This window comes from Pseudomonas sp. GW821-FHT09C08 (genome assembly GCF_059418125.1).
The window spans coordinates 228,165-342,041 of sequence record NZ_JBWKPG010000006.1 but is presented as its reverse complement, the minus strand read 5'-3'; the positions used below and the strand labels follow the sequence as shown (position 1 = coordinate 342,041).

Annotated in this window: 99 protein-coding genes and 2 riboswitches (2 of these 101 running past the window's edge); of the genes, 43 read left to right on the top strand and 56 right to left on the bottom strand. The window is 61.9% G+C overall.

Annotated features, from left to right (window positions below; genetic code table 11):
* Positions 1-279, top strand: partial view of a Gfo/Idh/MocA family protein gene (locus AC07OJ_RS22315; protein WP_065906370.1) — the 3' portion only. It extends 702 nt beyond the left edge of the window; the window shows 279 of its 981 coding nt (coding positions 703-981); its start codon lies beyond the left edge, outside the window; it ends in the stop codon at positions 277-279.
* Between the two features lie 36 nt (positions 280-315).
* Complete coding sequence (locus tag AC07OJ_RS22310; RefSeq protein ID WP_495095213.1) at positions 316-945, top strand: ribonuclease T2 family protein; 630 nt, start codon at positions 316-318, stop codon at positions 943-945.
* Here AC07OJ_RS22310 and AC07OJ_RS22305 read toward each other — a convergent pair.
* Entirely contained in the window at positions 942-1,379 is a 438-nt protein-coding gene (locus AC07OJ_RS22305) for an Rrf2 family transcriptional regulator (protein ID WP_092488675.1), read from the bottom strand. The genes AC07OJ_RS22310 and AC07OJ_RS22305 overlap by 4 nt on opposite strands.
* Before the next feature lie 144 nt (positions 1,380-1,523).
* Between AC07OJ_RS22305 and AC07OJ_RS22300 the strand changes: the two genes are divergently transcribed.
* Entirely contained in the window at positions 1,524-2,408 is an 885-nt protein-coding gene (locus AC07OJ_RS22300; RefSeq protein ID WP_495095212.1) for an NAD(P)/FAD-dependent oxidoreductase, read from the top strand.
* Here the strand turns inward: AC07OJ_RS22300 and AC07OJ_RS22295 are convergent.
* Entirely contained in the window at positions 2,398-3,096 is a 699-nt protein-coding gene (locus tag AC07OJ_RS22295; protein WP_120448352.1) for an SDR family oxidoreductase, read from the bottom strand. The genes AC07OJ_RS22300 and AC07OJ_RS22295 overlap by 11 nt on opposite strands.
* 105 nt (positions 3,097-3,201) lie before the next feature.
* Between AC07OJ_RS22295 and AC07OJ_RS22290 the strand changes: the two genes are divergently transcribed.
* Positions 3,202-3,630 carry a winged helix-turn-helix transcriptional regulator gene (locus AC07OJ_RS22290; protein ID WP_065906375.1) on the top strand — a complete coding sequence of 143 codons (429 nt, stop codon included), beginning with the start codon at positions 3,202-3,204 and terminating at the stop codon, positions 3,628-3,630.
* Positions 3,631-3,693: 63 nt separating this feature from the next.
* Here the strand turns inward: AC07OJ_RS22290 and AC07OJ_RS22285 are convergent, their stop codons facing one another.
* Complete coding sequence (locus tag AC07OJ_RS22285) at positions 3,694-4,536, bottom strand: alpha/beta fold hydrolase (RefSeq protein ID WP_065906377.1); 843 nt, start codon at positions 4,534-4,536, stop codon at positions 3,694-3,696.
* A 315-nt stretch (positions 4,537-4,851) separates the two neighbouring features.
* On the opposite strand from AC07OJ_RS22285, the gene AC07OJ_RS22280 reads away from it, so the two are divergent.
* Positions 4,852-5,439: a LysE family translocator gene (locus tag AC07OJ_RS22280; RefSeq protein ID WP_106804195.1), complete on the top strand. Its 588-nt coding sequence runs from the start codon at positions 4,852-4,854 to the stop codon at positions 5,437-5,439.
* Here the strand turns inward: AC07OJ_RS22280 and AC07OJ_RS22275 are convergent.
* From AC07OJ_RS22275 to gloB, 11 genes are all read right to left on the bottom strand, one after another.
* Positions 5,381-6,274: an AraC family ligand binding domain-containing protein gene (locus AC07OJ_RS22275; protein ID WP_495095211.1), complete on the bottom strand. Its 894-nt coding sequence runs from the start codon at positions 6,272-6,274 to the stop codon at positions 5,381-5,383. The genes AC07OJ_RS22280 and AC07OJ_RS22275 overlap by 59 nt on opposite strands.
* Positions 6,275-6,337: 63 nt before the next feature.
* Positions 6,338-8,800 (bottom strand): TonB-dependent siderophore receptor, encoded by a 2,463-nt coding sequence (locus AC07OJ_RS22270; protein WP_495095210.1) that lies wholly within the window; start codon positions 8,798-8,800, stop codon positions 6,338-6,340.
* A gap of 99 nt (positions 8,801-8,899) precedes the next feature.
* A complete protein-coding gene (locus AC07OJ_RS22265; RefSeq protein WP_495095209.1) occupies positions 8,900-9,850 on the bottom strand; it encodes a FecR domain-containing protein in 951 nt (316 codons plus the stop codon).
* Complete coding sequence (locus AC07OJ_RS22260) at positions 9,847-10,368, bottom strand: sigma-70 family RNA polymerase sigma factor (protein WP_106804191.1); 522 nt, start codon at positions 10,366-10,368, stop codon at positions 9,847-9,849. Before AC07OJ_RS22260 ends, AC07OJ_RS22265 begins: the two co-directional genes overlap by 4 nt.
* A gap of 123 nt (positions 10,369-10,491) precedes the next feature.
* Positions 10,492-12,093: an ABC transporter ATP-binding protein gene (locus tag AC07OJ_RS22255; RefSeq protein ID WP_495095208.1), complete on the bottom strand. Its 1,602-nt coding sequence runs from the start codon at positions 12,091-12,093 to the stop codon at positions 10,492-10,494.
* 1 nt (position 12,094) lies between these two features.
* Complete coding sequence (locus tag AC07OJ_RS22250; protein WP_065906391.1) at positions 12,095-13,114, bottom strand: ABC transporter permease; 1,020 nt, start codon at positions 13,112-13,114, stop codon at positions 12,095-12,097.
* A gap of 1 nt (position 13,115) precedes the next feature.
* A complete protein-coding gene (locus tag AC07OJ_RS22245; protein ID WP_065906392.1) occupies positions 13,116-14,189 on the bottom strand; it encodes a microcin C ABC transporter permease YejB in 1,074 nt (357 codons plus the stop codon).
* Entirely contained in the window at positions 14,190-16,028 is a 1,839-nt protein-coding gene (locus AC07OJ_RS22240) for an extracellular solute-binding protein (RefSeq protein WP_495095207.1), read from the bottom strand. It abuts the gene before it with no gap.
* Positions 16,025-17,854: an extracellular solute-binding protein gene (locus AC07OJ_RS22235; protein WP_495095206.1), complete on the bottom strand. Its 1,830-nt coding sequence runs from the start codon at positions 17,852-17,854 to the stop codon at positions 16,025-16,027. The genes AC07OJ_RS22240 and AC07OJ_RS22235 overlap by 4 nt, the downstream gene beginning before the upstream one ends.
* A gap of 1,124 nt (positions 17,855-18,978) precedes the next feature.
* Positions 18,979-20,391: a lytic transglycosylase domain-containing protein gene (locus AC07OJ_RS22230; protein WP_065906399.1), complete on the bottom strand. Its 1,413-nt coding sequence runs from the start codon at positions 20,389-20,391 to the stop codon at positions 18,979-18,981.
* Between the two features lie 98 nt (positions 20,392-20,489).
* Positions 20,490-21,257, bottom strand: a complete 768-nt coding sequence (gene gloB, locus AC07OJ_RS22225) for a hydroxyacylglutathione hydrolase (RefSeq protein WP_495095205.1) — start codon at positions 21,255-21,257, stop codon at positions 20,490-20,492.
* A 65-nt stretch (positions 21,258-21,322) separates the two neighbouring features.
* On the opposite strand from gloB, the gene AC07OJ_RS22220 reads away from it, so the two are divergent.
* The 5 genes from AC07OJ_RS22220 (at position 21,323) to AC07OJ_RS22200 (ending at position 26,394) form a co-directional block, all read left to right on the top strand.
* Positions 21,323-22,081, top strand: coding sequence for a class I SAM-dependent methyltransferase (locus AC07OJ_RS22220; protein ID WP_201144156.1), 759 nt, complete (start codon positions 21,323-21,325; stop codon positions 22,079-22,081).
* 29 nt (positions 22,082-22,110) lie between these two features.
* Entirely contained in the window at positions 22,111-22,563 is a 453-nt protein-coding gene (gene rnhA, locus AC07OJ_RS22215) for a ribonuclease HI (RefSeq protein ID WP_003173571.1), read from the top strand.
* 70 nt (positions 22,564-22,633) lie between these two features.
* Positions 22,634-23,374: a DNA polymerase III subunit epsilon gene (dnaQ, locus tag AC07OJ_RS22210; RefSeq protein WP_162946153.1), complete on the top strand. Its 741-nt coding sequence runs from the start codon at positions 22,634-22,636 to the stop codon at positions 23,372-23,374.
* 189 nt (positions 23,375-23,563) lie between these two features.
* Positions 23,564-25,819 carry an Orn/Lys/Arg family decarboxylase gene (locus AC07OJ_RS22205; protein ID WP_315420272.1) on the top strand — a complete coding sequence of 752 codons (2,256 nt, stop codon included), beginning with the start codon at positions 23,564-23,566 and terminating at the stop codon, positions 25,817-25,819.
* Positions 25,820-25,827: 8 nt separating this feature from the next.
* Positions 25,828-26,394 carry a GNAT family N-acetyltransferase gene (locus tag AC07OJ_RS22200; protein WP_083221450.1) on the top strand — a complete coding sequence of 189 codons (567 nt, stop codon included), beginning with the start codon at positions 25,828-25,830 and terminating at the stop codon, positions 26,392-26,394.
* On the opposite strand, the gene AC07OJ_RS22195 is transcribed toward AC07OJ_RS22200, so the two are convergent.
* Positions 26,384-27,304 carry a LysR substrate-binding domain-containing protein gene (locus tag AC07OJ_RS22195; RefSeq protein ID WP_120448362.1) on the bottom strand — a complete coding sequence of 307 codons (921 nt, stop codon included), beginning with the start codon at positions 27,302-27,304 and terminating at the stop codon, positions 26,384-26,386. The two genes, AC07OJ_RS22200 and AC07OJ_RS22195, sit on opposite strands and share 11 nt — an antisense overlap.
* A 155-nt stretch (positions 27,305-27,459) precedes the next feature.
* Here AC07OJ_RS22195 and gspG point away from each other — a divergent pair, with 155 nt between their 5' ends.
* Both gspG and AC07OJ_RS22185 read left to right on the top strand, forming a co-directional pair.
* Complete coding sequence (gene gspG, locus AC07OJ_RS22190; protein WP_495095204.1) at positions 27,460-27,906, top strand: type II secretion system major pseudopilin GspG; 447 nt, start codon at positions 27,460-27,462, stop codon at positions 27,904-27,906.
* Between the two features lie 102 nt (positions 27,907-28,008).
* Positions 28,009-28,353: a hypothetical protein gene (locus AC07OJ_RS22185; protein ID WP_106804185.1), complete on the top strand. Its 345-nt coding sequence runs from the start codon at positions 28,009-28,011 to the stop codon at positions 28,351-28,353.
* Positions 28,354-28,416: 63 nt separating this feature from the next.
* Here AC07OJ_RS22185 and AC07OJ_RS22180 read toward each other — a convergent pair whose 3' ends face one another.
* Positions 28,417-28,653 carry a hypothetical protein gene (locus tag AC07OJ_RS22180; protein WP_027606489.1) on the bottom strand — a complete coding sequence of 79 codons (237 nt, stop codon included), beginning with the start codon at positions 28,651-28,653 and terminating at the stop codon, positions 28,417-28,419.
* A gap of 227 nt (positions 28,654-28,880) precedes the next feature.
* Here AC07OJ_RS22180 and AC07OJ_RS22175 point away from each other — a divergent pair, with 227 nt between their 5' ends.
* Complete coding sequence (locus AC07OJ_RS22175; protein WP_106804184.1) at positions 28,881-29,438, top strand: NADPH-dependent FMN reductase; 558 nt, start codon at positions 28,881-28,883, stop codon at positions 29,436-29,438.
* 57 nt (positions 29,439-29,495) lie between these two features.
* Here AC07OJ_RS22175 and poxB read toward each other — a convergent pair whose 3' ends face one another.
* On the bottom strand, positions 29,496-31,220 hold the full coding sequence (gene poxB / locus AC07OJ_RS22170) for a ubiquinone-dependent pyruvate dehydrogenase (RefSeq protein WP_201144160.1): 1,725 nt from the start codon (positions 31,218-31,220) through the stop codon (positions 29,496-29,498).
* Between the two features lie 77 nt (positions 31,221-31,297).
* On the bottom strand, positions 31,298-32,530 hold the full coding sequence (locus tag AC07OJ_RS22165) for an NADH:flavin oxidoreductase/NADH oxidase family protein (protein ID WP_495095203.1): 1,233 nt from the start codon (positions 32,528-32,530) through the stop codon (positions 31,298-31,300).
* 72 nt (positions 32,531-32,602) lie between these two features.
* Between AC07OJ_RS22165 and AC07OJ_RS22160 the strand changes: the two genes are divergently transcribed.
* Positions 32,603-33,007 carry a MerR family transcriptional regulator gene (locus AC07OJ_RS22160; RefSeq protein WP_065906419.1) on the top strand — a complete coding sequence of 135 codons (405 nt, stop codon included), beginning with the start codon at positions 32,603-32,605 and terminating at the stop codon, positions 33,005-33,007.
* Positions 33,008-33,047: 40 nt separating this feature from the next.
* Here AC07OJ_RS22160 and AC07OJ_RS22155 read toward each other — a convergent pair whose 3' ends face one another.
* From AC07OJ_RS22155 to metH, 4 genes are all read right to left on the bottom strand, one after another.
* Positions 33,048-33,542 carry a DUF934 domain-containing protein gene (locus AC07OJ_RS22155; RefSeq protein WP_065906424.1) on the bottom strand — a complete coding sequence of 165 codons (495 nt, stop codon included), beginning with the start codon at positions 33,540-33,542 and terminating at the stop codon, positions 33,048-33,050.
* Positions 33,526-35,184 carry a nitrite/sulfite reductase gene (locus AC07OJ_RS22150; protein ID WP_495095202.1) on the bottom strand — a complete coding sequence of 553 codons (1,659 nt, stop codon included), beginning with the start codon at positions 35,182-35,184 and terminating at the stop codon, positions 33,526-33,528. The genes AC07OJ_RS22155 and AC07OJ_RS22150 overlap by 17 nt, the downstream gene beginning before the upstream one ends.
* A gap of 404 nt (positions 35,185-35,588) precedes the next feature.
* Positions 35,589-35,807, bottom strand: a complete 219-nt coding sequence (locus AC07OJ_RS22145) for a DUF2970 domain-containing protein (RefSeq protein ID WP_065906428.1) — start codon at positions 35,805-35,807, stop codon at positions 35,589-35,591.
* A 52-nt stretch (positions 35,808-35,859) separates the two neighbouring features.
* A complete protein-coding gene (gene metH, locus AC07OJ_RS22140) occupies positions 35,860-39,570 on the bottom strand; it encodes a methionine synthase (protein WP_262131689.1) in 3,711 nt (1,236 codons plus the stop codon).
* Positions 39,571-39,737: 167 nt separating this feature from the next.
* On the opposite strand from metH, the gene AC07OJ_RS22135 reads away from it, so the two are divergent.
* The 3 genes from AC07OJ_RS22135 (at position 39,738) to nfuA (ending at position 43,760) form a co-directional block, all read left to right on the top strand.
* The gene (locus tag AC07OJ_RS22135; protein ID WP_495095201.1) at positions 39,738-42,029 is read left to right on the top strand and encodes a fatty acid cis/trans isomerase; all 2,292 of its coding nucleotides are present in this window, start codon (positions 39,738-39,740) and stop codon (positions 42,027-42,029) included.
* A 64-nt stretch (positions 42,030-42,093) separates the two neighbouring features.
* Positions 42,094-43,116, top strand: coding sequence for an acyltransferase family protein (locus AC07OJ_RS22130; RefSeq protein WP_120448369.1), 1,023 nt, complete (start codon positions 42,094-42,096; stop codon positions 43,114-43,116).
* 59 nt (positions 43,117-43,175) lie between these two features.
* Positions 43,176-43,760: a Fe-S biogenesis protein NfuA gene (gene nfuA, locus AC07OJ_RS22125; protein ID WP_003173594.1), complete on the top strand. Its 585-nt coding sequence runs from the start codon at positions 43,176-43,178 to the stop codon at positions 43,758-43,760.
* A 255-nt stretch (positions 43,761-44,015) separates the two neighbouring features.
* Here the strand turns inward: nfuA and cobM are convergent, their stop codons facing one another.
* From cobM to AC07OJ_RS22105, 4 genes are all read right to left on the bottom strand, one after another.
* On the bottom strand, positions 44,016-44,762 hold the full coding sequence (gene cobM / locus AC07OJ_RS22120) for a precorrin-4 C(11)-methyltransferase (protein ID WP_262131686.1): 747 nt from the start codon (positions 44,760-44,762) through the stop codon (positions 44,016-44,018).
* 69 nt (positions 44,763-44,831) lie between these two features.
* Positions 44,832-45,224, bottom strand: coding sequence for a cobalamin biosynthesis protein (locus AC07OJ_RS22115; protein ID WP_495095200.1), 393 nt, complete (start codon positions 45,222-45,224; stop codon positions 44,832-44,834).
* Positions 45,221-45,925 carry a CbtA family protein gene (locus AC07OJ_RS22110; RefSeq protein WP_065906443.1) on the bottom strand — a complete coding sequence of 235 codons (705 nt, stop codon included), beginning with the start codon at positions 45,923-45,925 and terminating at the stop codon, positions 45,221-45,223. Before AC07OJ_RS22110 ends, AC07OJ_RS22115 begins: the two co-directional genes overlap by 4 nt.
* Positions 45,926-45,936: 11 nt before the next feature.
* Positions 45,937-46,125 (bottom strand): CbtB domain-containing protein, encoded by a 189-nt coding sequence (locus tag AC07OJ_RS22105; protein ID WP_027606475.1) that lies wholly within the window; start codon positions 46,123-46,125, stop codon positions 45,937-45,939.
* A gap of 97 nt (positions 46,126-46,222) precedes the next feature.
* A riboswitch (cobalamin riboswitch) is annotated at positions 46,223-46,430 on the bottom strand.
* Positions 46,431-47,281: 851 nt separating this feature from the next.
* Positions 47,282-47,480, top strand: a riboswitch (cobalamin riboswitch).
* A gap of 93 nt (positions 47,481-47,573) precedes the next feature.
* Between AC07OJ_RS22105 and cobW the strand changes: the two genes are divergently transcribed.
* The 4 genes from cobW to AC07OJ_RS22085 all read left to right on the top strand — a co-directional run bounded on the left by cobW (position 47,574) and on the right by AC07OJ_RS22085 (position 54,604).
* Entirely contained in the window at positions 47,574-48,635 is a 1,062-nt protein-coding gene (cobW, locus tag AC07OJ_RS22100; protein ID WP_065906450.1) for a cobalamin biosynthesis protein CobW, read from the top strand.
* Between the two features lie 3 nt (positions 48,636-48,638).
* Complete coding sequence (gene cobN / locus AC07OJ_RS22095; protein ID WP_495095199.1) at positions 48,639-52,400, top strand: cobaltochelatase subunit CobN; 3,762 nt, start codon at positions 48,639-48,641, stop codon at positions 52,398-52,400.
* A gap of 549 nt (positions 52,401-52,949) precedes the next feature.
* Positions 52,950-53,948: a magnesium chelatase ATPase subunit I gene (locus tag AC07OJ_RS22090; protein WP_495095198.1), complete on the top strand. Its 999-nt coding sequence runs from the start codon at positions 52,950-52,952 to the stop codon at positions 53,946-53,948.
* A 53-nt stretch (positions 53,949-54,001) separates the two neighbouring features.
* Entirely contained in the window at positions 54,002-54,604 is a 603-nt protein-coding gene (locus AC07OJ_RS22085) for a vWA domain-containing protein (RefSeq protein WP_495095245.1), read from the top strand.
* 304 nt (positions 54,605-54,908) lie between these two features.
* On the opposite strand, the gene AC07OJ_RS22080 is transcribed toward AC07OJ_RS22085, so the two are convergent.
* Positions 54,909-55,856 carry a DUF1853 family protein gene (locus AC07OJ_RS22080; protein WP_495095244.1) on the bottom strand — a complete coding sequence of 316 codons (948 nt, stop codon included), beginning with the start codon at positions 55,854-55,856 and terminating at the stop codon, positions 54,909-54,911.
* A 147-nt stretch (positions 55,857-56,003) separates the two neighbouring features.
* Between AC07OJ_RS22080 and AC07OJ_RS22075 the strand changes: the two genes are divergently transcribed.
* Genes AC07OJ_RS22075 through pepN form a run of 6 tightly spaced genes read left to right on the top strand, consistent with a single transcriptional unit; the run spans position 56,004 to position 62,504 of the window.
* Entirely contained in the window at positions 56,004-56,894 is an 891-nt protein-coding gene (locus tag AC07OJ_RS22075) for an NAD(+) kinase (protein ID WP_003217892.1), read from the top strand.
* The gene (locus AC07OJ_RS22070; protein ID WP_371920703.1) at positions 56,891-57,865 is read left to right on the top strand and encodes a metallophosphoesterase; all 975 of its coding nucleotides are present in this window, start codon (positions 56,891-56,893) and stop codon (positions 57,863-57,865) included. Before AC07OJ_RS22075 ends, AC07OJ_RS22070 begins: the two co-directional genes overlap by 4 nt.
* Positions 57,862-58,731 (top strand): rhomboid family intramembrane serine protease, encoded by an 870-nt coding sequence (locus AC07OJ_RS22065; RefSeq protein ID WP_106804171.1) that lies wholly within the window; start codon positions 57,862-57,864, stop codon positions 58,729-58,731. Before AC07OJ_RS22070 ends, AC07OJ_RS22065 begins: the two co-directional genes overlap by 4 nt.
* 14 nt (positions 58,732-58,745) lie before the next feature.
* A complete protein-coding gene (locus tag AC07OJ_RS22060) occupies positions 58,746-59,006 on the top strand; it encodes a YeaC family protein (protein ID WP_016972751.1) in 261 nt (86 codons plus the stop codon).
* Positions 59,003-59,833 carry a DUF2797 domain-containing protein gene (locus tag AC07OJ_RS22055; RefSeq protein ID WP_065906465.1) on the top strand — a complete coding sequence of 277 codons (831 nt, stop codon included), beginning with the start codon at positions 59,003-59,005 and terminating at the stop codon, positions 59,831-59,833. Before AC07OJ_RS22060 ends, AC07OJ_RS22055 begins: the two co-directional genes overlap by 4 nt.
* Before the next feature lie 13 nt (positions 59,834-59,846).
* Positions 59,847-62,504, top strand: a complete 2,658-nt coding sequence (gene pepN / locus AC07OJ_RS22050) for an aminopeptidase N (protein WP_495095197.1) — start codon at positions 59,847-59,849, stop codon at positions 62,502-62,504.
* A 46-nt stretch (positions 62,505-62,550) separates the two neighbouring features.
* On the opposite strand, the gene AC07OJ_RS22045 is transcribed toward pepN, so the two are convergent.
* Positions 62,551-63,597 carry an aldo/keto reductase gene (locus AC07OJ_RS22045; protein ID WP_106804168.1) on the bottom strand — a complete coding sequence of 349 codons (1,047 nt, stop codon included), beginning with the start codon at positions 63,595-63,597 and terminating at the stop codon, positions 62,551-62,553.
* Positions 63,598-63,756: 159 nt separating this feature from the next.
* Here AC07OJ_RS22045 and AC07OJ_RS22040 point away from each other — a divergent pair, with 159 nt between their 5' ends.
* The 4 genes from AC07OJ_RS22040 (at position 63,757) to AC07OJ_RS22025 (ending at position 66,644) form a co-directional block, all read left to right on the top strand.
* Positions 63,757-64,473, top strand: a complete 717-nt coding sequence (locus AC07OJ_RS22040) for a helix-turn-helix transcriptional regulator (RefSeq protein ID WP_120450711.1) — start codon at positions 63,757-63,759, stop codon at positions 64,471-64,473.
* Between the two features lie 51 nt (positions 64,474-64,524).
* Positions 64,525-64,860: a nuclear transport factor 2 family protein gene (locus tag AC07OJ_RS22035; RefSeq protein WP_065906474.1), complete on the top strand. Its 336-nt coding sequence runs from the start codon at positions 64,525-64,527 to the stop codon at positions 64,858-64,860.
* A gap of 15 nt (positions 64,861-64,875) precedes the next feature.
* Positions 64,876-65,979: a cell division protein ZapE gene (gene zapE / locus AC07OJ_RS22030; protein ID WP_495095196.1), complete on the top strand. Its 1,104-nt coding sequence runs from the start codon at positions 64,876-64,878 to the stop codon at positions 65,977-65,979.
* A 173-nt stretch (positions 65,980-66,152) separates the two neighbouring features.
* Positions 66,153-66,644, top strand: coding sequence for a GNAT family N-acetyltransferase (locus tag AC07OJ_RS22025; RefSeq protein ID WP_065906481.1), 492 nt, complete (start codon positions 66,153-66,155; stop codon positions 66,642-66,644).
* Between the two features lie 89 nt (positions 66,645-66,733).
* Here AC07OJ_RS22025 and AC07OJ_RS22020 read toward each other — a convergent pair whose 3' ends face one another.
* The 4 genes from AC07OJ_RS22020 to AC07OJ_RS22005 form a co-directional block, all read right to left on the bottom strand.
* A complete protein-coding gene (locus AC07OJ_RS22020; protein ID WP_065906738.1) occupies positions 66,734-66,955 on the bottom strand; it encodes a hypothetical protein in 222 nt (73 codons plus the stop codon).
* A gap of 142 nt (positions 66,956-67,097) precedes the next feature.
* On the bottom strand, positions 67,098-69,332 hold the full coding sequence (locus AC07OJ_RS22015) for a TonB-dependent siderophore receptor (RefSeq protein ID WP_495095195.1): 2,235 nt from the start codon (positions 69,330-69,332) through the stop codon (positions 67,098-67,100).
* Between the two features lie 114 nt (positions 69,333-69,446).
* A complete protein-coding gene (locus AC07OJ_RS22010; RefSeq protein ID WP_495095194.1) occupies positions 69,447-71,204 on the bottom strand; it encodes a phosphoethanolamine transferase CptA in 1,758 nt (585 codons plus the stop codon).
* 160 nt (positions 71,205-71,364) lie between these two features.
* The gene (locus tag AC07OJ_RS22005; protein ID WP_495095193.1) at positions 71,365-71,544 is read right to left on the bottom strand and encodes a DUF6026 family protein; all 180 of its coding nucleotides are present in this window, start codon (positions 71,542-71,544) and stop codon (positions 71,365-71,367) included.
* A 270-nt stretch (positions 71,545-71,814) separates the two neighbouring features.
* Between AC07OJ_RS22005 and gnd the strand changes: the two genes are divergently transcribed.
* Genes gnd through AC07OJ_RS21990 form a run of 3 tightly spaced genes read left to right on the top strand, consistent with a single transcriptional unit; the run spans position 71,815 to position 75,139 of the window.
* The gene (gnd, locus tag AC07OJ_RS22000) at positions 71,815-72,798 is read left to right on the top strand and encodes a phosphogluconate dehydrogenase (NAD(+)-dependent, decarboxylating) (RefSeq protein WP_065906492.1); all 984 of its coding nucleotides are present in this window, start codon (positions 71,815-71,817) and stop codon (positions 72,796-72,798) included.
* Positions 72,795-74,318 (top strand): glucose-6-phosphate dehydrogenase, encoded by a 1,524-nt coding sequence (gene zwf, locus AC07OJ_RS21995; RefSeq protein WP_065906496.1) that lies wholly within the window; start codon positions 72,795-72,797, stop codon positions 74,316-74,318. Before gnd ends, zwf begins: the two co-directional genes overlap by 4 nt.
* Entirely contained in the window at positions 74,315-75,139 is an 825-nt protein-coding gene (locus AC07OJ_RS21990) for an HAD family hydrolase (RefSeq protein WP_495095192.1), read from the top strand. Before zwf ends, AC07OJ_RS21990 begins: the two co-directional genes overlap by 4 nt.
* 62 nt (positions 75,140-75,201) lie before the next feature.
* Here the strand turns inward: AC07OJ_RS21990 and AC07OJ_RS21985 are convergent, their stop codons facing one another.
* Positions 75,202-75,462 carry a hypothetical protein gene (locus tag AC07OJ_RS21985; RefSeq protein WP_065906499.1) on the bottom strand — a complete coding sequence of 87 codons (261 nt, stop codon included), beginning with the start codon at positions 75,460-75,462 and terminating at the stop codon, positions 75,202-75,204.
* Between the two features lie 343 nt (positions 75,463-75,805).
* Between AC07OJ_RS21985 and AC07OJ_RS21980 the strand changes: the two genes are divergently transcribed.
* Positions 75,806-77,131 (top strand): sigma-54 dependent transcriptional regulator, encoded by a 1,326-nt coding sequence (locus AC07OJ_RS21980; protein ID WP_495095191.1) that lies wholly within the window; start codon positions 75,806-75,808, stop codon positions 77,129-77,131.
* An 89-nt stretch (positions 77,132-77,220) separates the two neighbouring features.
* Here AC07OJ_RS21980 and fapF read toward each other — a convergent pair whose 3' ends face one another.
* The 7 genes from fapF to AC07OJ_RS21945 form a co-directional block, all read right to left on the bottom strand.
* On the bottom strand, positions 77,221-78,528 hold the full coding sequence (gene fapF / locus AC07OJ_RS21975; RefSeq protein ID WP_106804161.1) for a fibril amyloid transporter FapF: 1,308 nt from the start codon (positions 78,526-78,528) through the stop codon (positions 77,221-77,223).
* 49 nt (positions 78,529-78,577) lie between these two features.
* A complete protein-coding gene (gene fapE / locus AC07OJ_RS21970; protein ID WP_495095190.1) occupies positions 78,578-79,327 on the bottom strand; it encodes a fibril amyloid subunit FapE in 750 nt (249 codons plus the stop codon).
* 37 nt (positions 79,328-79,364) lie between these two features.
* A complete protein-coding gene (gene fapD, locus AC07OJ_RS21965) occupies positions 79,365-80,042 on the bottom strand; it encodes a fibril amyloid maturation endopeptidase FapD (protein ID WP_106804159.1) in 678 nt (225 codons plus the stop codon).
* A gap of 62 nt (positions 80,043-80,104) precedes the next feature.
* Positions 80,105-80,812 (bottom strand): amyloid-like fimbrin subunit FapC, encoded by a 708-nt coding sequence (gene fapC, locus AC07OJ_RS21960; protein WP_106804158.1) that lies wholly within the window; start codon positions 80,810-80,812, stop codon positions 80,105-80,107.
* A 67-nt stretch (positions 80,813-80,879) separates the two neighbouring features.
* The gene (gene fapB / locus AC07OJ_RS21955) at positions 80,880-81,443 is read right to left on the bottom strand and encodes a fibril amyloid subunit FapB (protein WP_201144174.1); all 564 of its coding nucleotides are present in this window, start codon (positions 81,441-81,443) and stop codon (positions 80,880-80,882) included.
* Positions 81,440-81,892 (bottom strand): fibril amyloid chaperone protein FapA, encoded by a 453-nt coding sequence (gene fapA, locus AC07OJ_RS21950; protein ID WP_120448380.1) that lies wholly within the window; start codon positions 81,890-81,892, stop codon positions 81,440-81,442. The genes fapB and fapA overlap by 4 nt, the downstream gene beginning before the upstream one ends.
* A gap of 329 nt (positions 81,893-82,221) precedes the next feature.
* Positions 82,222-83,220, bottom strand: coding sequence for a FecR family protein (locus AC07OJ_RS21945; RefSeq protein ID WP_495095189.1), 999 nt, complete (start codon positions 83,218-83,220; stop codon positions 82,222-82,224).
* 152 nt (positions 83,221-83,372) lie between these two features.
* Here AC07OJ_RS21945 and AC07OJ_RS21940 point away from each other — a divergent pair, with 152 nt between their 5' ends.
* Positions 83,373-83,642 (top strand): PepSY domain-containing protein, encoded by a 270-nt coding sequence (locus AC07OJ_RS21940; RefSeq protein WP_016979404.1) that lies wholly within the window; start codon positions 83,373-83,375, stop codon positions 83,640-83,642.
* Between the two features lie 20 nt (positions 83,643-83,662).
* Here the strand turns inward: AC07OJ_RS21940 and AC07OJ_RS21935 are convergent, their stop codons facing one another.
* On the bottom strand, positions 83,663-88,792 hold the full coding sequence (locus AC07OJ_RS21935) for a dermonecrotic toxin domain-containing protein (RefSeq protein ID WP_495095188.1): 5,130 nt from the start codon (positions 88,790-88,792) through the stop codon (positions 83,663-83,665).
* A 179-nt stretch (positions 88,793-88,971) separates the two neighbouring features.
* Between AC07OJ_RS21935 and AC07OJ_RS21930 the strand changes: the two genes are divergently transcribed.
* The gene (locus tag AC07OJ_RS21930) at positions 88,972-90,009 is read left to right on the top strand and encodes an Ldh family oxidoreductase (protein ID WP_495095187.1); all 1,038 of its coding nucleotides are present in this window, start codon (positions 88,972-88,974) and stop codon (positions 90,007-90,009) included.
* Between the two features lie 31 nt (positions 90,010-90,040).
* Here AC07OJ_RS21930 and AC07OJ_RS21925 read toward each other — a convergent pair whose 3' ends face one another.
* Positions 90,041-90,361, bottom strand: a complete 321-nt coding sequence (locus AC07OJ_RS21925) for an ElaB/YgaM/YqjD family protein (protein WP_016979401.1) — start codon at positions 90,359-90,361, stop codon at positions 90,041-90,043.
* A gap of 164 nt (positions 90,362-90,525) precedes the next feature.
* On the opposite strand from AC07OJ_RS21925, the gene AC07OJ_RS21920 reads away from it, so the two are divergent.
* Entirely contained in the window at positions 90,526-90,780 is a 255-nt protein-coding gene (locus tag AC07OJ_RS21920; RefSeq protein ID WP_003190904.1) for a hypothetical protein, read from the top strand.
* Here the strand turns inward: AC07OJ_RS21920 and AC07OJ_RS21915 are convergent.
* Positions 90,752-91,666 (bottom strand): LysR family transcriptional regulator, encoded by a 915-nt coding sequence (locus AC07OJ_RS21915; protein ID WP_216864311.1) that lies wholly within the window; start codon positions 91,664-91,666, stop codon positions 90,752-90,754. The genes AC07OJ_RS21920 and AC07OJ_RS21915 overlap by 29 nt on opposite strands.
* 82 nt (positions 91,667-91,748) lie before the next feature.
* Between AC07OJ_RS21915 and AC07OJ_RS21910 the strand changes: the two genes are divergently transcribed.
* A complete protein-coding gene (locus tag AC07OJ_RS21910; RefSeq protein ID WP_495095186.1) occupies positions 91,749-92,675 on the top strand; it encodes a carbon-nitrogen hydrolase family protein in 927 nt (308 codons plus the stop codon).
* 696 nt (positions 92,676-93,371) lie between these two features.
* On the opposite strand, the gene AC07OJ_RS21905 is transcribed toward AC07OJ_RS21910, so the two are convergent.
* Genes AC07OJ_RS21905 through AC07OJ_RS21895 form a run of 3 tightly spaced genes read right to left on the bottom strand, consistent with a single transcriptional unit; the run spans position 93,372 to position 95,831 of the window.
* A complete protein-coding gene (locus AC07OJ_RS21905) occupies positions 93,372-93,923 on the bottom strand; it encodes a GNAT family N-acetyltransferase (protein ID WP_495095185.1) in 552 nt (183 codons plus the stop codon).
* Positions 93,924-93,928: 5 nt separating this feature from the next.
* Positions 93,929-94,390 carry an LEA/WHy family protein gene (locus AC07OJ_RS21900; RefSeq protein WP_495095184.1) on the bottom strand — a complete coding sequence of 154 codons (462 nt, stop codon included), beginning with the start codon at positions 94,388-94,390 and terminating at the stop codon, positions 93,929-93,931.
* 13 nt (positions 94,391-94,403) lie between these two features.
* Complete coding sequence (locus tag AC07OJ_RS21895; RefSeq protein ID WP_106804150.1) at positions 94,404-95,831, bottom strand: nucleobase:cation symporter-2 family protein; 1,428 nt, start codon at positions 95,829-95,831, stop codon at positions 94,404-94,406.
* A 233-nt stretch (positions 95,832-96,064) separates the two neighbouring features.
* Between AC07OJ_RS21895 and AC07OJ_RS21890 the strand changes: the two genes are divergently transcribed.
* Complete coding sequence (locus AC07OJ_RS21890; protein WP_495095183.1) at positions 96,065-97,690, top strand: methyl-accepting chemotaxis protein; 1,626 nt, start codon at positions 96,065-96,067, stop codon at positions 97,688-97,690.
* A gap of 91 nt (positions 97,691-97,781) precedes the next feature.
* Here AC07OJ_RS21890 and AC07OJ_RS21885 read toward each other — a convergent pair whose 3' ends face one another.
* From AC07OJ_RS21885 to AC07OJ_RS21865, 5 genes are all read right to left on the bottom strand, one after another.
* Entirely contained in the window at positions 97,782-98,759 is a 978-nt protein-coding gene (locus AC07OJ_RS21885; protein WP_495095182.1) for an NAD(P)-dependent oxidoreductase, read from the bottom strand.
* Positions 98,756-100,054, bottom strand: a complete 1,299-nt coding sequence (locus tag AC07OJ_RS21880) for an MFS transporter (protein ID WP_065906536.1) — start codon at positions 100,052-100,054, stop codon at positions 98,756-98,758. The genes AC07OJ_RS21885 and AC07OJ_RS21880 overlap by 4 nt, the downstream gene beginning before the upstream one ends.
* Before the next feature lie 45 nt (positions 100,055-100,099).
* Positions 100,100-101,041, bottom strand: coding sequence for a sugar kinase (locus AC07OJ_RS21875; protein WP_495095181.1), 942 nt, complete (start codon positions 101,039-101,041; stop codon positions 100,100-100,102).
* Positions 101,034-101,816: a sugar phosphate isomerase/epimerase family protein gene (locus AC07OJ_RS21870; RefSeq protein WP_106804146.1), complete on the bottom strand. Its 783-nt coding sequence runs from the start codon at positions 101,814-101,816 to the stop codon at positions 101,034-101,036. Before AC07OJ_RS21870 ends, AC07OJ_RS21875 begins: the two co-directional genes overlap by 8 nt.
* A 71-nt stretch (positions 101,817-101,887) precedes the next feature.
* Positions 101,888-102,901: a LacI family DNA-binding transcriptional regulator gene (locus AC07OJ_RS21865; RefSeq protein WP_495095180.1), complete on the bottom strand. Its 1,014-nt coding sequence runs from the start codon at positions 102,899-102,901 to the stop codon at positions 101,888-101,890.
* A gap of 220 nt (positions 102,902-103,121) precedes the next feature.
* Here AC07OJ_RS21865 and AC07OJ_RS21860 point away from each other — a divergent pair, with 220 nt between their 5' ends.
* Together AC07OJ_RS21860 and AC07OJ_RS21855 are read left to right on the top strand one after the other, a co-directional pair.
* On the top strand, positions 103,122-105,134 hold the full coding sequence (locus AC07OJ_RS21860; protein ID WP_495095179.1) for a hypothetical protein: 2,013 nt from the start codon (positions 103,122-103,124) through the stop codon (positions 105,132-105,134).
* Between the two features lie 243 nt (positions 105,135-105,377).
* Complete coding sequence (locus tag AC07OJ_RS21855; protein WP_495095178.1) at positions 105,378-107,381, top strand: hypothetical protein; 2,004 nt, start codon at positions 105,378-105,380, stop codon at positions 107,379-107,381.
* A gap of 265 nt (positions 107,382-107,646) precedes the next feature.
* On the opposite strand, the gene AC07OJ_RS21850 is transcribed toward AC07OJ_RS21855, so the two are convergent.
* Entirely contained in the window at positions 107,647-107,817 is a 171-nt protein-coding gene (locus AC07OJ_RS21850; RefSeq protein ID WP_495095177.1) for a hypothetical protein, read from the bottom strand.
* A gap of 51 nt (positions 107,818-107,868) precedes the next feature.
* Here AC07OJ_RS21850 and AC07OJ_RS21845 point away from each other — a divergent pair, with 51 nt between their 5' ends.
* On the top strand, positions 107,869-109,908 hold the full coding sequence (locus tag AC07OJ_RS21845; RefSeq protein WP_495095176.1) for an autotransporter outer membrane beta-barrel domain-containing protein: 2,040 nt from the start codon (positions 107,869-107,871) through the stop codon (positions 109,906-109,908).
* 52 nt (positions 109,909-109,960) lie between these two features.
* Here the strand turns inward: AC07OJ_RS21845 and AC07OJ_RS21840 are convergent, their stop codons facing one another.
* From AC07OJ_RS21840 to AC07OJ_RS21825, 4 genes are all read right to left on the bottom strand, one after another.
* A complete protein-coding gene (locus AC07OJ_RS21840; RefSeq protein ID WP_065906551.1) occupies positions 109,961-110,560 on the bottom strand; it encodes a LysE family translocator in 600 nt (199 codons plus the stop codon).
* 54 nt (positions 110,561-110,614) lie between these two features.
* A complete protein-coding gene (locus AC07OJ_RS21835; RefSeq protein WP_065906553.1) occupies positions 110,615-111,454 on the bottom strand; it encodes an AraC family transcriptional regulator in 840 nt (279 codons plus the stop codon).
* A gap of 72 nt (positions 111,455-111,526) precedes the next feature.
* Positions 111,527-112,168 carry a DUF1345 domain-containing protein gene (locus AC07OJ_RS21830; protein ID WP_065906555.1) on the bottom strand — a complete coding sequence of 214 codons (642 nt, stop codon included), beginning with the start codon at positions 112,166-112,168 and terminating at the stop codon, positions 111,527-111,529.
* A gap of 536 nt (positions 112,169-112,704) precedes the next feature.
* Positions 112,705-113,877: the final stretch of a multidrug efflux RND transporter permease subunit gene (locus AC07OJ_RS21825; RefSeq protein ID WP_495095175.1), read on the bottom strand. It continues 1,917 nt past the right edge of the window; only the last 1,173 of its 3,090 coding nucleotides appear in the window; its start codon lies beyond the right edge, outside the window; its stop codon occupies positions 112,705-112,707.

The following is a 113,877-nucleotide window of genomic DNA, read 5'->3' as shown; positions in this document are numbered from 1 at the left end:
AACTTCGTCGCGGACCGCAAGGAAGACCGCGTCGAGCTGATCGGCAGCCGTGGTCGCATTCAGTTCTCGGTGTTCGAAGACCAGCCGCTGCGCCTGGAAGCCGAGACCCAGGAAGTGCTCGAAGTACCGTGCCACGCGCATATCCAGTGGCACCACGTGCTGGCGATGAATGCACACATTCGCGGCGAGGCCGAGCATCCTTCGCTGGCCATCGAGGCGTTAAAGACTGATCGGATTCTCGACAAGGTGCTATTACGCAACCCCCACCATCCTGGGTAGTCGCGATAAAAAAGGTTTTTTTCAAGGAACAGGCCGATGAAATACTGGATGGTGGTGTGGCTGGTGCTGGCGACCGGCGCAGTGGCGGCCCCGCGTGAACAGGGCACGCCGGGGGAGTTTGATTTCTATGTGCTGTCGTTGTCGTGGTCGCCGACGTTTTGCCTGACGCACCCGGACAACGAACAGTGCTCGGGCAAGGGCTACGGGTTTGTGCTGCACGGCCTGTGGCCGCAATACGCGCGAGGAGGGTGGCCAGCGAGCTGTGCGCCGCAGTCGTACCTGAGCCGTGAAGCAATGGACAAGGGCGCGACGTTGTTCCCCACGCGTGCGCTGCTCAAGCACGAATGGGCCAAGCATGGCACCTGCAGCGGGCTTGAACCGCTGGCGTACCTGGAAAAAACCGACGCGGCGTTGGGCGTGGTTGCCATTCCATACCAATTGCAGCCGTTCAACACACCGCCGTCGTTGCCGGCTCGCGAGATCGAGGCGCTGTTTCGCCAGAGCAACCCGCGCATGGGCAATCACGGTGTGGCGGTCATCTGCAAAGGCAAGGTGCTGTCGGAGGTGCGGGTGTGCCTGACCAAGGACCTGGCCTTCGCCGGCTGTCCGCGCAGTGTCAAAAGCCAGTGCCGCGAGGGTGAAATCCGCATTCCGGCCCAGCGCTAGGGCAGCATCGCCACGCGATAACGCTCATCAAAATCCTCGGCCAACTGCGCCAGGGTGACCTTGCCGAGGCGCTTCAACAGCAGCGCCTGGGCTTGTTCGAAGGCGTCAGTGAGCGCCGCATTCACGGCCTGTTCCACCAGGCATTCCGGGTGATCGGTGGACAGGCCGATGGCGAAGATCGACGGCGTGCCCAGGGCGTTGTGAATGTCCAGCAAGGTGATTTCACTCAAGGGCTTGCCCAGGCTCCAGCCGCCCTGATGGCCTTTTTCCGAGCGCACATACCCTTTTTCCTTGAGCAACCCGAGGGTGCGCCGTACCACCACCGGATTGGTGCCGAGCATCTGCGCGATGGTCTCCGAAGTCGCGCGTTCTTCATGGCGGCCCATATGGATCAGCACATGCAGCATGCGCGATAGGCGCGTGTCGTTTCTCATCAAAAAACCTCAAGTTGATTCGCGCCAAAGTATCGTTCGTAACCTAAAAAGTTGCGAGAGTCTTGACGCGCTATTTTTACGTAACTTATGGTGTGTCGTGAAAGCGCGCGGATAACCTCGTGCACTCACCATAAGGTCACTCTCATGATCTACGACGTGATTATTGTCGGCGGCAGCTACGCCGGTTTGTCAGCGGGCCTGCAATTGGCGCGGGCGCGGCGCCAGGTGCTGGTGATCGATGCGGGGCAGCGGCGCAACCGGTTTGCGGCCACGTCCCACGGGTTTCTTGGGCAGGACGGCCAGTCGCCGCAGGCCATCGCCGCCGACGGGCGCAGCCAGTTGATGGAGTACCCGACGGTCACCTGGGTGCAGGGCAGTGTGGTTCAGGCGACGGTAGAACCGCAGGGCTTCAGCCTGGGCACTGAATTCAACGGTACGTTCCAGGGCAAGCGCCTGATCCTGGCCACCGGCGTGGTCGACGAATTGCCCGCCATTGAAGGCCTGCAGGAGCGTTGGGGCACGCGGGTGTTCCATTGCCCTTACTGCCACGGCTATGAGCTGGACCAAGGCCGTATCGGCGTCCTCGCCACGTCTTCGCTGGCGATGCACCACGCATTGATGCTGCCGGACTGGGGCGCCACGACCTTGTTCACCAACGGCGTATTCACCCCGGATGCCGAGCAGCAGGCGCAGTTGGCGCGACGTGGGGTCAGTGTGCAAAGCGCCGGCGTACGGCGAATCAGCGGCGAGCGTGCCGACCTCGAACTGGATGACGGCCAGGTGTTCAAGCTCGACGGTATCTTCACGATGTCGCGGACCCGGCTCAGCCCGTTGGCCGCGCAGTTGGGCTGTGCACTGGCCGATGGCCCCAGCGGCGCTTACCTGCACACCAACGACATGCGCCAGACCTCAGTGCCGGGCGTGTTTGCCTGTGGTGACGCGTCCCTCGCCGCCGGCTCCGTGGCGCTGGCCGTGGCCGAGGGTGTGCGCGCCGGGGTCGGCGCGCATTTTTCGCTGGTCAGCGGTTGAGGTAGACCGGGCTGTCGGTGGACAGCGACGCTTTCACCGCGTGGGTCATATCGGTGATCAACACTTCTTCGCGGTCTTCGCCCAGGGCTTGCAGGGTGAGGGCGACCACTTCCTGGGGCGTGCTTTTAGGCGCCTGCACATCAGCGACCATGTCGGTGTCGATGTAGGCCGGGTGCACGCCGATCACCAGGGTGTTCTGCTCGCGCAACTCGCCGCGCAGGCCGTTGGTCAGGCCCCACTGGGCGGATTTCGAAGTGCTGTAGCCACCGGCGCCCGGCGGGCTCAGCCAGCTCAGCACCGAGAGGATATTGATCAGCGCGCCGCCGCCCTGTTTGGCCAGGATCGGCGCAAAGGCACGGCTCAGGCGCAGGGTGCCGAAGGTGTTCACGTCAAAGTGCTGTTGCAGGTTTTCGACACTGTCTTCGGCCAGCAACGAACCGTACTTCAGGAAGCCCGCATTGTTGATCACCACACTGACGTCCGCGCACTGCTCGGCGGCGTGCTGCACGCTGGCCGCGTCGGTGATGTCGAGGGCAATCGGGGTGCTGCCGGGAATGTCCACGCTGCGCGGATCCCGCGCACCGGCGTAGACCTTGGCGGCGCCGGCTGCCAGCAGGGCGGTGACGAAAGCTTTACCCAGGCCGCGATTGGCGCCGCTGACCAATACCACTTTTCCACGAATATCCATGATGAACTCCAGGCTGCGAATTAGGTTTAATGATGAAACCGTTTTTATCCTGAAGCTGTTGGTCCTATAATGCAACCAGATTTTTCAATGCCGGGAGGCCCGACGATGAAACGCAAATGCCTGGAGGGCGATGGCTGCCCCGTTGCCCGTGCACTGGACGTGGTGGGCGACTGGTGGACGCTGTTGATCATCCGCGATGCATTCGCCGGCGTGACGCGCTTTGGTGATTTCCAGAAGCACCTGGGCGTGGCCAAAAACATCCTTGCCACGCGCCTCAAGGACATGGTCGAGCAGGGCCTGCTGCAAACCAGCGAAGTCGGTGCGCGCAGTGAATATCAGCTGACCGACAAGGGCCGCGCGCTGATGCCGGTGCTGGTGACGCTGGCGCAGTGGGGGGAGGCGCACACGCAGCCTGAACAGGCCGGCGCGCGCGTGCTGGATGCGCGCTCGCTCAAGCCGCTGCGCAAGGTCGAGATCCTGGCCGAGGATGGCCGGGTGCTGGGCCTCGACGATATCGTCACGCAGGTCAGCTAGGCGCGATTGCCGTCTATGTGATCTGTGGGCGCGCAGTGAGTGCGCGCCCACAGGGGGCAGGGTCTATTTGCTATCGAGGAAGCCCAGCAGCGCTGCATTGAACAACGCCGGGTCCTGCAGGAAGGCAAAGTGGCTGGTGTTCGGCAGGATCAGCAAGCCGGCCCCTGGGATGGTGGCCGCCATGTACTCGGTGTGCTCGCGCTTGATCGCTTCGTCATGGTCGCCGTCGGCAATCAGGATTGGCGTCTTGATGCTCGCCAGCTGGGCGTCGGTCCAGTTCGGTTGGCTGGCCCACATATGGCTGATCTGCTCGACGAATGCATCGTACTCTTTAGGCGTCGGCGACAGCTTGGCGTACTCCTTGCCGGCGCGTTCGATGAAGGCGGCGAAGGTCGGGTTTTTCTCTACGCCGTCCTTGACCCCGGCGGTCTGGGTGTTGGCGGCGAACGCGAACACCTTGCCGATCCGGTCCGGGTGACGCAGGGCCAGGTCGATGCCGATGATCGCGCCGTCGCTCCAGCCGACAATATCGGCACGCGGGATCTTCAGGCTGTCGAGCACGGCCACCACGTCATCGGCCATCAGGTCGTAGCCGTAGGGTTTATCGTCCCGCGAGCTGCGGCCGTGGCCACGGCTGTCGAGGCTGATTACTGTGTGCTTGGCCGCCAGCGCCTTGACCTGGTTGCCCCAGTAATCGGAGTTAGACAGCCCACCGTGCAGCAGCACCACCGGCGATCCATGCCCGGTGCGGGTGTAGTAGACCTTGATGCCGTTGACGGCGGCGTAGCCGGTTTTGGCGCCGGCCACCGGGGCAGGTGTCGGCGGCAGGGTTTCCCAGCGTTCAGCGGCCTGGACCGCAGAGAAAGACAGCAACAGGCAGGCAGTTGCCAGCAGGCGACGTGACATGGCGATTCCTTTGATTGCAGTGAGTAGGCGCTGAACTCTAGCACCGGCCCAGGCGTTGGAAATACGCATTTTTGCCTATTGAGATCGGCATTCTGAAAGAAAAAAATGCAGTTATATCAATGGAATAAAAGCGTCTAAAGCGCTCGGGCCAGAGCGGTTTCACCGCCGTTGTCTGTCCCGTGCCGTGAGCAGTGCGAGGCCGACTCCAGGGGCGCACACAAAATACTTCGACAAGGGTCATTTTGTTCAATACCCCGCGTGCCTTGCCCTTTACCGTGGCTCCATCGTCATCTGCCCGAATAAAAAGGAACTGCAATGAGCTTGATCATTTCCATGGCCGCCTTCGCACTGGCCACCTCGATCACACCCGGACCGGTCAATGTGGTGGCCCTGAGTTCAGGCGCGCGCTTCGGTTTTGTCGCCAGCCAGAAACACGTGTTCGGCGCTGCCGTCGGCTTCACCTTGTTGCTGGTGTTGATTGGCCTGGGGCTGCATGAAGTGCTGGTGCGCTGGCCGCTCCTGACGCAGTTGATCCAGTGGGGCGGGGTGGCCTTCTTGCTCTACATGGCCTGGAAACTCGCGGTGGACGATGGCCGCCTGGACGCGGACGGCAGCGCGACGGCGCCGTCGATGCTCTACGGCGCGATCATGCAATGGCTCAACCCCAAGGCCTGGCTGGCCTGCGTGGCGGGCATGGGCCTGTTTGTGGCGGACGGCGATGCTCGGCAGGTCTGGCTGTTTGCCGGCCTTTACCTGGTGATCTGCTACCTGTCGGTGGCGTGCTGGGCCTATGCCGGCACATTCCTGCGCCGCTATTTGGGCAACCCCCAGGGTGTGCGTGTATTCAACCGCTCGATGGCCGCGTTGCTGGTGGCCAGTGTGGGTTATTTGCTGATGGCTTGAGGACGTCGCGGTACTGCCCCGGCGTGGCCGCGAAATGCTGCTTGAAGGCGCGCTGGAAATGCGCCTGGTCGGCAAAGCCTGCGGCCAGGGCGACATCGGCGATCAGCTTGCCGTTGCGCAGTTGGGTGCGGGCTAACTGGATGCGCCGGTTGACCAGGAAGGCATGCGGGGTCAGCCCGTAATACTGTTTGAAGGCGCGGATCAGGTACGACGGCGACAGCTCGGCGGCCAGGCAGATGTCCTCCAGCTTCAGGGCCTGGGTGCAGTGTTCGCGGATGTAGTCGGCGGCCCGTTCCAGCTTGTGGTTGACCTCGCGCATCGGGGCGGGTGAAGGGTTCAGGCGTTGCTGCACTTCGCTGAAATAACTCACCAGTGCGCTTTGCTTTTGCAGGTGTTCGGCCTGCTCATCCACCAGCATCCGGTACAGCTCCAGCAAGCCCTCGTACAGCACCGGGTCGCGCGTGTAAGGCGTATTGAATGGCCGGTAACCCTGGTCGGTGCTGAACCCCAGTTGGTACTGCAGGTCGGTCAGCCAGGGCGTGTCGATGTACAGCATCTTGTAGGACCATCGCTCGTTGTCGATGGGATTGCAGGCGTGCACATCGCCGGGGTTCATCAACACCACCGTGCCGGCGCTGATCTCGAACGTCTCTGCACCGTAGTGGTAATAACTGCGCCCCGTGGTGACCACCCCGATGGAGAAGTGCTCGTGGGCATGGCGCGTGTAGGTGACCTTGCGCCCATCGGCGATGGTGCGCGCTTCGATGAACGGTAAGCGCTCGTCGCGCCAGAAGCGCGGCGAGTGCGAAGGGTGAGCAAGGCTGTTCAGCGACATGGCGGCAGTTCCATCCCTTGAGCGAGTGAAGGGATGATTGCACAGACCGCCCGGGGCGTCAGCCTAGAAATCCCACTTGGTCGCCAGCTGCAGGCTGCGCGGTTCGCCGTAGAAGCCGGTGCCGAAGTTGCCCAGGCCCGTGTAGTACTTCTTGTCGAAGAGGTTCTTCACGTTCAGCGTGGTGCTCAGGTGGTCGTTGAAGCGATAGCGTGCCATCAGGTCGACCAGGTAGTAGCTGTCCTGGGTGATGCGCGAGTCGTGGCCGAAGTTGACCGTGTCATTCGGGTCCGGCTGGAACACCTTGCCGAAGAACTCACTCTGCCAGTTCACACCGCCGCCCACGGTGATGTTGTCCAGGGCGCCCGGCAGGCGATAGGCGCTGAACAGCCGTACGACTTGTTGCGGCGTGGTGGTCTGCAGCACCGAGCTGTAGACGTAGCCGTCATTGGCATCGCGGGTGTGCTGGTAGGTGTAGCCGGCGGAGATATTCCAGCCGTCGAGCACTTCGCCCGACAGCTCGGCTTCGAAGCCTTTGGTGGTGGCGCCGGCGATGGGGCGGTAGATCGAGTCGCTCTCGAAGCCCGAGACGTACTCGGCCACGTTGTCCTGTTCGATGCGGAATGCGGCAAAGCTGGCATTCAGGCGGCCGCCGTAGAACGCTGCCTTGAGCCCCGCTTCATAGGTCTGGCCTTCGACCGGGTCGAGCAGCTTGCGGTCGGCATCCTTGCTGGTTTGCGGGCGATAGATCTGGGTATAGCTGGTGTAGACCGACCAGGTGTCGTTCAGGTCATAGACGACCCCGGCATAGGGCGTGACCACGCCACTCTGGTGGTAGGTGGCGCGGTTGTCGGCCTGGGCGGGGTCAAAGAAATCGGTGGTGTCGGTACCGCTGAAATTGCTCACGCGCGCGCCGAGGATCACCGCCAGGTCATCGGTCGGTTTCAGGCGAGTGGCGAGGTAGGCGCCGGTCTGGCGTTGCACGATATCGTTCTGGCCGCTGCGTGGGATGTCGGGCTTGGGGTATTCGCCGTGCCAGTCAAAGATGCTGCCGCCCACCGGTGGGTAGATCGAACCGTACACCGGCACGTCCTGTTTCGAGCGGGTGGCCATGAAGCCCATGATCAATTCGTGCTCGCGGCCGAACAGGCTGAACGGCCCGCTGAGGTTGACGTCCAGGGTGTTCTGCACCTGGTCGCCCTTGTACTTGCCCATGAACATGTACATGCCCTCGCCGCTGACCGGATCGGGGTTACCGCCACTCGCGGAGGCGAGCAGGGTGTCGTGCTGGCTGCGCTTGCGGTCGAGGCTGACTTTGAGCGACCAGTCATTGGCGAGCTTCTGCTGCACCGAGGCGAAGATCGTCTGGTTCTGGAAGTCGCGACGGCTCCAGTCGGCGGCCGGGTTGAACGATCGCGAGAAGTTTGTGCGCGAGCCGTCGCTGAAATACATCGGGAAACCGGTCCAACTGGCGCCGCGCGAGCGGGTGTCCTGCTGGTCGATACCGAAGGTCAGCAGGGTGTCGGGGGTGAGATCCGCTTCGAGGATGCCGTAGGCGATGTCCTTGGTGTTCTGGTAGTGGTCCAGGTACGACTGGCGATCCTGGTACACGCCGACAAAGCGCCCGCGCACATTGCCGGACTCGGTCAGGGGGCCGGAGATATCGCCTTCGGTGCGGTAATTGTCCCAGGAGCCGAAGGTCTGGGTGACCGACGCCTTGAAGTCGCGGGTGGGTTTTTTGCGGATCAGGTTGACCGTGGCCGAGGGGTCGCCGGAGCCGCTCAACAGGCCCGCCGAACCCTTGATGATTTCCAGGTGGTCGTACACCGCCATGTCGGTACTGGTGGTGCCGTAGTCGTACACGCCGTCATAGGTGGAGTTGACGCCGTCGTACTGGAAATTGGTGATCGGCAAGCCCCGGCTGGAGAACTCCCAGCGCTCGCTGTCGTAGTTCTGCACACTGACGCCCGGGGCGCGGCGCAGGGTGTCGGCGATGTTGTTGGAACCCTGGTCGTCCATCTGCTGGCGGGTGATCACGGTGACCGACTGCGGGGTTTCGCGCATCGACAGCGGCAGGCCGGTGGCCGACGCCATGGAGCCTGTGGTGTAAGCGTGGGTGTCTTCGGTGGTGGCGCCCAGGTCCTGGCCGGAAATGGTGGTGGCGCCCAGCTCCAGGGCGCCGGTGTTGGCCGGGATCGGTTCGAGTACGTAGCCGTTGTTGCCTTGGGGCAGGGCTTGCAGGCCGCTGCCCTGCAACAGGCGCTGCAAGCCGCTGGCCGCGGTGTAGTTGCCATTCAGGCCTGGGCTGGTTTTACCTGCGGCGAGGCTGTTGTGCCCGGCGATGAAAATACCCGACTGCTCGGCAAAGCTGTTCAGCACATTGACCAGGGAGCCGGCGGCAATCCGGTAGCTGCGCGCGGCTTCCTGGGTCGATGGTGTTTCGGCGGCGTGCAGCGTCGGTGCGCCGAGGCAAAACAGCGAGGTGGCCAACGCCAGTGGGCGCAGCGCGAAGCGAGCAGGTTGCGGCATGAATGTTTCCCTTTGGATCAAATCGATCGGCGAATTGAAAGCGTCTGCAGGGTTAACCGAACGAGTTTTGAAAAAGGGCACTGGCGGTTGAAGATTTTTTCACTGGGGGCTGACGGTGACCCACCACGGCAGCAACCGGTCGACGCGAATTGGCAGGGCGGCTTGCAGCAGGCGCAGGGCGTGGTCGCTGTCCTTGAGCGGGAATGAACCCATCACCGGCAACTGCGCCACGGCCGGGTCGCAACCCAGGTGGCCGGGACGATAACGGTTGAGTTCGGCGACCAGTTCGCCCAGCGCCAGGTTGTCGGCCAACAGCACGCCACGGCTCCAGGCCTCACGGGCAGGAGAGGCCGGAGCGGTCGGGTCGAAACCGTTGCGGGTGAACCTGACCTGCTGGCCTGCCTCGATGATGCGCACCTGCTGGTTGAGGGTGCTGACCTGCACCCGGCCTTCGAACACGTTGAGTTGGGTATGCTCGTCGCCCTGCAGCACGCTGAAGCGGGTGCCCAGCGCCTGCAGTCGGCCGTGTTCGGTGTCCACCAGGAATGGGCGGCTGGCGTCCTTGGCCGTGTCGATCAGCACTTCGCCAAAGCGCAGGCGCAGCAAGCGTTGCGTTGTATCGAAGCGCACATCCAGCGCGCTCAGGGCGTTAAGCCATACATGGCTGCCATCAGCCAGCAAGGCGTCGCGGGTTTCGCCGCTGGCAGTGGCGTAGTCGGCGCTCCAGCCGCCCACCAGCCGGGGCAGGGCGGTGTTGCGCCAGGTGCCCCAGGCCAGCGTCGAACCGGCGCACAGCACCAGCAAGGTCTTGAGGGTCTGGCGCCGTGAACTGCGCAGTGCACGGCCGGCGCCCTGGGAATGCTCCATCAACGGTGCGAAGCGCTGGCTGACGCGTTCCACATAGTGCCAGGCCGCCAGGTGCTCGGGGTTCTGCATCAACCAGGATTGCCAGCGTTGCTGCTCCTGGGCGCCGCTCGGGTCCTGCAGGCGCACGTACCACTGCGCGGCCTGTTCCAGGCTCGCGTGGCTGAGTTTGCCGGTAGGGCTCATTGCACCAGCATCCCGTCGAGCTCGGCTTCGAGGATCGCGCAGTGCAGCAAGGCCTGGGCCATGTACTTCTTGACCATGCGCTCGCACACGCCCAACTGTTGCGCGATCTGTTTGTAGGGCAGGCCATGCAGTTGCGCGAGCAGGAAGGCTTGGCTGACCTTTTTCGGCAGGCGGGCGAGCATGGCATCCACTTCGTAGAGGGTCTCGACGATGATGGCGCGCTGTTCCGGCGATGGCTGCGTCGCCTCCGGGCACAGCGCCAGGCTGTCGAGCCAGGCTTTCTCCAGCTGGCGACGACGCCAATGGTCGATGCACAACCCGCGGGCAATGGTGGCCAGGTAAGAGCGCTGGCGCACGTGATCGGTCTCGGCGGGGGGCCGGCTGAGGATGCGGATAAAGGTGTCGTGAGCCAGGTCAGCGGCATCCCAGCGGTCGTTCAGGCGTCGGCGCAACAGGCCAAGCAACCAGCTGTGGTGGGAACCGTAGAGGTGGGTGAAAGAGGTCGACACAATATCCATCCAGCGCAAAAGAATTGGCGTAAATAAGAATTGGTCGCGATTAAAGCAAAGGGCGGGAAGGTGCGCAAATGATATTGGTTTGCTTCCAGGTGGGAGCGGGCTCCCACCTGGGATTGCAGTGCGTCAGGCCGGTACCAGGAAGGCAGCCTCCAGCAACTGCCGGGTATAGGCGTGCTGCGGGTCGGCGAAAATCGCCTGGGCGTCGCCTTGTTCCACCACCTGCCCCTGCTTGACCACCATCAACTGGTGGCTCAGCGCCTTCACCACCGCCAGGTCATGGCTGATAAACAGGTAGGTCAGGTTGTACTTGGCCTGCAGGCTGCGCAGCAATTCCACCACCTGGCGCTGTACGGTGCGGTCCAGCGCCGAGGTCGGTTCGTCGAGCAGGATCAGGCGTGGCTTGAGCACCAGGGCGCGGGCGATGGCGATGCGTTGACGCTGGCCCCCGGAGAACTCATGGGGGTAGCGATTGCGCGACGCCGGGTCGAGGCCGACCTCTTTGAGCGCGGCGATAATCGCCGCTTCCTGCTCGGCCGGTGTGCCCATCTTGTGGATGCGCAGGCCTTCGCCGACGATCTCGCTTACGCACATGCGTGGGCTGAGGCTGCCGAACGGGTCCTGGAACACCACCTGCATTTCGCGGCGCAACGGGCGTACCTGTTGCTGGCTGAGCGTGTCCAGTTGCTGGCCTTCAAAGCGGATCCCGCCCTTGCTGGCGATCAAGCGCAAGATGGCCAGGCCCAGGGTGGATTTACCCGAGCCGCTTTCACCGACGATGCCCAGCGTCTGCCCCTGCGGCAGGCTGAAGTTGATGCCGTCCACCGCCTTGACGTAATCGACGGTGGTGCGCAAAAAGCCTTTCTTGATCGGGAACCACACCTTGAGGTCATCGACCTCCAGCAACGGCGGACCGATAGCGTTGCCGGCCGGCCCGCCGCTGGGCTCGGCTGCCAGCAGCTCCTGGGTGTAGGGGTGCTGCGGCGCCTGGAACAGCGTCTCGCAATCGGCCTGTTCAACGATGCAGCCCTGTTGCATCACGCACACCCGATGGGCGATGCGTCGCACCAGGTTGAGGTCGTGGCTGATCAGCAGCAAGGCCATGCCCAGGCGTACCTGCAGCTCCTTGAGCAACTCCAGGATCTTCAACTGCACGGTGACGTCGAGGGCGGTTGTCGGTTCGTCAGCGATCAACAACTCCGGCTCGTTGGCCAGCGCCATGGCGATCATCACCCGCTGGCGCTGGCCGCCGGAGAGTTCGTGGGGCAGGGCCTTGAGGCGCTTGTGCGGCTCGGGGATGCCGACCAGTTCCAGCAGTTCCAGGGTGCGCTGGGTCGCGACCTTGCCGGTGAGGCCTTTGTGCAGGCCGAGTACCTCGTTGATCTGCTTCTCGATGTTGTGCAGCGGGTTCAGCGAGGTCATCGGCTCCTGGAAGATCATCGCAATGCGGTTGCCGCGAATGTGCCGCAGGGTTTTTTCCTTGAGCGTCAACAGGTCTTGCCCGGCGTACTCGATGGTGCCCGACGGATGCCGAGCCAACGGGTAGGGCAGCAGGCGCAGGATCGAGTGGGCGGTCACCGATTTGCCGGAGCCGCTTTCGCCGACCAGCGCCAGGGTTTCGCCGCGCTTGATGTCGAAGCTGACGTTGTTCACCACACGGTGGTGATGCTCGCCGGTGACGAACTCGACAGAGAGGTCGCGGATTTCGATCAGATTGTCCTGATTCATCTCATTTCCTCGGGTCGAAGGCATCGCGAGCGGACTCGCCGATAAACACCAGCAGACTCAACATGATCGCCAGCACGGCAAACGCGCTCATGCCCAGCCACGGCGCCTGCAGGTTGGATTTGCCCTGGGCCACCAGTTCACCCAGCGACGGTGAGCCCGCGGGCAAGCCGAAGCCGAGGAAGTCCAGGGCGGTGAGGGTGCCGATGGCGCCGGTGAGAATGAACGGCATGAAGGTCATGGTCGAGACCATGGCATTGGGCAGGATGTGGCGGAACATGATCGCGCCGTTCTGCATGCCCAGTGCCCGGGCCGCGCGTACGTATTCCAGGTTGCGCCCGCGCAGGAACTCGGCGCGCACCACGTCCACCAGGCTCATCCAGGAAAACAGCAGCATGATCCCCAGCAGCCACCAGAAGTTGGGCTGCACGAAGCTGGCGAGGATGATCAGCAGGTACAGCACCGGCAAACCGGACCAGATTTCCAGGAAGCGCTGCCCGGCCAGGTCGACCCAGCCGCCATAGAAGCCCTGCAGGGCGCCGGCGATCACGCCGATGATCGAGCTGAGCACGGTCAGCGTCAGGGCGAACAGTACCGACACGCGAAAGCCATAGATCACCCGCGCGAGCACGTCACGGCCCTGGTCATCGGTACCCAGCAGGTTCACCGCGGACGGTGGCGCCGGGGCCGGTACTTTGAGGTCGTAGTTGATGCTCTGGTAGCTGAACGGGATGGGCGCCCACAAGGTCCAGGCATCCTTGGCCTTGAGCAATTCCTGGATATACGGGCTCTTGTAGTTGGCTTCCAGCGGGAATTCGCCGCCGAAGGTGGTCTCCGGGTAGCGCTTGAGCGCCGGGAAATACCAGTCGCCATCGAAGTGCACGGCCAGCGGCTTGTCGTTGGCGATCAACTCCGCGCCCAGGCTCAGCACAAACAGGATCAGGAACAGCCACAGCGACCACCAGCCACGCTTGTTGGCCTTGAACCGCTCGAACCGGCGGCGATTGAGGGGGGATAGATTCATCTCAATGCTCCCGGCTGGCGAAGTCGATGCGTGGATCGACCAGGGTGTAGGTGAGGTCGCCGATCAGTTTCACGATCAGCCCCAGCAGGGTGAAGATGAACAGCGTGCCGAACACCACCGGGTAGTCGCGGTTGATGGCCGCTTCAAAGCTCATCAGGCCGAGGCCGTCGAGGGAGAAGATCACTTCGACCAGCAAGGAGCCGGTGAAGAAGATGCCGATGAACGCCGAGGGGAAGCCCGCGATCACCAGCAACATTGCATTGCGGAACACGTGGCCGTAGAGCACGCGGCGGTTGGTCAACCCCTTGGCCTTGGCGGTGACCACGTACTGCTTGTTGATCTCGTCAAGAAAGCTGTTCTTGGTCAGCAGGGTCATAGTGGCGAAGTTACCGATCACCAGTGCGGTAATCGGCAGCGCCAGGTGCCAGAAGTAGTCGAGAATCTTGCCGCCCCAACTCAGTTCGTCGAAGTTGTTGGACGTCAGTCCGCGCAACGGGAACCAGTCGAAATAACTGCCGCCGGCAAACACCACGATCAACAGGATCGCAAACAGGAACGCCGGGATCGCGTAGCCGACGATGATCGCCGAGCTGGTCCACACATCAAAGTGGCTGCCGTGTCGCGTGGCCTTGGCGATCCCCAGCGGGATCGACACCAGGTACATGATCAGCGTGCTCCACAGCCCGAGGGAGATGGACACCGGCATCTTTTCCTTGATCAGGTCGATGACCTTGGCGTCGCGGAAGAAGCTGTCGCCGAAATCCAGCGTGGCGTAGTTCTTGACCATGATCCACAGGCGTTCCGGCGCCGACTTGTCGAAGCCGTACATCTTCTCGATTTCCTTGATCAGCGCCGGGTCCAGGCCCTGGGCGCCACGGTAGCTGGAGCCGGCCACCGCGACTTCGGCACCGCCGCCGGCGATGCGGCTGGTGGCGCCTTCAAAGCCTTCGAGCTTGGCGATCATCTGCTCGACCGGCCCACCGGGCGCGGCCTGGATGATCACAAAGTTGATCAGCAGGATGCCGAACAGCGTGGGGATGATCAGTAACAGGCGGCGAATAATATAGGCCAGCATTCAATCGCCTCCGCTCGCCGGATCGGCGGTCTGGGTGGTGTCCACGGTTACTGCCGGCTTGGCATCGGGCTTGGCCCACCAGGTGGCGGTGCCGACGTCATAGCGTGGTGAGACTTTCGGGTGGCCGAGGTGGTCCCAGTACGCCACGCGGTAGGTCTTGATGTGCCAGTTGGGGATCACGTAGTAACCGAACTGCAGCACACGGTCCAGGGCCTTGGCATGGGCCACCAGGCTTTGGCGCGAGTCGGCGTCGATCAGCTCTTCCACCAGTTGGTCGACGGCCGGGTCCTTGAGCCCCATGTAGTTGCGGCTGCCGGGTTTGTCGGCGCTGGACGACGACCAGAATTCGCGCTGCTCGTTACCCGGTGAGGTGGACTGCGGGAAACTGCCGACCAGCATGTCGAAGTCCCGCGAGCGAATACGGTTGACGAACTGCGAGACGTCGACCCGGCGGATCACCAGGTCGATGCCCAGGTCGGCGAGGTTGCGCTTGAATGGCAGCAGGATGCGTTCGAACTCGGTCTGGGCGAGCAGGAACTCGATGGTCACCGGTTTGCCGGTAGTGTCGACCATCTTGTCGTCGACGATGCGCCAGCCGGCTTCCTGCAGCAGTTGATAGGCCTCGCGCTGCTGGGTGCGGATCATGCCGCTGCCGTCGGTTTTGGCCGGTTCGAAGGCCTGGGTGAAGACCTCGGCGGGGATGTTGTCGCGCAGCGGCTCGAGGATCTTCAGCTCGTCCGGTCCGGGCAGGCCGGTGGCGGCCATTTCGGAGTTTTCGAAATAACTGCGGGTACGGGTGTAGGCGCCGTTGAACAGCTGTTTGTTGCTCCATTCGAAGTCCAGCAACAGGCTGATCGCCTTGCGCACGCGCACATCCTGGAACATCGGCTTGCGCGTATTGAACACAAAGCCCTGCATGCCGGTAGGGTTGCCGTTGGGGATTTCTTCCTTGATCAGCCGGCCCTGGGCTACCGCCGGAATGTTGTAGGCGTTGGCCCAGTTCTTGGCACTGAACTCCAGCCAGTAATCGAACTGTCCGGCCTTCAACGCTTCCAGGGAGACGGTGCTGTCGCGGTAGTAGTCGGTGATGCGGTTATCGAAATTGTAGAAACCTTTAGTGATCGGCAGGTCCTTGGCCCAGTAGTCCTTGACCCGCTCGTAGCGGATCATGCGCCCGGCCTTGACCTCGGCGACCTGGTACGGCCCGCTGCCCAGCGGCACTTCCAGGTTGCCCTTGGCAAACTCGCGCGTGGCCCACCAGTGCTTGGGCAATACCGGCAGTTGCCCGAGGATCAGCGGCAATTCACGATTGTTGGTGCGCTTGAACTTGAACAGCACGCGCAGTGGATCCTCGGCGACCACTTCGTCGACGTCGGCATAGTAGGTGCGGTAGATCGGCGAGCCTTCCTTGAGCAGGGTCTGGAAGGTGAACACCACGTCTTCGGCACGGATCGGGTGACCGTCGTGGAAGCGCGCTTCGGGGCGCAGGTAGAAGCGCACCCAACTGTTGTCCGGGGCCTTTTCGATCTTGCCGGCGACCAGCCCGTACTCCGTGATCGGTTCGTCCAGGCTCTGCATGGCCAGGGTATCGTAGATCAACCCCAGGTTGTCGGCGGGCACGCCCTTGCTGATGTACGGGTTGAGGCTGTCGAAGCCGCCCATGCTCGACTCGCGGAAGGTGCCGCCCTTGGGCGCGTCCGGGTTGACGTAGTCGAAGTGCTTGAAGTCGGCGGGGTATTTCGGCGGTTCGTTGTAGAGCGTCAACGCATGTTGCGGGGCGGCCTGGGCCGCGGTGCACAGCAACAGGCCGCCAAGCAGGGCAGTACGCAAATACATCATTGGGCTTTCTCCGAAGCTTTCAGCCACCACGCGCTCAGGCCCAGGCTATAGGGCGGCGTGGTGACAAAGGCGAACCGGTTGCGGTACGCCAAGCGATGATAGTTGAGGTACCAGTTGGGAATACTGTAGTGCTGCCACAGCAGCACCCGGTCCAGGGCGCGACCGGCCGCCAGTTGTTCTTCGCGGGTCTTGGCCGCCAGCAGTTGTTCCAGCAGGTGATCGACGATGGGGTTGTTGATGCCTGCGTAGTTCTTGCTGCCCTTGATGGCGGCCTGGCTGGAGTGGAAGTACTGCCACTGTTCGAGGCCGGGGCTCAAGGTCTGGTTGAGGGTGATCAGGATCATGTCGAAGTCGAACTGGTCCAGGCGCTGCTTGTACTGCGCGCGGTCAACCGTGCGCAGGCGCGCGTCGATGCCGATGCTGATCAGGTTCTCGACGTACGGCTGCAGGATGCGCTCCAGGTTCGGGTTGACCAGCAGGATCTCGAAGCGCAGCGGTTGCCCGTCCTTGTCGAGCAGACGTTGCCCCGACAGCTTCCAGCCGGCGTCGCCGAGCAGGGCGAGGGCGCGGCGCATGGTTTCGCGGGGGATACCGCGTCCGTCGGTCTGGGGCAGGCTGAAGGCCTGCGTGAACAGGTTGGGCGGCAACTGGTCGCGGTAGGGCGAGAGCATCAGCCATTCATGGCCGATGGGCACCCCGGTGGCGGCGAATTCACTGTTGGGGTAATAGCTGAGGGTACGTTTATAGGCGCCGCTGAACAGCGTGCGGTTGGTCCACTCGAAGTCGAACATCATGCCCAGGGCTTCGCGCACCTTGGTCTGGCTGAAGGTCGGCCGGCGCGTGTTCATGAACAGGCCCTGGCTCTGGGTCGGGATCTGGTGGGCGATCTGTGCCTTGATCACGTCGCCCCGGTTCACCGCCGGGAAGTTGTAGCCATTCGCCCAGTTCTTGGCCTGGTGCTCGATATAGATATCGAACTCACCGGCCTTGAATGCTTCGAAGGCCACGTCGCTGTCGCGGTAGAACTCCACTTCGACCTTGTCGTAGTTATAAAAACCCTGGTTGACCGGCAGGTCCTTGCCCCAGTAGTCCTTGACCCGCTCGAACACCAGCTGCCGCCCAGGGGTGACCTTGCTGATACGGTACGGCCCACTGCCCAAAGGGGGTTCGAAGGTGGTGGCCTTGAAGTCGCGATTCTTCCAGTAGTGCTGGGGCAGCACCGGCAACTCGCCCAGGCGCAGGATCAGCAGCGGATTGCCGGCGCGCTTGAACACAAATCGGATGCGGTGCCGGTTGAGGATATCGACCCGCGCCACTTCCTGCAGGTTGGTGCGGTACTGGGGGTGGCCTTCGGTCAGCAGGGTGCGATAGGAAAACGCCACGTCATACGCGGTGATCGGCTTGCCATCGTGAAAGCGTGCTTCCGGGCGCAGGTTGAACACCACCCAGCTGCGGTCCTCGCTGTACTCCACCGACTGGGCAATCAGCCCATAGCTGGAAGTGGGTTCATCGCCGGACGGCGCGTACTGGCCAGTGCCGACCATCAACGGCTCGTTCAGCTCATTGACGCCGTACTGGAGGAAATTGGGCGTGGAAACCGGGCTGGAGCCCTTGAAAGTGTAGGGGTTGAGCGTATCGAACGTGCCAAATGCCATGACCCGCAAGGTCCCGCCTTTCGGCGCTGCAGGGTTTACCCAATCGAAGTGGGTGAATTTGGCCGGGTACTTGAGCGTGCCGAACTGCGTGTAACCGTGGCTCTCGGTAATCGTCGCGTTCGCACCAAAGCTCAAGGCCAGACTTATTAGTAAAAGGAGGGGACGCTTCAAGTCAGGAATCCGATCCAGGCAGCTTGGGCTTTATGATCGGTACAGTAACAGCTTGTTCCGGTTGGAAAAAGGCTGTTGCGGGGGGTGACTGAGGGCCGGCGAGGTCTTGAGCGGTATGACGGACAAATGTGGGAGCTGGCTTGCCTGCGATAGCATCGGCTCGGTATCACCGATACACCGAGGTGTCTGCATCGCAGGCAAGCCAGCTCCCACACTTGGGCCACGTCGCTTTGGATATTGCGATCCCACAGGGGATTGAAATAACGGCGACACCGCAATCCCCTGTGGGAGTTGTCGAGCTTCAGCGAGGCTGCGAAAGCGCTGTCGCAGGCGAAGAGAATGCCCGCAATGCCGCCGCCTTCGCAGCCTCACCGGGGCAAGCCAGCTCCCACACTTGGGCTGCGTCGCTTCGGATATTGCGATCCCACAGGGGATTGAAATAACGGCGACACCGCAATCCCCTGTGGGAGTTGTCGAGCTTCAGCGAGGCTGCGAAAGCGCTGTCGCAGGCGAAGAGAATGCCCGCAATGCCGCCGCCTTCGCAGCCTCACCGGGGCAAGCCAGCTCCCACACTTGGGCTGCGTCGCTTCGGATATTGCGATCCCACAGGGGATTGAAATAACGGCGACACCGCAATCCCCTGTGGTAGTTGTCGAGCTTCAGCGAGGCTGCGAAAGCGCTGTCGCAGGCGAAGAGAATGCCAGCAATGCCGCCGCTTTCGCAGCCTCACCAGGGCAAGCCAGCTCCCACACTTGGGCTGCGTCGCTTTGGATATTGCGATCCCACAGGGGATTGAAATAACGGCGCCACTGCAATCCCCTGTGGGAGTTGTCGAGCTTCAGCGAGGCTGCGAAAGCGCTGTCTCAGGCGAAGAAAACGCCAGCAATGCCGCCGCCTTCGCAGCCTCACCAGGGCAAGCCAGCTCCCACACTTGGGCCGCGTCGCTTCGGATATTGCGATCCCACAGGGGATTGAAATAACGGCGACACCGCAATCCCCTGTGGGAGTTGTCGAGCTTCAGCGAGGCTGCGAAAGCGGTATCTCAGGCGAAGAGGATGCCAGCAATGCCGCCGCCTTCGCAGCCTCGGCAAGCCAGCTCCCAACTGCGCCCGCTCGTGAGCCGGTTACCGAGGGCCGGAAACCACCAGCATCTGCCCCGGCTTCAACGCCTGGCCAGTGCGCGGGTTCCAGCGCTTGAGATGTTGCATCTCGACGTTGAAACGTTTGGCGACGATATACAGCGAATCGCCTTTCTTGACCTTGTATTGCACCGGCTTCTTGCTGTCAGCCTTGGCCACCAGCTTGCGCGTGTCCTGCATCACCAGGGTCTGGCCGACCTTGAGCGCCTGGCCGTTGAGCTTGTTCCAGCGCTGCAGATCATGCACATCGACCTTGTTCGCCTTGGCGATCAGCGTGAGGTTGTCGCCACTGCGCACCTTGTAGCTGCGGGTACGCCCGGCCACCCGTGCCGTTTCAACTTCGTCGAACACCGGCTTCTTCGGACGCAGCGCCAGCAATTCCTCGGGCTTCATCGCCGAAAGGCTGCTGGTGAGCAGTTGCGCCTTGGAACTTGGCACCAACAGATGCTGCGGGCCATCCAGGGTGGTGCGCTGCTTGAGTGCCGGGTTGAGCTGGAACAGTTCGTCTTCGTCGATCTCGGCCAGCGCGGCGACCCGGGACAGGTCCATGCTCTGCTTGACTTCCACCACTTCGAAATACGGCGTGTTGGCGATCGGGTTCAGGTTGACGCCGTAGGCCTCCGGGGCCAGTACCACCTGGGACAGCGCCAGGAACTTGGGCACGTAGTCCTTGGTTTCCTGGGGCAGGGGCAGGTTCCAGTAGTCGGTGGGCAGGCCGAGCTTCTCGTTGCGCTCGATGGCCCGGCTGACCGTGCCTTCGCCGGCGTTATAGGCGGCCAGCGCCAGCAGCCAGTCACCATTGAACATATCGTGCAGGCGGGTCAGATAGTCCAGGGCGGCGGTGGTGGAGGCGGTGATATCGCGGCGGCCATCATAGGCGCGGGTCTGGCGCAGGTTGAAGTAGCGACCGGTGGAGGGGATGAACTGCCACAGGCCGACCGCATCGCTGCGCGAATAGGCCATTGGGTTGTAGGCACTTTCGATCACTGGCAGCAGCGCCAGCTCCAGGGGCATGTTGCGCTCTTCAAGGCGTTCGACGATGTAATGAATGTAGAGACTGCCGCGTTCACCGGCGTTCTCCAGGAAGGACGGGTTGCTGGCGAACCACAGGCGCTGTTGCTCGATGCGTGGGTTGACGCCCAGTCCGTCCTGCAATTGAAAGCCCCGGCGCATGCGTTCCCAGACATCCTGGGGCACTTCGGGGCTGGGCTTCTCTGAAAGCCAAATAGGTTTTTGCTTGATCTTGGCGGCAAGATTGGGTTTGGGTTGCACGGTGGATTGTGCAGCGAAATTTGTCGATTGGCAGCCCGCCAGAGTCGCGGACACGGCCACCGCCACGGCTTGAGCCAGGCGGGTCAATGCGTCTGAATGGTTGGATTTACGAATAGATGACGACATTGGCTGGAAGTAAGTTCCGGGCAAAAATGTCGGGCGATTCTAGAAAGCACTTTGGTTCCGGTCAACCATTCAGAAATTGCGTATCAGATTGCATCCCGTTAGAACTTATCTTTCCAAGCCCTCAAGCTAGCAAACACCTCGGCCCCAGTGCGGTTGTCGCGGCCATTCCGTTCGTCCGCTTTTTGTTTAACGGATGTTTCAGCGGTACGCAAAAAGGGGTTGGTGAGTTTCTCCAGGGCCAGGTTGGACGGCAGCGTCATCTCGCCGCGGTCACGCAGTTGGCGGACGTTTTCCACGCGTTTGGCGATATCGACGTTGTCCGGTTCCACCGCCTGGGCGAACTTGAGGTTGCTTTGTGTGTATTCGTGGGTGCAATACACCCGCGTGTCGGCGGGCAGGGCGGCCAGGCGTTGCAGCGAAGTGTGCATCTGCTCCGGCGTACCTTCGAACAGGCGCCCGCAACCGGCGGCGAACAGGGTGTCGCCACACAGCAGCACGCCCTGGTGATAAAAGGCGATATGGCCCAGGGTGTGGCCGGGCACGGCGTACACGTCGAAATCCCAGCCGAGCACGCTGATACGGTCGTTATCCTGCAGGGCGACATCCCGCGCCGGGATGTTTTCGTTCGCCGGGCCGTAGACCTTGGCACCCGTCGCGCTTTTGAGTTGTTCGACACCGCCGACATGATCATGGTGATGGTGGGTGACCAGGATGTCGCTGAGGGTCCAGTCCGGGTTCTGCTTGAGCCAGGCCAGCACGGGCGCGGCATCGCCGGGGTCGACCACGGCGCAGCGGTTGGTCTCGGGGTCTTGTAACACCCAGATGTAGTTATCGGTGAAGGCGGGCAGGGCACTGATCTGTATCATTCTTCGATTCGCCAAGCTGAACACATTGGTGCATCTTAGAACGTCTAGGCGAGTTGGAGAATGCAATGACTGATAAAGCGTTCGCCCAGGCCGATCCTGAGTGGCTGGCACTGATCAGCGCCGCCCGCGAATGGCTGTCCGGGCCGATCGGGCAATTTCTGCTGGATGAAGAGCGGCGCATGCTCGAAGACGAGTTGGGCCGGTTCTTTGGCGGCTACCTGGTGCACTACGGCCCGTCGGCCCAGACACCGCCTGCCGCGCCGCAGGTGCAACGCAACGTGCGCCTGGGGGCGCCGTTGCCCGGGGTGGAGATCGTCTGCGAAGAGCAGGCCTGGCCGTTGAGCGAGCACGCCGCCGATGTGGTGGTGTTGCAGCACGGCCTGGATTTCTGCCTGTCGCCCCACGGTTTGTTGCGCGAAGCAGCGAGCAGTGTGCGCCCTGGTGGCCATTTGCTGATTGTCGGCATCAACCCCTGGAGCAGTTGGGGCCTGCGCCATGTGTTCGCCCATGACGGCTTGCGCCAGGCACGCTGCATCTCGCCGTCGCGGGTCGGCGACTGGCTGAACCTGCTGGGCTTCGCGCTGGAGAAACGCCGCTTCGGGTGCTATCGTCCGCCGCTTGCGTCAGCCAAGTGGCAAGGCCGCCTGGCCGGCTGGGAACGCCGCGCGGGTGCCTGGCAGTTGTCTGGCGGCGGCTTCTATTTATTGGTGGCGCGCAAGATCGTGGTCGGGCTGCGTCCCGTGCGCCAGGTACCACGCCAGTCCATGGGCAAGCTGGTGCCGATGCCGATGGCCAAGGTCAACCGCAAGCAAAGCGAACCGTAAAACTTTTTTGATTTCAGACCGAGCAACCGATGACCGATAGCGTAGAACTCTTCACTGATGGTGCCTGCAAGGGCAACCCCGGCCCTGGCGGCTGGGGCGCGTTGCTGGTGTGCAAGGGCGTGGAGAAGGAGTTGTGGGGCGGCGAAGCCAACACCACCAACAACCGCATGGAACTGATGGGCGCGATTCGCGGCCTCGAAGAACTCAAGCGCCGCTGCAACGTGCTGCTGGTGACCGACTCGCAATACGTGATGAAGGGCATCAACGAGTGGATGGTCAACTGGAAGAAGCGTGGCTGGAAAACCGCGGCCAAGGAACCGGTGAAGAATGCCGACCTGTGGCAACTGCTCGATGAGCAATGCAATCGCCATGACATCACCTGGAAATGGGTGCGCGGTCACATCGGCCATCCGGGCAACGAGCGCGCCGACCAACTGGCCAACCGGGGCGTGGATGAAGTGCGCGGCTACAAGCAGAGTTGAAGCCTGCTGACGTGTTAACATCGCGCCCTTTGATTCACACCACACCGTTGAGAGCTGAACCCTGATGGCCATCCGATCTGTTGTACTCGATACCGAAACCACCGGCATGCCGGTGACCGACGGCCACCGGATCATTGAAATCGGCTGTGTCGAACTGATGGGTCGCCGCCTTACCGGTCGCCACTTCCACGTCTACCTGCAACCGGATCGCGACAGTGACGAAGGCGCGATCGGCGTCCACGGCATCACCGACGAGTTCCTCAAGGGCAAGCCGCGATTCGCCGAAGTGGCGGACGAGTTCTTCGAATTCATCAACGGCGCCCAACTGATCATCCATAACGCGGCGTTCGACGTCGGCTTCATCAATAATGAATTTGCCCTGATGGGGCAGACGGATCGCGCGGACATTTCCCAGCACTGCTCGATCCTCGACACCTTGATGATGGCCCGCGAGCGTCACCCCGGCCAGCGCAACAGCCTCGATGCGTTGTGCAAGCGTTATGGCGTCGACAACTCCGGCCGTGAACTCCACGGCGCCTTGCTCGACTCCGAGATTCTCGCCGACGTTTACCTGACCATGACGGGCGGGCAAACCAGCCTGTCCCTGGCAGGGAACGCGTCCGATGGCAGCGGTTCGGCGGAAGGCTCGGGCAACCGGCCTTCGGAGATCCGTCGCCTGCCGGCGGACCGCAAGCCCACCACGATCATCCGCGCCAGCGAGCAAGACCTGGCCGAGCATGCCGCGCGCCTGGAAGCGATTGCCAAGTCGGCGGGCGCGCCGGCGTTGTGGACTCAACTGACCCAGCAATAACCGGTCCCCCTGTGGGAACCGGCTTGCCGGCGATAGCGATGTATCAGCCATGGATAACGCGGCTGGCTCGACGCTATCGGCGGCAAGCCGGCGCCTGCAGCTGATGTGCATCGCTTTCAAAATCTTCATTCGCGCCAACGCCCGCAAGCTTCTACCCTGAGTGCATAGCCCTCAGGACTGCCCGCACCCATGTACAAAGACCTGAAGTTCCCAGTGCTGATCGTGCACCGTGACATCAAGGCCGACACCGTTGCCGGTGATCGGGTTCGAGGCATCGCCGGGGAGTTGGAGCAAGAGGGCTTCAGTATCTTTTCCGCGGTGGACTACGCCGAAGGCCGGCTGGTGGCCTCTACCCATCACGGCCTGGCGTGCATGCTGATTGCCGCTGAAGGCGCCGGCGAAAACACCCACCTGCTGCAGAACATGGTCGAGCTGATCCGCCTCGCGCGGGTGCGGGCGCCGAACCTGCCGATCTTTGCCCTGGGCGAGCAAGTCACCCTGGAGAACGCACCGGCCGATGCCATGAGCGAACTCAACCAACTGCGTGGCATTCTTTACCTGTTCGAAGACACCGTGCCGTTTCTCGCCCGTCAAGTGGCGCGTGCGGCTCGCACTTACCTGGACGGCCTGTTGCCGCCGTTTTTCAAGGCGCTGGTGCAGCACACCGCCGACTCCAATTATTCCTGGCACACCCCCGGCCATGGCGGCGGCGTGGCTTATCGCAAGAGCCCGGTGGGGCAGGCGTTTCATCAGTTCTTTGGCGAGAACACCCTGCGCTCGGACTTGTCGGTCTCGGTGCCCGAACTGGGCTCGCTGCTCGATCACACCGGGCCGCTGGCCGAAGCCGAAGCCCGCGCCGCGCGCAACTTTGGCGCCGATCACACGTTCTTCGTGATCAACGGCACGTCGACCGCCAACAAGATCGTCTGGCACTCCATGGTCGGGCGCGACGACCTGGTGCTGGTGGACCGCAATTGCCACAAGTCGGTGTTGCATTCGATCATCATGACCGGTGCCATCCCGCTGTACCTGTGCCCGGAACGCAACGAACTGGGGATCATCGGCCCGATCCCCCTGAGTGAATTCAGCCCGGAATCGATCCGTGCCAAGATCGAGGCCAGCCCGCTGGCCCGTGGTCGACCGGCGAAGGTCAAGCTGGCGGTGGTGACCAACTCCACCTATGACGGGCTATGCTACAACGCCGAGCTGATCAAGCAGCAATTGGGCAACAGTGTCGAGGTGCTGCACTTTGACGAGGCCTGGTACGCCTACGCCGCCTTCCACGAGTTCTTCGCCGGCCGCTATGGCATGGGCACTTCGCGGACCCCGGACAGCCCGCTGGTGTTCACCACCCACTCAACGCACAAGCTGTTGGCGGCGTTCAGCCAGGCTTCGATGATCCATGTGCAGGACGGCGGCGCCCGCCAGCTGGACCGTGATCGGTTCAATGAAGCGTTCATGATGCATATTTCCACCTCGCCGCAGTACAGCATCATCGCCTCGCTGGACGTGGCCTCGGCGATGATGGAAGGCCCCGCCGGGCGTTCGCTGCTGCAGGAAATGTTCGACGAGGCCCTGAGCTTTCGTCGCGCGCTGGCCAATCTGCGCCAGCACATTGCCGCTGAGGACTGGTGGTTTTCCATCTGGCAACCGCCCTCGGTGGCCGGTATCGACCGCGTGGCGACGGCGGATTGGCTGTTGCAGCCGCAGGATGATTGGCACGGCTTCGGCGATGTGGCTGAGGACTACGTGCTGCTGGACCCGATCAAAGTCACCCTGGTGATGCCGGGACTCAACGCCGGTGGCGCCCTGAGCGACTGCGGCATTCCTGCGGCGGTGGTCAGTAAATTCCTCTGGGAACGTGGGCTGGTGGTGGAAAAGACCGGGTTGTATTCCTTCCTGGTGCTGTTTTCGATGGGCATCACCAAGGGTAAATGGAGTACCTTGCTCACCGAGTTGCTGGAGTTCAAGCGCAACTACGACGCCAATGCCAGCCTGGCCAGTTGTTTGCCATCGGTGTTCGCACAGGGCCCGTTGCGCTATCAGGGCCTCGGCCTGCGTGACCTGTGCGATCAGTTGCATAGCTGTTACCGTAGCAACGCGACCGCCAAGCACCTCAAACGGATGTACACGGTTTTGCCGGAAATCGCGATGAAACCGGCGCACGCCTACGACCAACTGGTCAGGGGCGAGGTGGAAGCGGTGTCTATCGATGCGTTGCCAGGGCGCATAGCCGCGGTGATGCTGGTGCCTTATCCGCCCGGCATCCCGCTGATCATGCCGGGCGAGCGCTTTACCGAGTCGACGCGATCGATCATTGACTACCTGGCCTTTGCCCGGACGTTCGATAGCAGTTTTCCCGGTTTTGTCGCCGATGTTCATGGATTGCAACACGAAGACGACGGCAGTGGTCGTTGTTACACCGTCGATTGCATCAAGGGTTAAGAATGTTTATGCAAGCTGTAATGAACCCGAAGTATCCGGGGCTCAGTGTACGGGTCGCCGACGAAGGCTTTGACGCCTACGTGTGGGGCAATGACTTCAGCTTCGAGGTCGTTGCCTACGGTGAGCCGCAGATGGGCAAGCGGGTCGATCAATGGCCCGTGGAGCGCATCGTGCCGTACCGCAAGTGCTATGGCATCGACCCGGAGGAATTCGCCAGTTTTCGCGATGCGCCGGACAGTGCGATCTTCATGGCCTACCTGGATGATCGGGCGGTCGGGCATATCGTGATCAGTACCAACTGGAACGGCTTTGCCCACGTGGACGAGTTGGCGGTGGCGTTGCCCGCGCGACGCCATGGGGTGGCCAAGGCGTTGCTGGATGTGGCGCAGTTCTGGAGCCGCAAGAAAAACCTGCCGGGCATGATGCTCGAAACCCAGAACAACAACCTGGGCGCCTGCCGTTTGTATGAGCGTTGCGGCTATGTGATGGGCGGGATCGACCACCTGCGCTATCGCGGCATTGATCCGCAGACCCGCGAAGTGGCGATTTTCTGGTATCGGTTGTTCAAGGTGTAGGGGCGAGGGGTTTGGTGTCGCTGGCGAGCAGGCCCTCGGCCTTTTGCGTGACGATCTCCAGCAACGCATTCAGGGCCGGCGAGGCCACGCCCTCCTTGAGGGTCAGCGCATACAGGCTGACCATGATCGGCGGCGACACCGGGCAGGCATCCAGCCCGGCCTCGCGCGCACCGAACGCGGTGAAGGGGTCGACAATCGCCAGGCCTTCGCCGGCCTCCACCATGCTGCGCATCATCTGGTAAGTCTGTACCCGCGTCTGCACCACCGGCAGTGGGCGCAAGGCTTGCAGCTTGGCGTCCAGCAGACGGCTGAGCGGGTCTTGTCCTTCGAGCCCGATCATCGATTGGCCGGCCAGGTCCTGCAGCGCGATGTACTTTTGCTTGGGCTTGAGCCAGCCATGGGGCGCCAGCAGTTGCAGCTTGCCTTGGGCCAGCACGCTGCAGTGGATTTGCGGGTGCTGCGGGTCATGCAGGCTCAAGCCGACGTCGGCTTCATGCAGCAACAGGCTCCGGACGATGTCCCGCGTCGGCTGGCTGGAGAGGTTGCACGGTGTGTCCTGGAAGCGTCGGCGCAGCACTGCAATGCTGTGTGGCAACAATTGGTTGGCCAGCGGCGGGGTGCAGAGGGCGCGCAAGGTCGGAGCGTGATGGTGTTTCAAACGGCTGGCCAGGCGTTGCACCGGTTCCAGCGCTTCCTGCAGGTGGGCCATTTCGACCTGCAGCTCCAGGGTCTCGCGGGTCGCCTGCAAGCGCCCACGCACGCTGGCGAACAACATGAAACCCACTTGCTGCTCGGCATCCTTGAGCGTCGCCTCTACATCGCCCACAGGCAGTTGCAACCATTCGGCGGCCGTGCCGAGGTGTCCGGTCTGCAAGATGGCCTGAATCACTTCGATATGACGTAAACGCATGGCCGGAGTCTAGGGTCAGGAGGACGGGGATTCAATGGGTGGGCAAAAAAGAGCTGGGGCGTTGATTGGCGTCGACTACCGTTAATCATGCACGCAACTGCAACCAGCAGGCTGTATAAAGAGTGTTCAATCGCGCGATGACGGAGAGCCTTACCATGCCGGGAAGTACCAGGGTCAACACCCATCAGCGCCAACACGGCTTTACCCGGTGGGCGGTGTTGGTGGCACTCGTCATCATTGGCTTGCTCGCACTCGCCGTGGGCCCGCGATTGTTTGGCGATGTGGCGCTGACGGAAATTTCCACGGCCAAGACCCAGGTGGCCACGCTCGGTGAGGCCGTCGAGCGGTTCCACCAGGACACCGGCCGCTACCCGACTGACAGCGAGGGCCTTGAGGCCCTGGCCACGCAGCCGGCGGGCGAGACGAAATGGAAGGGGCCCTATGTCGACGAAGACCTGCTGAGCGATCCCTGGGGCGTTGCCTATCAGTACCACTTCCCGCCCACCCAAACGCGAACGCCGTTCGATCTGTTTTCGTTCGGCAAGGACCGCACACTGGGGGGCGTGGGTGAGAACAAGGATATTACCTACGGCGACCAGTAAATCATCTGGCATTACCCATCGACCTGATTAGAATGGCTCGTCTGATCGACAACGACCAAAGCCGGTGACCGGCACACACAACAAAAACAGGTCTGGTCTCATATGCGTTTGCCCTCGATATTCCTCGGGGTAACGGCCAAGCCACTGCTGGTCCTGGTGACCGTAGGGTGCGTGGCCGCTTATCTCTTCAGCAATCATGACGAAATCACCCCGCAAAACCTTGCCCTGGAGGCGTTTATCCGTGCCGAGGAACAGGTGGGCGCGCAGGTGGGTACGGTGCTGGACATGACGCTGGTCAGGCAGGTGGTGGCATATCCCGCGTACAACTCGCCGGGCTACACGCGCCTGATGTATGCGGTGGAGGGCGAGCGGGGGAGGTTGATGGTGACGCTCAAGCAAGTCGACGGGGAGCCGGGGCTGGAAATCACCGAGATCCGTCGGCCGTGATCGCCCGGCCCAGTCAATGCCGTCAATGGCCGGGACTGAGCGGGTACGTTCGGGGGATCAGGCTTATGAAGCGAGGGTGGTCTGCGATTCGCGCACGATGATGGTCCCCGACTGGATCAGCTTGAACTCATCGCCTTCCAGTTTTTCTACACGGTCGCCAATGGCCAGCTTGTAGGTGGTGGTGGGTGCCGAGCCAGCCAGGTCGCCTTGCGCCGGGTTGGATTCCTGGAACTCATGCACCGAGTACACACGTCCTTCTGCGTCTCTGGCATGAAACTGTCCGACTAGTACTGCTGCCATCTGTTTAGAACCTCTGGAGATAAACACTCGATTTGCGGTGGTGTAGACCGTCATAGAGCGGGGTAGTTTACCTATGGAAAAAAAATACTATTCGCTGACCTTTTCAGACACTTCCTACGCATTGGGCTGCGAGACAAACGCCTGGAGGATTATCAAAACCTTCTGGTGAACGCGCCGCGAAGACTCTATAACTACAAGCTCCTTTAGTCAGACGTCGGGAAACCCCAATGAGCAAGGTCTACACGATTGCCGTCCTGGTTGGCAGCTTGAGAAAAGACTCGATCAACCGCAAGGTCGCCCTGGCATTGGCCGAACTGGCCCCTGCCAACCTGAAGTTGAACATTGTGGAAATTGGCGATTTGCCGCTCTACAACGAAGACATCGACGGTGCTGCGCCGCCGGCAGCGTACAGTACTTTCCGTCAGCAAGTACGCTCATCCGACGCGGTGCTGTTTGTGACCCCGGAGTACAACCGCTCCGTGCCCGCCCCGTTGAAGAATGCGATTGACGTGGGTTCGCGCCCATACGGCCAAAGTGCCTGGAGCGGCAAGCCGGGCGCCATCATCAGCGTGTCGCCGGGTGCGATTGGTGGGTTTGGCGCCAACCACCACCTGCGTCAGTCGCTGGTGTTCCTCAATGTGCCGTGCATGCAGCAACCGGAGGCCTACCTGGGTGGCGCGGGCAGCGTGTTCGATGAGTCCGGCAAGGTCTCGGACAAGACCAAGCCGTTCCTGCAGGCCTTTATTGATGCCTACGGCCAGTGGGTAGAAAAACAGACAGCCTGAGCCGATAAGCCGAGCCAAACGGGGGAGTGGGCACGCCCGCTCCCCGCCCAGCCGGCTTTATCGCAGCCAGTTGGTGCGCGCCAGTTCGATCACTTCATCGCCGCGCCCGCTCATCACCGCCTTGAGCATATACAGGCTGAACCCCTTGGCCTGCTCCAGCTTGATGGTGGGCGGCATCACCAGTTCCTGGGTCGCGGTGACCACATCCACCAGCACCGGGCCATCATGGGCCAGGGCGCGACGCAGGGCCGGTTCCAGGTCTTCGGATTGCTCCACGCGAATGCCGAGGATGCCCATGGCGTTGGACATCGCCGCGAAGTCCGGGTTTTTCAACTCGGTGCCGGCATCCAGGTAGCCGGCGGCCTTCATTTCCATGGCGACAAAGCCCAGGGATGAGTTATCGAACACGATGACTTTGACCGGCAACTGCAGCTGTGCCAACGAGATGAAATCCCCCATCAACATGGCAAAGCCGCCGTCACCCGACATCGAAATCACTTGCCGCCCGGGGAATGCCGCCTGGGCACCGATGGCCTGGGGCATGGCATTGGCCATGGAACCATGGTTGAACGAGCCGATCAGCCGGCGCCGGCCATTCATCTTCAAGTAGCGCGCGGCCCACACGGTCGGCGAGCCGACGTCGGCGGTGAAGATGGCATCGTCATCGGCCAACTCACTGAGCAGGCGCGCGACGTACTGCGGGTGAATCGGTCGATTGGCCTTCGACGGTTGCGCGAGGTCATCCAGCCCCTGGCGGGCTTTCTCGTAGTGCTTCAGGGAGGTCTCGAGGAAGCTGCGATCGGTCTTGCGGGTCAGGCGTGGCAACAGCGCGTCGAGGGTCTCGCTGACGTCGGCGGCGATGCCCAGGTCCAGCGTGGCACGACGGCCCAGCGCCTGCGGGTTGCGGTCGACCTGGATGATCTTCGCGTCAGTCGGGTAGAACTGGCGATACGGGAAGTCGGTGCCGAGCATGATCAGCGTGTCGCAGTCGAGCATGGCGTGGTAACCGGAGCTGAAGCCGATCAGGCCGGTCATGCCCACGTCGAACGGGTTGTCCCATTCCACGTGCTCCTTGCCGCGCAGGGCATGCACCACTGGGGCACCCAGGGCGTCGGCCAGGGCGACCACCTGATCGTGGGCACCGGCGCAGCCACTGCCGCACAGCAGGGTGACCTTCTCGCTGCTCTCGAGGATTTCGGTCAGGCGCTGCAGGTCCTGTTCCGCCGGCAGGGTGCGCGGTGCGTGCAGGGCCGGCCAGGGCTTGAGTTTGTCTTCGACCTCCAGCAGCGACACATCCCCCGGAATCACCACCACCGCCACGCCGCGATTGAGGATCGCCGAGCGCATGGCGCGGTGCAGCACGTGCGGCATCTGCTCGGGGTTGGTGACCAGCTCGATGAAGTGGCTGCACTCCTTGAACAACTCCTGGGGATGGGTTTCCTGGAAGTAGTTCAGGCCGATCTCGGACGAAGGGATCTGCGCCGCAATCGCCAGTACCGGCACATGGTTGCGATGGCAGTCGAACAGGCCATTGATCAAGTGCAGGTTGCCCGGCCCACAGCTGCCGGCGCACACGGTCAGTTCACCGGTGGCGGCGGCCTCGGCACCGGCGGCGAAGGCGGCCACTTCTTCGTGGCGCACGTGCATCCACTCGATGCTGTCCATGGTGCGCAGGGCGTCGGTGAGGCCATTGAGGCTGTCGCCGGTCAGGCCCCAGATGCGCTTGATGCCCGCCTGTTCAAGGGTGGTCGCCAATTGCTGGGCCAGGTTGATTTTCGCCATGAAGAACTCCAATCGTCAGTGAGGTTAAAAATTGCTGATCAATAGGGGACAGTTCGATCACGGCGAATGCTCCGCGCTTAATGTGAAGATTGCGTCATGGCCGCACGGTATTGCCGGGTGCGCCGCGCGATAAACCACTGGTCGCGGACCAGCGCCGTCCATGCGATCACCTTGGGATTGGGCCGGTGCCCACGGCTCAGGCGGCGCATCTGGTAGCGCACCACGGCGAGGATGGCGAGGGCGGCCAGGGGTTTGCGTTTCCAGTCGATAGGTTGCAGTTGCGGGTTGACGTCGCGACCTTCGCGCCAGTGCTTGATCAGTTGCGGTTCCAGGGTCAGCGCGGTGGCGATGCCGGCCATGGCGATGCCGCTGTCGAGCACTTGTTGCACGATGGGCAGGCGGCGGATGCCACCGGTGACCATCACCGGCATCGTGGCGATGGCGGCCACTTCGCTGGCGAACGCCAGGAAGTAGGCTTCACGCGCCAGGGTGCGGCCGTCGCGTGCTTCGCCCTGCATGGCCGGTGCTTCATAGCTGCCGCCGGACAGCTCGAGCAGGTCGATGGGCAGCGGGTTGATCATCTCGATCACGGCGCGTGCGTCGGCCTCGTCGAAGCCGCCGCGCTGGAAGTCCGCCGAATTGAGTTTGACCGCCACGCAAAATGACGGGCTGACGTTGGCGCGCACTGCGTGGATCACCTCCAACAGAAGGCGCGCACGGTTCTCCAGCGAACCGCCCCAACGGTCGGTGCGCCGATTGCTCAGCGGCGACAGAAACTGGCTGATCAGGTAGCCATGCGCACCGTGAATCTGTACCCCGGTAAAGCCGGCTTTTTCAGCCAGGCGGGCGCTGGTGGCGAAGCGCTTGATCACGTCCTGGATGTCGTCTTCGGTCATGGCCCTGGGTTTGGCGAACATCTTCGAAAAGCCGCCCAGGTCAAGGGCGACGGCGGAAGGCGCTATTGCCTGCTGGCCCAGGTTGGCCATGGTCTGGCGGCCCGGATGGCTGAGCTGCACCCAGAAATGCACGCCCTTGGCGCGGGCCACATCGGCCCATTCGCGAAAGCTGTGCAGGTGCTGTTCGTCTTCGAGGGCAACGCCGCCGGGGCCGGTCATGGCGCGGCGGTCGATCATCACGTTGCCGGTCAGCAGCAGGCCGGGCTCGCCGTCCGCCCAGGTCTTGTACAACTGCTTCAATTCGCGGGAGGGCGCCTGTTGGGCATCCGCCATATTCTCTTCCATCGCGGCCTTGGCGATACGGTTGGCGATGACTTGGCCGTTGGGCAGTTGCAAGGGTTCAAAGGGTGACATGGGTTGACTCCTGAGCAGGGGAGGCCTCAGGCTAAGCTTAAAGTTAACTTTAATGTCAAGCAGGCAGTGTCGATGAATATTGGTGAGTTGGCCAAACAGAGCGGGCTGGCGGCGTCGCGTATCCGTTTCTATGAAGCCGAAGGGCTGATCAGCCAGGTGGGGCGCCAGGCCAATGGCTATCGCCGCTATGCACCGGAGGCCTTGCAGACGCTGCGCTTGATCCAGAGCGCGCAGCAGGCCGGTTTCACCTTGCAGGAACTCAAGGCGCTGATGCCCGCCCCCGGCGAGCACAAGCGCGACGAGCTGATCGAGGCGCTCGAACGCAAGGTCGAGCAGATTGAAGCGATGCAGGCACAACTGGCGCACAGCAAGGCGCAGTTACTCGGGGTGATCGACGCAGTACGCGCGCAACCCGAAGGTGTGCCGTGTTCGATGGGGCAGAAGCAGGTGCTGGCGTCGATCAAACTCAACTCATAAAAAAGCCCTGGCATGCCAGGGCTTTTTCATTTGTGCAGACTCAGCGGCGACGGAACAGCGGCAGCGGTTCATCCGTTGCAGCCTGGTACGTCACCGAGAAATCCTTGAGGCTTTCCAGTGCTTCGTACGGGTCTTTGTCGGCGCGCAAGGCGAAGGCATCGAAGCCGCAGCGGTGCAGGTAGAACAGCTGGTCGCGCAGCACGTCGCCAATCGCCCGCAGCTCGCCCTTGTAACCGTAGCGGTCACGCAACAGGCGGGCATTGGAGTAGTTGCGGCCATCGGTGAAGGCCGGGAAGTTCAGGGCGATAACCTGGAAGTGCGCCACGTCTTCGCCGATTTCCTCGGCCTCTTCATCGGCGTCCAGCCACACACCCAGGCCGCCGTCGCGGGCCTTGAGGGCGTGACCGTGTTCGCGCCACAGGGCCAGCGGCACGATCAGGTCGTCGCAGTTGGAAATGCCATCGAAGCTCGCGTCCTTGGGCAGCAGGTGCCAGGTTTCGTCGACGACTTCGTTGTTCTTAATGATTCGCTGCATAGACGCGCTCCTTGAACAGGTCAATGCCGATGCGCTGGTAGGTGTCGATGAAACGCTCATCTTCGGTGCGCTGTTCGATGTACACGTCGATCAGCTTGCCGATCACCTCGGGCATGGCTTCCTGGGCGAAGGACGGGCCGAGGATCTTGCCCAGGCTCGCATCGCGGCTGGCGCTGCCACCCAGGGACACTTGGTAGAATTCTTCGCCTTTCTTGTCCACGCCCAGGATGCCGATGTGGCCGACGTGGTGGTGACCACAGGCGTTCATGCAACCGGAGATGTTCAAGTCCAGCTCGCCGATGTCGAACAGGTAGTCCAGGTCGTCGAAGCGGCGCTGGATCGATTCGGCGATCGGGATCGACTTGGCGTTGGCCAGGGAGCAGAAGTCGCCGCCCGGGCAGCAGATGATGTCGGTCAACAGGCCGATGTTCGGCGTGGCGAAACCGCCTTCGCGCAGCTCGCCCCACAGGGTGAACAGTTGGCTCTGTTCAACGTCCGCGAGAATGATGTTCTGCTCGTGGGAAGTGCGCAGTTGACCGAAGCTGTAGCGGTCGGCCAGGTCGGCGACGGCGTCCAGCTGTTTGTCGGTGATATCGCCCGGGGCAACGCCGGTCGGTTTCAGCGACAGGGTCACGGCCACATAGCCAGGACGTTTGTGCGCCAGGGTGTTGCGGGTGCGCCAGCGGGCAAAGCCTGGGTGCTGCTGGTCGAGCGCGGCGAGCTCGGCGTCCTGATTGCTCAGGGCCTTGTACTCGGGGTCGACGAAGTGCTTGGCCACACGGTGTACTTCGGCTTCGGTCAGGGTGGTCTGGCCGCCGCGCAGGTGTTCCATCTCGGCGTCGACTTTCTGGGCGAATACCTCAGGGGTCAGCGCCTTGACCAGGATCTTGATCCGGGCCTTGTACTTGTTGTCACGACGGCCATAGCGGTTGTAGACCCGCAGGATCGCGTCGAGGTAGCTCAACAGGTCCTGCCACGGCAGGAATTCGTTGATGAACGCACCGACCACCGGGGTCCGGCCGAGGCCACCGCCCACCAGTACGCGGAAGCCCAGCTCGCCGGCGGCGTTGTACACCGGCTCCAGGCCGATGTCGTGGACTTCGATGGCCGCACGGTCCGAAGCCGAGCCATTGATGGCGATCTTGAACTTGCGCGGCAGGTAGGCGAATTCTGGGTGGAACGTCGTCCATTGGCGGACGATTTCACACCAGGGGCGTGGGTCGATCAGTTCGTCGGCGGCAACGCCGGCAAACTGGTCGGTGGTCACGTTGCGCAGGCAGTTACCGCTGGTCTGAATGGCGTGCATCTGCACGGTCGCCAGTTCGGCCAGGATGTCCGGCACATCTTCCAGCGCCGGCCAGTTGAACTGCACGTTCTGGCGGGTACTGATGTGGGCATAGCCTTTGTCGAAGTCGCGGGCAATCTTGGCCATCATGCGCATCTGGCGCGAGGTCAACTGGCCGTAGGGCACGGCAACTCGCAACATCGGCGCAAAGCGCTGAACATAAAGGCCATTTTGCAGGCGCAGAGGGCGGAACTCTTCTTCGCTCAGTTCACCTGCTAGGTAGCGTCGGGTCTGATCACGGAACTGCTTGACGCGGTCCTCGATGATGCGCTGATCGTATTCGTCGTATACGTACATATAGGTCCTGTTCTCGGCAAATCTGCGCGCACGGCCGCGCACTCCCAACGGAGCCGGCGCACGATACCAGTTTGCGTTTATGCGCAAAAGTGATGTTTGAGTATATGCAAATAACCAAAATGACTAATGAGAACGGTTATCGCGATACCCACATTTGTCATGCGGGCAATCGTCGACTTTACTGTGATCGTGTCTGAACGTGATCACCTATAAAACCGACAAGAGGCGATGCGATGAGCAATTCGACAAAAGCCCGTAAACCCGACAGTACCGTGGACGCCTGGGCCATTCTGTTCTTGATAATCCTGGTGGTTGGCACTGCCGTGTTCTGGGTCAGCCACCAGTAGTAATAGATACGGACCCCTGTGAGAGCTGGCTTGCCAGCTCTGACAGACAGGTGGGGTTTACACGCCAGCCACGTGCAGCACCAGTTGCACGATGCCAAACAGCGTCAGCGCAAACACCGCCGTGAACAGAATGCCCAGGATCACAAAGTGGCTGGGCTTGCCGTGGGTGAAGTCGCGGGCGCGGTTCTTGCCGCTCTGCACGCCAAAGGCGGCCGCCATCACGCTGTGGAGCATCTGCCAGAAGGTTGGCGGCTTGTTGTTGGCTGGATCGTCCATACATCCCTCGACACAAGGTGTGTGAGGGACAGCATAGACAATCCCCCAGGCGTCAGTTGTCGTAGCCCAGGTTGGGGGCCAACCAGCGCTCGGTCACGGCCAGGTCCTGGCCTTTGCGTGCGGTGTAGCTGCTGACCTGGTCCTTGTCGATCTTGCCCACGGCAAAATACTGCGCCTGCGGGTGGGCGAAGTACCAACCGCTGACCGCCGCCGCCGGGAACATCGCGTAGTGCTCGGTGAGGAACACACCGCTGCGCCCGGCGTGCATTTCGCGGGCCTCGGGGTCGAGCAGTTGGAACAGCTGGGCTTTCTCGGTGTGATCCGGGCATGCCGGGTAGCCGGGTGCAGGGCGGATGCCGCTGTACTGCTCCTTGATCAGCGCCTCGTTATCCAGTTGCTCGTCCTTGGCATACCCCCAGTGCTCTTTACGCACCTGCTGGTGCAGCCACTCGGCGCAGGCTTCGGCGAGGCGGTCGGCGAGGGCCTTGACCATGATCGAGTTGTAGTCGTCTCCCGCGTCCTGGTAGGCCTTGGCCACTTCTTCGGCGCCGATGCCGGCGGTGGTGATGAAGCCACCGATGTAGTCGGTCACGCCGCTGTCCTTGGGTGCGACGAAGTCGGCCAGGGAGAAGTTCGGCTTGCCGTCGGTCTTGATGATCTGCTGACGCAGGTGGTGCAGCCGGGCGATCGGCTGGCCGTCATCACCGTAGACTTCCAGGTCATCGTCCTGCACTTGGTTGGTCGGCCAGAAGCCGAACACCGCACGTGCGCTGATGAGCTTTTCGTCGATCAGTTTCTTGAGCATTTCCTGGGCATCGGCATACAGCGCGGTGGCGGCTTCGCCGACCACTTCATCGTCGAGGATGCGCGGGAATTTGCCGGCCAGGTCCCAGGAGATAAAGAAAGGGGTCCAGTCGATGTACTCGGCCAGCACCTTGAGGTCGATATTGTCCAGCACCCTGGAGCCGGTAAAGGTCGGCTTCACCGGCGTGTAGGTTGCCCAGTCGAACTGCGGCTTCTTGGCGATGGCCGCCGGGTAGCTCAGGCGTTCGGTGCGCGCGCTGCGGTTGGAGGTGCGCTCGCGCACGTCGATGTATTCGAGGCGAGTCTTCTCGACGAAGCCGGCCTTCAGCTCCTTGGACAGCAGCTGCGTGGCCACGCCCACCGCGCGCGAGGCGTCGGTCACGTAGATCACCGCGTCGTTGCTGTACTTGGGTTCGATCTTCACCGCCGTGTGCGCCTTGGAAGTGGTCGCGCCGCCGATCATCAGTGGCAGGTAGAAGTCCTGGCGCTGCATCTCGCGGGCCACGTGGACCATCTCGTCCAGGGACGGCGTGATCAGCCCCGAGAGCCCGATGATGTCGCACTTCTGCTCCTTGGCCACCTGCAGGATCTTCTCCGCCGGCACCATCACGCCCAGGTCGACAATGTCATAGCCGTTGCATCCCAGTACCACGCCGACGATGTTCTTGCCGATGTCGTGCACGTCGCCCTTCACCGTGGCCATCAGGATCTTGCCCTTGGCTTCCGGCTTGTCGCCTTTTTCCAGCTCGATGAACGGGATCAGGTGGGCCACGGCCTGCTTCATCACGCGTGCGGACTTGACCACCTGGGGCAGGAACATTTTGCCGGCGCCGAACAGGTCGCCGACGATGTTCATGCCGGACATCAACGGACCTTCGATCACCTCGATGGGGCGCGCGAACGACTGGCGGGATTCCTCGGTGTCTTCGACGATGTGGGTGGTGATGCCCTTGACCAGTGCGTGTTCCAGGCGCTTGTTGACGTCCCAGCCACGCCATTCCTCGGTCTCGGCTTCCTTGACGCTGCCGTCACCCTTGTACTTGTCGGCAATGGCGAGGAGGGCATCGGTGCCTTCCGGGGTGCGGTTGAGCACCACGTCTTCCACGGCGTCGCGCAGCTCGGTCGGGATCTGGTCGTAGATCTCCAACTGGCCGGCGTTGACGATCCCCATGGTCAGGCCGTTGCGGATCGCATACAGCAGGAACACCGAGTGAATTGCCTCGCGCACCGGGTTGTTGCCGCGGAACGAGAACGACACGTTGGACACGCCGCCGGAGGTCAGCGCGTACGGCAGCTCGTCGCGGATATAGGCACAGGCGTTGATGAAGTCGACGGCGTAGTTGTTGTGCTCCTCGATACCGGTGGCGACCGCGAAGATGTTCGGGTCGAAGATGATGTCTTCCGGCGGGAAGCCGACTTCATTCACCAGGATGTCGTAGGAGCGTTTGCAGATTTCTTTCTTGCGCGCCTCGGTGTCGGCCTGGCCGGCTTCGTCGAACGCCATCACCACAACAGCTGCGCCGTAGCGCTTGCACAGCTTGGCATGGTGAATGAACTGCTCGACGCCTTCCTTCATGCTGATCGAGTTGACGATGCCCTTGCCCTGGATGCACTTGAGACCAGCCTCGATGACTTCCCACTTCGAGGAGTCGATCATGATCGGTACGCGGGAAATGTCCGGTTCGCCAGCAATCAGATTGAGGAAGGTCACCATGGCCTTCTTCGAATCCAGCATGCCTTCGTCCATGTTGATGTCGATCACCTGGGCGCCGGCTTCGACCTGCTGCAGGGCGACTTCCAGGGCCTCGGTGTAGTTGTCTTCACGGATCAGGCGGGCAAAGCGCGCGGAACCGGTGATGTTGGTCCGCTCGCCGACGTTGACGAACAGCGAGCTGCGATCAATCGTGAACGGCTCCAGGCCCGACAGGCGGCAGGCCTTGGGAATGTCCGGGATCACGCGCGGCGCATACCCGGCCACGGCCTTGGCGATGGCTTCGATATGGCCCGGCGTGGTGCCGCAGCAGCCGCCGACGATATTCAGGAAGCCGCTCTGGGCGAATTCCTCGATGACTTTGGCTGTTTGCGACGGCAGTTCGTCGTACTCGCCGAATTCGTTGGGCAGGCCGGCGTTGGGGTGCGCGGACACATGGGTGTTGGCCTTGTTCGACAGCTCCTCCAGGTACGGGCGCAGCTCGCTGGCACCCAAGGCGCAGTTGAGGCCGACGGACAGCGGCTTGGCATGGGCCACGGAGTTCCAGAACGCTTCGGTGGTCTGGCCCGACAGGGTACGGCCGGAGGCGTCGGTGATGGTGCCGGAGATCATGATCGGCAGCTCGACATTCAACTCCTCGAACACGCCTTGCACGGCGAAGATCGCGGCCTTGGCGTTGAGGGTGTCGAAGATGGTCTCGATCAGGATCAGGTCCGCGCCGCCTTCGATCAGGCCCTTGGTGGCCTCGGTGTAGTTCTCCACCAGTTCATCGAAGGTCACGTTGCGGTAGCCGGGGTTGTTCACGTCCGGCGACAGCGAGCAGGTGCGGCTGGTAGGGCCGAGCACGCCGGCGACGAAACGCGGCTTGGCCGGGTTTTCCAGGGTCTTGGCGTCGGCGATCTTGCGCGCCAGGCGTGCGCCTTCCACGTTCAATTCGTAGGCCAGTTCTTCCATGCCGTAGTCGGCCATGGAAATGCGCGTGGCGTTGAAGGTGTTGGTTTCGAGGATGTCGGCACCGGCATCCAGGTAGGCTTTTTCGATGCCGCCGATCACGTCCGGACGGGTGATCACCAGCAGGTCGTTGTTGCCCTTGACGTCGCTTGGCCAATCGGCGAAGCGCTTGCCACGGTAGTCCTGCTCTTCGAGCTTATAGCTCTGGATCATCGTGCCCATGCCGCCGTCGAGGATCAGGATGCGTTCCTTGAGGGCTTGGTGAAGGGCGTGCAGGCGAGCGCTACGATCGGGCATGGGACTACTCTAGTTCAGGCATTACGGAGGGCGTGGATCATAGCAAACCTGTGCGCTTTTAGAGCATGCAAGGTTTTTGCATGAATATCGCTCACGTTGATGGCGCGTCGACATCGGTAGACTTGTCGGCAATTTTTCAGCGCACGCATTGAATCGGGACCGGATACATGTCACTTCGTCTTATCGTCAGCGCCGTCCTGGCCTTGATAGCCAGTACTGCCACGGCAGAAGGTCCCGCTCCGGCGATCTCTTATACCCGCGACATCCAACCGATCTTCACCGAGAAATGCGTGGCCTGCCATGCCTGCTACGACTCCGCCTGCCAGTTGAACCTGGGCAGCGCCGAGGGCGCGGCGCGCGGGGCTACCAAAGTGCCGGTGTATGACGGCGAACGCAGCCAGGCCACGCCGACGACCCGATTGTTCTACGACGCCTTCGGCAAGCAGGCCTGGCAGCAGAAGGGCTTCTATTCGGTACTCGATGCCCAGGGCAGCCAGGCCGCGCTGATGGCGCGCATGCTGGAGCTGGGGCATAACGCGCCGCTGCAGCCGAATGCCAAGTTGCCCGAAGACATCGTGCTGGGCCTGAACCGCGAGAACATGTGCGCAATGCCTGGCGAGTTCAACGCCTATGCCGGCGCCCATCCCAAGGAAGGCATGCCGCTGGCCGTCACCGGCCTGACCGACCAGCAATACCAGACCCTGCAACGCTGGCTGGCCTCCGGCGCGCCGATTGACGAGCAGGGCCTGGCGCCCAGCGCCAGGGAAGCGCTGCAGGTGCAGCAGTGGGAAAACCTCTTCAACCAACCGGGCGCCCGCGAAAGCCTGGTGGCGCGCTGGTTGTTCGAACATCTGTTCCTCGCGCACATCTATTTCGAGAACGGCGAGCCGGGGCATTTCTTCCAATGGGTGCGTTCACGCACGCCAAGCGGCCAGCCCATCGACCTGATCGCCACGCGCCGCCCGAATGACGACCCCGGCACCCAGGTGTACTACCGATTGTGGCCAGTGCAGGGCGTGATCGTGCATAAAACCCACATCACGTACCCGTTCAGCGCGGCGAAGATGGCGCGCATCAAGGAGTTGTTCTACGCCGGCAACTGGCAGGTCGACGCCTTGCCGGGTTACGGGCCGGGCCGTCGTGCCAACCCGTTCGAAACCTTCGAGGCGATCCCGGCCAAGGCGCGCTACCAGTTCATGCTCGATAACGCCGAGTATTTCGTACGCACCTTCATTCGCGGGCCGGTGTGCCGTGGGCAGATCGCCACGGACGTGATCCGCGACAACTTCTGGGCCCTGTTCCAGGACCCCGAGCACGACCTGTACATCACCGATGCGCGTTATCGCGGCCAGGCCACGCCGCTGCTGGCGATGCCGGGGCAGAACGATGACGTCGGCAGCGTGCTGAGCCTGTGGCTGGCCTACCGCGACAAACGCAATGAATACGAGGCCTTGCGCCGCGACAGTTACGCCGATTTGCCGCCGCCGAGTTGGTCGAGCCTGTGGGCCGGCAATGACAATGCCTTGCTGAGTATCTTCCGCCACTTCGACAGCGCCTCGGTGACCAAGGGCCTGATCGGTGAGGTGCCACAGACGATGTGGCTGTTCGACTACCCGCTGCTGGAACGCACCTATTACCAATTGGCGGTGAACTTCGATGTGTTCGGCAATGTGTCGCACCAGGCCCAGACCCGCCTGTATTTCGACTTGATCCGCAACGGCGCCGAGCAGAACTTCCTGCGCCTGATGCCGGCCGACAGTCGCGAGGATTTCCTCGACGACTGGTACCAGAACAGCGGCAAGCTCAAGTTGTGGCTGGACTACGAGGCCATTGACGACGACACGCCCACCGGCCTGCACCTGGATGCCAGGGACCCCAAGCGTGACTTTGCCAACCAGTTGCTCGCGCGATATGGCGACCTGAATGCCAGTCCGGACCCGATCAACCGTTGTGACGGCGCCTTTTGCTCGCGTGACGGGATCGACCCGGCGCTGCAGGATGCCGAGCAGGCCCTGAGTCGCCTGACGGCGCGCCCGGCAGCCGGGCTCAAGGTCATCGACCAGTTGCCTGAGGCGACGATGCTGCGGATCGAAACCACCCGCGGCAAGCGCGTGGTCTACAGCATGTTGCGCAACCGCGCGCACAGTAACGTGGCGTTCCTGCTGGGTGAGTCCTACCGCTATCAGCCGGGCCTGGACACCGTGACCATCTACCCCGGCGTGCTCAGCAGCTACCCGAACTTCATGTTTAACATTCCTGCGCAGGAAGTCCCCGAGTTCGTCGCCGAAATGGAGCGGGCCAAGGACGCCAACCGCTTTGAGAAGATTGTCGACCGCTGGGGCGTGCGCCGCAGCCATCCGTTGTTCTGGCAGTACTTCCATGACCTGTCGCGCTACATCCACGAAACCACGCCGGTGGAAGAGGGTGTGCTGGATATGAACCGCTACGAGAATCTTTGATCGACCTTTGTCCGCCCGCCATGGTCCCAACTTCAGGCATCGGTGTTGGGAAGGGTGGCGGACAATGTTGATCTCGGTACAGGCGCTGCGCGCTCTGGCGGCCTGGACAGTGGTGGGGCACCACTTCATGCAGATTTTCTTCGGCTTCAAGGCGGACACCGCCCTGGGCCGGCTGTTTGTGGAAAAGGGCGCGGCGGGCGTGGACGTGTTTTTCGTGATCAGCGGCCTGGTGATCTTCCTGTCCACCCAGGACAAGGATCTGCCGCCCTGGCGATTCCTGCTCTACCGCCTGTTGCGCATCGTGCCGGCCTATTGGTTCTACACCTTGCTGATGGCCTTGCTGGTGGTGGTTGCCCGGCCAATGCTGCCGGATCAGAGCGTCGATGCGGCCCATGTGCTGATGTCGTTGTTCTTTATCCCTTCCGAGAACCCCGGCGGCTATGGGGTGTACCCGACGCTCAACGTGGGCTGGACGCTGAACTACGAGATGCTCTTCTACCTGCTGTTCGCCTGGGCGCTGCTGTTCCGTCGGCAGTGGCGATTGCTGGTGGTTGCGGCGCTGTTGTTCGCGGTGTGCGAGGCCTGGACGTCATTCGGCTGGATCAGCGAGTTCTACCGCTCGGATATCGTGGTCGAGTTCCTGATGGGCATCGGCATTGGCATGCTCTACCGCAAGGGCTGGATTCGTCCCGGCGTGTGGCTGCCGTTGCTGGGCGTCGCCGCCGCGCTGCTGGCGATCTACCATTGGCCGGCTTCGCCACGGGCGCTGACCTGGGGCCTGCCCAGCGCGGTGCTGGTGGTGGCGTGCATGGCGCTGGAGCGCTTCTTTGCGGACAATCGATTGCTTAAAGTGCTGGGGGACTGTTCCTATTCGGTGTATCTGCTGCACGTGCTGGTGTTGTCCGCCGGTGGTTACGCCGCCCAGCGCTACGGCCTGAACCCGTATGCAGTGCTGGCGGTGTGCGTGGTGATCATCGGCCTGGGTGCCCTGGGCAGCTACCGTTGGCTGGAAAAGGGCAGTTATCGCCTGCTCAAGGGCTGGTTCGATGGCGACCAACGGTCAAATTTATCCCGACAAAAATACTAGGACTTTGTACCTCTGTAATGATTTGGCGTAAACTGCCCGCAAGCCTGTGAGGAGTTTCCATGACTGCCATAACCATTACCGACGCCGCCCACGATTACCTGGCCGACCTGCTGTCCAAGCAGAACACCCCGGGTATCGGTATCCGCGTCTTTATTACCCAGCCCGGCACCCAATACGCCGAGACTTGCATTGCCTACTGCAAGCCTGGGGAAGAGAAACCTGAAGACACCGCGCTGGGGCTGAAAAGCTTCACCGCGTACATCGACGCCTTCAGCGAAGCCTTCCTCGACGACGCCGTGGTCGACTACGCCACCGACCGTATGGGCGGCCAGTTGACCATCAAGGCGCCGAACGCCAAGGTGCCGAACGTCAATGCTGACAGCCCGGTCAACGAGCGCATCAACTACTACCTGCAAACCGAGATCAACCCGGGGCTGGCCAGCCACGGCGGTCAGGTCAGCTTGATCGATGTAGTGGAAGACGGTATCGCCGTATTGAAATTCGGCGGCGGCTGCCAGGGCTGCGGCCAGGCGGACGTGACCCTGCGCGAAGGCATCGAGCGCACCCTGCTGGAACGTATTCCAGAGCTCAAGGGTGTACGCGACGTGACTGACCACACGCAGAAAGAAAACGCCTACTACTGAGTAAGGCGTTCACTGCGAACAAAAAAAACGGCGCCCCGTGAGCGCCGTTTTTTATGTTTTAAATTCAATGAGTTACGCTATCTACCTGACAAGTTAGATCAAGTGTGGGAGCGGGCTTGCTCGCGAAAGCGGTGTGTCAGTCGACTGATCTGGTGACTGGGGCAGCGCATTCGCGAGCAAGCCCGCTCCCACATTTTTGATTTATATTTTATTCAGTTAAATCAGTGTCTTATATTTGATTGATGAGGTTGAGCATTAAGGCCGATAAAGGTGTGCATGCCCAGCCCGATACAGCGACGACTCGCTGAAACTGTCACTCGCCAGCACCCGACCCACGACAATCAACGCGGTACGCCTGAAGCCCTTGGCGGCGACCTTTTCGGCAATGTCACTCAGCGTTCCCAACGCCCAATCCTGATCCGGCCAGGTCGCCCGGTGCACCACGGCAATCGGGCAATCGGCGCCATAGTGCGGCAGCAGTTGCGCGACGATTTTCTCCAGGTGATTGACCCCCAGGTGGATCGCCATGGTCGTGCCGTGTTGCGCCAGGCTGTCAAACGCTTCGCCGGCGGGCATGCTGGTTTTGTCGGCGTAGCGGGTCAGGATGACGCTCTGCGCAATGTCCGGCAGGGTCAATTCGGTCTCCAGCAGCGCTGCACACGCCGCCACCGCGGTCACGCCGGGGATGATCTGAAACGGAATGCCCAGCTCGCGCAAATAGCGGATCTGCTCGCCGATCGCGCCATACAGGCTTGGGTCACCGGAGTGCACCCGCGCCACATCCAGGCCATTGGCGTGGGCGGCCTTGATCAGGTCGATGATCTGTTCCAGGTGCAGTTCGGCGCTGTTGACCACCTGCTGCGCCTGATGGCCTTCCAATACCGCCGCCGGCACCAGCGAGCCGGCATAGATAATCACCGGGCAACTGCGGATCAGCCGCTGGCCTTTGACGGTGATCAATTCCGGATCGCCAGGGCCTGCGCCGATAAAGTAGACGGTCATGGTATTTCCTGTTTAAAAGCGGGCGTGTATGAACATTGTTCATGTTCAGGGCAGGCAATTATCGGGGTTTTAGCCTGCGCAGGCCAATGCAAAAGTCGCCTGGGCGTTTTTTCGGCGGGTGATCAGCAGGCGGGCAGGGCCGCTGGCGAGATGTTCGGCGAGGGCCAGGGCGGCGCTTTCGGCGACGCCATGACAGCCCGTGTGGGCGAACGCGACGGCTGATTTGTGGCTCAGCCGGTTTTCATACGCCGCCAGTTGGTCGGCGCTGAAGCACTGCAGCGGCAGCTTAAGCAGGCGGGACAGGGCGACCAGGCCCGGTTCATCCTGCCTGCGGTCGATGCTTGCCAGCGCAGTGATGCGCTGACGCTCGATCCCCCCTTCGGCGAGGGCGCTGTCCAGCAGGTCCAGCAGGGTGTGAACATCACAGCCGCGCTGGCAGCCCAGGCCGACCACCAGGGTCATGCCGAGTATTGATCGTCGCGGTTGCGGCGGAACAGCCAGGCGCTGATCAGGCCCAGGGCCAGCCAGAACGCCACGTTGGTCAGCTGCGAAGCGATCTTGAACTGCGCTTCCAGGGCTTCCGGGGCCAGCATCGAATGCACTTCCGGCTGCGGTGCGCCGATCACGTGTGGCACCGCCAGGATCGCCACGCCGAGGATTTTCAGCAGCCAGTTGCGACCGAACACGATCAGCGCAATGCCGGCCGCCGTCGAGGCCGCGGTGCCGATCCACCAGATCTGCCGTTGTGCGAGATCGGCAGCGGCGGTGCCTGGCAGCTCAGGCGGCAGGCCCAGGGTCGGTGCCAGTACGAAGGTCGCATAACCGGCCAGGCCCCACAGCAGGCCTTGAGCGGTGCGAGTAGGCGCGCGCAAGGTGTAGAGGCCGGCGAGCATCAGGGCAAAACCCACGGCAACAACCAGGTTGCCGCCGGTGGTGGAGAGCACGCGTTGCCAGCCGTCTTCCGGCTCCCAGGCCTCGGCGTCGTGGCTGTGGGCAGCTGCGCCGTCGGCATGTTGATGTGCCACTTCAGTAGTGGCCGGGGCGTTTTCGAACGTTTCCGCCTGCAAAATCAACGGAGCTACCCAGAAACTTTGCAGCAGGGTCAGCAGCAGGGCGGCCAGGAGGCCGGTGAAACCTGCGGTTTGCGCAATACGCTTGATCATGTCGGCAGGTCTCAGTGGCACGGGAACGCGGCGCTGTGGCGAGTATCGTGGGCAGCGTTGTGCACTGCTTCGATGTGCGAGAAACCGGCGAAATACACCAGGCACGCGCCGAGAATCGACGCGCCGATGGCGGCGGTCAGGCGTTGGCTCAGGGTGGCGGAGCTGCTGGCGGTGTGCGAGGTGCTGCTGATGATCGACATGGCGCGTCCCTTCTGGGTGTCAGGGTGAAACGAGCGCATGAAAACCCCGCGAGCCAGGCACGCAGGGTTCTGAACAGCGCCCGCCCACCGCGGGTTTGTTATCTGATTTTTTCGGGCCGGTCTCCGGGCTTGCGAGGGGGCTCCTGAGGGGGAGTCCTGAAAGCGTCGCCTTCCCATGCCCTTGGCACAGTGGATCTGACGCTTCGCTCGCTTACCGTTGCGGGGGCAGCACCGGACTCGTCATGTGATGACTCACCGGTTTCCCGTTTCACCCTGTGAGGGGCACCCGAAACAAGGTGTGTAGGAGAGCATGGGGGTGGGAGGGGAGTCAAATCGGTTGTGGGGGCATATCCGTTATTTGGGTAACGGCCGCCTATGGTTCCGCCCTTACGGCGGGTCACTTTTGAACAGCGCAAAAGTAACCAAAACGCTCTTGCCCCAACACTCGGCACCTCGCCTAGGCTCGGTGTGCCCTCACTCAGGCTTGAATCCGTGGGCCGCCGCAATGGGCCATCCCTGGCCCAGTGCGGCTAACCCGGCGTCCTGCCGGGTTGCCCACGGATTCAAACCTGCGTTCGGCCAGCGTGTTTAATGGGGCGCCTAGGATCAAGATCAAGGTCAAAAGCGGCTCGCTTCGCATCGTGGATGCGCTTTTTGATCTCTGTAGGAGCCGGCTTGAACGCAAAAAATGCGTGTGCGCCGCGTACATTCTGATGTTTCCGCGTCATCGTTAACGACCATCGCAGGCAAGCCAGCTCCCACAGGTTGACCGAGTTCGAGATAAGAATCCGGTCGGCTTTAAGGCCGCCGCGCTTTTGCTTTTGCTTTTGATCTTGATCTAGGCGCCCCATCAAACACGCTGGCCGGAATTCGATATTGATTTGGGGGGTAAACCGGCAGGGATGCCGGTTTAGCCGCCCCGCGCCATGGATGGCGCGTGGCGGCGGCCCCCCAAATCAATGTCGGATTACGGGCACACCGAGCCTAGGCGAGGTGCCGAGTGTTGGGGCAAGAGCCCTTTTGGTTACTTTTGGGGCTCTTTTCCAAAAGTGACCCGCTGTAAGAGCGGAACCATAGGCGGCCGTTACCCCAATACCGGATATGTACACCACAGCAACTCAACCCATCCCATCATTGACCATCCCCCCACCACTGCGTAGCCTTGCACCCTCGAGGTTCTTCAGCCCAGGCCGAAGCTAAGAAGGGAACGCGGTCCAATCCGCGGCTGCCCCCGCAACTGTAAAGGGTTTATCCGACTGCCACGCCACTGCCACCAGGCGGGAAGGCGCAGCCGGCGCCGGTCGCACGACCCGCAAGCCCCAAGCCAGGAGACCTGCCTCGCAACCGATTTTCCACTTCAACCGGGCGGGGTGATCCGGTGACGAAATCTGCCGCTGCGCGCCGCCGCAGGGCCTATCGTCCCGTATGCCCGCCCCAAAGGGCATCCGATGAAAACACTGGCCAAACTCCCCGTCACCATCGTTACCGGCTTTCTCGGTTCGGGCAAAACCACGCTGCTGCGCCATATGCTCGACAACGCCCAGGGCCGTCGCATTGCCGTGATCGTCAACGAATTCGGCGAGCTGGGCATCGACGGTGAAATCCTCAAGCAGTGCTCCATCGGGTGCACCGAGGAAGAAGCCAATGGCCGCGTGTATGAGTTGGCCAACGGCTGCCTGTGCTGCACCGTGCAGGAAGAGTTCTTCCCGGTGATGCGCGAACTGGTCGCCCGTCGCGGTGACCTCGACCATATCCTCATCGAAACCTCGGGCCTGGCCCTGCCAAAGCCGCTGGTGCAAGCCTTCCAGTGGCCGGAAATCCGCAGTGCCTGCACCGTCGACGCGGTGATTACCGTGGTCGACAGCCCGGCCGTGGCCGCCGGCACCTTCGCCGCCTTCCCGGATCAAGTCGACGCGCAGCGTAAACTCGACCCGAACCTGGATCACGAATCGCCATTGCACGAGCTGTTCGCCGACCAACTGGCCAGCGCCGACCTGGTGATCCTCAACAAATCCGACCTGATCAGCGCGGAAGACCTGGCCCGTGTGCGCCTGGAAGTCGCCGAAGAACTGCCGCCGGCGGTGAAGATCATCGAAGCCAGCAGCGGGCGCCTGCCGCTCGACGTGCTGATCGGCCTGGGCGCCGGCTCCGAAGAGCACATCGACGGTCGCCACAGCCACCACGATCATCACCACGAAGGTGAAGACGATCACGACCACGATGCGTTCGACTCGATCTCCATCGACCTGCCGCAAGCCGACGAAGCGCTGCTGCTCGACGCCCTGACCCAACTCGTGGTGCAACACGGCATCCTGCGCGTCAAAGGCTTCGCGGCGATCCCGAACAAGCCGATGCGCCTGCTGATCCAGGGCGTGGGCACGCGGTTCGACAAGCACTTCGACCGCGCCTGGGCGGCCGATGAAGCGCGCATCACGCGCCTGGTACTGATCGGCCAGGAGCTGGATGCGGCTGGCCTCGAAGCGCAATTGCGCGCTGCCCTCAGCGTTTAACCCATGCACCTGCTCAGGACCCAGCCCGGTGGTTTCGTCTCGGACGACAATATTGCCGACCTCGGACAAACGCCCGCCGAACTGGTGATCCTGTGCAGCGGCGACTCCAGCCTGGCGCTGCTCGCCGAAGCCGCCCAGCAGTTGCCCGAGGATTACCCCAGCTTTCGCCTCGCCAACCCGATGCAGGTGCAGAACCATGCCTCGGTCGACCTGTACGTCGACGAGGTGCTGCGCCATGCCAAGGTCATCCTGATTTCGCTGCACGGCGGCATCGGCTATTGGCGCTACGGTATCGAGCGCCTGGTGGAGTTGGCCGAGCGCGGCGTGCAACTGATCCTGGTGCCGGGGGATGATCGCCCCGACCCGGAACTCAGCGGGCTGAGTACCGTTGGGGCGGCGGAACGCGACCGCCTGTGGCACTTCCTGCGCCAGGGCGGCCTGGGCAACGCGCTGGATTTCTACGGTTGCCTGGCGAGCAGTTACCTGGGCCGCAGCTACGCCTGGAACGAGCCGCAAACCCTGCCGCGCACGGCGATTTATCACCCGCACACTACCAACCCGCGCCTGAATGACTGGCAGGCGGATTGGCGCGCGGAGTGGCCGGTGGCGGCGGTGCTGTTCTACCGCTCGCACCTGCAGGCGGCCAATACCGGTTTTATCGATGTGTTCTGCCAGCGCTTGCAGGCGGCGGGTCTCAACCCGTTGCCGATAGCGGTGGCCAGTTTGAAAGAGCCCGGCTGCCTGACGGTGGTCGAGGACCTGCTGGACGAGGTCGGCGCGGCGGTGATCCTGAACACCACCGGCTTCGCCCAGTCCAGCCCGGAAGCCCCGCACCTGCGGCCGTTTCGCCGCAATATCCCGGTGATCCAGGCGATCTGCGCCCAAGACAACCAGCCCGGCTGGGAAGCCAGCGAGCAAGGCCTGGGCCCGCGCGACCTGGCCATGCACATTGCCTTGCCGGAGCTGGACGGGCGCATCATCAGCCGGCCGATCAGCTTCAAGGACCTCGCCTGGCGCAGTGAGCGCAGCCAGTCGGACGTGGTGTGCTACCGCGCCGCGCCCGAGCGCATGGATTTTGTCGCCGAACTGGCCCGGCGCTGGGTCGTACTGGCGCGGGTGCCGAATGCACAAAAACGCATCGCGCTGATCCTCGCCAACTACCCGACCCGCGACGGCCGTATCGGCAACGGCGTGGGCCTGGATACGCCTGCTGCTGCGCTGAATATCCTGCGTGCCCTGCACGCCGAGGGTTATCCGCTGTCCGCTGAGTTGCCGGAGAACGGCACCGCGTTGATCCATGAACTGCTGGGCGGTGTCACCAACGACCTCGACAGCCTCGACCTGCGCCCCTGCCATCAAAGCCTCGGCCTGGATGATTACGAGGCGATGTTCAACCGCCTGCCCGAGGCCAATCGCCGGGCCGTGCTGGAGCGCTGGGGTACCCCGGACCACGATCCGATGTGCCGCGACGGGCGCATGATGATCGCCGGCCTGCGCCTGGGCCTGACCTTCGTCGGTATCCAGCCGGCGCGCGGTTACCAGGTGGACGCCAGCGCGGTGTACCACGACCCGGACCTGGTGCCGCCTCACGGCTACCTCGCGTTCTATTTCTGGCTGCGCCATACCTACGGCGCCCATGGCGTGATTCATGTGGGTAAGCACGGCAACCTCGAATGGCTGCCGGGCAAGGGCGTGGGCCTGTCGGAAAACTGCTGGCCGGACGCGCTGCTGGGGCCGTTGCCGAATATCTACCCGTTTATTGTCAATGACCCGGGCGAGGGCGCCCAAGCCAAGCGCCGCACCCAGGCGGTGATCATCGACCACTTGATGCCGCCGCTGACCCGCGCCGAGACCTATGGGCCGTTGCGTGACCTGGAATTGTTGGCGGACGAGTACTACGAGGCCCAGCTGCTCGACCCGCGTCGGGCGCTTGAGCTGCAAAAGGACATCCTCAAGTTGGTGCGCGAAACCCGCATCGACCAGGAACTTGAGCTCGACAACGACGCCGACGCAGCGGTGTGGCTGCCGCGCCTGGACACTTACCTGTGTGACCTGAAGGAGTCGCAGATCCGCGACGGCCTGCATATCTTTGGCGAGTCGCCCGAAGGCCGCCTGCGCATCGACACTCTGCTCGCATTGCTGCGCATTCCGCGTGGCGATGGGCGTGGTCCGCAATCGAGCCTGTTGCGGGTGTTGGCCAAGGCCTTCGACCTGGGCTTCGACCCGCTCGATTGCGCCCTCGCCGAACCCTGGACCGGCCGCCGCCCCATGGTCTTGCAGAAGATCGACGCGCAGTTGTGGCGCACCGCCGGTGACACCCGCGAGCGCCTGGAGCTGTATGCGGCGCGCTTGATCGAGCAGGCGCTGGAAGGGCCGCTGGAGCAGTTGGAAGAGCCCGGTTGGGAGGATGTGAAGGCCGTTATCGAAAGCCTGCGCATTGTCGTCGCACCGCGCCTGGATGCCTGTGGTCCAGCGGAAATGCGCGGCTTGCTCGACGCCCTGGGCGGCCGTTTCGTGCCGGCCGGGCCGAGTGGGGCGCCGAGTCGCGGGCACCTGGATGTGCTGCCGACGGGACGCAATTTTTTCACCGTGGACGTGCGTAACCTGCCGACCACCACCGCCTGGCGCATTGGCTTTCAGTCGGCGAACCTGATTCTTGAGCGACACCTGCAAGATCATGGCGACCACCTGCGCCAGCTCGGCCTGTCGGTGTGGGGCACCGCGACCATGCGCACCGGCGGCGACGATATCGCCCAGGCCATGGCGCTGATGGGCGTGCGCCCGGTATGGGCCACGGGCAGCCAGCGCGTGGATGACTTTGAGATCCTGCCGATCAGCCTGCTGGACCGCCCGCGCGTGGACGTGACGCTGCGCGTTTCGGGGTTCTTCCGCGATGCCTTCGCCAACCTGATCCGCCTGTTCGACGCAGCCGTGCAGGCGGTAGCGGCGCTGGATGAGCCGGATGATATGAACCCGCTGGCCGCCAAGGTGCGCAGTGAGCGCGCGGCGCTGCTCGAGTCCGGCCTGGATGAAGCCGCCGCCGCGAAGCAGGCGGGCTGGCGTATCTTCGGCGCCAAGCCCGGTGCCTATGGTGCAGGCGTGCAGGGCGCGATTGACGGGCGCCTATGGCAAAGCCGCGAGGACTTGGCCGAGATCTACCTCAATTGGGGCGGTTATGCCTACGGCGGCTCGGATGAAGGCACCGCCGCCCGCGAGCAATTTGCCCAGCGCCTGAGCCAGGTGCAGGCGGTGTTGCAGAACCAGGACAACCGCGAGCACGACTTGCTCGATTCCAATGACTACTACCAATTCCAGGGCGGCATGCTCGCTGCCGTGGAAACCCTGAGTGGCGACAAGGCTGCCAGTTATCATGGCGACCACAGCCAGCCGGACTTGCCCAGGATCCGTACCTTGAAGGAAGAGCTGAACCGCGTGATCCGCTCACGGGCCGCCAACCCGAAGTGGATCGACGGCGTGAAGCGCCACGGCTACAAAGGTGCGTTCGAGATGGCCGCGACCGTGGATAACCTGTTCGCGTTCGACGCCACCACCGCGCTGATCGACGATCATCAATACGCCTTGCTCGCCGACGCCTACCTGCTCGACCCCGACACCCGCGCGTTTGTGCAGCAGCACAACCCTGCGGCGCTGCGCGACATGACCGAACGCATGCTCGAAGCCCAGCAGCGTGGCCAGTGGCAGGAACCGGGGGCGTATAAGGAAGCGTTGGAAAATCTGTTGCTGGATATAGAAGAAGATGGCTGAGGCTGTCTGTGGCAAGTGGGCTTGTTGTGGCAAGTGGCCTTACTGAGGGTGTGTAGGTTTGTTGTGGCAATTGGCCTTACTGAGGATGAGTAGGCTTTTTGTGGCAAGTGTCCTTACTGAGGATGAGTAGGCTTTTTGTGGCAAGTCGCGTTACTGAGGGTGTGCAGGCTTTTTGTGGCAAGTCGCCTTACTGAGGGTGTGCAGGCTTTTTGTGGTGAGCGGGCTTGCCCCGCGTTGGGCTGCGAAGCAGCCCCAAAACCGCACGCTGCGGTTTGTCAGAAACAAATGCGTTGGCTTTAATGGGGCTGCTGCGCAGCCCAACGCGGGGCAAGCCCGCTCGCCACAAAAAAGCCCACTGGCTGAGAGGGTCCTGCTAGTTACAACAAGCTCACTGGCTGACGGGGGGCTGCTGGTCACAACAGGCCCACTGGCTGACGGGGGGGCTGCTGGTCACAACAAGCCCACTGGCTGACAAGAGGCCTACTGGTCACAACACGCTCGACCACCACAGGAAACCGCCTGTGCCGCAGAATTTAACGAGAAATAGGCATGACTGATATTCCCCATTTTCCGCTGTCCGCCGTGGTCGGCGCCGATGACTTGAAGCTGGCGCTGTGCCTGACTGCCATCGACCCGAAGATTGGCGGTGTGCTGATCGAAGGCCCGCGCGGCATGGCCAAGTCGACCCTGGCGCGCGGCCTGGCCGACTTACTGGCCAGCGGGCAGTTTGTCACCTTGCCGTTGGGCGCCACCGAAGAACGTCTGGTCGGCACTTTGGACCTGGACGCTGCGCTGGGTGAAGGTCGCGCGCAGTTTTCCCCCGGCGTGCTGGCCAAGGCCGACGGGGGCGTGCTGTATGTCGATGAAGTCAACTTGCTGCCCGATCACCTGGTCGACCTGTTGCTGGACGTTGCCGCCAGCGGCACCAACCTGATCGAACGCGACGGTATTTCCCATCGGCACTCGGCGCGGTTTGTGCTGATCGGTACGATGAACCCGGAGGAGGGCGAGTTGCGGCCGCAGTTGCTGGATCGCTTCGGTTTCAATGTGGCGTTGAGCGGGCAGACGTTGCCGGCCGAGCGTGGGCAAATCATCCGCCGTCGTCTGGATTTCGACAGTGACCCGGCGGCGTTTTGCACGCAGTGGGCCGAGCAGCAGGCCGCGTTGCGTGAGCGCTGCACCCAGGCGCGGGCGCGGCTGGAGAGCATCGCGCTGGATGATCAGGCCTTGGCGCAGATCACCGAGCGCTGCTTTGCTGCGGGTGTCGATGGCTTGCGCGCTGATCTGGTCTGGCTGCGCGGCGCCAGGGCCCACGCGGCGTGGCGCGGGGCGACCGCGATTGCCGAGGAAGATATTGACGCGGTGGCGGAATTTGCCTTGCGCCATCGTCGCCAAGCGCAATCCCCAGCGGCCAGCCCGCCGCCTGAAGGCCAGGCGCCCAAGCCGTCGGATACCTCGCCTGGCCAAGGCCAATGGGGCGATATGCCCGCACCGGCCCTGCCCACGGGCGCCCGCCGAGACGTGCCCAGCTGGCCAAAAAAGCCCTAGGCATCCGCCCCCGACCTGACGCGGGGGCGGATGCCCGTCCCACCGCGGGGCGACTGGACAGAGGCAGGCAGGGCAAGGCGCGCAGCGCGAAGCAGGGCGCGGTCAACTGGCCGGGCACTTTGCTCGGTGGCCGACCGCAATCGCGTGAAGACTTGCGCTACCACCTGCGCAGCCGTTCGGCGCATGAATTGTGGCTGGTGATCGTCGATGCTTCGGCGTCTACCCGTCGGCACCGTGCATTGACCGACGCCAAAGGTTTATTGGCGCAATTGTTTGATGATGCTTATCGCCAACGGGCACGCATGGCGTTGCTGACGGCCAGCGGGCAATCGCCCGCATGGCCGGTGCAGGGGCTCAAGGCGGCGAAAAGCCTGGCGGGCTGGCTCGAACAGCTGGGCGCGGGTGGCGGCACGCCGTTGCTGGCGGCGTTGACCGAGGCGGGGCATTGGTTGGCGGCACGGCGCAAGCGCTATCCGACCGAGCAGCAGCGCTTGCTGGTGATCACCGATGGGCGGCTCAAGACGATTACCGGGCTGCCGTTGCTGGAGTGTCCGGGACTGTTGGTGGATATCGAGCGAGGGCCGATCCGATTGGGGCGCGCGCAGGAACTGGCGGCCGAGTTGCAGCTGGAATATCGGCATATCGATAGGCTGTAGTGCCTGGACTATTGCTTTCGCAGGCAAGCCAGCTCCCACATTAATAAGCAGCGCGCTTGAAATGTCGGCCTGGCTTGCCCGCGATGGGCCCCTCAAGTCTGCCCTAAACCCCCGCAGCCAACCCAATAACCAGCCTGAAATACGCTCCAAATGTGGGAGCTGGCTTGCCTGCGATGAGTCCCTTGAACCCGCCCCAAAACCCTCACCCAGACCCACAGCTAACCCAATAACCAGCCTGGAATACGCTCCAAATGTGGGAGCGGGCTTGCTCGCGAAGAGGCCATCAGCCACCCCGCAAAAATCATCAGGTGCTGCCCGGCACGTTCGGCCACAAATCAGCCACCAGGAACAATCGCTCGGCTTCCTCCCAGTCCTCACCGACTTGCACCATGCGCACCAGTAGCTGCGCCGGCGCCATCGGCTCCAACTCCGCGAGCCAGCCCTGCATTTGTTCCGCGCTCCACACTTCATCCGCGCGGTAATGCGCGGGTGCCAGCCATGCGTGCCGGGGCAGGGGCTGCCAGCGCCCAGGCGGGGTGGTGCGGACAAACTCCTGCCAGTCACGCTGATGCAACCAGCGCCCGCGCAAATGCTGCGGGTGGGCTCCTCGGGGCGGCTCCGCCTGGCCCGGCCAGGGATAGAGCAAATACCCCCCAAGCCACAAATGCGCGTCGAACTGCTGGATATCCAAGGCGCCCAGCGCGTCACGGCTTTCCGGCCGCGCCGAAATCGGCAGTTGATGCTGGGCCAGGTGCGCCAGCTTGCGATCCAACCGGTCATGGCAGCCCGGGCCGAGCCACTGCGCAGTGTCCTCGCCGTTGCCGTGCTGGGGGCCGAGATAGAGCTTGATCGCCAGTTCCAGGTGGTGCACGCCCTCACGGTCGCGCAGCAGCATGTCGAGCTCGCCCAGGGTGTGCCCGGCGCGGCGGATCGGCAGGTTGGCGGCCAGCAGCTCGACGCCCGGCGCATGCTGCACGGCGAACTGCCACAGGCGTTCGTAGTAGAAGCCCAGGCGGCGCGTGCGCGACAGGCTCAGCCAGTGCTGCAAGGCGCTGCTGTCGCGGTCGAGTGTGCGGAGCCAGTGTTCAAGCCGCTCGGGCGCTTGCACCCAGTCGCTGCCGGCCAGCGGGTGGCGCTGCGGCCACGGCGTCTGCGCCAGCATCGGCGGGGCGAGCATCACCCACGCCAGGTCGCGCACCTCGGGGTGGCGCAGTTGGCGGGGCAGGTTGTGCAAATCCGGGAACACAGTCATGAGTCCGAGCATAGCCTTTTAACCGCTGCGCAGGTGGCTGAGAACCGTTGTCATCAAGGCTTCACGGCGACAAAGGATTTTGCCTCAGGCGGCCTTTCGCCCATAATCGTTTCTTTTTTGCCACACCCCAAATCCCGCAGGAGCCCCATGGAGCAATTTCGCAATATCGGCATTATCGGTCGCCTGGGCAGTACCCAGGTGTTGGACACCGTCCGCCGGCTGAAAAAATTCCTGCTGGAACGCCACCTGCATGTGATCCTCGAAGACACCATTGCCGAGATTCTCCCCGGCCACGGCCTGCAGACTTCCTCCCGCAAGATGCTCGGCGAAGTGTGCGACATGGTCATCGTGGTCGGCGGCGACGGCAGCCTGCTCGGCGCCGCCCGGGCCCTGGCGCGGCATAACGTGCCGGTGCTGGGGATCAACCGTGGCAGCCTGGGGTTCCTCACCGATATCCGTCCCGATGAGCTGGAAGTCGAAGTGGCCAAGGTCCTCGACGGCCATTACCTGGTGGAAAACCGCTTCCTGCTGCAAGCCGAAGTACGTCGCCACGGCGAGGCCATCGGCCAGGGCGATGCGCTCAATGATGTGGTGCTACACCCCGGCAAATCCACGCGGATGATCGAGTTCGAGCTGTATATCGACGGCCAGTTCGTGTGCAGCCAGAAGGCCGACGGCCTGATCGTCGCCACGCCGACCGGGTCCACGGCCTACGCGCTGTCGGCCGGTGGCCCGATCATGCATCCCAAGCTGGATGCCATTGTGATCGTGCCGATGTACCCCCATATGTTGTCGAGCCGGCCAATCGTGGTCGATGGCAACAGTGAGCTGAAAATCGTGGTGTCCAAAGACATGCAGATCTACCCGCAAGTCTCCTGCGACGGGCAGAACCATTTCACCTGCGCCCCCGGTGACACCATCACCGTGAGCAAGAAGGCGCAGAAGTTGCGGTTGATCCATCCGCTGGATCACAACTACTACGAAGTGTGCCGCACCAAGTTGGGCTGGGGCAGCCGCTTGGGGGGTGGAGGCGACTGATGCTCGATCCCGCGCGCAGCTACGACCTGATTGGTGACGTGCACGGTTGCGCCCATACCCTTGAGCACCTGCTCGACCGGTTGGGCTACCACAAGCAAGGGGGTACCTGGCGCCACCCGTCGCGCATGGCGGTGTTCCTCGGCGATATCATCGACCGTGGCCCGCGCATTCGCGAGGCGCTGCATATCGTCCATGACATGACCGAGGCCGGTCAGGCGCTGTGCATCATGGGCAACCACGAGTTCAATGCCCTGGGCTGGACCACACCGGCGCCGCCGGGCAGTGGCAAGCAGTTCGTGCGCGAGCACAACCCACGGCATGCGCGGTTGATCCAGGAAACCCTGACCCAGTTCGAGCAGCACCCGGGCGACTGGCACGACTTCCTCGGCTGGTTCTACGACATGCCGCTGTTTGTCGATGCCGGGCGTTTTCGCGTGGTGCATGCGTGCTGGGATGACGGCTTTATCCAACCGCTGCGCGCGACCTTCGCGGACGGCTGCATCGACCCGCACTTCCTGCAGGCCGCCGCCGTGCCCGGCAGTTTTGCCTGCAATGCCTTCGACCGCCTGTTGCGCGGCACCGACATGCGCCTGCCCGATGGCCTCACGCTGACCGGCGGCGATGGGCTGACGCGTTCGTTCTTTCGCACCAAGTTCTGGGAAGACGACCCGAAAACCTACGGCGACATCGTGTTCCAGCCCGACGCCTTGCCGGAGCCGGTGGCGCGCACCCCGTTGTCGTCCACGCAAAAAAATTCCCTGCTGCGCTATGGCGTCGACGAGCCCCTGCTGTTCGTCGGCCATTACTGGCGCAGCGGCAAACCGGCGCCGATCCGCCCGAACCTGGCCTGCCTGGACTACAGCGCCGTGCTGTACGGCAAGTTGGTGGCGTACCGCCTGGACCAGGAAACCCAACTGGATCCGCGTAAATTCGTCTGGGTCGACGTTGAGCGACCTGAGGTCATTAAATGAGTACCGTGGCTGTATTGCGCCTGCCCCTGAGCGTCGACCTGGGTGGTTTCGTCAAATTGCTGCAACGCATGCAAGTGCCCCATCGCGTCAGCGAAGAGGCGGGTGAGCAAGTGTTGTGGGTTCCGGAAACCATCAGTGAAGACGTGCGTGTGTTGTACCAACGCTTTCCCGCCGGCGATCCCGACCAGCAACTGGATATTCCCGAGCAGGCGCCGGTTTCGCGCCCCGGTTTTATCCAGCAAGTGCGCCACAGCCCGGTAACGGCGCTGGTGCTGCTGGCGAGCATCATTGTTGGCGCGGTGACCTTGCTGGGTGAGAACCTGCAAGCCATGAGCTGGCTGACGTTCCTGCCGTTTCGGGTGATGGGCGAGTACATCCAGTTCACCCCGTTCGCCGACATGTTGGCGTCAGGGCAGTGGTGGCGGTTGGTCACGCCGATGCTGATCCACTTCGGCATCCTGCACCTGGCCATGAATGGCATGTGGTACTGGGAGCTGGGCCGGCGCATCGAAGTGCGCCAGGGCAGCATCAACCTGCTCGGCTTGACCCTGTTGTTCAGCCTGGTCTCCAACTACGCTCAATACGCCTACGGTGGCCCCGGCCTGTTTGGCGGGTTGTCCGGCGTGTTGTATGGCTTGCTCGGGCATTGCTGGATCTTTCAATTATTGTCGCCCAACCCGGCCTATCGCTTGCCCCGTGGGGTGCTGGTGATGATGCTGGTGTGGCTGGTGCTGTGCCTGTCGGGGCTGGTCTCGATGATCGGCTTCGGCGAAATCGCCAACGCTGCCCATGTCGGCGGCCTGGTCATCGGTTGCCTTACCGGTTTGCTCGGCGGGTTGTACAACCGTCGCAAATCCTCTCTTTGATAAGGAAGAGCCTTATGTCCTCTTTTGCTGAAATGATCGAAAACATCACCCCCGATATCTACGAGAGCCTCAAGCTCGCGGTGGAAATCGGCAAGTGGTCCGATGGCCGCAAGCTCACCGCCGAGCAGCGCGAGCTGTCCCTGCAGGCGGTGATCGCCTGGGAAATCCAGAACCTGCCGGAAGACCAGCGCACCGGCTACATGGGCCCGCAGGAGTGCGCGTCCAAGTCGGCACCGGTGCCGAACATCCTGTTCAAGTCGGATGCGATCCATTGATTGAAATTGGTCGCGGTGCAGTCAGCAAGATGTCGGCGCAACTCGGTGAGCCGACTGTTCAATACGCGTTTCGCCTGGGCGATGTCGAGGTGCCGGTCAACCCGCTGATCGGTACTCACGTGCGCCTGGAATACCTCGGTGCCATCCATTGCAGCCATTGCGGCCGCAAGACCAAGACCAGCTTCAGCCAGGGGTATTGCTACCCGTGCATGACCAAGCTGGCCCAGTGTGACCTGTGCATCATGAGCCCCGAGCGTTGCCATTACGACGCCGGCACCTGCCGTGATCCGGGCTGGGGCGAGCAGTTCTGCATGACCGACCACGTGGTGTACCTGGCCAACTCGTCGGGGATCAAGGTCGGCATCACCCGCGCCACCCAATTGCCTACCCGCTGGCTGGACCAGGGCGCGAGCCAGGCGCTGCCGATCATGCGCGTTGCCACTCGCCAGCAGTCCGGCTTTGTCGAGGACCTGTTCCGCAGCCAAGTGGCCGACAAAACCAACTGGCGAGCGCTGCTCAAGGGCGATGCGCAATCGGTGGACCTCAAGCACGTGCGTGATGAGCTGTTCGCGGCCTGCGCCGAAGGCCTGGTGACGTTGCAGGAACGCTTTGGCCTACAGGCCATCCAAACGATTGCCGACATTGAGCCGATCGAAATCCGCTACCCGGTCGAGCAGTATCCGACCAAGATTGTCAGCTTCAACCTGGACAAGAACCCGATTGCCGAAGGCACGCTGCTGGGGATCAAGGGCCAATACCTGATCTTCGACACCGGCGTTATCAATATTCGTAAGTACACGGCCTACCAGCTCGCCGTGCATCAGTAGAAGGATGCCATCCATGCGCACCGAACAACCGAAGATGATTTACCTGAAGGACTATCAGGCGCCGGACTACCTGATCGAAGAGACGCACCTGACCTTCGAGTTGTTCGAGGACCACAGCCTGGTCCACGCGCAGCTGGTGATGCGCCGCAACCCTGCGCGTGGCGCCGGCTTGCCGCCGCTGGTACTCGATGGCCAGCAACTGGAGCTGCTGACCGTCAACCTCGGTGACCAGGAACTGACGGCCGCTGATTACCAACTGACCGACAGCCACCTCACGCTGCACCCGACCCGCGAAACCTTCACGGTCGACACCAGCGTGCGCATCCACCCGGAAACCAACACCGCGCTGGAAGGCCTGTACAAATCCGGCAGCATGTTCTGCACCCAGTGTGAGGCCGAAGGCTTTCGCAAGATTACCTACTACCTCGACCGCCCGGACGTGATGAGCACCTTCACCACCACGGTGATCGCCGAGCAACATCGCTATCCGATCCTGCTGTCCAATGGCAACCCGATCGCCAGCGGCCCTGGTGAGGACGGTCGTCACTGGGCGACCTGGGAGGATCCGTTCAAGAAGCCGGCGTACCTGTTCGCCCTGGTGGCCGGCGACCTGTGGTGCGTCGAAGACAGCTTCACCACCATGACCCAGCGTGAAGTGGCGCTGCGCATCTATGTCGAGCCGGAAAATATCGACAAGTGCCAGCACGCCATGACCAGCCTGAAAAAATCCATGCGCTGGGACGAAGAAACCTACGGCCGTGAGTACGACCTCGATATCTTCATGATCGTCGCCGTGAACGATTTCAACATGGGGGCCATGGAGAACAAGGGCCTCAACATCTTCAACTCCAGTGCCGTGCTGGCCCGCGCCGAAACCGCCACCGACGCCGCGCACCAGCGGGTCGAGGCGATCGTCGCCCACGAATACTTCCACAACTGGTCGGGCAACCGCGTGACCTGCCGCGACTGGTTCCAGCTGTCGCTCAAGGAAGGCTTCACCGTGTTCCGCGACTCGGGTTTCTCGGCCGACATGAACTCGGCCACGGTCAAGCGCATCCAGGACGTGGCGTACCTGCGGACCCACCAGTTCGCCGAAGACGCCGGCCCCATGGCTCACGCGGTACGCCCGGACAGCTTTATCGAGATCTCCAACTTCTACACCCTGACCGTGTACGAAAAGGGCTCGGAAGTGGTCGGCATGATCCACACCTTGCTCGGCGCCGAAGGCTTCCGCAAAGGCAGCGACCTCTATTTCGAACGCCATGACGGCCAGGCCGTGACCTGCGACGACTTCATCAAGGCCATGGAAGACGCCAACGGCGCCGACCTCAGCCAGTTCAAGCGCTGGTACAGCCAGGCAGGCACGCCACGCCTGGCGGTGAGCGAGTCCTACGACGCCGCGGCCAAGACCTACAGCCTGACGTTCCGCCAGAGCTGCCCGCAAACCCCGGACAAGGTCGAGAAGCTGCCGTTTGTGATTCCGGTGGAGCTGGGCCTGCTGGACGCCAAGGGCGCCGGTATCGCCTTGCGCCTGGCCGGTGAAGCGACGGCTGGTGCCACGTCTCGCGTGATCTCGGTGACCGAAGCCGAGCAGACGTTCACCTTCGTCGATATCGCCGAACAGCCGTTGCCTTCGCTGTTGCGTGGCTTCTCGGCGCCGGTGAAGCTGAGCTTCCCGTACAACCGCGACCAGCTGATGTTCCTGATGCAGCACGACAGCGACGGGTTCAACCGCTGGGATGCCGGCCAGCAACTGTCGGTGCAGGTGCTGCAGGAACTGATCGGTCAGCATCAGGCCGGCCAGCCGCTGAAGCTGGACCAACGCCTGATCGACGCGCTGCGCACCGTCTTGAGCGATGAATCCCTGGACCAGGCCATGGTCGCCGAGATGCTCTCGCTGCCGAGCGAGGCCTACCTGACGGAAATCAGCGAGGTGGCGGATGTCGATGCAATCCACGCCGCGCGCGAATTTGCCCGCAAGCAACTGGCCGATCATCTGTTCGAAGGGTTGTGGCTGCGTTACCAGGCCAATCGCGAGCTGTCCAAGCAGACGCCGTATGTCGCGGCCGCCGAGCACTTCGCCCGTCGTGCCCTGCAGAACATCGCGCTGTCGTACCTGATGCTCAGCGGCAAGCCAGAAGTCCTGGCGGCGACGCTGGATCAGTTCGACACCAGCGACAACATGACCGAACGCCTCACCGCACTGGCAGTGCTGGTGAATTCGCCGTTCGAAGCGGAAAAAGCCCAGGCGCTGTCGGTGTTCGCGGAGAACTTCAAGGACAACCCATTGGTCATGGACCAGTGGTTCAGCGTACAGGCCGGCAGCACGTTGCCGGGCGGGCTGGCACGGGTCAAGGCGTTGATGGAGCACCCGGCGTTCAACCTCAAGAACCCGAACAAGGTGCGCGCGCTGATCGGCGCTTTTGCCGGGCAGAACCTGATCAACTTCCACGCGGCGGACGGTTCGGGTTATCGCTTCCTGGCGGACCTGGTTATCCAACTGAACGGCTTCAACCCACAAATCGCTTCGCGCCAGCTGGCGCCACTGACGCGCTGGCGTAAATACGACAGCGCGCGCCAGGCGCTGATGAAGGCGGAGCTGGAGCGCATTCGTGGCTCGGGTGAGTTGTCGAGTGATGTGTTCGAGGTGGTCAGCAAGAGCCTTGCCTGAATCGCCTGAATAAAAAAACGGCCTGTATAGGCCGTTTTTTTTTGCTTCAAATTACCGGTGGTCGAGGTGTATCCGCGCCGATATCGACAGGGAAACGCTCGGCAATGATGCCGTGCGGCACGCCCAGCGGGATGGCGCTGGCGGTGTCCAGGCGGGTGACCTGTTCGGCCGACAGGTGCACGCTCAATGCGCCCAGGGTGGCGTCCAGTTGTGCGCGCGTGCGCGAGCCGAGGATCGGGATCAACGCCGTGGTCGAACGTCGCGCCTTTTCGCGCAGCCAGGCGATGGCGACGTGGGTCGGGGTGGCGTCGAGTTCAGCGGCGACGGCCAGCAGGGTGTCGAGCACGGCGGTTTCGCGCGCGCTTTTTTCTGCGTGGACCAGAATCCCCATTTTGCTCGCGCGGGTGTCGCCTTGGCTTTCTCGGTACTTGCCGGTCAGGAAGCCGCCGCCCAACGGCGACCACAATGTGGCACCCAGGCCCAGCGCCTCGGCCATTGGCAGCAGCTCGCGGTCGGCGGTGCGCTCGACCAGGCTGTATTCCACCTGGATGCCGATGATCGGCGCAAAGTTGCGCACTTCAGCCAGCAGGTCGGCGCGGGCAATGCGCCAGGCCGGGAAGTTGGACAGGCCGGCATAGTGGATCTTGCCGGCGCGCACCAGGTCGTCGAAGCCGCGCAGGATCTCTTCCATGGGCGTGACGTTGTCGCTCATGTGCGCCCAGAGCAGGTCGATGTGGTCGGTGTTCAAGCGCTTGAGGCTTTCTTCGACCGCGCGCACCAGGTTCTTGCGGTTGTTGCCGAGCCTGATCGTGCCCTCATCGGACGGTTGGGTGCGCAGCGTGTACTTGGTGGCCACCACCAGGTTGTCGCGCTCGCTGGCGATGAATTCCCCCAGCAGCTTTTCGGCCTGGCCGAACTGGTAGCCGTTGGCGGTATCGAGGAAGTTGCCACCGGCTTCAAGGTAGCCATCGAAGATCGCCTTAGCTTCATCGCGCTCGGCGCCATGGCCCCAGCCCGTACCGAAATTACCGGTGCCCAGGGCCAGTTCAGATACCTGCAGACCGCTACGGCGGCCAAAGACTTTATTGCGCATACAAGGACTCCAGAGGCAGTGATGTGTCTTACATGTTTGGAAACATGTATTTAATATGATCGCGATAATTTATACGGTCAAGAGGCTTTTTACTGCTGACATTTCCTGACAGGGGGCTCTGGTAAGCTGCGGCACTTTTGTTTGTTCGGTGGGATCAACGTGTCGCGCACCACTCGTCTACTGACCTTGTTGCAGGCCCTGCGGGGCAAGAAGCGCCCGGTAACCGCTGCTGTGCTGGCGGCGCAGTTGGAGGTGTCCGAGCGCACGCTGTATCGCGATATTGCCGAATTGACCGCGCTGGGCGCGCCGATTTTCGGCGAGGCGGGGGTCGGCTACGTGCTGCGCAGTGGGTTGTTCCTGCCACCGTTGATGCTCAACGCCGAGGAAACCGAGGCCATTGTGCTGGGCCTGCGGTATGTGGACCAGCGTGGCGACGATGTGCTCAGCCGCGCCGCCGCCAATGCCTTGGCGAAAATCGCCGACGTGCTCGACCCGGCCGCCCAGGAGGCGCTGCGCAACCCCACTTTACTGCCGGGGCCACCCGGATTCGGTTACCCGGAGAACCGCGTGCCGCTGGATGTGTTTCGCGAGGCCATCAGGCACCAGGCCAAGCTGCAGATCGATTACGCCGATGCCAGCCAGACCCACAGCGAGCGCCTGATCTGGCCGCTGGCCCTGGGCTTTCTCAATGAGGTGCGGGTGATCGTGGCCTGGTGTGAATTGCGTGGCGCCTATCGGACCTTTCGCACCGACCGCGTGGCCAGCGCTCGCGAGAGCGGCGGGCGTTATCCGGGGCGACGCAGTGACTGGCTGCGGGCCTGGCGCAAACTGATGGAGTCGCATGAAAAAGGTCCGTTCACTCCTGACAAAAACTGACACAACCCTGGCTTAGCATGGCCCTACAACCACTCAAAAAGGAGCTTTGCCATGTCCATGCCTGAATTGGCCCCAGCCATCGCGGCCTATATCGCGGCGACCAATTCCCGCGACACCGCAGCCATCACCCAGTGTTTTGCCGACGACGCGAATGTCTTCGACGAAGGCCAGCACCAAGTCGGCAGCGCTGCCATTGCACGCTGGATGGAGGACACCGGGCGGCGCTACCAGCCGCGGGTCGAAGTGCTCAAGGTGCAGCATCGCACCGGCAAAGTGCTGGTCAGCAATGTGGTCTCGGGCAATTTCCCCGGCAGCCCGTTGGAGCTGCGCTACACCTTTCGCCTGAATGAGCAGGGCAAGATTTCGCGGCTGGATATCTCGCTGTAAGTCATACTGGCGGGCATGACTTTCGACTCGCCGCTGACTGCCTACCAACACGCCATCACCCAGCAGGGTTTCGTCGTCGACGCTGCCCAGCGCCGCGCGGTGGACGCCCTGCAAGCCTGCCATACCGCGTTGCATCAAGGCCGCGCGCCGATCCAGGGGGTTTACCTGTGGGGGCCGGTGGGCCGTGGCAAGACCTGGTTGATGGACCAGTTCTACCAAACCTTGCGGGTGCCGGCGCGGCGTCAGCACTTTCATCATTTCATGGGCTGGGTGCACCAGCGCCTGTTCCAGCTCACCGGCACCCACGATCCGCTGCAGGCGCTGGCACGCGAACTGAGCCGGGACGTGCGGGTGTTGTGCTTCGACGAGTTGTTCGTCAATGACATCGGTGATGCCATCATTCTCGGCCGCCTGTTCCAGGTGATGTTCGAGGAGGGCGTGGTGATGGTCTGCACCTCCAACCAGCCGCCCGACCAGTTGTACGCCGACGGCTTCAACCGGGACCGATTCCTGCCGGGTATCGCGGCACTCAAGCAGCACCTGCAGGTGGTCGCGGTGGCGGGCGCCGAGGATCATCGCCTGCACCCAGGGGTTGGCCTGCAGCGCTACTGGGTGAATCAGCCCGATGCACTGGCCGGCGTATTCAACCAACTGGCCGCAGGGCAGGCGGTGCACAGCGGGCCAGTGTCTGTCGGCCACCGCAGCATCGCGACGGTGCAGTTCAGTGACCGTGTGCTCTGGTGTCGCTATGCCGACCTGTGCGAGCAGCCCCTGGCGGCGATGGACTTCATGCTGCTCTGCGATCGCTTCAAGGTGATTTTGCTGGGCGAGGTGCCCAACCTGAGCGCTCAGACGCGTCCGGGGCGCATTGCCCGTGGCACCGAAGATGGCGCCGAGCGAGTGGTCGCCGGTGATCGTGAGTTGCCGCAGTTGTCGGTGCACGATGACAGCGTGCGGCGCTTCATCGCCTTGGTCGACGAGTGTTACGACCGCAAGGTGCCGTTGTTCATTGAGGCCCGAGTGCCGCTGGAAAGCCTGTACACCGAAGGCTACCTGGCGTTTCCCTTCCGCCGTACCCTGAGCCGGTTGCAGGAAATGCAGCTGCAGCGCTTTGGCTAACGCCTGTACGAAAATTTCGCGCAACTGACGGATTGGGCTTTTTTAATCGCAAACTCTTCGCACTTTCAGGCGCAGATTTGTAGTTAATCTCCTTCATCTGGAGCCGACGCCACGCTTACAATCGTGACCTTCAAAGGGAGACGATTCCCTTGTAGTCGCGATCGAGGAAGGCAATGGAAACCCCGGATATCCTGGTGCTGCAAGCCAGCTACACCAACCCCGTGCACGCCGACGCCATTGGCCGTGTGCTCAACCATTACGCCGAAGACCCGATGGGCGGTGGCCATAGCCTGTCCGCCGACCTGTTGGAACAGCTGCCGGCTGAGCTGGCCAAGCGTCCCCATGCGTTCAGTGTGCTGGCGTTTGTCGGCGGTGAGCCCGCGGGCCTGGTGAATTGCTTTGAAGGGTTTTCCACGTTCGCCTGCCGCCCACTGGTCAACGTCCACGATGTGGCGGTGATGAGCGCGTTTCGTGGCCTGGGGCTGAGTCAGAAAATGCTGCAGAAGGTCGAGGAAATTGCCCGCCAGCGGGGCTGCTGCAAGATCACCCTGGAGGTGCTTGAGGGCAATGCGGTGGCTCAGTCGGCGTACCGCAAGTTTGGCTTTGATGATTCGAAGTTTGATCCGGCGTATGGCCGCATGTTGTTCTGGAGCAAGGCGCTGTAATAACCAACAGGCAAAAAAAAGGCGCCATTAAATGGCGCCAAGTTAGCCTTGGTCACAGGAGCGGAATGACTAAGGAGAGTACGGTTGAATCAGCTGTTCGGTTGTTTCTCGTCGGTGGATTGTTCTGCCGTTACTTTCTTGAAGTCCTTGCCGTCGGCAGAGGCGGTTTGTTCGGTGGTGCCGTGGGTCTTTTGCTGCATGAAGGTGAAGTTGTTGTAAAACTCCTTCGAGCGCTCCGAGCCGCCTTCGGCAAAGGCGGCGGCGGAGGTCAGGGTCATCAGGCTGGCAAGCATCAGGGTGGAGAGTTTCATGGCAGTGTTCCCGTTAAGAGTGATCGGCATCCGGTCGCTCCTTGATCAGATTCATGGAGCGACTATGCAGCGATCTTATTAAGTGGGAGTTAACGTGACGCTGATGCAAAGTTAACGATTTCGTTAATGTTGGATTCCACGGTTAAAGCCGCCAGTCCAGCGCGAGGGTGACGGCGCGCGGGTCGCCCCAGTAAACGCCATTATAAAAGCCGACTCTTTCGTAATATTTTTTATCAAATACGTTGTTGATATTAAGCGACGCCGAAACATGGTCGTCGAATTGATAACGCGACATCAGGTTGACCACGGTGTAGGCCTGTTGCGTGATTTTCGCCCGGGTGGTGATCAAGTTACCTCCGCCATCGCGCTCGCCCGTTGGCCGGTTGCTGAAATCATAAATCTCACTCTGCCAGTTCACGCCGCCGCCCACCGTCAGCTTGCGCCACGCGCCCGGTAGCCGGTAGGCGCTGGTCACCTTCAGCAGGTTCAAGGGTTGGCCGGTGTTGTTGCGCTTGTCCGTGCCGTTCACCGAGTGGGTATAGGTGTAGCCTGCCGTCAGGTTCCAATCGGGCATGACTTCGCCGGCGACCTCCAGCTCAAAGCCGTTGACCTTGTTGCCTTTGCCGCCCGACTTGTAGAACTCCTCGCCGGTGACCGGGTTCGGCGCGACGGAATAGTCCCGCTCGGCGACGTTGTCCTGGGTGCTCCAGAAATAGGCCGCCGCCACGTTCAGGCGCTCTTGCAGCAGGCTGCCCTTGAGGCCGACCTCATAGTTGCTGCCCACCACCGGTTCCAGGTACTTCTTGTTGGCATCGCGCAGGCCTTGCGGCTTGAAGATATCGGTGTAGCTGGCGTACACGGTGTACACCGGCGTTACGTCGTAGAGCAGTCCGGCGTAGGGTGTCCACATATCATTGTGGGTCTGGGAGGTCTTGCCGGCTACGGTCAGCTGGTCATTGGCGTCGTACTCAGGCGTGGCGCTTTTCTGCTGCCAGCTGCCATAGCGACTGCCCAGTACTGCATGCAGGCGGTCGGTCAGGCTCAGGCGCGTGGCCAGGTAGCCGGCCTTCTGTTCCTTGCTGCCGTGTTCGCCCTTGAGGTCGGTGACGGTGTCGGGGAACTTGCCGATCCCGCCCATGTATTTCCAGTCATCAATCGTGTTGTAGCCGTCAGGCGTGGTACCCCTGCGCATGAAGGGCGAGGCATCGCGCTGCGCCGCCTCGCCATAGCCCATCATCAACGCGTGTTCGCGGCCGAGCAGCGCATAGCTGCCGGCCAGGTTGAGGTCGATCGCCTCCATCTTCGAGGTGCCGCGCATGTGGCTGGCCCACGCCTGCATCCCGCTGCGATCGTCGTTGGGGAAGCCCGCGCCGCCGTAGTACACCTTGCCGTCCGTGTCGCTCTGGCGATGGGTGTAGGCGGCCTTCACGTGCCAGTCGCCGCCCAGGCGATGGTCGAGCGTGGCGAAGGCGGTCTTGTCGGTCAGCGGCCAGGAGCTCCAGTGCGCCGCCATGTTGGTCGAGCGCGGCAGCTTGGCCTTGCCGCCCTGGCTGTTCCAGTACGGCACGGTGCCCCAGGAGGTGCCTTGGACTTCCTTGTCCTGGTAATCGAAGCCTACGGCGAGCACGGTATCGTCCGACAGGTCGCCTTCGAGAATCCCGTAACCAACCGTGCGTTGCAGCGCGTAATGGTCACGGAACGATTGACTGTCGCGATAGGCCAGCACGCTGCGCCCGCGCAGCTTGCCGTCGAATGCCAGCGGGCCGCCCACATCCACGTAGCTGTAGTAGTTGTCATGGCTGCCGCCGCTGATCCCGGTTTTCGCCTGCCAGTGGGCGGTAGGGCGTTTGCGCACCATATTGACGGTGGCGGAAGGGTCGCCGGCGCCGGTGGTCAAGCCTGTGGCGCCGCGCACCACTTCAATGTGGTCGTAGATGATGGTGTCGCCGTCGGTCTTCATGTAGCCGAACGTATTGAGCATCCCGTCGATCTGGAAATTGGTGATGCTATAGCCGCGGGAGGTATACGACACTCGGTCGGAGTCATTGTGCTGCACATTAACCCCGGTGGTCTGGCGCAGTACTTCGGTCAAGGTGTTGAGGTTGAAGTCGTCCATCTGCTGGCGGGTGATCACCGAGATCGACTGCGGGGTTTCCTTGACGGATAGGTTCAGGCGGGTGGCGGTGCTCATCGAGCCGGTGGTGTAGGCGCCGGTGTGCTCGGTCGTGGCGCCCAGGCCTTCAGCGGTGATGCTGGTGGCGCCCAGCTCGAGGGTCTTGTTTGGCTCGGGGTCGGTTTCAGCCCAGAGGTCCGGGCTCATAGCCACGCTGAACAGGCCGAGCGTGAAGGTCATGGAACGGGTAAAAGGCGCGATCATCGCGGCAGACTCCTTGTCGTCTTTGCGGCCACCCCGGAAAGGGAAGGCCTTGGCTCAAAGACGAAAGGAGGCGATGAACTTTAGGCTTAAACGAGAATGATTGTTATCTTTCTGTTACAAGCCTGAGGATTCCTGCAGGACCACATCCGTGGGATTGACCTTTTTCGGCTTGATCAGACTGAAGTCGATCAGCGGCTTTTGCGGGCGCAGGTACGGGTTGCCGATCATCAACGGGCGTGGCTTGAAGCTGTCGCTGACCAGGCTTTTGCTGCGGTCCAGTTCCTTGGCGCTCAGACCGGCCAGGTCGGCCCAGGTGTGGATCAACTGCGAGCTGCTGTAAGGGCGCTGCAAGTCGCCGGCGAAGCTCCAGTCGTGGCTTTCACGCCATTTTGGCGAGGCATAGGCCATGAACGGAATGGTATACATCGGCGCCGTCGGCTTGCCTTCGTTACGCCCCAGGGTGTCGTGGCCAGCCGAATCGAAGACATCTTCGCCGTGGTCCGACAGGTACAGCAAAAAGCCATTGGGATCGGTCTTGGCGTAGTCCTTGATCAGGCTCGACACCACGAAGTCGTTGTACCGCACCGCGTTGTCGTAGCTGTTGTAGGTCGGCAGTTGATCGTCGCTGATGCCGGCCGGTACGCCCTGGCGATCGGTGAATTTGTCGAACGTCGGCGGGTAGCGGTACTGGTAGCTCATGTGGGTGCCGAGCAAGTGCACCACGATGAACTTGCGTTCGGCCGGGTCGGCCAGCGCCTTGGAGAACGGCGCGAGCACGTCGCCGTCATACTGGCGGGCGTTCTGGTTGCGGTTGTTGTTCAGGTACACCTGCTCGTCGGCCTGTTCGGAAAAGGTCGTGAGCATGGTGTTGCGCTTGGTCATGGTCTGCTGGTTGGTGATCCAGTAGGTCTTGTAGCCGGCCTGTTTCATCACGCTGACGATCGACGGGGTCTTGAGGTACAGGTCCGGGTTTTCCTCGTCGGCAAATGTCAGCACCTGTTGCAGCGCCTCGATTGTGTAGGGGCGCGGGGTGATGACGTTGTTGAACACCGCCAGTTGATCGCGCAGCTTGTCCAGCTCCGGGGTGGTGTTGCGCGGGTAGCCGTAGAGGCTCATGCGCTGGCGGTTGGTGGACTCGCCGATCACTAGCACCAGGGTCGAGGGCTGGCCGGCCATGGTGTCCTTGAGGTTGGTCAGTGGCGGGATCTGGCTCGCGCTGTCGAGCATGCCCTGCATGTTGTCCAGTTGCTCGGTATAGCGGCGGTAGGCCACGATCATCTGCCACGGCACGGCGGGTTCGATGCGCGATTCGAAGCGGTCGATGGCGTCGTCCAGAGTGTCGCTGCGGGCGATCTGCTTGACCAGCGGGTAACCGACGATGGCCACCAGGATCGCCGTCGCCGCGAGCAGCGCCTGGCCGCGCGGCAGGTACACCGGGCGCAGGCGGGTCCAGAGGAAAACCGCCACGGCGGTGTGGGCAATGAACGCCAGCACAATCCACCAGGCGAAATACTGGGTGGCGTACTCGCCGGCTTCAGAGATGTTCGACTCGAACATGATGAAGATGACGCTTTGGGAAAATTCCTGCTGGTAGATAAAGAAATAGCCCAGGCTGGCCATGGAGCAGGCCCACAGCACCACGCCGATGAGGGCAGCAAGCAAGCGAGTACGGCGTGGGAAAATCAGCAGGGGGGCGAGCCAGATCGCGCTCATGAAGAAGGCTTGGCGAAAGCCGCTGAAGCCGGAGGTGCCGCTGAGTTGGATCAGCAGCTGGGTAATACCCGAGAAGTACCAGAAAAACACGAAAAGCCAGGCAAGGCCGGCCCAATCAAAGCCTTTCGCAGACTTAGTGCTGCGTTTGAACATAGCCATCCAGCGCTCCAACCCGATAATGCTGCAGTCGACGCGCAGGGCCGCGCGCAACAGAGGCCACCCGGGAATGGGGTGGCCGTTCGGGCGGGAGTATCGGGAGGGGCGTGTGAAAACTTTGTGAGATTTTTGTAGCGGTTATCTTACAAAGCGATGACCGGGATTAGCAGAGCGCAGGCTGTACGCCAGCAGGCTGATCCAGCTGAGCTTGAATGATGTGCGCGCGCAGGCGCATGACTTCCTGCTGCAGCAGCTCGCGTTCGTCTTTCAACTGGCGCAGCTCGTCGCGACGGATAGAGACGTAGAGGGTCTGTGGAGGACGGGTCATCTGTGCAGTGCTCATTGCTTACCTCGCAAATAGCCGGTGTGTCGCGGTGTGCCAGAACGCTTGAGTCGAGGTTCTCGGCAGCAGTCGGGACAATTCTGAATTCTTTTTGCGGGCAATGGAACTTTTTTATTTTTGGCGGTCGTGTGACTTTTTGTGTCGTGATGCTGAAGTGATGGCAACTTTTTGTCATGAAACTACACGGATCCGCTCTGGACTAACCCTCATTAGCCTCATTGCGCTATAAACTATGTCACACATTTATTTAGCAGTTAGGAGCATCAGCACATGCAACTGGGGATTATCGGACTAGGCCGCATGGGCGGGAATATTGCACGGCGCCTGATGCTCAATGGGCATACCACCGTTGTTTACGACCGTAACGAAGCATTTGTCAAAGGGTTGAGCGAGGAGGGCGCCACCGGCGTTGCCGACTTGAAAGCCTTGGTCGCCGGGCTGCAGAAGCCGCGCGCGATCTGGGTGATGTTGCCGGCAGGCGACCCGACCGAAAACACCATCAATGAATTGAGCGAGCTGCTGGAAGACGGTGATGTGATCATCGACGGCGGCAACACCAACTACAAGGATGACGTGCGCCGTGCCAAGGCCTTGTCGGAAAAGGGCCTGCACTATGTCGACGTCGGCACCTCCGGCGGCGTCTGGGGCCTGGAACGTGGCTATTGCATGATGATCGGCGGCGACGCCGAGACCGTGCAGCGCCTCGACCCGATCTTCGCCAGCCTGGCGCCGGGCCTGGGCAACATCCCGCGGACCAAGGACCGTTCCGCCAGCGCCGACAGCCGCGCCGAGCACGGCTACATCCATGCCGGCCCTGCGGGTTCCGGGCATTTCGTCAAGATGATCCACAACGGCATCGAGTACGGGATGATGCAGGCGTTCGCCGAAGGTTTTGACATTCTCAAGACCAAGAACTCGGAAAACCTGCCGGAAGACCAGCGTTTCGACCTCAATGTCGCCGATATCGCCGAAGTCTGGCGCCGTGGCAGCGTGGTGTCGTCGTGGCTGCTGGACCTGACCGCCGATGCCCTGGCAACCGATCCGAAACTCGACGGCTACTCCGGCTCCGTGGCCGACAGTGGCGAAGGTCGCTGGACCATCGAAGCGGCCATGGAACAAGCGGTGCCGGTGCCGGTACTGTCCACCTCGCTGTTCGCCCGCTTTCGCTCGCGCCAGCAGAGCACATACGGTGACAAGATGCTGTCTGCCATGCGCTTCGGCTTTGGTGGTCACGTGGAGACTTCCAAAAAATGACCGCCAACGGCAAAAAAACCAAGGCCGAACCCGCTCCACCCACCACCTTGTTTCTGTTTGGCGCCCATGGCGACCTGGTCAAGCGCCTGCTGATGCCGGCGCTGTACAACCTCAGTCGCGACGGGTTGCTGGGCGACGGCTTGCGCATCGTCGGCGTTGATCACAACGCCATCAGCGATGCCGACTTCGCCAAGAAGCTCGAGGATTTCATTCGGACCGAGGCCGCCAGCAAGGTCAAGGGCAATGGCGATAACGCCCTCGACCCGCAACTGTGGGCGCAACTGGCCAAGGGCATCAGCTACGTCGAGGGGGATTTTCTCGACGACAGCACCTACGCCGACATCGGCAAGAAAATTGCCGACAGTGGCACCGGCAATGCGGTGTTCTACCTGGCCACCGCGCCGCGTTTCTTCAGTGACGTGGTGCAGCGCCTGGGCAGTGCCGGGCTGTTGACCGAAACCGAAGACAGCTTTCGCCGCGTCGTGATCGAAAAGCCCTTCGGCTCCGACCTCGCCACCGCCGAAGCGCTGAACGCCAGCCTGCTCAAGGTGATGAGCGAGAAGCAGATCTATCGCATCGACCATTACCTGGGCAAGGAGACGGTGCAGAACATCTTGATCAGCCGTTTCTCCAACGTGCTGTTCGAAGCGTTCTGGAACAACCATTACATCGACCACGTGCAGATCACCGCTGCCGAAACCGTCGGCGTCGAGACCCGGGGCAATTTCTTCGAAAAAACCGGGACCCTGCGCGACATGGTGCCCAATCACTTGTTCCAGCTGCTGGCAATGGTCGCCATGGAACCGCCGGCGGCGTTTGGCGCCGATGCGGTGCGCGGTGAGAAGGCCAAGGTGATCGGCGCGGTACGTCCCTGGTCGCTCGAGGAAGCCCGGGCCAACTCGGTGCGCGGCCAGTACACCGCCGGCGAAATCGGCGGCAAGTCGCTGCCCGGCTATCGCGAAGAGGCCAACGTTGCCCCTGACAGCAGCACCGAGACTTTCGTCGCCCTCAAGGTGATGATCGACAACTGGCGCTGGGTCGGCGTGCCGTTCTACCTGCGCACCGGCAAGCGCATGAGCGTGCGCGATACTGAAATCGTGATCTGCTTCAAGCCGGCGCCGTATGCGCAGTTCCGTGATACCGAGGTCGATGAGCTCAAGCCCACCTACCTGAAGATCCAGATCCAGCCCAATGAGGGCATGTGGTTCGACCTGTTGGCGAAAAAGCCTGGGCCGGCCCTGGACATGGCTAACATCCAGCTGGGTTTTGCCTACAAGGACTTCTTCGAGATGCAACCGTCGACAGGCTACGAAACCCTGATCTACGACTGCATGACCGGTGACCAGACCTTGTTCCAGCGTGCCGACAACATCGAGAACGGCTGGCGTGCGGTGCAGCCTTTCCTCGATGCGTGGAAGGAAGATGACGGGATCCAGACCTACAAGGCAGGCGAAGACGGCCCGGCAGCCGCCGATGCGTTGCTGGCCCGTGATGGCCACGCCTGGCATAGCCTCGGATGAGTGATGCCGCGATTCATCCCATCCGTTTTATCCTCAGTGACGTCGACGGCACTTTGCTGCACCCCGACCACAGCCTGAGCCAGCGCACCGCCGATGCGGTGCGCGCGTTGCGGGACGCCGGGGTTCATTTCAGCCTGGCCAGCGGGCGACCGCCCAAGGCCATGCTGCAACTGATCGAGACCTTTGGCATCGATGTGCCGGTGGCGGGCTTCAATGGCGGTACGCTGATCAACCCGGATGGCAGCATCCTGGTGGCCCACCATCTGCCGGCGGAGGCGGCGCTGGTGACCCTCGGGCTGTTTTCGAGCGAGCCGGACGTGGAAGTCTGGGTGTTCGCCGACGGCGACTGGCTGCGCCGTGACTCGCCAGGGCCGATGGAGCAGCGCGAAGCTGACGGCCTGGGCTATGGACCCGTGGTGGTGGAGAGTTTTGAGCCGTACCTGGACCGGGTCGACAAGATTGTCGCTGCCAGTCACAACACGCAGTTGCTGGTTGAGCTGGAAGCGCAGTTGCAGCCCAAGGTGCAAGGGCTGGCCCATGTGTCACGGTCGCAGCCGGTGTACCTCGACGTGACGGCCATGCTGGCCAACAAGGGCGAGGCGCTCAAGACCCTGGCTGCGCACCTGGGCGTGCCCCTGGAGCAGACGGCGGCCATCGGCGATGGCGGCAATGATCCGGCCATGTTTCAAGTGGCCGGGTTGTCGATTGCCATGGGCCAGGCAGAAGAAGCCGTCAAGCGCCAAGCCAGTGTGGTCACTGGCAGCAATATTGACGACGGTGCGGCCGAAGCCATTGAACGGTTTATTCTGGCCGCGCAATAAAGGCTGAACTTGCGCTCATGAAGGGTGTGTCACACCGTTAATGAGCGCAAGTTACTCTCGACTTACTTCGGCATCGCCCAGGATTGCAACTGGTGGCCGTCTTTATCGAGTTCGGCGCGAGCCTGTAACAACAGGTTTTCCAATTGAGCTGGGTCGGTATATGCACTCGACGACAATTGTTTGCTGCCAATACGGGTGTTGGTGCGGTCGATGACGCTCAGGCTGAGGGCGCCGTTGCCATCGTGCCAGGCCACGCACTGAAAGGGCTGGAAAGCACGGTCTGCGATCAAAAGAGCTTCGTTGATGCGGAGCGGGGCGTTCATGTGGGTCTTCTCTCTCATTGCCCATTCAAGTGAATGCCGTTGGTTGGGCGAGCCAGACGGCGGGTTACTTGTACTGATGCACGATGACGGGGTACGGGTCACATGCTAGAGCAAGATTTTTTAACTTTCCCTGATTAACGTCATGTAAGCGGCTGTTTTGAAAGCTGAATGAAAGTTTCCACGGCGCGCAACTTTTTGCCGGCAGAGACCGGTAAGTGGCTTTTTGCCCAGACTTATAGCAAAACGGTCCAAGCGCTGCGTCAAGACCTTGCTAGTGTTAGCCCAAGCGTCACAAACCGTTGTTTTAAAATAACTTTAACAATTTTGACGCCAAGGAATAGTCATGATTGTTACACCCGTGCAGCGCCGTTTGCTTGTGGTCGACCCGTGTGACGATTGTCACGGGCTACTGCCCGGCTTGCGCACGGCCGGGTGGGAGGTCGACAGCTGTGCCTTGGAGTCCGTCGGCGATCGGTCCTGCGACGTCGGCCTGTTACGTTTACAGCCCTATCACCTGGAGCGCCCCGAGGCGGTCAAGGAGCTGATCGGCCGCAGCGGCACCGAATGGATTGCGGTGCTCAGCCAGGACGTATTGCGCCTGCAGAATGTCGGAGATTTTGTCTGCGAATGGTTTTTTGACTTCCATACCTTGCCCTTCGATGTCGCCCGCGTAAAGGTGACCCTGGGCCGCGCCTTCGGCATGGCGCGCCTGCGTGGCAAAGGCCACACCCAGGTGGATGAGCCGGAGCACGAACTGCTGGGCGACAGTCGACCGATCCGCGAGTTGCGCAAATTGCTCTCCAAGCTGGCGCCGACCGAATCTCCCGTGCTGATCCGTGGGGACAGCGGCACCGGCAAGGAGCTGGTGGCCAAGACCCTGCACCGTCAATCGCAGCGTCACGCCAAGCCGTTTGTCGCGATCAATTGCGGGGCGATCCCGGAGCACCTGATCCAATCGGAATTATTCGGCCATGAGAAGGGCGCGTTCACCGGCGCCCACCAACGCAAGGTCGGACGTATCGAAGCGGCCAACGGTGGCACCTTGTTCCTCGATGAAATCGGCGACCTGCCGATGGAACTGCAAGCCAATTTGCTGCGTTTCCTGCAGGAAAAACAGATCGAGCGGGTCGGTGGCAGCCAGCCGATTGCGGTGGATGTGCGGGTGCTGGCCGCCACGCACGTCGATCTGGAGGCCGCGGTCGAGAAGGGCACCTTTCGCGAAGATTTGTATTACCGGCTGAATGTGTTGCAAGTGGTCACTGCGCCGCTGCGTGAAAGGCATGGCGACGTGGCGATGCTGGCCAATCATTTTTCACGCTTCTACAGCCAGGAAACCGGACGGCGACCGCGCAGCTTCAGTGAAGACGCGCTGGTAGCGATGGGGCAGCACCCTTGGCCGGGCAATGTCCGCGAGCTGGCCAACCGCGTGCGTCGTGGCCTGGTGCTGGCGGAAGGGCGGCAGATCGAGGCCGTTGATCTGGGATTGCAGGGTGAACAGGCAATTTCGTTGCCGATGGCTACACTGGAAGACTATAAGCACCGCGCCGAGCGTCAGGCGCTGTGCGATGTGCTCAACCGGCACAGCGACAACCTCAGTGTCGCGGCCCGCGTGCTGGGGGTTTCCCGGCCCACGTTCTACCGGTTGCTGCACAAACACCAGATCCGCTAGGGCGGGTAAACCGAAAAGCCCCGCAACGACCCTTATCGTTGCGGGGCTTTTCCTTGTGGGTTTTCCATCCCTTGCCGGCGATGGTTTGCTTAGAAGTAGTACGGGAATTTCAGGCTGAAGGTAAAGTCCGGCGCATCGTCCGTCATGCCGATCGACAGGTTCGGCACGATCGTCAGGTTGTCCGAGGCGGCAATCGTCATGCCCACGTTAAAGTAGCCGGCGTTGGCGTCGCTGGAGACCACCGATTGCCAGTCCTGGCCGCTCTGCTTGACCTTGCTCTTGCGTTGCACCAGATCGGAGACGGAGAACGACATACTCATCTTCTCGTTGAGGGCGAAGGCGACACCGACGCCGAGTTGGAAGCTGTCACCCAGGCTGATCTTGCCGGGGATTTTCTGGTTGACGTTGGGGCTGATATCGCTGAACGAGTCCTCGAAGTTGTGGGTATAGGACAACGAACCGAACAGCACGGCCGGGTCGAAGGTCTTGACCAGGGAGATGCCCGGCGTCACCGACCACACCCCGTTGCCCGTCGGCAGGCTTTCCGGCACGGCGAGGTTGTCGTTGCCCGGTTGTTCGATCAGCTTGATGCCATACGGATCTTGCCCGGTCGGCGCCTTGACGCGCACCGACACCACCGCATCCGGCAGGCTGGCGCTTTCGTCGAGGAATTTGTAGGCAATGCCGAAGTTGACGTCGCCAATGGTCGGGTCGCGGGTCACCGTCCCTTCCGAGGTGGCATTCGAGTTGCCGCCGGCGCCGCCGGACTGGTAGGTCGACTCGCGGTACACCACCGGCACGTTCAGGTCGAATTGCCAGCGATTGTCCAGGTTGTAGCGCCCGGTGAGGTCCAGGGTCCAACTGTCGGACTTGATCCGGTCGAGGTTGATGTTGCCGAGGAAAATCGAATCCAGCGCCAGGAAGCCGTTGAGGGACAACTGACGGGCGTCGTAGCGGGCATAGGTGATGCCGGTTTCGAAGCTGAACTTGCCGTTGCCGAAGAAGCCACTGGCCTCGTTGTACAGGTTGCTCACGCTTTGGGCGGGGGCCGAGTCATCCTTGAGGCTTTGCCCATAGGAACTGCCGCCGCCACCGGCACCGCCCGATGCCGCCGCGGCACCGACGCCGGGCGCACCGGCCACGGTGGTACTTTTACTGAAGTCGGCGGGCGACTTGGCCAGGCGCTTGGGCGCAGGCGTCGCGGGCTGGTCTTCTACCTGTCGCACCCTCTGTTCCAATACCGCCAATGCCTTTTGTTGCACTTCGTAGCGTTGCTTGAGCTCCAGCAGTTCCTGTTTCAGCGATTCAATATCGGCGTCCGGCGCTGCATACAGCATCGTTGCAGGCAGGAGCGTACTCAAACAAACCACGGCACGTAACGATAAAGATCGATGCATGAAGTAAGCCGTCCCTTTCTAATGCGTAAGTGTCGTGGCTCAGCGTAGTTCAATAACCGGCAGGGCGTAGGCCTTTGAGTTGATCCAGATTGAGGTTTTGCGTGATGTTGTTCAAGCCGTTGTTGCCCAGCACCACGTTGAGCTGGGTCAGGTTGTTCACGAAGTTGCTGTTGCCTTGGATGATCGTGCCTTGCAGCACGTTGCCGCCGCCAATTTGCTGCACGACATTGCCTTGGTTGTTATTGGCCTGGAGGGCCATTTGCAACCCGCCATTCTTGGCGGTGACCGTGACCTGGCCCGCTGCGGTGCCGCCGGTAATCGGCTGGCCGGCCATCAAGGCCTGGCCGGACTGGACGAAGTTGGCGGGCGCCAAGCCGTCCTTGCTGACGTTGATATCGACGCCGTTGGTGGCCGTGTTGCCGTCCCCGGCGGCACGTACGCTCTGCACAACACCCTGGCCGGTGCCCAGGCCGGCGCCACCGACGACCGTGCCGGTGCCGTTGGGCTGCTGGATCACGCCGTTGCCATCGTTGCCGGTGATCTGCACATAGAACTGCGGGGTGATAGTGGAAGCGTTGACTTGCATGTTGGCGGTGCCGGTGACGGTGGCACCGGCAGCGTTGGTCCAGGTACTGCTCATGACGATGCCAAAGCTCACGATTCGCCCGGGCATCACGTAGCGGCCGCGCAGGTCGGCCATTTCTGAATCCTTGAGCTCGATCGGCTTGAACGCCGACGAAGCATAAACAGGTGCTGAGGCTGCCAGGCACATGACCGTCAGCCAACCGAGAGTGTTCATCGTCTGCTCCTGGAGCGTCCTGCTCCTTATTGCGCTTCTAGAAGAAGTCGCTCTGGATAAAACCGAAGTCCATCAGTTCGCTGTCGCGTACCGGGCTGAATTCGTTCAGCTGGTTCTTGGCGGTCAGTGGCGTGGGCGGGTCGAGCAGGGCATTGGCCTTGTCGTAGCCTTCACCCAGCACGGCGAATACGATGCCGTTCCAGCCTTTGACGAAATCGTCCGTGGCGTAGCGCTTGTGGCCCAGTACGGGATCGCCGATGTACACCCAGTCCTTATCGGCGCGCTGCATGACCACGAAATGCTTGTAGCCGCGAATATCCAGCAGTACGACCACAGGCACTTTCACGGTGAGCAGCACTTGCGGAGTGATCCGGTAGCCCTTGGCACGCATGTTGATGCTTTCCAGGTAGCGCTTCATGTCGAGCATGGAAAAGCCCTGGGTACGCACCAGGTCCTGGTCGGCGTTGACGAGCATGCCCTTGATCACGTGCTCTTCATCCACGTCCATCCAATACGCTTGGCGCAGGATGGTGGCCAGTGCGGCGGCGCCACAACTGAAATCGGTTTTCTGTTCCACCAGGTTGGCGAACTTGCGCTCGCGGATGCTCTCGACCTTTTTGTAGATCAACCCACCACCGGGCATGACCACGGCCATTTGCCCTGCCCAGGTAGGGCCGGTGAGTGCTAGCAGCAGGAAGAGGGCAACGAGGCGCATGATCGTATGACCTGTTGGACACTGGAATAAAAAAGGGCCTTGTTGCCAAGGCCCTATCAGGATCAGAAGCGAGTGATTGCTACGTTGTTCTGACCTTGGTTGTTGCTACCCGACAGAACGTTGGAGTTCGACACCCCGGAGCTGTAGTTCATCGAGTTGTTCACGCTGGCGTTGTTGACCACTGGTTTGGCGCTCCAGCCATGGCCACTGCTCAGGTTGAGGGTCAGGTTGCCCGACACATCCTGCACGCCGACTGCGGATGCAGCACCGCCGTCGCCATTACCCGAGGCGATTGCAACGCTGTTGCTGGCCTGGTTGGAAGTGCCCGATGCGGCGTTCAGCTGGATGACGCCCGAAGAGTTGTTGCCGCTGTCGTTGAGCGACGCGTTGTTTTTGGTGCCGCTGTTGAGCACGAAGTTGCCGGTGTTCGATTGTGCGGTACCGGTGCTGGCGAACACGAAGTCGGCATCGCCGGAAACGATGGCCACGTCGTTTTTGCCTTGGTTGTTGTCACCGCTCAGCACGTTGCCGTTCGCTACGCCACTGATGTGGTTGTAGGAGTCATTGGCCGAAGCGTTGTTTTTGGTTTTGTCGTTGATCACCACGTTGGAGTGGTTGCTTTGACCATCTGTAGTCGTCGCGGCAGCCGTGGTAGGGGCTGGTTGTGGACCGCCGCCACCACCATGGGGAGGTTGACCCGCTTGAGCAGCAACAGCCATGAGCGCAGCGAGAGCGAAAGCCAGTGGTTTGAGAGCCATTGTAGTTTTCATGGTGTATCTCCTTGCTTCTAATTAGTTGGTTAAGTGTTGGTACGGTCTAGCTATCGACCCAGCTCCATCAGTTGAGTCGTAAGTTCAGGGTGTTAGCCACTCGGTTCCCCACCCCGGCGCTCTGGTTGACCTGTACCACTCCACGGCTGCCGGTGAAGGCCTGGTCGCTGGTAACGACCTGGCGGCTGCCAGTGGTAGGGGTCAATCCTGAGTCTGTTGCAAGCGCAACGTTCTGTTGCGACATGACACTGTCGTCGATGCTTTGCGGACCTGCGTTGATGCTGATCCGCACGGCATTGATCATCTGGTTCTGGGCCCCGGCCGACTGATTGATGCTCAGTACACCGTTGCCGTTGCTGAAAGAGGTGCCCTTGATCGCCGCGTTGGCGTTGAGGGAGCGATCGGCGGGAACGCCGCTGATGCTTTGCGTGACGTTGATGTTCGCCTGGGCGTTGTGGCCTGTAGCGATGGCGACGTTGTTGCTCAATTGCTGCTGGTCACCGGCGGCCTGGTTAAGCATGACCACGCCGTTGTATTGCTTGCCCGAGTTATCCAGGGTGGCGTTGTTGTTGCTGTCGGCCATTGCCACACTGCAACCCAGCACCGCGAGAAGCATCCATGAACGGTTCATTTCATCGCTCCTCCGACCATGCCGCTGATACCGTTCAGCGGTTCGAGGCCACGTGAGACCGCGCTGTTGATCGTGCCCGAGATGCCGCCACCACTGTGGCCGGGCGCACTGCCTGCACCCAGGCCGATACCGCCGCCGATGTTGTTCAAGCCGGTGATATCGCCGTTGGGCATGATGCTGCGGGTGATACTGGCGCCGGTGGTGATGCCCGCAAAGTCGTTGTCGCTGAGGACGACGCTGGTCACCGTGGCGATCTGTGCGGACGGATTGGCATTGGCGGTGGTGGGGTAGGGGTCGACGCCGCGAGTGCGGCCGATTGCGTAAGGATTCACATGGCGATCAATCACAATCACACCGTTACCGTCGGCCAGCGCTGGAAGGCTGACGCTGGTTGCCAGCACGCAGCTGACCAGGAGGAGGCTCAATGAACCTTGAGTGTGAGTGACCACGGCACTATTCCTTATTCTTCGCGCTGACCCTAAACAGCGCTGTAAGGGATAGAGCAGAAGGCGTGCCGCTTTTTATTTATTTTTGCTATTCAAGGGGTTGGGATTAATTAGCGGCAAAGTGATGTCACGGTTGTTTCATCCATGAAACAGGCCCTTGCACACGCGCACTGACCGCGCCCCTGCGCAAACGCTTCACCTGGCTGTATCAGCGGCGTAACACCTTGCCGGGTAAACGCAGGACGCCGCCCAGCACGGGCGGTCCAGCGCGTCCAGGTGTAAAAAAAATGGACACTCCACGCGCAGCGAGGCCCGCACCGGCGCGGGCCGGCTCAGCCTTTCGGGGCTTTACGCGGGATGGAATTGAGTACGGGATTGCCGTCCTGGTTCTGGGTCAGGTAGACCGGCAAAACCTTGGGCAGGGAGGGAATGAGGTTGTTGACCTCATTGATGTTGTAGATGCCGCCGATGCGGATCGCGCCGGTGTTGGCGTCGGCCAGCATCACCGGTTTGTTCAGGTAGCGATTGATCAGCGGCAACGCGTCGGCCAGGGCCAGGTTGTCGAGGATCAGCTTGCCCTGGCGCCAGGCCAGTGCGGTGTCATTCGGGCTGATCGGGCGTATGCGCGGCGTGGCATCGCCCAGTTGATAGCTGGCCTGCATGCCGGGGGTGAGGGGCACGCTGCCGTGCACCTGGTCGCTGGCAATCTGCACCGAGCCTTCGAGCAGCATCACTCGCACCTGATCTTCATACGTCCAGACATTGAACTGGGTGCCGGTGACCCGCACCTGGCCTTGGCCGGCGCGCACGATAAACGGGTGAGTGCTGTCATGGCTGACCTTGAAGAACGCCTCGCCCTTTTTCAGCGTGACCCGGCGCTGGTCCTTGTAGTTGCTGTAGACCAGCTCGGTGCCAAGGTTGAGTTCCACCTGGCTGCCATCGCCGAGCGTGACCTGCCGCAGGCCCTGCTGGGTGGCCTCGAAGCGTTCATAGGAGCTGGGCAGCCAGCCCGCTTCCCAGCCGGTAAAGGCCGCGAGCGGCAGGGCGGCCAGGCAGATCGCCGCCGCTACCGCGTAGGTGCGCAGGCGGCGGCGCGGTTTGAACGGCACCACCACCGACGTCGGTTCATGGCGGGGCAGGTGGTCGGCGACGTCCCAGATTTCCAGCATCGCCGCGTATTCAAAGGCGTGCAGCGGGTGGGAGTCATGCCACTGGGTAAAAGCCTGACGTTCAGCCGGCGTGCAATCACTCGCGTGCAGGCGCATGCACCAATGCGCGGCGGCGTCGGTGATGGCGTCATATTCGGCTTCTGAAAGGGACTTTTCGCTCATTAACTCATCCTGATTTCGCACATTCTAACCTCCCGAGGCGGACGGCGAGAACAGCCATCATGGCGATTGCACATCAATTGGAACTTATTCTCGTTTGAAAACATCAGAAAACCGAGGACACGAGTCCGTCATTCCCACAATGGAGTACGAACATGCTGAAGAAAACCTTAGTCGCCCTGTGTGCAACCACTGCTTTGCTCAGTGCGGGCGCCGCCCTGGCCGATAAGCCGGGCGCAGGCTGGATCACCATCGAAAAGGCTATCGAGGTGGCCAAGACCAAGGCCGGCTACGTCGAGGTCTACGCGGCGGAAGCCGATGACAACGGCTATTGGGAAGTCAAAGGGCGCAAGTCCGACGGCACCGTGTATGAAGCCCGCATCGACGGGGCGTCCGGCAATATCCTGCGCGACCAGAAAGACTGATACACCCGCCGGGAGCCTGTTCAGGCTCCCGTCTCCAGCCTGCGCCCCAGGTCACTGATGATGCAGGTCACCGAGTCGGCATTGGCCAGGATCGTGTCGATCCGTTTGTCGGCATCGCTCATGAAAATATCCCTGGCCTGCGCAAGGCTGCGCGCACCGGTGGCGCTCAGCACTTTATCCTTGAGAATCCGGGTGCCATTGTGGCTGCCGAAATCCTCCCATTCCTGGCTGAACTCATCCCAGACCTTGAACAGGATGCTGGCCGGTGTAGAGATCGAGAAGGCGGTCTGGCGCAGGTCGTCGAGTTCGGTCTTCATCTGCCAGGCACCGCTGGCCTTGACGTTGATCAGGTCCGGGAACGGTCGCATGCTGTCCAGGTAAGCCAGGTCTTCGGTCAGGGACTTGAGGTGGGATATCTCGTGGATCAACACGGTTGCACGCGCGTGGGCGGAAATGTCGAACGGTGCGTTCAAGCGGTTCTGATAGACGTCCATGTGCGGGTCGAAAAAACGGTCCAGCAAGTAAATCTTGTGGTCGTGGTCTTCGGGCACGACAAAGGCAAACGTGGTTTGCGGATTGTAGCGATGGGTGCCGCTGACAAAGCGTGTCGAGTGGGCGCCGATCAGCGTGGGATTGGTCAACTCATCAAGCACCTCATCGACGCGCCGCTCGACCCTTTGCACCTGCGCGGGCGTCATCGTGACCACGCCGAACAACTCACCAAAGAACTGCCCGAGCCGGCTGTTGGGGTCGCGCAGCGACTTGAAGTGCAGGAGGTTGCGCTTGCAGTTGACCGCATAGTACGTCGCGACGTTGAGCGCCTCGTCAATGCACTGCGCCTTCCAACTGGATAACGCCTCGATCTCCTGCAGGCCCACCGCTTCGATATTGATCGCGTCGCGTTCGGCCGCCAGTGTGTAGAGCTTGCCGGTAAAGCGACTCAGGACTTTGCCGTAGCGCGGGTGGCGCCGATTGAAATCCAGCGTCCATACGCCCTGGGCATCGCATTGCACATAGGGGCCGTGCAGGTCGCCTATGCTCAGGCGCCAGTGCTCTCCTGCTGGTTTCACCGGGTACACCTTGCCTGCCAGTGGCACGAAATGATGCTCGCCGCTTGCATCCCGATAGGGAAGGGTCAGCGCACGAAGCTCCAGTTCGCTCAGGGCAAAATCGTGGGTTTCAAACGCTTGCAGTTGTGTACGCAAGGGCCCGGTGAGGTCCAGGTCGGCCAGCGTCAGTTCGCCCGACGACGGCCTGACCTGGCTCTGAATGGCCGGGGCCTGGGGCAGCAGCCTATCCACCTCCTTGCGCAGTGACGCCAGTTGCGCCACGCCACACACAAAGGCCCTGAGCGCGTGTTGCCAGCGGTGTTGCTGCAAGTCCTCGGCGGAGATCTTGAATTGCTGGTAGCTGCGCCATACCACCAGCGGGTAGGCCAGCTTTCCGGCCATGAACTGCAAGCCCTTGGGGATGCCCTCGGTGAACAGGCTGGTGATGGCGTCCCATTGTGCCTCGCACGCGGGGGAAAACTGCGTGTCGAGCATCTGCTGCAGCATCTGGAGGTTGTCCTGATACAGCCGGCCCAGCACATTGCCGTCGATGGTCGCGGCACCGAGGCGGATTTCCGAGAACCCACGGCCCCAACGCTCGCCGAGCAAATTGCGGTAGGTGGCCTGATGGGGCTCCTGCATCTGGCCGACGACCCAGTCCTGCAGGGTGCCGGGGCTGGTGATCGCGTTGACCAGGGCGGCTTCATGCGCGTATTCCTTCAGCAGGTGCTTGGGGCTGTAGGGCGCGTACAGGATCAGGGGCCCGGCAGTTCCAGTTTTCGCCCCGATCAGGTAGCAGCCCAGGGCTTTGACCGGTGCTGCGCCCGGGGTGGCGATCAGCTCGAGCGGGCGAATGGTTGCATTGACGCCCGCCACCGCGTTGCGCGCCACGGCATCCGGCATATCAAAGATTTGCTGGATGTAGCTCCAGGCTGATGCGGACAATCGCTCCTCGAGGGTTTGTTCATGGGCGTATTGCAGCAACTGCCAGGGCAACTGCCGACAGAACAGTTGGCGCCGCTGGCGGCTGTCCTCGGTGTCACTTGCGAGGAGCGTCGTGAGTTTCTTCTGATAAAGGTTTTTCAACCCCACTTGCCGAACCAGTTGCACCACGGCGTTGCCGTCCAGTTCCGCCGGTAATGGCGTGGCGGTCCGCGAACGCGGGCGGATATCGTCACCATTCAACTGGGGCAAGTGCCGCAGCGCGAAGTCCACGAGGGTCTGGACATTGCCCGTAAGGTCGATACGACCGGGGATCAAGATGCCTTCCGGGTTGATCACCTGCCCCGGAAAGCGCTTGCTGAGCAGGTCCGAGAGGAGGGGCATGACCTCATTGCGCAAGGGCGTGATGCCATGCAGGTAGTCGCGTTCGTCCGGTGCGCTGACGCGATACTGTTCCAACAACTCGGCCTGCAGGATCTGCTCGCGGGGTGCTGCCATGCCCAGCCATACCGGCAATGCTTGCTGGTAGGTGATGGCCTTCGCGATCGCGATGGCGCGCGGCAGGTTGGTCGGCGGTGGCCGTCGGATCAGGTTGTCCATGCAGTCCTGAAAGCGCTCTGCGCTCAATCGCATCGAGAACAGATGGTCAATCTCGTCACGCATGAAGTCGCTGTAGGTCTGTTGCCGGTTATGCAGCAGGTGATCGTCAATGCGTCGCAGCGGACCGAGCTGGCAGACCCGATGGGGTATGTACTGCGAGACCGGCAGGTTTTCCACCAGGGGCAGACGCTTGAGGGGATCGCGCAGGCGTCGCACCAGTGCGTCGCACAACGCCTTGATCGACCCGAATGACTCGTAGCCACTGCGCGGGGTCCATAGCAGCGCCACGCCGGAGTTGAACGGATCGATGCCGCCGCGCTCGGTCAAGACAAAACAATTGGCCAAGGCATGCGGCGTGTTGTCTGTGCCGAATCTCAAGGTCAGGCCGTACGCATCCGGAATGAACCCGTTCAGGCCATGGCGGGTCAGCCGGCTCATGCCGTCGGCGTTGAGCACGCTGTCCAGCAGCACCACGCTCTCGGCGGACAGACTCTTGTGCAGCCAGCGCAATTGCGCCTCGCCCCGCAGCCCCTGCAACATCGCCTGGCTGAGGTGGGCCTGGTTTTGCTCCAGGAGCAGGTTGGGCAGGGTGCGCAAGTCGTTTTCGGCAAACGTGCGCAGAACCTCGTCGATAATCGCATTGAAGGTAACCAGGCCCAGGTTGTGCAACTGGTAGGCGGCGCCGGCGGTGTACGGTCCGTAGAACCAGGTCAGCGACGATTCACTCAGCGCAGTGGCTTGCCGGGCCAGGCGGGCGATCAAGTGCTGCACCATGCTGGACGACGCCAGGGGCAGGCGTTCTTCGCGCTCCAGGGCAGGGGTGGGATAGGTATTGATAAAGACAGCGTCGGGCTGCAGCTCCAGGTGTCTGCTGTCTAATTCGTCTGCCAGCGCGTGGGCTGCCAGGCTGCGCAAGGTGGGATGGTGCTTGCGCTCCTCGGCCATGGCGACCTCGATGGCCTGCAGGCGCTGCAGGTGCCGCTTGGCTTTTTCCGCCAGCACTGTAGTCGGGCGGCCGTTGCCACTGGTGACGGGATGCACGCTCCAGCGCCCGTCGGTTTCCTCGGCCAGCAACCGACTGTCGAGCATGGCACGCACATCCAGGGCACTGTCGAGCAACGCCGCCAGGTCGACGTCGCCGCCACTGCGCCGATACAGCCCCAGCGCATAGTCGAGGTTGTCGAGCTGCTTGCTGACAATGTCCTCGAGTGTCTCCTGAAACACATCGCCGACCACGGGCTTGCCGGTCACCTGGACCTCATCCATGCCAATAAACACGCTGCGTTCCTCCACGGAGAGGAAATTGAGCAGTTCATCCTCGTGCCCGGCGGCCTTGAGCATGGCCAATAGCGCGTTGTCGAGGTCTTGCAGGTTCGCGAGCACCTGCAAGCCGCGTGTCTGGGTGTAGAGATACGCGTGGGTGTTGCTGATCATCAGCGTGCTGGCGAGGTCGACGTAATGTTGAAAAGGCGCATGCACCCGCACCTTCTCGATATTCAGCTGCGGATCGAAGGCACTGCGCGCGGCCTGGTCCGGCAGGAACAGCGCGCGCAGTTTCTGGTTTTCCTCGGTGGACACGATCCATGCCTGGTGCTTGAGCAGCAGGTCGGTGCGGAACTTGTCACTGATCACCCGCGCGAAAAACTGCAGGCGTGACTGCGTGTCGTCGAAGTCTTCATTCCAGTAGGTCTGCAGCAGGCTGCTCAATAACGTTGAGAGGATCGCGCTGGTCTGTTCGACCACGTTGTCCCAGCGCTGTTGGTCCTCGGCCAGTTGCTGTGGAGTGAAGGCGCTGGTGTCATGCGCGAGATTGAAATACGTGTGCGTCTGGCCTGCCGGCCAGGCCTGTTGCACATAAAAACGCAACAGTGTGTCGCGCAAAGGCTCAGAGGCAACCCAGTGCCCGCCCACGACGGTGAAGGAATTCACGCGTGTATCGGCCTGCTTCAGACGACGGAAATGAGGGTGGGCCATGATCCCGAGCAAGGTGTCGAGCATCGCGTGCAGGCTGGGGAGTTGGCGCAATTGGCTGAGCATTGCCGCGACGTTTTTTTGTTGGCTGGCGCGGATCGCCTGCTCTTGATCCTGCATCACCGCCCCCTGGATGATGGCCGTGGTCACCGCCAGGCGCGCACCGGCCGGCAGCGCGTCACGGGTGTCGATGGACACAAATTGCAGTAACTCACTGCGCTGGCTGGGGTGTGTCAGGCGCTCTTCGAGCGTGCTGATCAGGGTGGTGCGGTGGTCGAACAGCTCGAGTCCGCCGTAAGGCGTGTAGAGCACGGCCTTGCCGTCGTCGGGCGTCGGGCTCATCAGGAACGCGCCCGCCAGCACGATGGCGGGTTGGCCGCTGAGGTTGACCAGCAACCTGTCGACCTGCATGGGAAAGCCATGCACCGTGGCGTCCTGGCGTGCCGTGTGGGTGGCGTAATACAGCGTGTGCAGCCACTCGAGGTCCCTGACCGTGAACCCCAGCGCGCGCTCTCGTGGCGTAGGTTCCTTGCGGCGGGTGGGGCGAAGGAACTCATCGAAAAAGTACGGTGGGGTAACGCGCGCCATGGTGCATTCTCCGTTGTTGCAGCGGGTAGGAGGCCCAAAGTAGGGGCTGGCACGGTGGGCAGGGCGGTAGATAACTGGCGCGTACTGCAAGCGCCCGTTGACAGCAGGCACGGGAGGCGTTGTTTAATCGGCGGTCTGGATTCTTGTTGTCTCTTCCAATTATAAAATCGGAGCTACAGATGTCTGCCCAGTCCCCGATAGTTGACAACGCAACAGCGCTCATCGGTTTTGACGACCTGGTGGGGTTGCTGCACGCCGTGTTCGTGAAGCACGGCACGTCGCCGCAAGTCGCCGCGATCCTGGCGCACAACTGCGCCAGCGCCGAGCGTGACGGCGCCCATAGCCACGGGATCTTTCGTATCCCCGGCTACCTCAGCACCCTGGCCAGTGGCTGGGTCGACGGCAAGGCCACGCCGTTGGTCACCGACGTCGCCTCCGGCTTCGTGCGCGTGGATGCCGGCAACGGCTTCGCGCAGCCAGCACTTGAAGCGGCGCGTGCGCTGCTGGTGGACAAGGCCCGCAGTGCCGGCATCGCGCTGCTGGCGATCCACAACTCCCATCACTTTGCCGCGCTGTGGCCGGATGTCGAACCCTTCGCCGAAGAAGGGCTGGTGGCCTTGAGCGTGGTCAACAGCATGACCTGCGTGGTGCCCCACGGCGCCGACCGGCCACTGTTCGGCACCAACCCCATCGCCTTCGCCGCCCCGCGTGCCGACGGCCTGCCGATTGTCTTCGACCTGGCCACCAGCGCGATTGCCCACGGCGACGTGCAGATTGCCGCGCGCAAGGGCGAGCGCTTGTCGCCGGGCATGGGCGTCGACAGTCTCGGCCAGCCCACCACGGACCCCAAGGCGGTGCTGGAAGGCGGTGCGTTGTTGCCGTTTGGCGGGCACAAGGGCTCGGCGCTGTCGATGATGGTCGAACTGCTGGCGGCAGCCTTGACCGGCGGTAACTTTTCCTTCGAGTTCAACTGGGCCGACCATCCCGGCGCACGTACACCCTGGACCGGGCAGTTGCTGATTGTGATCGACCCGAGCAAAACCGCCGGGCAAAGCTTTGCCGAGCGCAGCCAGGAACTGGTGCGGCAGATGCATGCGGCGGGGTTGCGGCGTTTGCCCGGAGATCGACGTCATCGCACACGGGCGAAGTCGCAGGCGGCAGGGATCGAGATTGAAGCGAAGGATTTGCGGCAGCTACAGGAACTGGCGCAGGGGTAGGAGGGGCTGCGCACGGCGCAGCCCCAGCGCCTCAGTTGCGGCGACCCAGCAACAGGCCAACCACCAGGCCGAAGCCTGCGGAAATGGCCACGGTCTGCCACGGGTGGCCACCGATGTAGGTTTCGGTGGCATCCACTACCGGTTTGCTGCGTTCGCGCACGTTGGACACCGAGTCCAACGCCTGCTTGAGTTTGATGGCGACCTGTTCGCGCAGGGTTTCGCCTTCCTCACCTACCAGCGAAGCGCTGCTTTTGAGCAGTTTGTCCGATTCTTCGATCAGCGCCGTCAGTTCACTGAACGCTTGATCCTTTATTTGATCTTCAACAGCTTGGGCGGCGGTTTTGCGGGCCATGGGTGTGACTCCTTGCAGGTGAATGTGACAGTGAACAATGGAGTGCCGGGCGGCGGCAAAAGTTGCAGTTTTTTTGCCTGGACGTGCTTGCCGGGAAAATCCGAATCCGGAAAATTCGACCTACAGTGTAAGATGTCGCCTATTTGTGCAGCAGGTAATTCAACATGAGCTTCAATCTCGCCAACAAGACCCTCGCCGAACGCGCCGAGCTGGAAGATGAAAAGTCGCGCCTCTACGACCTGTGGCAAACCAACCTGGGCAAGGCCAAGGGCGAAGCGGCGCGGTTGTTCGGTGAGCGCGCCAAGCGCAAGGGCAAGTGGGCTGAATGGGTGCGTGCGGAACTCGACGGCATGTCGCCACCGGAGTTCTCCAACATGGTGCGCAGTGAAGTCAACAAGCTGATGGCAGCGGCGAAGTAAAGCCTTCGACAATCGCCTCGCGCACTTTAAGCAGCATCGGGTCCAGTTGGGCCTGGGTGCGCCAGCCCAGCTCCACCGGGTAACGTGGCAATGCCAGCGGGCAGGGCAGCATGCGCAAACCCGTCAGCCCGGCGATGGCCTGCGCGGCGTGCCCGGGGATGGTTGCCACCGCCTGGCTGCCCTTGAGCAAATACGGCAGCGCGGCAAAGTGGCTGGTCGACGCACACACATGTCGATTCAGCCCCTGCGCGGCGAGGGCTTCGTCGGTGATGCCGATAAACCCGCCAGATGACACCAACACATGCTCACGGCGGATGAATTCCTCCAGGCTGATACTTGCCTGGTCCGAATCCACCAGGCAGCGGTAATCGCCTTCCCCCAGCACCTGCCGGCTCAAGCGGCCGTGGGCGAACCCTCCGGCGGTAATTGCCAGGTCCAGGGTCCGGTCGAGCAGGGCGCCGGCGACGATCTGGCTGTGCGTCTGCCGGAAGATCACCCGCAGCTTCGGCAACCGCAGTGCAATCGCGTCCATCAGACGACGACCGTAGGCAATCTCGAAGTCATCTGACAGCCCCAGCACCACCGAGCGACCCTGGTAATGCGGATTGTCCGGATGGACCATCGCCAGGCTCTGCCGGCAACGCTCCAGTGCCTCACTGATCACCGGCTTCAACTGATTGGCGCGCAACGTGGGCGCCAGGCCGCGTCCGGTGCGCACGAAGAGTTGATCGTCATACACCTCGCGCAAACGCCGCAGGCCTGCACTGATGGCCGATTGCGTGACGCCCAGGCGCAAGGCCGCGCGGCTGGCGCTGGACTCGTCGTGCAGGGCTTCGAAGGTTTTCAGCAGGTTCAGGTCGACCTGGGTGATATTTATCTGGCTCATATCATTCAGCACTGAGGTGGGCTTTATTCATGATCGAGCCTGACGCAAGAATGGGCAACCCCCCTTGTTCGGAGTGATCGTGATGCCTGTTTCTACCGTGGCCGCTTTGCAAATTGGCTCATTACCGGGCGGCAAAGCCCAGACCCTTGAGCAGATCCTGGGCTATGAGGACGAGATCCTGCGCAGTGGCGCGAAGCTGGTGGTGATGCCCGAAGCCTTGCTCGGCGGCTACCCCAAAGGCGAAGGCTTCGGCACCCAGTTGGGCTATCGCCTGCCCGAGGGCCGTGAAGCCTTTGCCCGCTATTTCGCCAATGCCATCGACGTGCCTGGCGCAGAGACCGAGGCCTTGGCCGGCCTGTCGGCGCGTACCGGCGCCAGCCTGGTCATCGGCGTGATCGAACGCAGCGCCAGCACGTTGTATTGCACCGTGCTGTATTTCGAACCCGCCGGCGGCCTGGTGGCCAAGCACCGCAAGTTGATGCCCACCGGCACCGAACGGCTGATCTGGGGCAAGGGCGACGGCTCGACCTTGCCGGTGATTGACACCGCGGTCGGCCGCGTCGGCGGCGCGGTGTGCTGGGAAAACATGATGCCGCTGCTGCGCACCGCGATGTACGCCAAGGGCGTGGAGGTGTGGTGCGCGCCGACGGTGGATGAGCGCGAGATGTGGCAGGTCAGCATGCGTCATGTGGCGCATGAAGGGCGCTGCTTTGTGGTCAGTGCGTGCCAGGTACAGGCCTCGCCCGAGGCGTTGGGCGTCGAGGTTGCCAGCTGGCCGGCGGAGCGGCCGCTGATCGCGGGCGGCAGCGTGATTGTCGGGCCGATGGGCGACATCCTGGCCGGGCCATTGCTGGGAGGCGCCGGGCTACTGACAGCCCAGATCGACACCGATGACCTAGTGCGCGCGCGATATGACTACGACGTGGTAGGGCACTACGCGCGTCCGGATATTTTCGAGTTGGTAGTGGATGAGCGCGCCAAGCCAGGCGTGCGCTACATCACCGACTAACACACGGTAATCCCTGTAGGAGCCGGCTTGCCGGCGATAGCGGTGTGTCAGCAACACTTCCAGTGGCTGACATGCCGCCTTCGCGGGCAAGCCCGCTCCCACATTTTTGAACCGTGGCCACTGGTGCCCAGCGATTCTTCATGGATCTGGATGCGAATCGCTCCAACGCCAATGACGGGCATGGACTTCACAGGCGTTGCGCTAACCCTTGTGGGAGCGGGCTTGCTCGCGAATGCGGTGGGTCAGTCAAATCACCAGCGGCTGACACGCCGCCTTCGCGGGCAAGCCCGCTCCCACATTTTTGGACCGTGGCGACTGTGGTCCAGCGATTCTTCATGGATCTGGATGCCAATCGCTCCAGGGCCAATGACGGGCATGGACTTCACAGGCGTTGCGCTAACCCCTGTGGGAGCGGGCTTGCTCGCGAATGCGGTGGGTCAGTCAAATCACCAGTGGCTGACACGCCGCCTTCGCGGGCAAGCCCGCTCCCACATTTTTGGACCGTGGCGACTGTGGCCCAGCGATTCTGCATGGATTTGGATGCCAATCGCTCCAACGCCAATGATGGGCATGGACTTCACGGGCGTTGCGCTAACCCCTGTGGGAGCGGGCTTGCCCGCGAATGCGGTGGGTCAGTCAAATCACCAGTGGCTGACACGCCGCCTTCGCGAGCAAGCCCGCTCCCACAGGGGTTGTTCAGCGTTGAGGAGATTTGCTTTCCAGCCATTCCTCACGGGTCATTTCCCAGATATCGCGTGGGAAGAAGCCTTCGACGAATTCACCGTGATCGGTCCTGATCAAACGCATGCCCGTGCGCTCGGAAATCCGCCGTGACCCCAGGTTCGGCGCAGCCTTGGGCACGCGCATGACCGCTCGCTTGAGTACGCCGAACCAGTAGTCGGTCACCGCCGCGCTGGCTTCGGTCATTAACCCTTGCCCCTGCCACTGCGGGCCCAGCCAGAAACCGCGATTGTTGTCGTGCTCGTCCATCAGGCTGACGTTGCCGATCAGTTGCCCAGGCGCTGCTTTAAGGCGGATCGACCAGTGCCATTCCTCGCCACGGGCCATGGCGGGCAAGGCGATCTGTTCCAGGTAGGTGCGCGCGCCGTCGGCCGGGTAGGGCCAGGGCACCAGGGCGTTGAGGTAGCGCACCACGTCCCAATGCGCGAATTGCTGCTGGATTCCGTCGGCGTCGTCCAGGGTCAGCGGGCGCAAAATCAGGCGTTCGGTGAATAGCGTCGGTTGCATGGCGGTTACCAGGTCGCGGTGTTCGGCAGGTCCAGGGTGCCCCGGTCCACGAAGCGCATCGTGCCGAACAGGCCGCCTGCGAGTTTGCCGCGCAGCACGTAGGGCAGGTTATTGAGGCTTTGGGTCTGGCTCAGGCCGAGGGTCTGGCGCAACACTGAAAACGCCGAAACGCTGACCGGCACCGTCAGAACAGTCTCGGAAAACCGCGGGATGCTTGCGCTCTGATCACTCACCCCCGACGCCAGCGGCCGGCCATTGACCTCCAGTTCCAGGGCCACGCCGGTGTAGTCGATCGCCGTTTCATTGGGGTTCTGCACCCGCAGCTTCACGGCGAAGCGCACTTCCAGGTCCTGGCTTTGCAGCGGTTCGATGCCGACCACGTTGATGTTCACCGGGTCGCGGTTGGGGAACAGCGCGCAGGCGCTCAAGGTCAGCAGCAACAGCGATACAACCATGAGCTTGCGCATTTGAAAGGGGCTCCTATTGGGTGACGTCCGGATCCTGCATGACCTTGAGGGTAGAGGACTCCGGATCAAATTCATCTTCTTCCAGCTCTATGAACTCTTCCGGCAGGAAAATGTTCAGCAGGATTGCACAGAACGCACCCACGGTGATCGGCGACTCGAAGATGTTGTGCAGCGCTTTTGGCAGCTCGCGCAGCACTTCCGGCACGGCGGCGACGCCCAGGCCCATGCCCAGCGAGATCGCCACGATCAGCACGTTGCGCCGATGCAGCCCGGCTTCGGCGAGGATCTTGATGCCGGCCACGGCCACGGTGCCGAACATGATCAGCGTGGCGCCGCCCAGCACCGGCTTGGGCATCAGTTGCAGCACTGCGCCGATCATCGGGAACAGCCCCAGCAGCACCAGCAGGCCGGCGATGAAGTACGCCACGTAGCGGCTGGCGACGCCGGTCAGCTGGATCACGCCGTTGTTCTGCGCGAAAGTCACCATCGGCAGGCTGTTGAAGGTGGCGGCCATGGCCGAGTTGAGGCCGTCGGCCAGCAAGCCCGACTTGATGCGCTTGATGTACAGCGGGCCCTTGACCGGTTGCTGGGAAATCATCGAGTTGGCCGTCAGGTCGCCGGCGGCTTCCAGCGGCGAAATCAGGAAGATCACCGCCACCGGGATAAACGCCACCCAGTCAAACGAAAAGCCGTACTTGAACGGCACCGGCACGCTGATCAGCGGCACCTGGGGCAGGGCAGCCATGTCGACGCGGCCCAGCCACCAGGCGACGACAAAGCCGAGGGTCAGGCCGATCACGATCGAGCCCAGGCGCAGGAACGGGTTATTGAAGCGATTGAGCACCACGATGGTCAGCAGCACCAGGGCCGCGAGCCCCATATTGCTGGCAGCGCCCAGGTCGCTGGCGCCAAACCCGCCGGCCATGTCGGTGACCGCTACCTTGATCAGCGACAGGCCCATCAGGGTAATGATGGTGCCGGTCACCACCGGGGTGATCAGCTTGCGCAGCTTGCCGATGAACTGGCTGAGCACCACTTCGATAAACGCCGCGAAAAAGCAGATGCCGAAGATCGTCGAGAGAATCTCATCGGTGCCGCCGCCGCGCGCCTTGACCATGAAGCCGGCGCTGAGAATCACACTGATAAACGAGAAACTGGTGCCTTGCAGGCACAGCAGCCCGGAGCCGATCGGGCCGAATGTGCGCGCTTGCACAAAGGTGCCGAGCCCGGACACGAACAGTGCCATGCTCACCAGATACGGCACTTCGCTTTCCAGGCCGAGCACGCCGCCGACGATCAGGGTCGGGGTGATGATGCCGACAAAACTGGCCAACACATGCTGCAACGCCGCAAAAATCGCCGCGGTGAAGTGCGGGCGGTCTTCCAGGCCGTAGATCAGGTCGGATTTATAACGGGGGCGGGGGGCTTGAGCGTCAGACAAAGTACGGGCCAGGCTGGGAAATGGAGGCGCAGGATGCCAGAAAGTGCCGGTCGTCAGAAGTGTGTAAATATATTTCGAAACACCCGCATTAATTTCTCAAGTCGGCCGATAGCCTGGACAGGCCCCACACACTTATTACAACAGTGGTGCCAGAGGTCCGAACAGCGCGTTGACGCTGACGGATCGTGTCGCGGCAGGGACGCTCGCCAACACTACTTCTTGAGAGCACCCCTATGTCCCTCCGTAATCTGAACATTGCTCCCCGCGCTTTCCTCGGTTTTGCGTTCATTGCGTTGCTTGTCATCATCCTGGGTGTGTTTGCGGTCAACCGCATGACCACGATTCGCCAGTCGTCGCTGGACATGGGGACCAATCAGTTACCCAGCGTGAAGTTTCTCGGCACCATGACCGAAAACGTCCTGCGCCTGCGCATCCTGTCCTTTCGCATCCTGATCAATCGCGAGCCGGCGGCCCTGGACGAGGCCAAGACCCGCGTGGCGGTGCTGATGGACAAGGTCAAGCAGGCCCAGGCGGCCTACGCCGTGATGCCGGCCGGCCCTGAAGAAGCGGCCTTGTACAAGACCTTCGCGGCGACGCTCGACAGTTATTTCGCCGCACAGGCTGAAATGATGTCGCTGTCCCAGCAAAACAAAGTCGATGAGATGCGCACGCTGATCAACACGCGGATCAAGGACGGTACCGACCTGATGGGCGAGCAGTTGAACAAGCTGATTGCGATCAACGGTGCCGATGCCGATCAGGCTGGCCGCGAAGCCGATGACAGTTACCAGCAGGCCGTCAGCGGCATCATCATTGTGTCGGTGGTCGCTGCGCTGATGACCGTGCTGTTGGCCTGGCTGCTGACCCGCAGCATCGTCACCCCGTTGCGCAAGGCCGTGGAAGTGGCGGAAACCATCGCCGGCGGCAATTTGAGCAAAGTGATCGCGGATGACGGCAAGGATGAACCCGCCCGCTTGATCAGCGCGTTGGCAAGCATGCAAGCCAACCTGCGCCAGACTATCCAGCACATCGCCGGCTCGGCCACGCAACTGGCCTCGGCAGCGGAAGAGCTGAGCGCAGTCACCGAGGAAGCTTCGCGTGGCCTGCAGCAACAGAACAATGAGATCGACCAGGCCGCCACGGCCGTCAACGAAATGACCGCCGCCGTGGAAGAAGTCGCACGCAACGCGGTGTCCACCTCCGAAGCTTCCGGCCAGTCCAACCAGGCCGCGCGGGAAGGGCGCGACCGTGTAGTGGAAACCGTCGGCGCGATCCAGACCATGACCCAGGATGTGCAAAACACGGCAGTGCTGATCGAAGGCCTGGCCTCCCAGGGCCGGGATATCGGCAAGGTGCTGGACGTGATCCGCGCGATTGCCGAGCAGACCAACCTGCTGGCGCTCAACGCCGCGATTGAAGCGGCGCGTGCCGGTGAGGCGGGGCGCGGCTTTGCAGTGGTGGCGGACGAAGTACGGGCCCTGGCCCATCGCACGGCGCAGTCGACCCAGGAAATCGAGAAGATGGTCGCCGGCATCCAGAACGGTACCGGTGAAGCCGTACAGTCGATGCAGCAGAGCAACCAACGCACCCAGAACACCCTGGAAATGGCGCGCGCCGCTGGCGTGGCCCTGGAGCAGATCACCCAGTCCATCAGCCTGATCAACGAACGCAACCTGGTGATCGCCAGCGCATCGGAAGAACAGGCCCAGGTCTCGCGTGAAGTGGACCGCAACCTGGTGAACATCCGCGACCTGGCCACGCAGTCGGCGGCGGGTGCCAACCAGACCAGCGCGGCCAGCCACGAATTGTCGCGCCTGGCGGTGGATTTGAACGGGATGGTTGCCAGGTTTGTAATCTGATTGGACGTACGGCCAACCCTGGTAGGCGCCGGCAAGCCGGCTCCTGCAGGGGGTGGGCGGGAGCCGATTATTCAGGCCATTTGTGCCGGGGTCATTGCTTCCAGGCCGTGGGGTTGACCAGGTTCTTCGGCCGTTCACCGGCCAACGCCGCGAGCAGATTGTCCACCGCGCACTGGGCCATCGCTTCGCGGGTTTCATGGGTGGCCGAGCCGATATGCGGCGTGGCCACTACATTGTTCAGGCGCAGCAACGGCGAGTCGTGATCCAGCGGCTCGCGCTCGAACACGTCCAGTCCCGCCGCGCGAATCGTGCGTTTCTCCAACGCCTCGACCAGCGCCGCTTCGTCTACCACCTTGCCTCGCGAAATATTGATGAAGATCGTCTCCGGGCCCATCCGCGCGAACTGCTCGGCGCCGATGAGTTTCTCGGTTTCGGCCGTGAGCGGCAGGGTCAGGCAGACAAAGTCGGCCTGTTGCAGCAACTCATCCAGGCTGCGGTACTGCGCGCCAAAGCGCTTTTCCACGGCGGGCTTGGGCGCGTGGCTGTGGTAGATCACCGGCATGCCGAAGCCGAAATGCCCGCGCTGGGCCAAGGCCTCGCCAATGCGGCCCATGCCGATGATGCCGAGGGTCTTGCCGTGTACGTCAGTGCCGAAGTGTGCCGGGCCGATATTCTTGTTCCACTGGCCGGCTCGCACCATGTCGGCCAATTCGACCACGCGCCGGGCGGTGGCCAGGATCAGCGCGAAGCCAGTGTCGGCGGTGGTTTCAGTGAGCACGTCCGGGGTATTGCTGAGCAGGATGCCGCGTTGGGTCAGGTAGTCGATGTCGTAGTTGTCGACGCCCACCGACACACTGGCCACCGCCTCCAATTGCGGCGCCAGGTCGAGCAATTGCGCATCCAGGCGCAGGCTGGCGCCGAGCAATCCATGGGCGCCGGGCAGGGCGTCGCGCAGCTTGGCCAGGCCGGTCTGGTCCAGCGCTTCGATCAGGGTGACGTCGGCCTGCTCATGCAAGCGCGCCATCAAGGGGGCGGAGAGTTTCTTGTACAGCACGACAGATTTTTTCATGAGGTTTTAGCCTTCAATTCAAGAGTGGGCAACGGCGCACGTTCACGGTCGCTGGCGCCGGGCTTGAGGAAAATCGTCAGCACCACTGACAGCAGCAACGCGCCGCTCATCAGCAGGTACGAAGCGCCGGGCGAGCCGGTGCTGCTATTGAGGTAACCCACCAGGTACGAGCCACCGAACGAGCCCAGGGCGCCCATGCTGTTGATCAGCGCCATGGCGCCCCCGGCGACGTTGGCCGGGAGGATTTCCGGCACAATCGCGAAAAACGGGCCGTAGGGCGCGTACATGCAGGCGCCGGCAATCACCAGCAGGGTGTAGGACCACCAGAAGTGTTCGGCGCCGAGCACGTAGGACGCGTAGAACGCGATGGAGGCAATCAGCAGCGGCGGCCAGACGAAGCGTTTGCGCTTTTGCAGTTTGTCCGAGCCCCAGGACACCGCCAGCATGGCAATCACCGCCGCCAGGTAAGGCAGGGCCGACAGCCAGCCGGCCTCGACCATGTCCATCTGCAAGCCTTTCTTGAGGATCGACGGCAGCCACAACACGAAGCCGTACACGCCGATGCTCCAGCAGAAGAACTGCAGCGCGAGGATGATGACTTTCGGCGAGCGGAACGCTTCGGCGTAGTTCTTCACCGCCTTGATCCCGACCTGCTCGGCGGCCAACGCGCTTTCCAGGTCTTTTTTATGCTGCTCGCTCAGCCACTTGGCGTCGGCGGGTTTTTCATCCGCCAGCTTCCACCAGATAAACGCCCAGAGCACCGCCGGCAGGCCTTCGATGATGAACATCCAGCGCCAGCTGAAATGCTGCACCAGATACCCCGAGACCACCGACATCCACAGCATGGTCACCGGGTTGCCGAGGATCAGGAAGGTGTTGGCGCGCGAGCGTTCGGCACGTGTAAACCAGTGGCACAGGTACACCAGCATCGCCGGCATCACGGCGGCCTCGACCACGCCAAGCATGAAGCGAATGACGATCAGCATGTAGGCGTTGGACACCACGCCTGTCAGCGTGGCCAGCCCGCCCCAGAGGATCAGGCTGACGAAGATCAGTTTTTTAACGCTGCGCTTTTGCGCGTAGATCGCCCCCGGCACCTGGAAGAAAAAGTAGCCAAGGAAAAACAATGCACCCAGCAGCGATGACATGCCGGGGGTGATCATCAGGTCTTCGGCCATCCCGGAGGCGGCGGCGAAGCCGTAGTTGGCGCGGTCCAGGTACGCCAGGCTGTAGGTGATAAAAACGATGGGCATGATGTACCACCAACGGCGGGTGGCGAGTTTCACGGTTTCCATGGGGTTGCTCCTGAGCTTGTTGTAGTTGTGGCAACAGGTGATGGGTCAGGCAACGGGTCGGTTGGGCAATTCTTCGCGCTTGGGTAAACCTTCCATGTCGCCGCGACTCTGCACGGCGCGGCTGCCGATCCAGTTGCCGCGCTGGACCGCCTCGGGAAAGCTGAGGTTTTCCAGCAGGGCACTGATCATGCCCACGGCAAAGCCATCGCCGGCACCCACGGTGTCGACGACCTTTTCGACCGGCACGGCGGCAATAAAGCCTTTGTCCATCTGCGTACGGAAGTAGGCGCCGTCCGGGCCGAGCTTGATCGCCACGGCTTCGGCGCCCTGGTCGAGGTAAAACGCGGCGATATCGGCCGGGTCGTCATAACCGGTGAGCAAGCGGCCTTCGCCCAGGCCCGGCAGGACCCAGTCGGCCAGGGCCGCCAGCGCGTTGATGGCGCTGATCATCTGCGCCTGGCTGGCCCACAGCGAAGGGCGCAGGTTCGGGTCGAACGACACGCTGCGTCCGGCCTTGCGCATTTGGGTCATCAGTTCAACGGACAACTCGTGGGTAGCGTCAGAAAGCGCCGGCGGAATCCCGGTGGCGTGCAAGTGACGCGCCTGCAGCAGCGCCGGGCTGATGGCGGCGATGGACAAGCGGCTGGCCGCCGAGCCCTTGCGGAAATACTCCACCTGCGGGTCAGCACCGGCTTCTTCGCGGGACTTGAGTTGAAAGCCGGTCGGGTGCAGCGGGTCGACCGCCACATGTCGGCAATCCAGGCCTTCATTTTTGAGCGTGTCGACCACAAAGCGCCCGAGGGAATCATTGCCCACCCGGCTCAGCCAGGCCACGTTGAAACCCAGGCGCGACAGGCCGATGGCGACATTGCTGTCGGCCCCGGCGATACGTTTGTGAAACTGCGCGACCTGGGCCAGGTCGCCGGTCTGCTCGGCGACAAACATCGCCATGGTTTCACCAAACGAGAGGATATCGATCTCAGACATGCGCATTCTCCGCAGGCGGTTGGCCAAGGTGGGCGAGGGTGGCGACCTGCTGTGCGGTGACCGCGACCAGGTCATCGCCCTGCAGCGGGAATTCCACGGCCCGGGTAATACCTTGAGTCATGTGCTTGAGCAGTTGTTCCCACAGATGCAGGTCGGTGGCGCCAGGCGGCAGCGCCACCAGCTTGCCGTCTGCGCGGCGCGCCACGGCCTTGCAGTGCAGGTAGTCGACGTGCCGGCCCAACAGGCGCGCGGCGGTCAGTGCGGATTGGTCCTGCCACTGCCAGTTGCCGATGTCGAAGGTCATCTTCACCGGCAAGCCTTGGCGTTCGACCTCGGTGAAAAACCGCTGCATCGGCTCGATGCGCCCGCCGTACAGGGTCTGGTCGTTTTCCACCAACAGCTTGACCGAGTGACGGTTGAGCAGGGCGTGCAGGCTTTCCAGGTCGTTGGTGTCGGTGAAATAACCCAGCGAGACTTTCAGCCAGCGCGCCCCGAAGGCCTGGGCGCGGTCCAGCGTCGCGCTCAATTCGGCATTCGGCTGCGCACGGCCGGCGACCCACAGTTCCAGCGGCGATGAAAACACGCACTCCAGGCCCTGCGCAGCAGCGGCTTCGGCCAGTTGCGCGGGTTGTTCGTGGGTCAGCAGTTCTTCACGCCATTCGATGCGCTGGGCACCCGCGGAGGCCAGCAATTGGACAAAACTCAACTGGCCCTGCTGGCGGACCAGGTCGGCGCCGTAGCTGGAAAGGCTGATGGAGACGGGGTATTTATGCATTGTTGTCTACCTCTGAAACCGGTTTCATTTTTATACGCAAATCAACGCTGCAGGAGGCGGCAAGCCGGCTCCTACGTGCGGGTTGTGGAGCCTCGGACAATCAGTTGGGGCAAGAAATCCAGGGTGCGAGTCGGCTCGGTGTCACCGCGCAGGCGCTTGAGCAGACAGTCGAAGGCGCTGGCGCCGATCGCCTCGGTCGGTTGGGCGAGGGCGGTAATGCCGGTGCCTACCAGCGGGTACCAGTCCAGGTCATCGAGGGCGATCAAGCCGACGTCGGCAAACAGCTCGCAGCCCAATGCCTTGAGGGCGCGGGTGCAGGCCAGTGCGGCGATGCCGTTGGCGCAGAACAAAGCCTTGCGGCCGGGGTTGGCGAGAAAGCGCTGCAGGCGCTGTTGCAACTGGTCATCCAGTTCCACGATGGCGCCGGTCAATGCCGGACGCTGGGCGATTTCGGCCTTGAAGCTGTCCAGGCGTTCCAGGCGTGAACTGGTGCCATCGGTGGCTTCGCTCACCAGCAACACATCGCGGTAACCCTGCTGTTCCAGGTGCTCCACTGCCATGCGCACCGCCGCCGGGTTATCCAGGCCGACCAGGTCGCTGTGCAGCGGCTCGAGCTTGCGGTCCACCAGCACCAGGGGCATTTCGCGTTGCAGTTCCAGCAGTTGGTCGAGGTGATGGCCGAGGGTGTTCACGATCAGCCCTTCGATGTTGTAGGCGCGCAGTGCTGCCAGGTGCTGGCGCTCCTGGGCGTCATCGCGGTCGGTGTTGCACACCACCAGGCTGTAGCCGTGCTGGCGACAGGCGGTTTCGACACCGTGCATCACGGCAATGGAATAGGGGTTGCGGATATCGGCCACCAGCATGCCGATCAGGCGCGTGCGGCCACGCTTCAAGCCACGCGCCATCTGGTTGGGGCGGTAGCCGAGTTCGTCGATGGCTTTTTCGATGCGCAGGGCGATGGCATCGGAGAGCAAGGCGCGGTCATCGCCGATAAAACGCGACACGCTGGCCTTGGACACACCCGCGCGCTCGGCCACGTCAAGCATGGTCACACGGCTGCGCTGGGCGGCGGAAAATGAAGTCACGGTAGGGCCTTTATTATTGGATTGGGCTTGGCGCTGAAACCGGTTTCAGAAAACACCAAGTGAACGGTCTAGTCAAGAGGTTTGGGCAGACGCTGGCGCCAGCCAGCCTTGGGAAAGCGACGAATGGCAGGCATACCTGTTAAATCTGACAGTAGCCGAGGGTGTGCCGTCGGCGCTTAATCATGGTCAACGACTGAGCTTTTGACAGTGAGCGTGCGCCATGACCACCTCTGGAAAAGATACCCCCACCAGGCTGACGCGCCGCAACGGCGTGTTGATGCTTGACCCGTTTGTCGAAATCGTCGGAGTACCCGAATCCGATCCGGACGGACTCATCGTCAGTCCATTCCGGGAGATGCCGTTGGTGTGCCGTATCAGGAAGTGGGCGCCGGGCCCTTCGGCGCTCAGAAACAATACAGTGGAGTTGATTTGGCGCGTGGGCGGTGTCGACGCAGTTGCGCACTCATGTGAGTACACCTTGGCGTCTTATGCGGCTGCGGATGACCCTATTGAGTTGGCAGTACCGATACATTTCATGCTGGATTTTGAGGCGGTGATCGAACTCTCGTATCGAGTTAAAGAGCCTGGTAGTCCAGATGTGCCTTCCCCAGCCAGGACCTTGAGGCTGGATCGAAACCCGCCGAGGTTTTTAGCGCCTTCTGCCCAAGCGCAATTCGTCGACCCAAGTATTGTCGCGTCCGGCATTACCGAGGCGGTACTCGCGGCCAATGAATTCATAGACATTGAACTCCCTCCCTTCGTGACGCGAGCGGCGGGGGACCGGATTTCCGTCTATTTATCGAATTCAAACCCGCCTGAGCCATTGATACATGTCGTCATCAAAACGCTCAGCTTTACCGATGAGCCTTTGATCATCGCGGTACATCGCGATTTTTTCCGCAGGTTGTCCAATGGCACTGCTTACCTATTTGGCCGTGCGTATGACCGTTCCGGAAACTTCAGCGGGCTGACTGCGGAGAGACAATTTACTGTCGACTTGATCGCTTCGCCCAGCGACTTGCTGCCGCCCGAGATTCGGCCACCTGCCTACCTCGACCTGCTGCTCAAGCGAGATGACGCCCGCGCAGGCATTACCGCGCTGATACCGGCGCCTGCCTACACCGGTTTCATGCCCGGCGACAGTGTTGTGATGATTTGGGACGGGCGGCCGGTACTTCCGGCACTGCCAATCACGGTTTTTCCGTTTCCGGTTCCTATCCCCTGGAATATCTTGCGCATACCCGGGCCTTTGGTCCGCGAAGAGGTGCCGGTACGGTATGAGATACATCGGCCTGGTCGACCACCTTTCACGTCGCCGACCGACTTTTTCTGGGTGGACTGGACTATCGCTGGCCAAGACCATGCGGGTGCCCCGGCCCTGCTTAACCCGACGCTTGCGCGGGTGCAGGTCATTGGCAATGGGTCAGGGTTGACCAATGAGTTGGACCTGCGCGACCGAACATTGGGAGCCAGTGTATGGGTACGTCTGTACGTTGACCCGCAACCGGGAGAAGAGCTTGCACTCTATTGGGGGGAGAGGGGGCCGCTCGCGCACTACAGGGTGCAGACAGGCGATGTGTCCGGCCAATTGGTCAGGTTTGTGCCGGATGTCGCGGGTGCGGATATTGTTGCTGAAGGCAATAACGCGACGTTGCCGGTGTTCTACACCACCAGCAATGGGGTCAATGAACAGCACGCACCTCATACCCCGGTCAACGTGCATGTTGATCCTTTGATTGAGTTCAACGCGCCGCGAATTGGTCATACCTTGCATGGCCAGGTCCCCTACATGACATGCGAGTCGATGCCCGCCATCTGCCATGGCGTGCGTTGGCTTATAGCCGCCGATTCACGCATGCGGGAACGCGATGAAATCGTGTTTTTCTGGCAAGGGTTCAGGGCCAACAATTGGGCGGATCCGATTGCCGATACAGATTTCACGGGGCGGGAGAGCCTCACGCTCGAGCATTTGACCAATGGTGTGCTGATGGTTGTCCTGCCTTGGGACACCAAAATTGAACCGATGCGCAATTTTGCCTCTGCCACAGCGCGGTATTACCTGTACCGAGGTGGGGTTCTTATCGGTGAGTCATTGGTTGGCAAGGTACGGATAGACAGGGTATTCCCGGGCAGCGGCAAACTTTGCCAACCCGGTGATCCCGGTTTTTGTGACGGGACAGATGTTCAATGGCGGGATACATCGGTGGACTTGGTAACTTCGCAAGTTAAGTAAGTTAGTGGGTTGGTCACTTAATCGAACGTCTACAGCGCGTGACAAAAAGTTTAGATAGTAGCGAAGCGATTCGTTGCTGACGCCTGCTCGCGATCAAAAAATATCGAATGTTGTCACGGTGTTCTTATCGTGGGTGTTCAAGGTATCAGGTGTTCGTCGTGTCGCACGCACTTAAAAGGCTCGCCTCCTCAACGTGGCGATTTCTCGATGATGGTGTGTTCTAACTCTGGTGAGTAATTAGACATGAAAAATGAACTCGGACCTTTCGCGACGCTAGAACAAGCAAAATCTGATCCTGTGCCCATTACGCACGATGCAGCGGTGCCCCGAGGCTATGTGGATAACGTCAGGTTTCCAGGATTATTGAGTCGGGCAGCGGTAGACGTTGATCTGGTGCTTGATGTTCCAGCCTGGTTTCCTCCGTCTTCCCCTGCCAACCAGTCCACCTTGGATAAACATCTTGATGATGCAGGGAATTTTCAAACCGGGTATATCGGTTCTGACGTGCATGATACGCCAGGCGCCAAGACGGCTACAGTTCCGTTGGCACGGCTGACGCACGGGAAACACAAGTTCAGTTATGCAGTGACGAGGGTTGTAGCCGGGGGGGTCAACAAGTCGGGCTCCGAGGTTGTGGAGTTCACCGTTGATCGCTTAGCGCCGTACGATACTGCCGGTATTTCACCGCGTCCCTTGTTCATGCCCGTTGGACATTCCGGACCTCTGGATGCCGCGTACTTTGCCGCGAATGGAGATGAGGCAAAGTTTCCGATTCCAAATTACGACGCTTACGATGCGCAACTGGGGGATACCTGGGAGCTGCTGGATGGCCCCAATGGGGCTGTCGTTGCATTCGGTGAGGTGTTTCCCGATGAGGAGGTGACGCTTACCTTGGCACAAGCCATGTTGTGGGAGGGTAGCACGTCACTTTATTACCGGTTGCGGGACGCTGCGGGTAACGTCAGTAAGGCCTCGCTTGGACTCCCTGTGAGTATCGCGATTCTGCCGGCCCCAGTATTGCGTTCGCCAGGCGTCAGATACGCACTCTCGTTAGTGGGATCGGGCGATCGTTTGATTAACCTGATTGATGTCGCTGCGGTTTCGGGCATGCACGTCATCATTCCGGATTATGTGGCGGACCGTGCGCGAGACCAATTGTACGTCAGGCTCACTACGCTGCATGACAATCAACAAGTTGGTCCTATTCCACTGCTTTCAAGCCCGCTGCCGTTAGACTTTTTCGTGAGTTTCCCGGTACTCAAGACATTGTACGGCACCAGTTTTGGGCCTATTGCAATGACCGTAAGTTACGGCGTCGAGCGCGGAGGCGTGTTCTACTGGTTGCCGACGGTGCGCGAAGTCACCATTGAGCTGGACCTCTCCAATGCCGGCCCCGTGAACCCCGATGAGCCTGAAGAGAATAACTCGAATCTTCCTGCCCCTGTACTGAGGGGGCCTGGATCGGGTTTGACAAATGAACTGGATCCTCGCGATGCACCCTTGGATGCCCCTGTCGAGATAACGTTATGGACGGAGGCGCCTCTGCCTTCAGACAGACCGTTCACGATTAATTTGTATTATGCGGGTGAAAAAGTCGATAGCGTTGCGGTCGACAACACTGATCTTCCTCCCACCGGCATAATTGATAGTCTGAGAGTGCCATGGCTCTTCATTGCCAAACATAGCAATGGCGAAGGAATACCGTTGCATTATGAAATTGTTACGACGGGCACCACCAATAGGAACGTTTCACTGGTGCAACCTATCACCGTCACTGCAAACGTCATCTCATTCAATCCACCTACTATAACCGGAGCCGTTGAATTCGGCGGTGTGACATTTATCGCCTGCAGCGCAGTGACCAATGCGGCGGTGAACGGTGGCTATGTAGAGATCAACGTTCCGCCACACTCGCTGTTTACCGAAGGAATGGTCGTCCCGGTATCGTGGCAGGCTTACAGCGATGACGCAGGTTTGATTCCCATCCCGGGGGCTTCGAATAGTTTCGCGCATACACCGCTTAATCCCAGCGAGGTGGTGATAGGTTTCAAATTGCGCATCCAGCCGGGTACGACCTATATCAAGCCGATCTACGATTTTACTGCGGACATTGGCTCAGTACGCATTAAGTATTCCGTGCCAATCCTGGGAACCACGCCTATCGACTCTGGCGAAGTTCATGCCTTGGTCAGGACCTATCTTTCCGGTTCGACGCCGACTTATTGCGATGGCTCCCCGTGGCCGTAGGGGTGTACAGCTTGAACAGGCGTCAACGTATACGGGTCAAGTAATCCTCGGCACTCAATAAGGGTTCGCGCCGTCAGTCGCTCCTTGGCGACTGGCGGCCGATAGCCGCCGCCATCCGCGCATACCAGATAAATCCTACATATTCATTCTCCCTCCTTCTTTAGTCTGCGGCCCCTCAAGGCCTGCTCCTACCTCGCTTGGTGCCGGTCGATTCGTTCCCCATGGGAAGGTTCTTTACGGGTATGCATGCAAAATGACGATCAGCTCACGTTTCAAAAAACATCCACTGGCCATGGCAATCCAGACGCCTGCCATTGGTTTCCTTTTGCTGGGTGCTTCGCTTGCCGAAGCGACCACGAATTTGATCGGCGGCGAGGAGGCCACTATCGGGCCGGGTCAATACCTCGATAGTTGGGTTATCAGAGACGACTCTCATCTGATCTCCAATGGCGCAACCCTGCTTCAGTCGCAGGTCTTCGGCTCACGTATGACCTTGAATGAAGGCACACTGGCTCAAGACATTCAAGCCAGCGGCGGGTCCACCATCACCCTGAATGGCGCTACGGTCGAAGCCCGCAGCTCTGCGGTGTTTGCCGTGCAGTTAATTGGCAGCGACGCGAATATCAACAACAGCACGATTAACAATGCCAGCGGCGTCGGTATCAGCGCGGGGCGTAACTTCCTGACGACTGACGGTTCGACCGTGAATGTGTTTGGCAGCACCGTCATGGGCACGACGGTGGGCGCCTCCGCTTCGGCATACAGCCAGTTCAACTTCATCAACTCGGACGTGACTGCAACAGCGGAAGACGGCATAGGTGTCTGGCTGGCGGGCGCGGATGCTACTGCAATCGGTAGCCGGATTGTCGGCGGCCAAAATGGCGTGATATTGGAGAAGGAATACTACGTAGAGAATCCAAGCAGCCTGATATTGGACGGTTCGAGTGTCGAAGGCCGAAATGGGGCTGCGTTGGTGGTTAAAGGTGACGAGCTTGGGGGTGGCCAGGCGGATATTCTCGTGCGCAACGGCTCCACGCTGACCGGTGGCAACGGTAACATCCTGGAAGTCACCGGCGGTTCCACCGCCAATATGAACGTCGACAACAGCGTGCTGTTCGGCGACGTAGTGGTCGAAGACGGCAGCAGCGCCAAAGTTCAACTCAACAATGGCTCCTGGCTGACCGGCCAGTTGAAGAACGTCGCCGAGTTGAGCGTCAACGATGCCTCCAATTGGGTATTGGTAGGCGACAGCAATGTCGACGCCTTGAAGATGGGCGGCGGCGCCGTGCACTTTGGTGGGCCGGATGAGTTCTACCAGTTGGACGTCAAGAGCCTGGAAGGCAACGGCACGTTCATCATGCACACCGACTTTGCCACCCACCAGACCGACTTCCTCAACGTGGAAGGCAAGGCCGAGGGGAATCACCGCCTGTTGCTGGACGCCACCGGTTCGGAACTGGCCAGCGGCAAGCCGATCAAGGTGGTGCATACCGAAGGCGGCGACGCACACTTTTCCCTGGTGGGCGACACCGTGGACATCGGCGCCTATGCCTATGGTCTGCAAAAGGACGGCAACGACTGGGAGCTCGACCCGAAGCGTCGCGGTACCAGCACCAGCGCCCACTCGGTACTGGCGTTGTTCAACAGTGCGCCAACCGTGTTGTACGGCGAGTCGTCCATCCTGCGCACCCGCATGGGTGAATTGCGCTTCAGCGATGGCAAGGACAATGGCCTGTGGATGCGCAGCTACGGCAACAAATATGAGGTGGCCGCCAACAAAAACGGTGCCGGTTATGCGCAAACCCAGAAGGGCTTCACGATTGGCGCCGACGCGCCGTTGTCCAGCGGTGATGGTCAGTGGCTGGCCGGTGTCATGGCCGGTCACAGCAGCTCGGACCTGAACCTCACCCGTGGCAGTAAAGGCGAGGTCAAGAGCTACTACCTGGGTGCCTACGCCACGTGGCTGGACGATGAGAGCGGTCTGTATTTCGACGGTGTCGCCAAGCTCAACCGCTTGCACAACGACGTGAACGTGATCATGAGCGACGGCAAGAAAGCCAAGGGCAGCTACGCGCAAAATGCCGTGGGGGCCTCGGCGGAATTGGGTCGCCATATCAAACTGGATAACGACTTCTTCATCGAGCCTTACGGCCAGTTGTCGGCAACCATCACCCAGGCGCAGAGCTATGAGCTGTCCAACGGCCTGCAGGCCAAGGGTGATCGCTCCAGCTCCGTGGTCGGCAAAGTGGGCGTGACCACCGGCAAGAACATCCAGCTGGACAGCGGCGGTGTGTTGCAGCCGTACCTGCGCACCGCGCTCGCCCATGAGTTCGACCAGAGCAACAAGGTGTTCGTCAACGATCAGAGCTTCAACAATGATCTGTCGGGCTCGCGAATCGAGCTGGCGGCAGGCTTGGCCATGTCGGTGTCCAAGAACGTCAAGCTGCATGCGGATATTGAAACCAGCAAAGGCAAGAAGATCGACCAGCCTTGGGGCGTCAACTTCGGTGTGCGTTACGATTTCTAAGGCGCACACACACTTGAACAGGGGAAGCTAGGGCTTCCCCTTTTTTGTGCCTTCAGATCAGTACGCCGAGCCAGGTCGAACCCAGCAGGAGCAAGGCCATGCACTGGTTGAAACGGCGCATGGCCTGCGCCGAGCGCAAGACCCGGCTGGAGCCTGCGCCCAGCATCGCCCAGGCGCCGAGACAGGGCAGGGAAATCAGGAAAAACACCAGCGACAGGATCAGCACCTGGTGCTGGCGGTCTGCGCCAGTGCCGGCGAACACACTGACCACCGCCAATGCCATCATCCAGGTCTTGGGGTTGATCAATTGCAGGCTGGCGGCGCCCGTCAAGCCCAGGCGTGTTTGCGCCGATTGCGGGTCGATCGCGGTTGTCGGTGCGCGGAAAATCTGCCAGGCCAGATAGCTTAGCCACGCCACACCAGCCCACTGCATCGCGCTTTGTACCCTGGGCAGTTGCACCAGCGACTGGCCCACGCCGGCCCCCACCAGCAGCACAATCCCCGCCGCGCCGGCGCACGCCCCGAGGATGATCGGCAAGGCGGCCTTGAAGCCATACCGCGCGCTGTTGCTTAGCACCAGGATATTGGTGGGGCCGGGGGTGATGGAGGCGACGAAGGCGAACAGCATGAACGGCAGCAACGTGGGCAACATGGTGGGTGACTCCGGTAAACCAATCGATGGAGTCGATCTTCGCCAGCGCGCACGTTACCTGTCTGGAAGATTTGAGCAGCGCTTGCGGTACGCGGCGGGCGTCAGGCCGTAGGCGCGCACGAACCAGCGACCGAGGTGGCTCTGGTCGGCAAAGCCCAGGGCGATTGCCACATCGGCCGGTTGCTCGCCCTTGGCCAGCCAGTGCCGGGCGCGCGCCAGGCGCAGTTGCACCAGATAGGCATGCGGCGGCAGGCCGAAGGCGCTCTTGAACGCGCGGGTCAGGCGGAAGCGGTCGACGCCGCAGGCCAGCGCCAGTTCATCCATGCCGACGTCGTGATGCAGGTGGGCGTGCAGGTATTCCCGCGCCTTGTGGGCCACCCGCGGCAGGCGTGGATCCTCGCGGTAACGGCTACGCCAGTGCAGTTGGGCCGTGAGGCGCTCGAGCAACTGGTCCATGGCCCGTTGCCGCACAATGCGCAACTCGCCACTGTGCAGGGTCTGGAAGGCCTGGCTGGTGGCAATGGCCAGGCGCGGGTCGCTGGTCAAGGTGTGGGCGAACCCCAGTTGGCTGTCGAGCGGCGCCTCTTCGAACACCGCACTCACTTCTCGCGCCAGCCACTGCGGGTCGAGGTAGAGCATGTGGTAGGTAAAGCCGTCCGGCGTGGGCGCATCGCCGTCATGCAACTCGCCGGGCTCGACCAGGAACACCTGGCCGGGCACGCTGTTGTGACGGGTGCGACGGCAGTTGAATTGCTGCACGCCTTGTTCAGTCACGCCGACCAGGTAGCTGTCGTGCCAATGGGGGTCGTAGGCATGCCCCTCGAAATGCGCGCGCAGGGTCTCGATGCCGGTGTCGGCGTCCTGGGACAGGTCGATCCAATTGCGTGCGGCCATAAGACACCGGAACGGAATGTGTAAGGGTATTAGCGCCCAGCGGCTCCAGGGCGTCTAGAAGGTTTGTGCAGCCTAGCCGAACAGTCCGGCGGCGATATTGATCGAGAAACCCAGGATCGCGGTGTTGAACAGGAATCCGATCAACGACTGGCCCAGCACCACCTTGCGCATGCCCCGGGTGGCAACGCCGACGTCGGAGGTTTGCACCGCCACGCCGATGGTGAAGGAAAAATACAGGAAGTCCCAATAGTTGGGGGTCAGCAAGCCTTCGGCAAAACGCAGCGCCGGCTCCTTGCCCTCCCAGGTGTAATAGAGGCGGGCGTAATGCACGCTGAAAATCACCCCGATCAGTAGCCACGAACCGATCACCGTCAGCCCGGTAAAGCCGTAGTGCAGCAGGCGCTCGGACGTGGCCAGGTCCTTGCTGCCGACCAGCTCGAACGTGATGGTGGCCAAACTCGCGATGGCCGCGATGCACACCATGAACAGCACCAGCCCGGCGTTTTCATCCTCGATCTCGGCGATGCGTTTCACATCCTGGGCCTTGGCGCGGATGGTCAGCCACAGCATCAGCACCAGGTAAGTCCAGACCCCGGCGTTCCAGCCGATGAGGATCTTGCTCACGAGAGTATCCGCCGGCGCCAGGATGCCCACGGCAAGGCCGAGCACGGCGGCGGAAGAGAGGCGAGGGTGGGTACGGGCTAGAAACGGCATGGCAGCTCACACATGGCTATTTGTGAGCACCTTAGCGCATTCTGAAGCGGCTGGCCCAATGGTGAGCTTGTGGAGAGCGAGGGGGTATGGGGGGAGCATGGGTTCATGGGGTGAAGATGGCTTCATGGGGTGAGCATGACTTCATAAGGTGAAGATGGCTCCAGGAGGTGGACTGGCTTCATATGGTGAGCTGGTGCCATGGGGTGAGCATGGCTCCATGGGGTAAAGATGGCTTCATGTGGTGAACGGGTGTCATGTGGTGAGCATGGCTTCATGTGTTAAAGATGGCTTAATGTGGTGAGCAGGCTTCATGTGGCGAGCGGGCTTGCCCCGCGTTGGGCTGCGAAGCAGCCCCAAAACCATCCACCCCGGAATATCTGGAAAACCGCGGTGAGACTATTGGGGCTGCTTCGCAGCCCAACGCGGGGCAAGCCCGCTCACCACATCAAGCCCGCTCACCACAACAAGCTCACTGGCCACAACAAGCCCACCAGCCAAAAAAATCTCAGCATTCCTCACAAGAAGCACCGCCCGCATCAGCCCTTCTTGCGCACCAGCTTCATCACCACCACAAAAAACACCGGCACAAACACCACCGCCAACGTCGCGGTAATCATCCCGCCGATCACCCCGGTACCAATCGCCTGCTGGCTCGCCGAGCTGGCACCGGTGGCAATCGCCAGCGGCACCACGCCGAGGATGAACGCCAGCGAGGTCATGATGATCGGTCGCAACCTCAGCCGCGCGGCCTTGAGGGTCGCATCGATCAGGTCTTCGCCCTGGTCATACAGGTCCTTGGCAAATTCGATGATCAGGATCGCGTTCTTCGCCGACAGCCCGATGATGGTGATCAAGCCGACCTTGAAGAACACATCGTTGGGCATGCCACGCAAGGTCACGGCCAGCACTGCGCCGAGGACGCCCAACGGCACTACCAGCAGCACGGAAGTGGGGATCGACCAGCTTTCATACAGCGCCGCCAGGCACAGGAACACGATCAGCAGCGACAACCCCAACAGCAAGGGTGCCTGCGAGCCGGACAAGCGTTCCTGCAACGACAACCCGATCCATTCCTGGCCAAGGCCCGCCGGCAACTGGCTGACCAGGCGCTGGATTTCTTCCATCGCTTCGCCGGTGCTGTGGCCCGGCGCGGCTTCACCACTGATGGCAATCGCCGGATAACCGTTGTAGCGGGTCAGCTGCGCCGGGCCCTGGGTCCACTTGGCTTCGACAAACGCCGACAGCGGCACCATCTTTCCAGCGTTGTTGCGCACGTGGATCTTCATCAAGTCGGCGACCTGGCTGCGCTGGTCACCTTCGGCCTGCACCACCACCCGCTGCATGCGGCCCTGGTTGGGGAAGTCGTTGACATACGCCGAGCCGATGGCCGAGGACAGCACGTTGCCGACATCGGCAAACGACACGCCCAGCGCATTGGCCTGCTTGCGGTCGACTTCCAGCTGCACCTGCGGCGCCTCGGCCAGGGCGCTTTCGCGCACGTTGGCGAGGATCGGGCTTTTTTCCGCGGCCGCCAGCAGTTCGGTACGGGCCTGCATCAATGCGGCGTGGCCGACGCCCCCACGGTCCTGCAGACGGAATTCGAATCCGCTGGAGGTGCCCAGCCCATCCACCGGCGGCGGCAGGATCGCATAGGCGATCGCATCCTTGAGCTCGCTGAACGTCGCGTTGGCGCGGTCGGCAATCGAGGC

Coding starts and splice junctions, on each gene's coding strand:
- AC07OJ_RS22150 (WP_495095202.1), bottom strand. CDS start 35,184: ATGTACGTATACGACGAATACGATCAGCGCATCATCGAGGACCGCGTC.
- AC07OJ_RS22205 (WP_315420272.1), top strand. CDS start 23,564: ATGTACAAAGACCTGAAGTTCCCAGTGCTGATCGTGCACCGTGACATC.
- AC07OJ_RS22165 (WP_495095203.1), bottom strand. CDS start 32,530: ATGTCACCCTTTGAACCCTTGCAACTGCCCAACGGCCAAGTCATCGCC.
- AC07OJ_RS22245 (WP_065906392.1), bottom strand. CDS start 14,189: ATGCTGGCCTATATTATTCGCCGCCTGTTACTGATCATCCCCACGCTG.
- AC07OJ_RS22175 (WP_106804184.1), top strand. CDS start 28,881: ATGAGCAAGGTCTACACGATTGCCGTCCTGGTTGGCAGCTTGAGAAAA.
- AC07OJ_RS21985 (WP_065906499.1), bottom strand. CDS start 75,462: ATGAACGCCCCGCTCCGCATCAACGAAGCTCTTTTGATCGCAGACCGT.
- AC07OJ_RS22115 (WP_495095200.1), bottom strand. CDS start 45,224: ATGACCCTGGTGGTCGGCCTGGGCTGCCAGCGCGGCTGTGATGTTCAC.
- AC07OJ_RS22090 (WP_495095198.1), top strand. CDS start 52,950: ATGACTGATATTCCCCATTTTCCGCTGTCCGCCGTGGTCGGCGCCGAT.
- poxB (WP_201144160.1), bottom strand. CDS start 31,220: ATGGCGAAAATCAACCTGGCCCAGCAATTGGCGACCACCCTTGAACAG.
- gspG (WP_495095204.1), top strand. CDS start 27,460: ATGCCGGGAAGTACCAGGGTCAACACCCATCAGCGCCAACACGGCTTT.
- AC07OJ_RS22300 (WP_495095212.1), top strand. CDS start 1,524: ATGATCTACGACGTGATTATTGTCGGCGGCAGCTACGCCGGTTTGTCA.
- AC07OJ_RS22035 (WP_065906474.1), top strand. CDS start 64,525: ATGTCCATGCCTGAATTGGCCCCAGCCATCGCGGCCTATATCGCGGCG.
- zapE (WP_495095196.1), top strand. CDS start 64,876: ATGACTTTCGACTCGCCGCTGACTGCCTACCAACACGCCATCACCCAG.
- AC07OJ_RS21840 (WP_065906551.1), bottom strand. CDS start 110,560: ATGTTGCCCACGTTGCTGCCGTTCATGCTGTTCGCCTTCGTCGCCTCC.
- zwf (WP_065906496.1), top strand. CDS start 72,795: ATGACCGCCAACGGCAAAAAAACCAAGGCCGAACCCGCTCCACCCACC.
- AC07OJ_RS21905 (WP_495095185.1), bottom strand. CDS start 93,923: ATGCAACCGACGCTATTCACCGAACGCCTGATTTTGCGCCCGCTGACC.
- AC07OJ_RS22240 (WP_495095207.1), bottom strand. CDS start 16,028: ATGATGTATTTGCGTACTGCCCTGCTTGGCGGCCTGTTGCTGTGCACC.
- AC07OJ_RS22280 (WP_106804195.1), top strand. CDS start 4,852: ATGAGCTTGATCATTTCCATGGCCGCCTTCGCACTGGCCACCTCGATC.
- AC07OJ_RS21915 (WP_216864311.1), bottom strand. CDS start 91,666: ATGAGCCAGATAAATATCACCCAGGTCGACCTGAACCTGCTGAAAACC.
- AC07OJ_RS21930 (WP_495095187.1), top strand. CDS start 88,972: ATGTCTGCCCAGTCCCCGATAGTTGACAACGCAACAGCGCTCATCGGT.
- AC07OJ_RS22130 (WP_120448369.1), top strand. CDS start 42,094: ATGTTGATCTCGGTACAGGCGCTGCGCGCTCTGGCGGCCTGGACAGTG.
- AC07OJ_RS21990 (WP_495095192.1), top strand. CDS start 74,315: ATGAGTGATGCCGCGATTCATCCCATCCGTTTTATCCTCAGTGACGTC.
- AC07OJ_RS21880 (WP_065906536.1), bottom strand. CDS start 100,054: ATGGAAACCGTGAAACTCGCCACCCGCCGTTGGTGGTACATCATGCCC.
- AC07OJ_RS21875 (WP_495095181.1), bottom strand. CDS start 101,041: ATGTCTGAGATCGATATCCTCTCGTTTGGTGAAACCATGGCGATGTTT.
- AC07OJ_RS22110 (WP_065906443.1), bottom strand. CDS start 45,925: ATGATCAAGCGTATTGCGCAAACCGCAGGTTTCACCGGCCTCCTGGCC.
- AC07OJ_RS21850 (WP_495095177.1), bottom strand. CDS start 107,817: ATGAGAGTCGTCTCTGATAACCCAACTATCGAGGTATTGACCCGGCCC.
- AC07OJ_RS22045 (WP_106804168.1), bottom strand. CDS start 63,597: ATGCGCAATAAAGTCTTTGGCCGCCGTAGCGGTCTGCAGGTATCTGAA.
- AC07OJ_RS22185 (WP_106804185.1), top strand. CDS start 28,009: ATGCGTTTGCCCTCGATATTCCTCGGGGTAACGGCCAAGCCACTGCTG.
- AC07OJ_RS21935 (WP_495095188.1), bottom strand. CDS start 88,792: ATGGCGCGCGTTACCCCACCGTACTTTTTCGATGAGTTCCTTCGCCCC.
- AC07OJ_RS21980 (WP_495095191.1), top strand. CDS start 75,806: ATGATTGTTACACCCGTGCAGCGCCGTTTGCTTGTGGTCGACCCGTGT.
- AC07OJ_RS22180 (WP_027606489.1), bottom strand. CDS start 28,653: ATGGCAGCAGTACTAGTCGGACAGTTTCATGCCAGAGACGCAGAAGGA.
- AC07OJ_RS22195 (WP_120448362.1), bottom strand. CDS start 27,304: ATGCGTTTACGTCATATCGAAGTGATTCAGGCCATCTTGCAGACCGGA.
- AC07OJ_RS22020 (WP_065906738.1), bottom strand. CDS start 66,955: ATGAAACTCTCCACCCTGATGCTTGCCAGCCTGATGACCCTGACCTCC.
- AC07OJ_RS21845 (WP_495095176.1), top strand. CDS start 107,869: ATGACCTTGAATGAAGGCACACTGGCTCAAGACATTCAAGCCAGCGGC.
- fapB (WP_201144174.1), bottom strand. CDS start 81,443: ATGAACCGTTCATGGATGCTTCTCGCGGTGCTGGGTTGCAGTGTGGCA.
- fapF (WP_106804161.1), bottom strand. CDS start 78,528: ATGCATCGATCTTTATCGTTACGTGCCGTGGTTTGTTTGAGTACGCTC.
- cobN (WP_495095199.1), top strand. CDS start 48,639: ATGCACCTGCTCAGGACCCAGCCCGGTGGTTTCGTCTCGGACGACAAT.
- rnhA (WP_003173571.1), top strand. CDS start 22,111: ATGACCGATAGCGTAGAACTCTTCACTGATGGTGCCTGCAAGGGCAAC.
- AC07OJ_RS22135 (WP_495095201.1), top strand. CDS start 39,738: ATGTCACTTCGTCTTATCGTCAGCGCCGTCCTGGCCTTGATAGCCAGT.
- AC07OJ_RS21920 (WP_003190904.1), top strand. CDS start 90,526: ATGAGCTTCAATCTCGCCAACAAGACCCTCGCCGAACGCGCCGAGCTG.
- gloB (WP_495095205.1), bottom strand. CDS start 21,257: ATGATACAGATCAGTGCCCTGCCCGCCTTCACCGATAACTACATCTGG.
- metH (WP_262131689.1), bottom strand. CDS start 39,570: ATGCCCGATCGTAGCGCTCGCCTGCACGCCCTTCACCAAGCCCTCAAG.
- AC07OJ_RS22065 (WP_106804171.1), top strand. CDS start 57,862: ATGAGTACCGTGGCTGTATTGCGCCTGCCCCTGAGCGTCGACCTGGGT.
- fapD (WP_106804159.1), bottom strand. CDS start 80,042: ATGCGCCTCGTTGCCCTCTTCCTGCTGCTAGCACTCACCGGCCCTACC.
- AC07OJ_RS22010 (WP_495095194.1), bottom strand. CDS start 71,204: ATGGCTATGTTCAAACGCAGCACTAAGTCTGCGAAAGGCTTTGATTGG.
- AC07OJ_RS21870 (WP_106804146.1), bottom strand. CDS start 101,816: ATGCATAAATACCCCGTCTCCATCAGCCTTTCCAGCTACGGCGCCGAC.
- AC07OJ_RS22015 (WP_495095195.1), bottom strand. CDS start 69,332: ATGATCGCGCCTTTTACCCGTTCCATGACCTTCACGCTCGGCCTGTTC.
- AC07OJ_RS22275 (WP_495095211.1), bottom strand. CDS start 6,274: ATGTCGCTGAACAGCCTTGCTCACCCTTCGCACTCGCCGCGCTTCTGG.
- AC07OJ_RS22105 (WP_027606475.1), bottom strand. CDS start 46,125: ATGTCGATCATCAGCAGCACCTCGCACACCGCCAGCAGCTCCGCCACC.
- pepN (WP_495095197.1), top strand. CDS start 59,847: ATGCGCACCGAACAACCGAAGATGATTTACCTGAAGGACTATCAGGCG.
- cobM (WP_262131686.1), bottom strand. CDS start 44,762: ATGACCGTCTACTTTATCGGCGCAGGCCCTGGCGATCCGGAATTGATC.
- AC07OJ_RS21940 (WP_016979404.1), top strand. CDS start 83,373: ATGCTGAAGAAAACCTTAGTCGCCCTGTGTGCAACCACTGCTTTGCTC.
- AC07OJ_RS21830 (WP_065906555.1), bottom strand. CDS start 112,168: ATGCCGTTTCTAGCCCGTACCCACCCTCGCCTCTCTTCCGCCGCCGTG.
- AC07OJ_RS22255 (WP_495095208.1), bottom strand. CDS start 12,093: ATGAATCAGGACAATCTGATCGAAATCCGCGACCTCTCTGTCGAGTTC.
- AC07OJ_RS22265 (WP_495095209.1), bottom strand. CDS start 9,850: ATGAGCCCTACCGGCAAACTCAGCCACGCGAGCCTGGAACAGGCCGCG.
- AC07OJ_RS22075 (WP_003217892.1), top strand. CDS start 56,004: ATGGAGCAATTTCGCAATATCGGCATTATCGGTCGCCTGGGCAGTACC.
- AC07OJ_RS22295 (WP_120448352.1), bottom strand. CDS start 3,096: ATGGATATTCGTGGAAAAGTGGTATTGGTCAGCGGCGCCAATCGCGGC.
- AC07OJ_RS21860 (WP_495095179.1), top strand. CDS start 103,122: ATGACCACCTCTGGAAAAGATACCCCCACCAGGCTGACGCGCCGCAAC.
- AC07OJ_RS22005 (WP_495095193.1), bottom strand. CDS start 71,544: ATGAGCACTGCACAGATGACCCGTCCTCCACAGACCCTCTACGTCTCT.
- AC07OJ_RS22270 (WP_495095210.1), bottom strand. CDS start 8,800: ATGCCGCAACCTGCTCGCTTCGCGCTGCGCCCACTGGCGTTGGCCACC.
- AC07OJ_RS22145 (WP_065906428.1), bottom strand. CDS start 35,807: ATGGACGATCCAGCCAACAACAAGCCGCCAACCTTCTGGCAGATGCTC.
- AC07OJ_RS22290 (WP_065906375.1), top strand. CDS start 3,202: ATGAAACGCAAATGCCTGGAGGGCGATGGCTGCCCCGTTGCCCGTGCA.
- AC07OJ_RS21855 (WP_495095178.1), top strand. CDS start 105,378: ATGAAAAATGAACTCGGACCTTTCGCGACGCTAGAACAAGCAAAATCT.
- AC07OJ_RS21885 (WP_495095182.1), bottom strand. CDS start 98,759: ATGAAAAAATCTGTCGTGCTGTACAAGAAACTCTCCGCCCCCTTGATG.
- AC07OJ_RS21900 (WP_495095184.1), bottom strand. CDS start 94,390: ATGCGCAAGCTCATGGTTGTATCGCTGTTGCTGCTGACCTTGAGCGCC.
- AC07OJ_RS22230 (WP_065906399.1), bottom strand. CDS start 20,391: ATGTCGTCATCTATTCGTAAATCCAACCATTCAGACGCATTGACCCGC.
- fapE (WP_495095190.1), bottom strand. CDS start 79,327: ATGAACACTCTCGGTTGGCTGACGGTCATGTGCCTGGCAGCCTCAGCA.
- AC07OJ_RS22285 (WP_065906377.1), bottom strand. CDS start 4,536: ATGTCACGTCGCCTGCTGGCAACTGCCTGCCTGTTGCTGTCTTTCTCT.
- AC07OJ_RS22080 (WP_495095244.1), bottom strand. CDS start 55,856: ATGACTGTGTTCCCGGATTTGCACAACCTGCCCCGCCAACTGCGCCAC.
- AC07OJ_RS21910 (WP_495095186.1), top strand. CDS start 91,749: ATGCCTGTTTCTACCGTGGCCGCTTTGCAAATTGGCTCATTACCGGGC.
- AC07OJ_RS22200 (WP_083221450.1), top strand. CDS start 25,828: ATGCAAGCTGTAATGAACCCGAAGTATCCGGGGCTCAGTGTACGGGTC.
- AC07OJ_RS21925 (WP_016979401.1), bottom strand. CDS start 90,361: ATGGCCCGCAAAACCGCCGCCCAAGCTGTTGAAGATCAAATAAAGGAT.
- AC07OJ_RS22160 (WP_065906419.1), top strand. CDS start 32,603: ATGAATATTGGTGAGTTGGCCAAACAGAGCGGGCTGGCGGCGTCGCGT.
- gnd (WP_065906492.1), top strand. CDS start 71,815: ATGCAACTGGGGATTATCGGACTAGGCCGCATGGGCGGGAATATTGCA.
- nfuA (WP_003173594.1), top strand. CDS start 43,176: ATGACTGCCATAACCATTACCGACGCCGCCCACGATTACCTGGCCGAC.
- AC07OJ_RS22060 (WP_016972751.1), top strand. CDS start 58,746: ATGTCCTCTTTTGCTGAAATGATCGAAAACATCACCCCCGATATCTAC.
- AC07OJ_RS22250 (WP_065906391.1), bottom strand. CDS start 13,114: ATGAATCTATCCCCCCTCAATCGCCGCCGGTTCGAGCGGTTCAAGGCC.
- AC07OJ_RS21835 (WP_065906553.1), bottom strand. CDS start 111,454: ATGGCCGCACGCAATTGGATCGACCTGTCCCAGGACGCCGACACCGGC.
- AC07OJ_RS22025 (WP_065906481.1), top strand. CDS start 66,153: ATGGAAACCCCGGATATCCTGGTGCTGCAAGCCAGCTACACCAACCCC.
- AC07OJ_RS22220 (WP_201144156.1), top strand. CDS start 21,323: ATGACTGATAAAGCGTTCGCCCAGGCCGATCCTGAGTGGCTGGCACTG.
- AC07OJ_RS21945 (WP_495095189.1), bottom strand. CDS start 83,220: ATGAGCGAAAAGTCCCTTTCAGAAGCCGAATATGACGCCATCACCGAC.
- AC07OJ_RS22260 (WP_106804191.1), bottom strand. CDS start 10,368: ATGGATATTGTGTCGACCTCTTTCACCCACCTCTACGGTTCCCACCAC.
- AC07OJ_RS21890 (WP_495095183.1), top strand. CDS start 96,065: ATGTCCCTCCGTAATCTGAACATTGCTCCCCGCGCTTTCCTCGGTTTT.
- cobW (WP_065906450.1), top strand. CDS start 47,574: ATGAAAACACTGGCCAAACTCCCCGTCACCATCGTTACCGGCTTTCTC.
- AC07OJ_RS22310 (WP_495095213.1), top strand. CDS start 316: ATGAAATACTGGATGGTGGTGTGGCTGGTGCTGGCGACCGGCGCAGTG.
- fapC (WP_106804158.1), bottom strand. CDS start 80,812: ATGAAAACTACAATGGCTCTCAAACCACTGGCTTTCGCTCTCGCTGCG.
- AC07OJ_RS22155 (WP_065906424.1), bottom strand. CDS start 33,542: ATGCAGCGAATCATTAAGAACAACGAAGTCGTCGACGAAACCTGGCAC.
- AC07OJ_RS22305 (WP_092488675.1), bottom strand. CDS start 1,379: ATGAGAAACGACACGCGCCTATCGCGCATGCTGCATGTGCTGATCCAT.